The sequence below is a fragment of the Dyella acidisoli genome (assembly GCF_030160295.1).
Classification (GTDB): Bacteria; Pseudomonadota; Gammaproteobacteria; order Xanthomonadales; family Rhodanobacteraceae; genus Dyella_B; species Dyella_B acidisoli.
Window position 1 is genome coordinate 1 of record NZ_BSOB01000020.1, and the last position, 81845, is coordinate 81845.

Here is an 81845-nt window from a genome sequence, read left to right on the forward strand (position 1 = left end):
TTCATGGACTCGCCCTCGCTCGTTACAGAACGGTGGATAGTTTTACTCTCCACCGCTGGCCCATGAGGCCTTATTTAGCGCGGGGGCGAGTCCATGTAATTACGTCGCGCATGGGGCGGCCTTCGGCGTAAGCCATGAGGATGGCTTCGGCGGTGCCGGAGGTGGTGGCGATGGGGCCGGTCAGCACCATGTGTTGTGCATCGGGCGAGACGGTGAGGCTGCCGTGCCAATGGGTTGGGTTACACCAATCAGGGTCTTGATGCGAGCCGCAGCCCATGATTTTGGAAAACGTTGCGATGGCGTCGGTATGTGGACGGATCAGTGCATCCGGACCGCCAGTGCCGCGGGCTATCGAGGCCACCGAGTCCTGTGCATTCCAGGCGGTCGCACCGGCTTCGATAGGATGAAAGAGCGGGTCTTTGCGGCCTTGCGGCAGGTGCCCGATATCGATGTGGCAACCGGGTGCAAATCCTTCGACCAAGGCTTGGGCGCTGGCGATGGTACGTTGATCGGTATTGGCCCAGAACCATAGTTGTGAGGGATCGGGACAGCCGCTTGCGGAGAGTAAGCCCGCTGTTGCAAGGCGCTGTCGGTCGTAGCGACCCATCAGGCGGGCGCCGGCTGCACCGTGTGGCGTCAGTTCGCTGGGCGGTTGCGCCCATGTCGGCCATGGCTTGCCGGCGACTTCGTTCAGTTGGATTTCGCCGGGCAGAGGTGTGCGCACGCCGTGCCGGTAGAGCAGTACGACACGCTCCAATTGCAAGCTGTCCGCGGCGTGAGCGTCCGCTGCGGCAATGGATACAGCAAGCGCTGCGAACAGAAGCCGGCTAAACGTTTTGAATTGAATCACCATGCAAGCTCAGGGTGAAAGGTCAGCATCGGTGCAATGCGTTCGCGCAAACAGCGGATTGCAGCGCGCACGTAAATGGCCGGGGAAACTCACCACATAGCCCGAAGCGGCGGGCTCGCCATCTGGATAGTCGGTGCTGAGTATCTGCGCGTCGCTGGCCAGCATGGCGTCACGGCGTGTGGTGTCGTTATGAGCTGGCTCTTTGAGGTCGGCATCGGTGCGGGTGCGCACCAGATAACCTTGCTTGACCAGCTTGGTGATGCTGGCAGCGTCGCCATCGTTGAGTTCGGTAAACGCTGCATCATCAGTGCTCGGCGCCGCATTGGTGAATAGCACGCGGCCGCGCAGTGACGGATGACCCTGCAGATAGATCGGCCCCGCCCAGCGTTGATCGAGCAGGAAGATCACTTTGCCGCGCGTGCTTTCCAGCGTGGGCCAGCCTTGTTTGCGAATGGCTTGGTTGAGCGTGGCAAAACGGCCGCGTACATCGTCTGGGCTGATGTATTCGTTGCGTGCGAATACGGAGTGGATTTCCGCATCGAGCGCGTCGAATGTCTTGCCGTCGAACGGTTCCGCGTGCACGGTAGGGAAGGGCGCTTGTACGTCGGAACGCTTGGTTTCAACCAGGATGAATAGCGGCAGGTGCTTGGGATGCGCTTTCGACCAAGCGCGGATTTCGGCGAGGCACGCGGTAAAGGGCTGGCAATTGCTGCGTTGGTCCAGATCCTGGATGTGCATGACCTTGAAGCCAGGGCGCTGCATGACCGCAGGATCAGCAAAGGGTGGATCTGCCGGTAATCCAGCCTTGCGCACTTGCTCGACGATGGCTGGATGAGCGTAGAGGCCGCCTTTGGCATCGCTGAAGATGTCCAGTTCGACCTGGCGTACGCCGTCGTCGAGTTGGCGGCTTAGTGCGGGGTGGGTGTAGTCGATCGTGGCAAAGGTGGCTGGATCAGTGCGTTTCCACAGCGTGGCTTCGCTAGGGGCGAGTCCTGCGTGGTAGCTGTTGTGGCTGCCGATGTATTGCAGTTGGTTTAGGCGTAGTGAGTCTGATTGAGCGGCGGCGTGCGTGGATGCTAAAGCAAGCACTGCGCTGAGAATGCGCGTGTTGATGGACGCGCATTTCGTGCGCGGAAGTTGGCGTAGGGGCAACTTTTTCTTTTTGTCCATCGTTGTTTTTCCTGGTTGGTTTTGAGCTTCAGCACGCGTGATTTGCTCTCTTCCCTACGCTCAGTAGGGAAGGTGGTTATATGAAGTTCTTCATTCTTTCCTCACGGCCGTCATTCCCGCGAAAGCGGGAATCCATGTTGCTCTCATGCAAAAGGCAACGATGGATTCCCGCTTTCGCGGGAATGACGGTTGTGAGGAGGTCATGTGCTTCGCGAAATTTTCAATTCAATCGATCTATATAGGGCATTTTCTGTGTATATCCCTTGCAGCGATATGACACAGCGATGAAACGGACCAATCATAATTTAGACGTCTAAATGATAGTGATGAATGCACGAAAATGAGTGACGAAGTTCCTCTCATGCACAATGCTTCACATCACTGCCATCGAAATTTCATGCGCGCGCTCTAGGTTCGCCGACTTTCGCTTGTCCTCTTGTGAGTGATGAGTGGCGGAGTTCACTACTGGAGCGTGTTGAGATGTACAAGGCGAAGCAACGTTTGTTGGCTTATTCGATTCTGGCTGCGATGAGCAGTCTCGTTCTTGCACCAGCGGTTCATGCTGGTGACGTTACCGGTGTACTCGTCGATCCGTCATCAGGCAAGCCGATGAGCGGGGTCACGGTTGCCATTGCGGCTACCGGACAGACGGCGACCACGGATGCTTCCGGTCATTTTGCAATGACGAACCTTACGGCAGGCCATTACACGCTTACGGCTGCTGCATCCCATACGTTTTCCGCCACGGTGGACGTACCGGAGCAGGGTACGGTGAAAGCGAAGTTCAACAGTGTCGCTTCGTTGACGAAAATCACCGTGGCGGCTAATCGCTACGACGCCAGCCAAATCCAGATGGATGCCACCAACACGGTCAACGTGCTGTCTGCGGACGACTTGAAATACACCGCCGTGCACAACGTGGCTGAAGCGCTCGGTCTATTGCCCGGCGTGAACGTGTTCAACACCGGACAATCCTATTTCGGCGGCATCGACGGCGCTTCGCGAGGCGAGGGTATGTTTACCTCGGTGCGCGGCCTGAATGCCGAATACAACGTCAATCTGATCAATGGCGTGAATGTGGCTCAGGGCATGGCGTATAGCCGCGGCGTGCAGCTGAGCCTTCTGCCGCCTTCCGGCTTGCAGACCATCGTGCTCAACAAGACCTCCACGGCGGATATGGACGGCGACGCGATTGGCGGCACCATCGACTTCCGCACGCCGACCGCGTTTGATTTCAGCGCACCGACCAGCGGCAGCATCACGGCCAGCGGTCGTGTTGAGAGTCGGGCGCGCGATTATGGCGACAACGGACTGGGGGGTGGACTGGCCGGCGAGTTCCAGACCAAGTTCGGTGAGGCGCATCAGTTCGGCATCTACACCAGCGCGTATTACGACAGCCGCAACTACGTAAACAGCGAGGCTGCTGGCGCTACGGCGGCGTTGGGCGACGGTGCGTGGCGATTTGCGCGCACCACGGCCACGGGTGCCAGTGCACCGGGCTTTGATCCGGAGCGGAATTTGGAAAGCACGGGCATGTACTTGGGCACCTCTTCGGGTGATACCCATCGCTATGGTGGCAACGTGTCGTTCGATTGGAAGGTGGACGATACGCTCACCACGTATGCGCGTATGACGTATGCGTATGCCAAGACAGCGCAGAACACCACCTATCTGCAGTTGATTCCAGCCAACGTAAGCTACAGCCAGATCGGCACCACCGGCATCTATCAACCAGTGATTGGGCGCATTGCGACGCGTTTCTGGTACGAGACGAATCCCGAGAAGGCAGATCTTGGCACGTTCCAGCTTGGTGCGGACAAGAGTGTGGGTGGCTGGACCTTCTCGCCGAATCTGTTCTACAGCTGGGGCCACAACGATCGCCCGGATCACGTGGAAATATCGGCCCGCAACGACGAATATTCCTCCGCGAATTTCCCCTATGGCGCCAGCACGGTGATGAGCTACGGCGCGAATGACTTTGCGTATCCCATGCTGACGCCGGCGATGACGGCGCAGCTCAACAGCGTATCCACCCTGTATGCGCGCCGTGCAGGTGAATTGACTGAATCGTACAGCGGCCAGGAGAAGGGTGGCGCCAAGTTCGACGCCCGCTACGATTTCAACGATGGCGCGCTTACGTCCATACAGATGGGCGTGAAATACGTCGACAGCCATCGCGAGTTCACCAATCGTGACTGGACTACGTCCAAGTTCACCGATGGCCGCAGCTTCGGTTCGCTGGGGTTGATCGATGGCTATTACGCTTCCGTTTTTCCGGGCGTGTACAGCTATGACGTGCCAACCATCGATCAGGCGGCATTGAAGCGCTTGATCGCCGCAAATGTGGTGCCTGCGGACCTGGATACCTGCAGCAATCTCTACATCAACAATTGGAACTGCAACACGCAGCGCGCGAACGAAGCCGTGGCTTCAGCCTATGCCATGGCCACGTTGAAGTGGGGCGATTTGGAAGTGATTCCGGGCCTGCGCTTTGAGCACACTGATATCCGCAACACGTTCTGGGTGATTCCGAAGGATGCGTCGGGTAATGAAATTCCCGGTTATTTCGCCAAGAACTATACGCATTACAACGAGCCGCTGCCGAGTGTGTTCGTGAACTATCGTCCCAATGAGAACGCGGTTTATCGCGGCGCGATCTGGACCAGTTACACTCGTCCGGCGTTTGTGCAGCTTGGCGGCGGCTCGCAGGTCAGTGTTTCCGCGGATGGCTTGACCACTATTACCGAAGGCAATCCGAATCTGAAGCCGATCGAGTCGCTCAACATCGATCTTTCCGGCGAGTGGAGCAACCCGCACGGTGGTCACGCGATGTTGGCGGGTTTCTACAAGAAGCTGTCCAGCTACATCTACGAAGCCGGCAGCAATCCGGTCAACGCTGCAACGGTTGATGCGGGATCGATCCAGTACATCAAGCCGACCAACGGCGGTGACGGCAAGGTGTATGGCATCGAAGCAGCCGTGCGCCAGAAATTCCAGGATATGCCCGCACCGCTCGATGGTTTCGGCGTGGGCTTTAATGTCACCGGTCAGCGTACGTCGGTGGATTTGGGCATGGCAGGCTTCCACAACGAGCGCATCCAGAATGCACCGGATCTGATGGCCAACGGCGAGTTGTTCTACGAAAAGGATGGATTCTCGGTGAACCTGAGCTATCGCTACGCGGGTTCTTACATCGCCACTTACGATTATCTCGGTCAGGGCGCGCCGTGGGACGATTTGTGGGTGCGACCGATCACGCGTGTCGATCTGCATGCCGGTTATGCGTTCCACGACGGCATACAGGTGGATCTGTCCATTTCGAACTTGACCAAGAATTACTCGTATTGGTCGCACATTGGGAGGAGCAGTCTTGCGCTTTCCGATGTGGTTGATTCGGGGATGACGACGTTGGTGACAGTGAAGTACTCGTTCTGATTGGGGTTGTTTTTGTAGGGATGTGTGCGCTGTGATGTAAATCACGACCTACATTGCTCCGGAGCATGAGTAACTCGTGAAGCTTTAAATTTGCCGTGCCGTCATTCCCGCGAAGGCGGGAATCCATCTTCGCTTTTCGTCAGCAAGAGCAAAATGGATTCCCGCTTTCGCGGGAATGACGGCACGGAGGAATTGAGCATCTCAGTAGGTACTTACTTCTTCGGGAAGATGTGTAAGAGCTGAAATAAAAAGGCGCGGAAAACCGCGCCTTTGTGTTTCCTACGCATTGGGCAAGATTGACCCCTCACCCAAACTCTCTCCCCGAAGGAGCGAGGGCTTAAAGTTCGCCGCTATCAGCGACGCTTGATCCTGCGACGAGTTGCCTTCTTGGCAGCCCTTTTCGCTGTTGCCTTGCCCTTGCCGGCAGCAGCTCCGCCGATCAGCAGACTATCCAGCGTAACCCCGCGACGCTTCAGTGCAGCCACCATCCACAGCGGACGCTTGCCGCGGCCGGACCAGGTCTGCGAAGAATCTTCGGGATTGCGGTATTTGGGGGCGACTACCGAACGCTTGCCGGCCTTGCTGGCCTTGCCGCCGCGAGTGGGGTACACGTCGGCCAATGTCAGGCCGGCGTTGTTAAGCAGCGTGTCGATTTTCTTGCGGATTTCCTGAACTTGGGTGGTTTTGGCTTCCTGCATATGTGCTTCTGCGTTGGCAATCAGAGATTGGAGTTCTTTCGGTGAAAGGGTTTTCAGGTCGATGGCCATGTGTGGTCCTTATAGTGGATATTTATGGACGATGCCGGCTATCAAATTAAACAAGATGAACGGATTTTGCAAATCGACTTAGCCGAGTAGGGCAGTTGGGTCTGTTTAATAGGTTTTCCAGCAAGAAAATTCAGGGCGCCATGCATTTTCTCTCGATTTAGGCCCAATAGGACAAGTATTTTATCTACGATCAAAAAGAGACCCTGTTCTCCATTTTCATTACCCAGCCTTTGTACGTTCATAACCGCATGGAGATGCGGATAAAAGGTATTTGCACGTTTTACTTACAACCCGGTGGATACATTTCGCCCGGCAATTGGTGCCATGGTCTGGATAGAGAGGGGGTTTCTATGTTCCGTAAACCAACCAGTTTTGCTTTACGCGCAGGCGCCGTTTCGACACTGTTCGCGGCGCTCTTGTCCACGTCGGTTTTTGCTTACCAGGCGCCTGCTACCGGCCTGGGTCAATCGTGGCCGAATGCTACGGATGTCAGTGTGAGTCCGCATTACCACGTGTACGTATTCGTTCGCGATGGCATTCGCTACATCCAGGTCAACGATCTGAATGGCACCGTGCGCGCAGCCGTAGCAATGGCCGATCATGTGGTACTGGTGTTGCCAGTCGGTGTGGATGCACCTTATGTCACCACGCGGCAGGCGCAAGTGCCGGATACGTCGACCAATACCGAGACGGTCTATCGTGACAGCAGCACGCGTATCACAGCTACACCGACCAGTACGGGTGCGGTGCAGCTGGATGTTGTTACGCCGGCAGCAACACCGGATATCTGCACGAATCCGGCTAATTGCTCTTCGGTGACTACCGGCGGTTCGCCTAAGCCGTAAGTCAACGTATGTAAAGCTCAAGCGACGCAGGGGACGCTGCCAGCGGCTCCTGCGTACGCTGACCGATGTCATGCATCAACGCGGTGATGCGGAACGCGTCTGATTTGGTCAACGTGTGCAATTCGCCGTCATAGAGGCGAGCGTAGTCGCGCAGTGCAACCACACCCAGGCTGTTGGCACCCAATTTGGCCGCCAGCTGCTGGCTTAGTTGTTTGCCCTGCGCGGGCTGTGCGGTTTCCGTGTGATCGACCTTGCCTTCGACGCGCAGCGTTGACCACCTTTGACCGTGCGAGAGTCCACCCCGCAGCGAGATCGTAATGGTTGACCAGGCATGCTTAGTAACCGCATACACCACTGCTTCGCAGGCCAGACGATAGATGGCCGCGTGTACACTCGGCGAAAGCTGGCTTAGTCCACGGCCTTTCAGCTCGAAGCGGTAGGCGATCCCTGCTTCGTCCAGCGCGCGTCCGATGGTTTCCCGCAAGGCGGCTGGTAGGCCACGTTCCCGCCAGGCTGTCGGATGCATGGACTCCACTAGCTGATGGACTTGACTCTGCGTGGTCGCCATCTCTTTGTAGTAACTCTGGCCTTCCACGGGCGGAATCATATGCTTGAAGCGATTGAGCAGCCGCGTCTGCGTCAACTGCAGAGAACCGGCAGCCTTTTCTAGCGTCTGCGAAGCCTGACGCATGCGCAGCTCGCACAAGTACATGCCTTGTTGCGCAAGCTTGACGGCTGCCTTTGCATCGGCGCGCTCCTGTTCTTCCATGGCATTTTGCATGCTGACGCGAATACCAAGCACAAACAGACACGTAACTGAGAAAGCAATGAAGGCTTGCGCTCCGATCACGTCCAGATCGCCGATGCGCGATTCCATGTTCAGGAAAATGCAAATGATCGCCGCCATGGTGCCGACGGCAGCAGCTCGCCAGCCATGTTTCATGGTGAGCCATGCTGCCGGGAGCAACATGGTCATGCGTATAACTGGCTTGATCTCTGCTGGAGCATGCAGATTGAGCCAATAAAGTACGGCCAGCGATGGTAGAAGCAAGACAATGGATTCTTGGAACAGCGGGTTGCTGATCCAGTTGAAGAAGCGATCGCGCCAGGGCTGCGGTCTTTCGAGCCTAAGCGCCAAAGCGATGGGTAAAACGGTGAGAATGCCTGCGTACCTTCCCAGAAAAATCTGCACGATCTGTACGCTCTGGAATTGGTAGTGATTTGGGGTTCCCGCTGGCTGCACCACAGCGATCAGCAGGATCGTCGTGATTGCTGTCCAAATAGCATCTGAAAGCGCGATGCATATGAGCAGCGCTTTGGCCCGTATCAAGTGCTTGGAAGGGAACAGACCAAGCTTGCGTTTGCACCACGCCACGATTGGCATGGCGAATAAGATGGATGGGATCGAATTGCCGATCTGCCATGCGAGGCCGAATGGCGCTTGCTCTGGCGAAGCGTAATAGATAGATGGGCCGAGTTCGGCTAGCGCAAGGGCGGGCCAGTAGCGATATGGCAATAAAAGCAGGCAGCTTAGTCGCAAGCCGCTGACAATATGCCAGATGCCAACCGAATACGGTCGCAATAGCGTGTAGATCGTTCCGTATGCAACGAATACGGCAATCTGCCGTAGCCATGTGTTTTCAGTGATTGATTTTTGCATCGGTGCACCCCTGAGCTTTCGATAGCCACGCCCTGCCATCCATGAGCGGTATGACATCCGACGATGCAAGATAAGCAAAGCTAAGACCGTGCCATAGGTGCTTCCCGCCTTGATCTTCCTGTAGACGTTTCGCGGTCACAGTAGCTTTGGTGATCATCATACGGAGAGGCCTATTGGGAAATGTGAAGGCTGTAATAAGGAGCCGGAACTGCATCCGCTTTGGTGTTCTCCAAACGAGCGTTTATCGGTGGCCTCAATAGGACTCAATGCCTGGATGCAACGGACCTACATGGCCTGCTCGGACAGGCTGCTTATCGTCAAATAAGGTGAATTTCGCGCCAGAAAGCTGCTGGATGGCCTTCGTGGGTATGAGATAATCATGGGTCCCGCAGCACACCCGGTTCCTATGACTCTCCCGAAAGACGCCTTCCGCCGCTTCCAGGAAGAACTTGCGGCCCTCGATAAGGAAATCGAACAGCGTGTCGTCGCTGTCAAAACCAGAAAGCCGACGGCCAAACAGGCCGCCCTGTCGGCCATGGAGAAGGCCAAAGAGGAGTTTCTGGCGTTGCGTGCACGTCACAATCTGACCGTGGCGGACGTAGTGGCCTTTTTCCCGGAGGAAGAGGGCATTGCTTACCTGCAGAGCCTGATCGTGCAGGGGCAGAACAAGCCGCGCCGCGGACGTAAGCCCAAGCCCAAGGACGGCGACGAGTAAGACGTCGAATACGGGTTTCTTTACATTTGCGCATATACCCGAGGATGCGCTGACGCCGGGGCGGCGATTACCTGATGCTTCGCAATGGGACCCGGTCAAGCGTTTGGGTAACTATCTGCCCCTCAGGGCACAATGACGACTCGTCCGGGTGTGCCTTGGGCCACGGCCTGATAGGCCTCTCGCCCCTGTGACAGCGTATAGCGGTGTGCGATCACCGGCGCATCGAACTTGCCGTGATCGAATCCCCTTGCCACCGCCTGCATCAGTCGAGCCGATGCCACCACGCTCAGCTTGGCGCTGTCGGCGCCCAGCAATTGGGTTTCGTTGTGGTAGAAGTCGATCAGGTCGAATTCCACCCGACGTTGGCCGGTGGCGCTGATTTCCACTACGCGCCCACGACGCTTGGCCAGGCCGAGCGCCGTTTCGAAGGCGACACCGCCTACGCAGTCGAACACCACGTCCACGCCATCGGTCAGGCCGTCCAGGCTGCGCACAGCGGCGACGGCATGTTCGTCGAACGGCACGAAGGCATGAATACGTTTTCCCGCAGGTGAGCTTGCATCCACCGGATGCCGGTCGACGCCGATGATGCGACAGCCCAGCGCTTTGGCGATTTGCGTCACTGCGCCGCCGACACCGCCGCCTGCGCCGATGACTGCGATCGTTTCGCCTTCGCGTAATTGCGCGTAATCCATGACGCCCAGCCATGCCACGACGAAATTGACTCCGATCGCCGATGCCTGCGCGTGATCCAGCCCGGCGGGTTTGCGCACGAGTGCGGCGGTGGGCACACGGATATATTCCGCATGCGTGCCATCGCGAATGAAACCGATATCGCCGCCGGTACCCCATACTTCCACACCACGCCAGTCGGGCGGTCCTTGTTCCACCACGCCGCTGAAATCCCGGCCCGGAATGCGCGGCAGCGTGGTTTGCGAGAAGTGGCCGGCTACATTCTTGATGTCGCTTGGATTGACCGACGCGCCAAGCACTCGCACCAATGCGCTGCCCGCGTCGATTTCCGGTGGCGCAACGTCGGTGTATTCCAGGACATCGAGCGCACCGTAGCGGCTGAATCGCAGGGCTTTCATGCACGTCTCCCGGCGGAGGGTGGCGGTAAGACCACCCTAAGCTAATCTGCGCAAAATGGCATCCTGGGACAATACCTTAGGGAACGAAACCTTAGGGAACGAAGGAAGAAGGTAAACGCGGTATGCACATCATCCTGGTCGAAGACGACCTGCAACTGGGCGAGGCGATTCGGCAGGCGCTGGAGCGGCTTTCCTATGCGGTCACCTGGCTGCGTGACGGACGCGAGGCGCTGGCGGCCATGCGCGATCAAACCGCTGACCTCGTGCTGCTGGACCTGGGGCTGCCTAACAAGGACGGTCTGGAAGTGCTGGCCGAAGCACGTCGTTCACAGGTCAACACACCGGTGATCGTGATGACAGCGCGCGACGGATTGGAGGCGCGCGTGCGCGGCCTGGATGCCGGTGCGGACGATTATCTGGTCAAACCGTTCCACGTCGAGGAATTGAGCGCGCGCATCCGCTCGCTGACGCGTCGCGCGCAGGGGCTTGCTGCCAATCGCATTGATGTGGGTGTGATCAGCCTGGATATCGGTACGTGCGAAGCCGAATACCGTGGCCAGCGTGTCGAACTCACGCGCCGCGAATTTTCGTTGCTACGTATTCTGATGGAACGCGCCGGCCGCATCGTGCGGCGCGAGCATCTGGAGAATTCGCTATATGGTCTGGATAACGCGGTGGGCAGCAGTGCGCTGGAAGTGCAGATTCATGCCTTGCGCCGCAAACTCAGCTTCGATGCCATCCGCACCATTCGTGGTGTGGGCTACATGATTCCGCGGGATCCTACGTGATGCGCCTGAGTCTGCGCGGCCGGCTGCGCTGGATGATCATTGCCGTGTTGATTGCCGTGCTGCTGCCGCTCGGCTTGTACAGCTATCACCGCGCCCTGAAAGAAACCCGGGAGCTGCTGGATGGGCGTTTAGCCCAGTCCGCGCGCACATTGGATGTGCTGATCCAGAATGCGGGGCTCGATGCCTTGCGCAAGCCGGAACTGGGTTCGCTGGTGGTGCCCATTATCGGGCGCAAGGCTGAAGAGCAGCTCTTGCACACGCGCACCTACGAAGCCGAAGTGGGCTATCAGGTGTTCGACATGCACAACCACATGCGTCTGAGCACTGCGAACCTGGCGCAACTGCCATTGCAGCCGACGCCTGTTTCTGGCTTCGAAAGCTTTTTCTTTGAAGGTTACGGCTGGCGTGTTTTCACCCTGGTCGACGACGTCAATAACGTAGTGATCCGTGTGGGTGAACGTGACGACAGTCGGCGCGACATTACGCACGCATTGTGGCTGGATTTAGGTTTGCCGCAATTGGTTGGTTTGCCGCTGCTGGCCGTGCTGGTGGGGTGGGCAGTGCGGCGCGGCTTGCGTCCGCTGGAGCGTTTACGGCAAGCCCTTGCAGCACGTTCGCCCGGCAATCGACAACCGATTCAACTGGAAAATGCCCCGCAGGAATTGCAGCCCGTGATGGATGCGTTGAACGCGCAATTGGAGCGCCTTGAAGATGCGCTTGAACGTGAGCGGCGCTTCAGTGCCGACGTTGCGCACGAACTGCGTACGCCGTTGGCATCCACCATGATTCATCTGGACAGTGCCATGACAGCGAGCCTGCCCGCTGATGCGAAAATCGCATTGACCAGTGCGCAATCCGGTCTCGCACGATTGGCCAGACGTATCGAGCAATTGCTTGCGCTTGCGCGATTGGAAGCAGGCGCGGCAGCCGGTCAGCGCGGTGAGGTGGATCTCATCGCCGTAGCGATGAACGTGATCGACGAGCTGGCGCCGCTGCTCGGTGAAAGCGGCGTGGATTTCGCATTTGCCGAGCACGACGACAGTTTGAAGGTTCAAGGCTACGAAGCCGCGTTGGCTGCGTTATTGCGCAACCTGATCGAGAATGCCATGCATCATGTGCCGACTGGAGGTCAGGTGCAGTTGTCGTTGCGCCGTTCGCAAGACGCAACCGTCATCGAAGTGATCGACAACGGTCCTGGTATTCCACCTGAGCGGCGCGCCAGCGTGTTTGCGCGCTTTCACCGTGAATCCAGCGGTGGTGATGGTTACGGGCTTGGGCTTTCCATCGTGCAGCGTGCGGCGCAGTTGCATAACGCCACGATTGAATTGCTTGATGCGCCTTCGGGGCGTGGTCTGCGTGTACGGGTGGCGATTCCACGATCGTGAGAGATGCGTGTTGGTTGGGGTTTGCACCCCAATAGCTAGCGCTAAGGCGTGCCACAAAACATCCTGAGTGAGTCCCTCTCCCTATGGGAGAGGGTGCCGAGAGGCGGGTGAGGGTTCGGGCGGAGCATGATGTCGATATCTTGCGCGAGACGTGCAGGTCGCGCGCTGGTCGTACCCTCACCCCAACCCCTCTCCCGGAGGGAGAGGGGCTTAGCAAGTACGCTATTTTCAACGCTATGCGGTGAGCGATTACGGCTTACCTACCGTCAAAACCGTAAAGCTGTCCGGCACAGCCTGGCGATGCCCACGTGCATCCTTCTTATCGCTGAGCTGTGCAGACGATAGATAAACACGATGCTTCTGCGGATCCAGCGCCTGCGTGCGTGCGCTTTGCTGCGTGGTTACATTGGCGACGACGTTGTAATGGTCCGGATCATCCTCATGCACCACCGTCAGCGTGCCGCTTTCGCCGTTGGAACTGTAGATCATGCCTTCGCCGGCATCGAAGCTCACTGCATCCGGACCGTCACCGATCGGCACTGTCGCTACGCGATGACCATCATGCGCATCGAGTACCGTCATCACCTGGTTATCGCATACCGAGAATAGACGTCCATGTGCCACATCCATCGCCAAACCGCTTGGCGATTCGCATGGCGCCAACGACCAAGTGTTCAGCACCTTGTTGGTGTTGCTGTCGATGTCCAGCAATTCGGATTTGTCTTCAATATTCACGTAGACATGGCCGCTGCCGTCTGCCGCCGCAAACTCCGGCTTGCCGGGCAGGGCGATGGTGGCGATCACAGTGTTCTTGGCAGGATCGATCACGCTGGCGTCGCCGCTCTTGCCATTGAAAGTGAAGACGTGATGCGACGCGCTGTCGTACAGAATGGCGTCCGGCTTCTGTCCAGTGCCCTTGATGGTTGCGACGGTCTTGAGCGTATCCAGATCAAACACGGTGACCGAATTAGCCTTGCCGTTGCTGGTGAAGCCGTGGTGCAAATCCTCCGCGATGGCGATGCCATGCACACCATCGGTATTGGGGATGACGCCGATCTGCTTGTCGTGATCCACGTCGACCACCAACACGCGATCGCCACGGCTTACAAACAAGTGGCGGCGCTGCGCATCGAAGCTGAGATAGTCCCAGCCGCCGGTGCCGCCCAGCTTGAGGTGGTGAATCACGGCAATGGACGGTTGAGCAGCATCGGCCGCCATGGAGGAGGTGGCGGCCAGGGATGCCAAAGATGCGAGTACAGCGGTAACGAGAGGCCGATACATAGGAGCAAGCTCGCTGGAGAGGGGGCTCCAAGCTTGCGCCGGCTTACTTATGGCTTCCTTAGGCGTGTGCACACCACACGACACGCAAGTGATACTGCCCAATGCCCAGGCGGGTTATAAATTCTTTGCAGGGGATTGTAGTAAGAAGCGAAGAGACTGATTAATTGTCAAACGTTCGCCGACACTGGTGCCCGGAGCCGGAATCGAACCGGCATGACCGTGAGGTCGAGAGATTTTAAGTCTCTTGCGTCTACCTGTTTCGCCATCCGGGCTGGAAGGAGCTGCCGAATGACCGGCCGCAGGCGCGCGGATCGTAACATGCGCCCGAGTGCTAACGGAGCGATAGGCTCCGTTTTTATCTGGATCAGTGTCAGGCCACGGCGCTTTCGATCTGCTCTCCTGGCCGTGCGTATTGCGCCAGGCGGATGGTGGAGGCGGGACCTGGCATTTCCACACAGGTGCTGCGTCCGGAGCGACTATGCTCATCGCGAGCCGCTTCACGCGCCAGTTGAATGGCGGGACCAAGCCTGAGTTGGCTGAACAGGGTGGCCGATTCCCGGCGGATACTCCAATGTCCGTCGAGCGACTGCCTGAGCGAGTAGATCACCATCGGTACGCTCCGTTGGGTTAGCGCGAACTAGCCTTGCAGGGTGTAGCGGAACGCGTGACTTACGACTGCTATTTCGTCAATGATGGCATCAAAATTAGGACGTGTATGTAGGCAATTTCCTACGCAACGTGTACGTATTGGCGCTATATGGAAAATCCTTGCGAAACGCGGGGTTACGCGCTTGCAATGTGTCAGCGACCCGCCTACTTTGCATAGGCACTGTTCCTGCCCAGGGAGGGCGCAAGATGATTGATGTTGTACTAGTGGATGATCACGAACTGGTCAGAACCGGCTTCAGAATGATCCTACAGCAGCCCGACGTCCGCATTTGCGGCGAAGCGGGCACGGCCGAAGAAGGGCTGCGCCTGATTCGGGCGACCAAGCCGCACATCGCGCTGGTCGACGTACATATGCCAGGCATGAGCGGCATTGAGCTGACCGAGCGCATCGTGCGGGCCAATCTGCCTACGCACGTGATCGTGGTGACAGTGGTGGAAGATGCCCGTTTTCCGAAGCGCCTCTTGGATGCCGGCGCGCACGGTTACCTTACCAAAAGCTGCGCGGCCGAAGAGCTGCTCAATGCAGTGCGACAGGTAGCCAGCGGTCGCCGCTACCTTGCTCCGGCGGTGGCGCAGCAGTTGGCGCTGGCCACACTCGACGGTGAAGGTTCGCCATTCGACGCGCTTTCCAGTCGCGAGCTGGAAGTGGCGATGATGCTTGTACGCGGCAAGGCGCTGACTGCCATCGGCGAGCAGCTCAACCTAAGCCCGAAAACGGTATCGACCTACAAGCAACGCTTGATGGAAAAACTGCAGGTCGATCACGTGATCAGTCTTGCGCATCTGATGACCGTGCACGGCTTGCTGGATACGCACAACAACCAGGTTGGAAACTGAGGTTTTCGCCGCTTTCGAAAAGCAAAAGGGCCGGACAATGTCCGGCCCTTTTGTTTGTGCATGGAAAGGAGGCGCGCGTCAGGAAAGCCTGTTGTCGCGCTGCTGACCAAGATGCAGGTTTTCTTCTTCTTCCGGTGCCTTGGTTTCTTGGTGATCGCTCGACGCATGATGACGCAGCGGCGTGGAGAGAAGATCGCCTTGTTCCGGCTGATGGATGATCGGCGCAGGCGTCACGGCTACCGGCGCTTCCGGCGTTTGAACGATTGCGGGCTCGACAAGCACAGGTTCATGCACGTGCTTCACTTCGGTAGGGACAAACGATTCGACTACGGCCGCTTCGTTTGCTGCGGGCTCCGGTTCATGTGGCACGGAAACCGTAACCACCTCAGTCTTTGATACCGCCGGAGCCTCGTCATGCGTGGGGATCGCTGTCGCTTCTTCGGAAGCTATTGCAGTCGTTTCCGACACGGCTTCGCGCACCGGAATCGGTGGCAACACCGGCAGGTTGAACGATGACGGTACCGGTGCCGGCGCAATGATCAGTGGTGCAGTGACGTGATCTTCCTGGGCCGCGGATGGATCAGCCTTGGGTTCGGCGTGGAAAACCTCGGTGCTTGCTGCTTCCGAGATGACCGGCTTCGGCGCTTCCGGCTTACGCACTTCGACGTGTGGAGCTTCGGCGTGCGCGACGGCGTGGTCTGCTTCCGGTATCGGCGTCGATGCAACAGGGCGTGGCGTGACGTGAGTTACCGTTTCGGCCTTTGCCTGAGGCGCATCTGCTTCCAGTTCTGACGGATCGTCGCGATCTTCATCGTCCAGATCCTGTGCGTCGAGCTGTTCATTCTGCACGGCACCGGCGACGGCACCTTCATGACGACGACGACGACGGCCACCGCGACGGCCACGGCGGCGGCGCGATTGACCGACGCCTTCGGCTGACGCTGCCTCGGCAGCGACGGCATGTTCCTCAGTGGCAGGCACCACCATAGGCACCGCGATTTCGGCGACCGGCTTCGGTGCTTCTACGGGCTTGGGAGCCGGAGGATTCGCCTGCTGTTGTTGCGCGCGCTCTGCCTGCGGCTGACGTTGCGGGCGTTCCTGCTGAGGTTGCTTCGCCGCTTCAGCATTCTGCTGTTTGTTGCGTTGCTCGGTTGCGGCAGTTTCGTTCGCTTGCGCTTGTTTCTGCTGGCGCTGCGGCTGTTCCTGCTTGTTCCGTTCCTGTTGCTGCTGACGAGCCTGTGCTTGCTGCTCGTTACGCGGACGCTGGTTCTGATTCTTGCCTTGCTGCTGCTGATTGCCGCGACCGTCGCGCTGCTGCGGACCTTGGCGTTGCTGTTGCTCGCCACGTGCGCGCTGCTCGCTGCGGCGGTTGTCTTGCCTGCCGCGCAAAGATTCTTGACGCGGAGTAGCGACAGGAGCAGGGGCGGGTGCCGGTGCAGCCGCACCATTGCCGCGGAACAAGCCGAACAGCTTGGACAGGAAACCACCCTGCGAAGGAGCCGGAGCGGAAGCTGGGGTCGCAGCGGCCTGGCGCTGTTGTTTCGCGACCGGAGCTGCCACCGGCGCAGCCGGCTCTTCTTCGCGCACCGGAGCAGGGCTGCTGGGCACGATGCCGGTCACCGCAGGCTGTTCGCTGCTACCCAGCATCTGACCCATCTTGCGCACTACATTGGCTTCTTCCGCAGTGAGGCGCTCGTAGCTGGGCTTGCTGTGCTCGCCCATTTCAGCTTCGCGGATGCGCTGGATTTCGATGTGCGGTGTATCGAGCTTGTCGTCCGCCACGATCACCACATGCACCTTGTTGCGCAGTTCGATTTCAACCACGCTGGCGCGCTTTTCATTGAGCATGTAATTGGCCACGCTCGGCGGGGCCTGCACCAGCACTTGGCCGGTGTTGTCCTTCATCGCGTGCTCTTCGATCAGACGAAGCGTGGACAACGACAGCGATTCCACGCTGCGGATATGGCCATGGCCTTCGCAACGCGGACAGACGATCTGGGTGGCTTCGCCCAGCGAGGGGCGCAGGCGTTGGCGCGACATTTCCATCAGGCCGAAACGCGAGATGCGGCCGATCTGGATGCGCGCACGGTCGAGTTTGGACGCTTCCTTGAGGCGCTCCTCGACTTCCCGCTGGTGCTTGGGGCTGTCCATGTCGATGAAGTCGATGACGATCAGGCCACCAGCGTCGCGGATGCGCAACTGGCGAGCGATCTCGGTCGCTGCTTCAAGATTGGTATTGAATGCCGTCTCCTCGATGTCGCCACCTTTGGTGGCCTTGGAGGAGTTGATGTCGATGGCGGTGAGCGCTTCGGTCTGATCGATCACGATCGAGCCGCCGGAGGGCAGGCGTACCGAGCGATCGAACGCGCTCTCGATCTGCGTTTCGATCTGGTAGCGCGAGAACAGCGGGGTGTCGTCTTTGTACAGCTTCAGCTTGCGCAGGGCGTTCGGCATCACCTGCTGCATGAAGTCGCGGGCGTCCTGATAGAGGGATTCCTCGTCGATCAGGATCTCGCCGATATCATTGCGCAGGTAGTCGCGCAGGGCGCGGATGAACAGTTTTGATTCCTGGTAGATCAGGAACGGCGCCTTCTGGGCGCTGGCGGCCTGAGAAATGGCTTTCCAGGTCGCCAGTAGGTAATCCAGGTCCCACTGCAGCTCTTCGGCGTCGCGGCCCATGCCGGCGGTGCGCACGATCAGGCCCATCTCGTCGGGGACGGTGAGATGCTCCAGGGCTTCCTTCAGCGCCTGCCGGTCTTCGCCCTCGATGCGACGCGAAACGCCACCCGCCTTCGGGTTGTTCGGCATCAGCACCATGTAACGGCCGGCCAGGCTAATGAAGGTGGTCAGCGCCGCACCCTTGTTGCCGCGCTCTTCCTTCTCCACCTGCACGACCACTTCCTGGCCTTCGCGGAGCAGTTCGCGGATGTTGGACTTGTAAGGATCCTGACCCGGCGTGAAGTACTCGCGGGCGATTTCCTTCAGAGGGAGGAAGCCATGGCGTTCGGCGCCGTAGTCGACAAAGCAGGCTTCGAGGGAGGGTTCGACGCGAGTGATACGGCCTTTGTAAATATTGGCTTTTTTCTGCTCGCGTGAGGGTATTTCGATATCAAGATCGTAAAGGGTTTGGCCATCCACGATGGCCACGCGCAACTCTTCACGCTGAGTCGCGTTGATCAACATTCTTTTCATTGTGATTCCTCGGCTTGGCCGCGCGTCGCGCGCCGCGGTGGCGCCTGGTGTGGCGGCCTTTCCGGGGATCGCGCCGCTGCGGTAAAGCGGCAAAATAAACGGTAACGTTCCCGATACCGGGGTGATTCTTGTCACGCACGCCGCACTGTCTGATCAAGCAAGACCGGACAAGCGGCTACCCAAACCGTTACGATGAAAGGGTGTTTGCAACCGGCTGCCAGTGTCAGCGACCGGCGCAAACCTCGCCGGCGTAACAGGCGGGCGTCAGGTCCTTAACTAATGTCGGTGGACCCGGCTGAGCGCTGTGCGAGTATCCTCTCAACCCAGGTTTTTTTCAATGCAGACGGCAACTTCCCCCGATGTACCTCAAGGGGTGCGTCAAGTAGAGATCGGTCCCGAGCGCGACGGTCAGCGCATCGACAACGCCTTGGTGACCCTGCTCAAGGGGGTGCCCAAGAGCATGATTTACCGGCTGTTGCGCACCGGCCAGGTGCGCGTGAACGGCAAGCGCGCCAAGCCGGATACGCGTCTCAGCCAGGGCGATATGTTGCGCATTCCGCCGGTGCGGGTGGCGGAACGTCCTGCGCAAGAGAGTGCCTCGCAGTCGGCCATCACGGCGGTGGCTGAGGCGGTGATCTTCGAGGACAAGCACTTCCTGGTGATCGACAAGCCGTCCGGCATGGCTAGTCATGGCGGTAGCGGAGTAAGTTTTGGGGCGATCGAGCTGCTGCGGCAGGCTCGGCCTAAGGACCACCTGGAACTGGTCCATCGCCTGGACCGAGACACCAGCGGCGTGCTGGTGTTTGCCCGGACCCGCGCCGGGCTGACTGGACTACAGGCGGCGATCCGCGCCGGCGAGGTTACCAAGCAGTACCTCTGCCTGATGGTTGGGCACCCCCAGAAGGCCAAGTTCGACGTCAATGCACCTTTGAAGAAGTTCGTACTGCAAGGCGGCGAGCGGATGGTTCGGGTGGCGGACGACGGCAAACCTTCGCTCACTTTCTTCCGTGAGATGGAGCAATACGCTGGCGCACGCCTGATGCAGGCGACCCTGGGCACCGGCCGCACGCACCAGATCCGCGTACACGCCGCGCACATCGGTCATCCAGTGGCCGGCGATGCCAAGTACGGTGACAAGGAGGCGAACAAGCGCTTTCGCGAGCGTGGGCTACACCGATTGTTCCTGCATGCCTCACATTTGTCGTTCGAGCTGGATGGGCGTGCTTATAGCTTCTCCGCGCCGTTGCCCGACGAACTGAAGTCCGTGCTGGATGCGCTATCCACTAAAGGGAAAAGCACGCGTCGACCGTGGATTGGGTAAACCCCAACGTTGCCGCGGTGATGAGATGACGATGTTGGGGTTTTCCCCCAACCTACAAAAAGAAGCGTGCGCTGACTTCAAGCGAGCGCAGCAGCGGTCCACCCGCCAGCCCCGACTCCACGAGCAAGGCGCAGATCGCATGTGCCAATGCGATCGGCAACACGCTGCGCGAGCGAAGAAAGCACCACGCCCACCAAAGCTCGCCGACTAAGCACAGCTGCATCAGCGCGCCGTTGGGCGTGTGCAGCAAAGCAAAGACCAGCGCCACCGGCACAATGGCCCAGTTTGGCCGGTGCGTGATCTGTTCGAAGCGCCGCAACAGCACGATCAGCATCAGCCACTGCTGCAACCAGGCCCATGCGAAATAGGCGATGACATGGCCCAGCAGAAGCGGGTGCAGCGTGTGACCTTGAAAGAAGATCAGCAGCACGGTGACAGGCAGCATGGCCAGCGGCCACAGCCAGTCACGTCCCGCCGCGGGCCAGCGCCATAGCCGCGGCAGATGGCGTCGCTCGATGGCCAAGGCGTAGGCTAAGCCGCCTCCGAATGCCACCACACTCAGCGGAGTAGGGCGCAAACCCCAATGCAGACCCATCACCAGCCACAGCGGCCCTGCAAGACAACCGGCCACCTCGATCCAGGGACGAAGCGGACCTTGCACAGGCCGCAACGCCAACCAGGCGAGGATGAGCAGATAGATTCCGCAGGCAATCCATGTAGCTGCGGGATGAGGTGGCATCACCGGTTGCGCCTGCGGCGCCGCTCCCGCCGGCACGATCAACGCAGCCGGCCACCGGGCACGCAATTGATCGCGCAGCGTCAGCATCGTTTCCGCGCTGGCACCGTCGGGCAGATGGAAGAACGGCATCGGCCAGTCCTGCGCATGTTCCGCGATGTGTTCGATGTCGTTGGCGGCTGCATTTTTAGGCAGGTAGATCGACGCATCGTGTAGATGCAGCATCGGTTCGGTCGTCAGCAGTTCGACCGAGGCAATGCGCAAACTGGCATCGCGCGGAAGTTGAATCCGCAAACGCAACATCTGCGCGATGCCCGGTGCAGCGCAACCGCCTTGGCCTGCGCTTTTCCAATCAAGGCTGCGCAAGTCGATGCGCAGCTCGCGCATATCGGGTGTCAGTGCATGAGCAGAGGGCATCAGGCATGCAGGTGTTTGATTACCTTGCCACACCAGGCCGAGCGTGCCAGCGGCACTGGTTTGCAGTTGCAATTGCAGGATCGGCCAATGCCGCAGATCCAGCGACCATGCAATCGGCAATCCCAACTCGAAAGGGGAGCCGTCTTCACTCTTGATGAGCAACGCATCATCTTCGCGTGCGACTGTCGCATGGCCGAAGGCGCGTCCAGCGATCAGGTCATGCGGTTTGCGCAGAGGCCATCGCCACAGCGGTTGGCCGGTTTCCACGCTCGCCAACTGCTGCTGGGCCTGATTCAGTAATTGCGCGCCCGTGATCCGCGCGGCTATCCAGCCAAGCGCTACACAAGCGATAACGGCGACCAGCACATAGCCAGCGAAGAACCACCTTGTGCGGATGCGTGACGCTTCGCTCAACGTTCGAGCAGAGCGTCGACGCGCGCGGCGCAAACGAAATCGTTCAGCGACAGACCGCCTACGTCATGCGTAGACCACCGCAGCTTGCAATGACCGTAGCCTGCCTCGATATCCGGATGGTGATCCTCGTGGTTGGCCATGAAACCCACCGCGTTAATGAAACCCAGCGTGTGATGGAAGTTTTCGAAGCGGAAATCTTTCACCAGCGCATCACCTTGGGCGCTGAGCTTCCAACCAGGCACCAGCGGCAGCAGCGCGCCAACCGCCGCCTCGTCCAGAGCGTGTTCTTTGCCCTTGCGCGGTTGGCAGTGCTGGGCGGATAGCGGAAGGGCAGTCATGGCGATCTCCATCGTTCGCTCAAACGCGGAGACTGTACGCGAAAACGATCCATTCGGACATTCGTGAAGAAACAGGACTAAAATGGTGCGGTATAGAGCCCGCCCTGTGTGGGCCGTCAAATTGGTAGTTGCGGAGCAGGCATGATCGAGATTTCCGAACGCGCGCAGCAGCATTTTCTGCGCCTACTCGCCCAGCAAGGCATCGATGGGCTGGGCATTCGCCTGCGCGTCACGTCCCCTGGCACACCGGCTGCAGACTGCGAACTGGAATTCTGCGAGCCGCCAGAACTCAGCGGTAACGAATGGACGGTCGAGTGCCAAGGTTTCAACTTCTACATCGAAGGTGACAGTGCGCGTTGGCTGGAAAACGCCACCATCGATTACGAGCCCAACCAGACCGGTGGCCAGCTCAACATCCGTGCGCCGAAGATCAAGGGCGACTTGCCAGGCATGGACGCCGGCTTGGTAGAGCGCGTGCGTTATGTGCTCGAGGCAGAAGTGAATCCACGCATTGCCGCACACGGCGGTCGCGTGAGCTTGCTCGAAGTCGATGCTGACGGCGTGGTCGTGCTGCAGTTCGGCGGCGGTTGCCACGGTTGCGGCATGGTCGACGTCACACTCAAGCATGGCGTAGAAAAAACGTTGCGCGAACGTGTGCCGGAAATCACCGCCGTGCGTGATGCGACGGATCACAAGGGCGGTGCGAATCCGTATTACAGCAAGAAGGAAGGTCAATCCGCGATGGGTTGATGCGGTAAAGCGTCCATCGCACCGCAACTTCGCTTATCCCTCAGGGCCGTCATTCCCGCGAAAGCGGAGGCGCTTTTCAACAGCGAATGCTGGTCAATCCATCTTTACGCTTAACCATCAAAGCAAATTGGATTCCCGCTTTCGCGGGAATGACGACAGAGTGAGGCGGGGCGTGATCAATCGCCCTGCACGTGCCCCTTCAACGTATCAAGCTTCGTCGGCAACGACGAGTAATACGCAGCGATATCCTGGATATCCTGATCGGACAGCGTGGCCGTAAATCCTTTCATGATGGGATTGCTGCGACGACCATCTTTGTATTCGTGCAGCACCTGCTGGATGTAACCGTTGTATTGGCCAGCCAGACGCGGGTATTGCGGATCGACGGCGTTGCCGTCGGCGCCATGACAGGCAAAGCAGGCCGCAGCCTTGGTTTTGCCATCGGCAGCATTACCACTTGCGAGCAGTGGCGCCGAAGCCAGCGCAAGAGCCATACCGAACGAGAGCAGCGTGAGCGCGCGTTTCATGCAGTTGGAATCCTTGGGGCTGTTACTTCGAGGCAACGCTGGAGAGATAGGCGGCAATGTCCTGGATCTCCTGGTCGGAGAGGCTTTGCGCCTGCGCCACCATGGTCGGGTGCGAGCGGTCGCCCGACTTGTATCCATGCAGCGCGTTGATCAGATATTGCTCGTTCTGCCCGGCGATTTTCGGCACCGGATACTGCGGATAAGCGTTGTTGGTGCCGGGAATGCCGTGGCAACCATTGCAGGTATAGACAAGGGTGCGGCCGTTGGCTTTATCCCCTGTCGCGTGAACTGAGCCGGAGCACATCAAAAGCGCCGCGGCGGTTGCCAGGCCAAACAATTGCAATCGAATCATCAAGAGGATCCCCGAGGTTCCAGCGGATGCGTGCAACGTACTCGGCCGAGTATAGAGGTTGCTCCAGAGCCGTCACAATGGGACGGCAACCGCATGGGGAGCGACAAAAAGCCGCGCAGCACATGCCGCGCTGCGGCAAGTCAGAACAGGCTTTTGATGATGTGGATGCCTGCGGTGTACTCGCCGACAATGGTGCCCATGCTCACCAGGAAGAAGTTGAGCAGCGTGCGTGCCACGCGGTTAGTCCACCAACCGCTCCAGTGCACGATGTCGTCGCGCAGGCTTTCGAAATCCGCCACGCGCGGCCGGCGTACCCACACTTCCGCCATCGCACTGATGCCGCCGGCGGGAATGCCAGGGCGAAACGGCTTGATTGGCGCAGCGACGAACGCAGCGAGAATGCTCAAAGGATGTGCACGCGCCAATAGCGCGCCTAATGCGGCGAACCCGCCGGTGAACAGTACCCAGTCACGCAGGGCTTGCGTACCCAGCGTTGGACTGCGATGGAAGGCGTAGCCGATCGCAGCGAATATCAGCAGCACCAAGCCAACGGCGAGCCATTTCGGCCATCGCGCTTTCGGTGGTGTTTGTGCCAATTCCGAGACTGTCACGCTCGGGTCCGCTTGCTGGATGCGCAAGTGCTCGCACAGGCCTTTCAAGTGGCCCGCACCGATCACCACCAACACCTTGCACGGATTGGCCGTGACCGAGCGCCCGGCTTCCTCACGCAGACGCGCTGCCATGTAAGCGTCGCGCTCGGCGATCAAGCTGCGATACAGCGGCGCCGATTCGGTGGCGAACTCGCTGAAGGCGCTTTCCAGCATGTCGCCTTGCTTGAGTTTTTCGATTTCCTTCTCATCGATCGTTTCGCGTTCGAATACGCTGGCCAGCAGGCCACCGAGCAAGCCGAAGCGTTGCCATATGCCAACGCTGTGCCAGGCGCGCTTGAGCGTGGTACCTACCTCGCGATCGATCAGCCACAGCGGTACATCGAGTTCGGTGGCGCCATCCATCGCTGCTTTCATTTCGGCGCCGGGCTGGATGCCGTATTGATCGGCCAGACGCTTCTGGAAGGTGGAGAGCACCAAGCTCGCCGCCACCATGCCGGCTTTGCCTTCGCGAATCACCCGGAACAGATCCATCTGCTTGAAAGCTTCCGGATCGCGCATGCCCTGCGCGCGGCTTTCACACAGTTCAACCGCGATGGCGTTGAACGATTCATTGGCGAGCAGCGTCTGCACCGCCTCCACGCTGGTGCGCGATACGTGCGCGGTGCCCAACACCACGTATTCCACCCCATCGCGCTGCACGCGTTCGATCGGCTGGGCGTTGAGGTCAGGCGTAGGACGGAGACCGGTTTCGGAGACGCTCATGCAATGGGGTACGGCAGGGGTGGGAGTTACCCAGCATGGAGACTTGGGGCGTCTAGTGCAAGCTGGCTTTTTGACCCTCGTCCCATCAAGGAGAGGGTCGGGCGAAGTCAATCGCGGAAACGGCGCAGCAGATCACCGTAAGCATCAATGCGTCGATCACGCAGGAACGGCCAGATGCGGCGCACGTGTTCGCTGCGCGCCATATCGATCTCGGTCACCAGCAGCTGGCGCTGGTCAGTAACAGCCTGCGCCAGGAACTCGCCCTGCGGGCCAGCCACGAAGCTACTGCCCCAGAACTGGATGCCTGCGCCCACGCCGGCCGGATCAGGTTCGAAACCGGTGCGGTTGCATGACAGCAGAGGCAGGCCGTTTGCTACAGCGTGGCCGCGCTGCACAGTGATCCACGCTTCGCGCTGGCGATCCTTCTCGGCTTGATCGTCATTGGGATCCCAGCCGATCGCGGTGGGGTAAAGCAACAGTTCCGCACCGGCCAGCGCCATCAGTCGCGCGGCTTCCGGATACCACTGATCCCAGCACACCAGCACGCCCAGGCGGCCCACCGAGGTGTCGATCGGTTCGAAACCCAGATCGCCTGGGGTGAAATAGAACTTCTCGTAGAACGCCGGATCATCCGGAATATGCATCTTGCGATATTTGCCAGCGATGGTCGCGGAGCGATCGAACACCACCGCAGTGTTGTGATACAGCCCCGCAGCGCGTTTTTCGAACAGCGAAGCCACCACCACCAGCTTCAGTTCCTCCGCCAGCTTGCCGATGCGCGCCGTGCTGTGGCCCGGAATCGTTTCGGCCGTGTCGAATTCATTGACCGATTCGTGTTGGCAGAAATACGGACCGTTGTGCAGCTCCTGCAGGAGCACAAGCTCGACACCGGCCGCGGCGGCTTCGCGCAGGCCGGTTTCGATAGCATCGAGATTGGCATCGCGGCTGCCGCGGTGGGTTTCCTGCAGCAGCGCGACCTTGAGAGTCTTGCGGGTCATGCGAGCGTTTCCTGATCGCCGGTGGGGCGAGAAACGCATAGTTTAAGGGACAGGGAATGACAATGCAGTGCGAGATGCACTTCCCTTCCCTACGTGTAGTAGGGGCCATGCTTTCTCTTCTCCTCCGGCAAGCCGGAGGAGGTAGGGTCGGGTGAAGCAATCTCGCGATGAGTTAGAGCAATGCGACAAGCTCATGCAAACCCACCCCAACCCTCCCCTGCAAGCAGGGGAGGGAGCGTGTAGCTTGCGTTTATTGATCAACGACCGTAAGTCAACGTCTGCTGTGCCTTGCCAATCGCATGCCCGTGCACCATGAAACCCACCAGCGCAGCCGTTGCGTTGTCCGGCACATCAAGCTTAGGCGCGTCCAGCGCATACACCGTAAACACGTAGCGATGCGGCTTGTCACCAACTGGCGGGCAGGGGCCGCCCCATGTAGAGGTGCCGTAATCGTTGTGTACGCCGTGAGCGCCTGCTGGCAGCACTCCGCCTTCCGGCAATGCGTTGGTAGACGCTGGCAGGTTAAGAACCATCCAATGCCACCAGCCGCTTCCGGTCGGCGCATCCGGGTCATACACCGTTACCGCAAAACTGCGCGTATTAGCCGGTTGTCCTTGCCAATGCATGGCAGGTGCCAGGTTCTGGCCGGTGCAGCCGAAGCCGTTGAAGGTGTATTTCTGCGCAATATGTCCTGACGCATCGGCAGCATCGACGCGCAAGGAAAAATCACCCGCATGCGCGGCAAACGTGCTGACAGCGAACAGGACGGCAATCGTGCGGAGCATGGTTGGCACTCATCGTTGGAAGTGCCGGCATGGTAGGCAGGGGCTTGAAGCGAGCCTGCTACGTGGCGCGCAATCAATCGCCCGAAACGCTCAACCTACGCAATTCAATCACGCAATTCAGAAGGAAGGGTGCCAAAGCGCAACCGAAAGCGCGTGGCGAACCCCGACGGGGAAAGATAGCCGCAATCTTCCGCAATACGCTTGAGCGGCTGCGTCGTGGTCTGAATCAAAGTCAATGCGTGCGATAAGCGCACTTCTTCCAGGATGGCGCGAAAGCTGGTGCTCTCTGCGGCCAACTTGCGGCGCAAAGTGGCCACGCTCATAGCCAACTGTTCAGCGATCGGCTCTGCGCGCCATGTCTGTTCTGGAGCCGCGGCAAGGAGCAGGCGCACGCGTTCGGTGACGGTGGGTTCGTTCGTTAGCGTGGGACGAAAGCCGCTCAGCGCCAGCGCCTCCAACAGCTCCCGCACGCGATGTACCAGCACCGCCTGGGGTAGCTCCTGCTGCAGCCCCAATTCGGCATGCGCGAAAGCCTGGTCCAGCACGGGCGATGGCGACAACACTGCCCAAGTGCTCGGATCAGCGTCCACACTCCACTTTTGTTCCAGCAGCAATTCGCGCGATACCGTCACGCAACTGGAGAGGTAGGGGCCATCACTGGCCGGCAGATTTTCGACGTTGAGCAGCATGCCCGGTGTGACTACCAAGTAGTGGCCTGCATCGACCGCTGCACGCTGCGAGCCGTCTGCAAGCCGTTTCTGTCCGGCCCGAATACACGCCACGATGAAGGCGGTAAATGGCACGGCAGCCATGCGCTGTCGGCGCCTGGCATAGAAATTAAGCAGCGCGACGCTCATCCATCGTCAGGTAAAAGCTAACCTACCAATCCGGCCGGCAACTGCATGGTGATGCAATGCAAGCTGCCGTTCTGCCAGATCAGCGGGCGGCAAGGAACCTGCACCACGGTGCGCCCAGGATGTGCTTCGCCGATGATGCGCGCGGCTTCGTCATCGGCCGTGTCGCCATAAGCGGGAACCAGCACGGCACCGTTGACGATCAAGTAATTCGCATAGGAGGCAGCAAGCCTGCGGCCTTCGTCGATGATCGGCTTGGCCCAAGGCAGCGGATACAGCGTGTACGGTTTGCCATCCGGCGTGCGCAACGCGGCCAGTTCTTCACCCATGCGCTGCAGTTCGGCGTGATGCGCATCGGCAACGTCGTCGCATGCTTGATAAACGATGCGATCACCCGGCGCGAAGCGCGCCAAGGTGTCGATGTGCGCATCCGTGTCGTCGCCTTCCAGATAGCCGTAATCCAGCCACAGCACACGCTTGGCATGCAGGCCGTCACGCAATAGAGCGCTCATTTCCTCGCGCGATTGTTCCGGATGGCGTTGCACCAGGCAGCGCCACGTGGTGAGTACGGTGCCGGCACCATCGCTTTCGATGCCGCCGCCTTCCAGTGCCCAATCGATGCGCTTGTGCTCGGCAGAGCCGAACACACCGGCCGTCACCAACCCAGCGATCAGTGCATCATCCTGCTCTGCGCCGAACTTGCCGCCCCAGCCGGTGAAGCGAAAGTCCGTGAGCTGGAAATGGTTGTTCTCGCCGCGGAGCGTGATCGGGCCGGAATCGCGCAACCAGGTGTCGTCGTACGGCAGCTCAACGAAACGGATGCGCGAGAGATCGGCAGTCGTGTTCTGCAGCTTCGTGATCACATGTGCGCGCAAGTCTGCATCGGCCACCACAATGATCAGCGGCTGAAACCGCGTGACTGCCGCAGCGAGGGCAGCGTAGGTGGATTCCACCTGTTCGAGCCGTTCGGCCCAATCGGTACCGGCATGCGGCCAGGCAATCAAAACGGCGGCCTGCGGCTCCCATTCGGCCGGCAGGCGCAAGCTGGAATCGATCATGGGGACGACACTCGCGCTAAGGAGAAGCGCCCAGCGATTGGCCGGGCAGGCAAGTGGGGAAGTTTACGATGCTGCTAGCTATTGCGCGAGGCAGCTAGCGTTTGACGATGTCCATTCTTGCCTATCGTCATTCCGGCGAAGGCCGGAATGACGAGCGGGACGATCAATTCACCGTACCCGGATCGCGATTGTTCCCCGCCGGCGTATTCAACACCGCGTGAATCACATGGCTCTTCTCGAAGTACACGATGAAATTGGCATATTCCCAACGATTGATGGTGGGATGTCGGGCCGAGTCACCACCGCGCGGCGAAAGCTTGCGGGTGGGGGCGCCGTACTGCTTCTCCACCTGCTCCATGCTCATCCCGCGTGCCGGCAGATGCATGCCGTTCTCTTCCTGCACGCGTTGCTTCAGCGTTTCCTGAGCATGAGTGGTCTGCGACACGGTCAGCCCGGCGCCGAGGGCCATGACTGCCAGCAAGGGCAGGGTGTAACGGTGCTTGAACATGATTCCCCTCTCCGCACAATACGTTGCTGCGCCGTTGTAGCAGAACTCTCCGGCCGCTGCCACGAGCAAAAACGACAGATGTGATGAAGGGCCGATCTGCTTCACTCTGCGCAGGCGTCATCGCCCCTGTCTGTCCGCATCTCTTCGGTCCATCGTCTCGACAGAAGGCCAGTCTGCCTTCCTCGCTCCTCAAAGCCGGGTACATCCATGTACCCTCCCCGCGTGCGCCGATGGCCCTGTGATCTGCGAACAGACAGGACCTATGTCACCCACGCAGAGTGAACCGGAGCGGCCCTGACCGTTATCATGTACGACCTCGGGCGTCCCGGCCCGGCCTCAGCCTGACTCCACATGATTGCGTTCCGCCACTTCGCCCTGCGCCGCGGCAGCCGGTTGCTGCTTTCCGACATTGACCTGGTGATCCAGAGCGGCTGGCGCCTGGGCGTGGTCGGCCGTAACGGCTGCGGCAAGTCCAGCCTGTTCGCGGCGCTGCAAGGGCAGTTGGAGGCTGACGCGGGCGAATTGGATATGCCGGCCAAGCTGCGTCTCGCCTCGGTGGCGCAGGAAACCCCGTCCTTGCCGGACCCGGCCATCGACTATGTGATGGGTGGCGATGTGGAACTGGCTACCGCGCTACGCGACGAACTGGATGCGCAAGCGCGCGGCGACACCGAAGCGATGGCGCTCGCCCATCATCGCATTGAGGAACTGCACGGCTACGACGCACGCGCTCGCGCCGGTCGTCTGCTGCATGGTCTTGGTTTCAGCCCGGATACGCATGAGCGTGCGGTCAGTGAGTTTTCCGGTGGCTGGCGTGTACGTTTGAACCTGGCTCGCGCGCTGATGGCGCCATCCGATCTGCTACTGCTCGACGAACCCACCAACCACTTGGATCTTGATGCGGTGCTGTGGCTGGAAGAATGGCTGCGCCGTTATCAAGGTACCTTGCTGGTAATTTCGCACGATCGCGAATTCCTGGATGGCGTGATCACCCACACCATGCACCTCAACGAGGGCAGAGCCAAGCTCTACACCGGCAACTACAGCGCATTCGAACGCCAGCGCTCGGAACAACTTCGCCTGCAGCAGATTGCCCATGAGCGCGAGCAAACCGAGCGCGCGCACCTGCAGTCCTTCATCGATCGCTTCAAGGCCAAGGCCAGCAAGGCCAAGCAGGCACAGTCGCGCATGAAGCGCCTGGAGAAAATGGCCGGCACTGAAGCCGTGCGTGCCGAGCGCCCCTTCCGCTTCCAATTTGCTGTGCCGGACCGCCTGCCAGATTCGATGTTGCAGATGGAAGATGTGGAGGCCGGTTATCCCTCCTTTCTCCCTCTCCCCTCTGGGGAGAGGGGCGGGGTGAGGGGTGAGTCTGGCGATGAACCCACATCAGAGCGTGCTTCAAATATAGGTTGCCGCGAGCGTGTCCCCTCACCCCAACCCTCTCCCCAGAGGGGAGAGGGAGCAAAAGGGCTGCTGCGCGACGTGCGTTTTCGCCTGGAGGCCGGCGAGCGTGTCGGTCTGCTCGGCCCCAACGGCGCAGGTAAATCCACGCTGGTGAAAACGCTGGTCGGCGAACTTGCCGCCCTGAACGGCGAACGCAAAACGCACAAGGACCTGAAAATCGGTTACTTCGCCCAGCACACCGTGGAAAGCCTGCGCGAAGGTGCAAGCCCCTTCGATCACCTGCAAGACAAGGCGCCCGGTGTTGGTGCGCAGGTGCTGCGCGATTTTCTCGGTGGCTGGAATTTTGCGGGCGATCGCGCGTTCGAATCGGTCGATGGTTTTTCCGGTGGTGAGCGTGCGCGTCTGGCCTTGGCGTTGATCGCCTGGGACAAGCCGAACCTGTTACTGCTCGACGAACCCACCAACCACCTCGATCTCGACATGCGCGAAGCTTTGGCCGACGCGCTGGCCGATTTTGATGGTGCGCTGGTGCTCGTCTCGCACGATCGCCATTTGCTCGGCATGGTCTGCGACAGCTTCTGGCGCGTGGCCGATCACAAAGTCGAATCGTTCGACGGCGATCTGGACGATTACGCCCGCTGGCTGCGCGCGCGCGGCAACGCGCCGAAGAAAACCGAAGCGGAAGCCAAGCAACCCGTGGAATCCGCCGCCGACCGCCGCCGCGCAGCCGCTGCGCAGCGTGAGAGCGAAAAGGCATCACGTCAGCGCGTGAAGAAGATCGAAACGCGCGTCGCGGCGATCGACGAAGAGCTGACCAAGCTGGAACAGAAACTCGCCGACCCACAAACCTACAACGGCTCAACCGCCGAGCTGATGAAACTCGGCCAGCGCCAGGCGGAGCTGCGCAAAGAAAAGGAAACGCTCGAAGCCGAATGGCTGGAACTGTACGAACTACTGGAAGCCTGAGGACAATGGAAACCACCCCGCGACACGTGGAGTGTTGGCTGCCCGATCTGCAGCGCTTCGATTCGATGCATCCACTTCGCGCTTTGCTGCGGCAAGGTGATCGTCTCCCGGATGGTGCGAAAGGCTATCTCGGCGGCCTGGCCTCCTACTTTTCATGCGACGGTGAACTGCCTGCGGCAGCGTTGATTCGCGATCATCTGGCCGGCGATGCGGCCGACGCTTGCTGGCTCAGCGCCGACCCCGCCTGGATACAACCGGATATGAGCGGTGCGCGCTTGCTCGCCTGCGGCCACTTGCCGGTGAGCATGGAGGAAGCCGAGGCGCTGGCCGAAACCTTGCAACCGGTTTTCGCCGACGAAGGCATCAAGCTGGATATTTCGTCACCGCAACGCTGGCATCTGCGTGTGCCTTCGCACATCGCGTTGCCGAATTTCGCCGCGCCCGAGCAGGCGCTGGGCGAAGACCTTTACGATCATCTACCACAGGGGCCTGAAGGTCGCCGTTGGCGCGTACTGTTCAATGAAGTGCAGGTGTTGCTGCATCAACACCCATGCAACGCGGAACGGCGCGAACGTGGTCTGCCGCCGATCAACAGTCTGTGGTTTTGGGGCGGTGGTGTGTTGCCTTCGCGTGTCGACACCGCCTTGCGCGGTGTCATCGGCGAGGATCTGTTGTTGATGGCGCTCGCGCATCGCGCTGGTATCCCGACGCAGCGACGTACAGCTTCCACGGTAGATGCTGCGCCAGTGGGTTGGTTGCTCGATCTGCAGGACCAGCCGACGGATGTCATCGCAAACGAATGGTGGTCGTGCCTGCAGGCTTTGAGCAAGCGTTCACCGCTGCTGCTTTCGTCTGCAAGCGGCGAGCGTTGGTTGCATCGTCCATGGCATCGCTTGCGTTTCTGGCGGCGAGGCTAGTGGTGATGGGCCAGATCTTGAAGCGTCGTCCGCTGTTGGGTGAGCCAGCAGGGTGGGGCGACACCGTTCCGGCGATCTTGCAGCGCATCTATGCGGCACGCGGCGTGTTGAGCCCTGAACAAGCGGAGCACCGTTTGAATCGCTTGTTGGCGCCGCAGCAGTTGAGCGGTATGCAACAGGCGATTGCCTTGCTAGCTGAAGCAATCCGTGACGACATCTCGATCATGATCGCCGGCGATTATGACTGCGACGGTGCCACCGGCAGTGCCGTGGCAGTGCGTGGTTTGCGTTTGCTTGGCGCCCGATACGTGGACTATGTGGTGCCGAATCGTTTCGTGCACGGCTACGGACTCACGCCGGAACTGGTCGCTTCTTTGCCGTCGCACGCGCAACTGATCGTCACCGTCGACAACGGCATCGCTAGCGTAAGCGGCGTTGCTGCGGCGCGCGCGCGCGGCATGTGTGTGATCGTGACAGATCATCATCTGCCAGGCGATCACCTGCCGGAAGCGGACGCCATCGTCAATCCCAATGTGCACGGTGACGGCTTTCCAAGCAAGGCACTGGCTGGCGTGGGTGTGATGTTCTACGTGCTGCTGGCGCTGCGCGCGTATTTGCGCGAACAGGGCTGGTTCGCTGACAAACCGGAGCCGGATCTTTCGGTGTTGCTGGATCTGGTCGCGCTGGGCACGGTCGCCGACCTGGTGCCGCTGGATTACAACAACCGCGTGCTGGTCGAAGCGGGCATGAAACGTTTGCGCAGCGGGCGTGGTTGCGCGGGCATTGTGGCTTTGGTCGAAGCGAGCCAGCGCACTGTTGCCTCGCTATGCGCCAGCGATTTCGCCTATGCGATCGGGCCGCGCTTGAATGCTGCCGGGCGGCTGGAAGACATGCGGCTGGGCGTGGAATGCCTGCTTACCGACGATGCGACCCAAGCGCGTGGCTACGCCCAACTGTTGAGTTCGATCAACCAGGAACGACGCGATCTGCAGGCATCGATGGTGGCTGAGGCCGAAGTGATGGTGGCCAGTGCTTCCCATATCGATGCACAGACCGTTGGCGTCACCTTGTTCGAACCAAGCTGGCATGCAGGTGTTGTCGGGTTGGTCGCATCCAAGTTGAAAGAGCGGCTGCATCGCCCGGTGATCGCGTTTGCGCCGGCGGGCGAAGACGATCCCGACCATTTGCGCGGTTCCGCGCGCTCCATCGCCGGCTTTCATATCCGCGATGCGCTGGCGGTGGTCGATGCGCGCCATCCCGGTTTGATCGAGCGCTTCGGCGGGCACGCCATGGCGGCTGGCTTGAGCCTGCCCACGCAGCATTATCCGCGCTTTGCCGAAGCCTTCGACGCCGTGGCACGCGAATGGTTGAGCGAAGAGCAACTGCAAGCAGTGCTCTACACCGACGGCGAAATGCCTACTGGCATGTTCACGCTGGAAATGGCGCGCATGCTGCGGTTCGCCGGCCCGTGGGGGCAGGCCTTTCCCGAACCGGTCTTCGAAAACCGCTTCGAATGCTTCAGCTGGCGCCCGATGGGCGAGCGGCATCTGCGCCTGAGCCTGCGCGACCCGCGCGACGACGCCGTGCATGATGCGGTGATGTTCAACGCTTACGAAGGCAAGCCACCACCGGCGATGATGCGTGCGGCTTACGAGCTCACCATTAATGATTGGCAGGGCAGGGAGTCGCCGCGGTTGTTGTTGCGTTATATGGAGCCGGCATAACTTCTTCTTTCCTTGCGTACCACCGCATTAGCTTTCTCTCTTTGAAAACTTCCTCAGTGAATCCCTCTCCCTCCGGGAGAGGGTGCCGAGAGGCGGGTGAGGGTTCGGGCGAAGCGTGGTGCTGGCTTCCAGCGCAAGTTTTGCCATCACGCCCTGACCGTACCCTCACCCCAACCCCTCTCCCGGAGGGAGAGGGGCTCATGTTGCAAACCTTCCCGTTCACTTGCGCTGCTATTCAATTCGCGCTTGTATAGCTCACAGACGAAGCACCAAGGAGCATCGTCATGATCGAGCAACTTCCTTCTCTACCCGCAGGCGTCCTGGGTTTTCGTATGAGCGGTACGGTCACCGCACAGGACTACGAAAACGTGATGGTGCCGGACATCGAGGCGGCCTTCGCGTTGAACAACAAGCTGCATCTGGTGATTCATATCGATGACGAGTTCATCGGTTTTGCGCCTGGTGCGATGTGGGACGACGTAAAGCTCGGTTTTCGCCACATCAGCGGCTGGCAACGCACGGCTCTCGTGACGGATGTAGGCTGGGTCCGCGCGATGTCGAGCGTGTTCGGCTTTGCTATGCCCACGCATTTCCGATTGTTCTCCAACCTCGAACTGGACGAAGCGGTTCGTTGGGCGTCTTCCATGTAGGTTGCCATGACAGTACGCGTTCCCTCACGGCCGTCATGCCCGCGAAAGCGGGCATCCATTTTCCTCTGAGACAAAAGCGAAGATGGATTCCCGCTTTCGCGGGGATGACGGCATCTTGGGTAACTTTCATCATGGCGGTACTGTGGGATGACATGACTGTTGGGGTTTGTACCCAACATGCGTATTACTTGATAAAGCTGTACTGCAGCGACCCCTGAATTCGCGTATCGGTGTTGTAACGATTGTCCTGCACTTCCAATCGGCCATGCAGCAGCTCCAGGCCAACCGTGAGCGCGGGCATGGGCGCCCAGATCAGATTCGCTGCGCCATAGTCGCTGTCGTGGAAGTCGCTGCTGCTCAGCCAAGGTGAACGCGGTACGCGCAGCACGCCATAGACGAGATTGCTGCGCCAATTGTCACTCCAATAGTGCGTGTAAGCGGCATACGCTCCGCGTTCGGTAAGCAGATGCATCTTGCCGTCCGGACTGACCACCGCGTCCAGACCGGCACCGCCGAGATCGTTGAGATAGCGCGCGACACCTTTGCCCCAGTTGAGCCCGAGCATCAACAGATCGCCGTAGGAGGCGAAGCGTGCCACTTTGAACGAGCCGGTCAGTTGAGCACCGCCGCTTACCATGCGGCGGTTTTCGTCATTGCTGCTATAGCCAAGCTGACGCACTACACCACCCAGTTGCAGATGACCCCAGCTTTGCTCGGTGCGTGCGGCGACGATCACATCTGGCACGTGTTGCGTGCCGTGCACGTTCGTCGAAACGTCGATGGCGCGTATTTCAGAAGAAGGCTGTTCGGCGGCAAGCGTAAGGCTGCTGTTTTCCCCCAGGTGAAGGAACTGGTGGATGCCGGCACGCCGTGGCGCGATCACGCTGTTCGGCCCCGCGAAATCCAGCGTATCGGGAATGGCATCGACATCGGTCAGGGACGACCAGCCGAAACCCGCATACGTGTTGCCCAGTTGGCCATAAGCCTGGCGAAGGCGGAACCCGTACTGACCGTTGCCGCCCCCGAAGAAATCGTTCTCGAAATAGAAGCGCAGCGTTTCGTCGAACAGGGTCGGTCGCCGAATATCGAGGCTGAAACGCGTTTGGCGCGCCTGTAGGTTGAAGTTGCCGCGATCACGGGTGGCCGGTACCGGAATGCTTGCGGTAGCGAACGCATCCGGCGAACCCATGCTGCGGGTGTCGTAGATCATGTCCAGCTTGGCGTAGCCGCCGATGCGGGCGATGGTCTCCGTGCCCGGAATCTGGATGAAGCCTTTCAGCGTTGGATCGGTAGGCGGCGCTTCGTTGTCGATGCGTGACGCGGAATCCTGGTCTTCCGAAACGCTTTGCTGGGGCGGTAGGGGCGAGTGCTCCGCGTGAGTCAGCTGTAACGCATCCACCTGGGAGCTGGGTACCTCGGTGAGAGGTGCTGGGGCAGTCGATGGCGTGCTGGTCGAAGCAGCCGTGACCTGTGTCCGCTCCGCTTTCAGCGCTTTCACTTCGGCCTGCAGGGCCTGCACCGTGGCCTTCAGCTCATCCACTTCTTGCTGCAGGTGTTGCGTCCTGTCCTGTTGCGCGAGCACGGGCGGCGACAGTAGGGCAAATATCAGTGCAGCACTCAGGCACTTCATCCGTTCCATAGTGGGTCCCTCGCATGGAAGCGCGACTTTGCACGGCGGAAAGCGGGTGCCGATCCCCTCGCAACCCCTTGATCGACGTGAAATCTGAGCAAGGGGCCGGCGAAGGTGGCGTGAAGTCTGGATGAGGTGCGACCTGGTTCTCAGTCGTGCTGATCAGGCGCCGGGTCGCTTGCGTGCGGTTCTGGCTTGTGGTTTAGTCGGCCCATGCACACCTACCTTGCCAGCCACCTGACTCAGCTCGCCGCGTTCGCGGATGGCGCTGCCGTGGCTGCAACGTCCCTGAATAACAACGCCAATAACAATAACCGCAACAGCGGACGGGCCGGCGTGTAGACGAAAGAAACATCAACACACACGCAAAAGGGCCCGCCAAGTGCGGGCCCTTTTGTTTTTCAGCGTTTCACTTAACCAGCGAGCTAAAGGAAAACCCATCATGTGCGCCATCTTCGGAATGTTTGATCTTCAGCCGGGCGACGACCTGGCCGCGTTACGCCTGCTGGCGTTGGAACTGTCGCAGCGTCAGCGCCACCGCGGGCCGGATTGGAGCGGGGTGTTCGTGGACGCCGGGGTGATCCTGGTGCACGAGCGCTTGGCTATCGTCGACCCCGCCAGCGGCGCGCAGCCATTGCGCTCCCGCGACGGCCACCTGGCGCTGGCGGTGAATGGTGAGATCTACAACCATCGCGAGCTGCGTGCGCACAGCAGCTACGACTTCACTACCGGCTCGGACTGCGAAGTGATCAACGCGCTCTACCGTGAACATGGCGCGGATTTCCTCAACAAGCTCAATGGCATTTTTGCGTTCGCCCTGTGGGATGGCGATGCGAAGCGCTATCTCATCGCACGCGACCCCCTCGGCGTGTGTCCGCTGTACTGGGGCCACGATGCGCAGGGCAGGCTGTGCGTGGCCTCGGAAATGAAGGCGCTGGTGGGCGTGTGCGCAGATGTCGCGCCGTTTCCCCCCGGACACGTCTACGACAGCACCACTGGCGAGTTGCTGCGTTACTACCAGCGCCCGTGGCGCGATTACGAAGCCACCAGAGGCCATGGTCCGGGTGAACTGCGCAAGGCATTCGAGCAGGCCGTGCACCGCCAGTTGATGACGGACGTGCCGTATGGCGTGCTGTTGTCAGGCGGTTTGGATTCCTCACTGGTTGCAGCCTGCGCCGCGCGTTTCGCGCGCGAACGCGTGGAAGACGATGATCGCAGCGAAGCCTGGTGGCCGCGTCTGCATTCCTTCGCCATCGGCCTGGAAGGTTCGCCCGATCTGGCTGCGGCGAAAGTAGTGGCCGACGCACTGGGCACCGTGCATCACGGCTTCGTCTACAACTTCTGGGAAGGCCTGGATGCGCTGCCGGAAGTGATCCGCCATATCGAAACCTACGACGTCACCACGATCCGCGCATCCACGCCGATGTATCTGCTCGCACGCCGCATTAAAGCGATGGGCGTGAAGATGGTGCTATCAGGCGAAGGCTCCGACGAAATCTTCGGCGGCTATCTGTATTTCCACAAAGCACCCTCAGCCGAAGCCTTCCACGAAGAAACGGTGCGCAAGCTCGATGCATTGCACAGCTACGATTGCCTGCGTGCGAACAAGTCGATGATGGCCTGGGGCGTGGAAGCGCGTGTGCCGTTCCTCGATCTTGAATTCATGGAAACGGCGATGAGCATGGATGCCGCGCACAAGATGGCCGGCAAGGGACGGATCGAAAAAGCCGTGCTGCGCGAAGCCTTCGCCGGTGCATTGCCGGAATCGATTCTGTGGCGGCAAAAGGAGCAATTCAGCGATGGTGTGGGCTATGGCTGGATCGATGGCTTGAAGGCACATGCCGAGCAGGCCGTGAGCGATCGCGAATTCGCCGCCGCGGCATCGCGTTACCCCTTCAATACGCCCGCCACGAAAGAGGCGTACTTGTATCGCCGCATCTTCGAGAAGTTTTTCCCGGGCGAGGCGTGTGCGGCGACGGTGCCGGGCGGCAAATCGATCGCATGTTCCTCGCCGGCGGCATTGGCGTGGGACCCGGCGTTTGCGGCGATGGCTGATCCGTCTGGACGTGCGGTGCGCGGGGTGCATGCGCACGCGCTTGAAACTACACCGTAATCGCGCACCGCTTTTCCCTCTCCCTTTCGGGGAGAGGGCAGGGTGAGGGGGGCAATCTAGCCTCGAAGTTCTTCTTTAGCCAACCGTCATTCCGGCGAAGGCCGGAATCCAGTCTAAATATGCGTCCGAAGGACACAACATTTATATGTTGAGTGCTTCGCACGACGTATTTGAACTGGATTCCGGCCTTCGCCGGAATGACGCTGAGGAGTGGGTGAAGTTTCTCGCCAGTCTGGCCCTTCACCCCAACCCTCTCCCCGGAGGAGCGAGGGAGTCCCAGCACCGTGGATGTTGTCTTCAGCCCTCAGCTAGGCGCCCCCGCACCCGGTTTGCTAGCATTACCGTTTATCTCGCGCCCTTCGGGCGCCATCCCTTCAGGGTTCAACCACACATGATCGAAACCAATCCGATCCTTGCGCAGATCGCGGACCTCAAGGCCCGTATCGAGTCGCTTAGGGGGTATCTTTGACTACGACGCCAAGCGTGAGCGTCTGGAAGAAGTAAGCCGCGAACTGGAAAGCCCCACCGTCTGGGACGATCCGCCCCGCGCACAGGAACTGGGCCGCGAACGCGCCCGCCTCGACACCATCGTCAGCGGCATCGACCGCATCACCTCTGGCCTCGCCGATGCGGGCGAGCTGCTGGAAATGGCGGCTGCCGACGGCGACGATGCCACCGTGCAATCGGTGCAGACCGACGTCGGCAAGCTCGACGCCGACGTAAGCAAGCTGGAATTCCAGCGCATGTTCTCCGGCAAGATGGATTCGGCCAATGCCTTCGTCGACATCCAGGCCGGCGCCGGCGGCACAGAGGCACAAGACTGGGCAGAAATGCTGCTGCGCATGTACCTGCGCTGGTGCGAAGCGCGCGGCTGGAAAACCGAGCTGATGGAAGCCAGCGCAGGCGACGTGGCCGGTATCAAGTCCGCCACTTTCCGCGTGGAAGGCGATTACGCTTATGGCTGGCTGAAAACCGAAATCGGCGTGCACCGTCTGGTGCGCAAGAGCCCGTTCGATTCGGACAACCGCCGCCACACCAGCTTCACTTCGGTGTTCGTGTCGCCGGAAGTCGATGACGACATCGACATCGAGATCAACCCGGCCGATTTGAAAACCGACGTGTATCGCTCGTCCGGCGCCGGCGGTCAGCACGTGAACAAGACCGAATCGGCGGTGCGTATTACCCACGTGCCCAGCGGTGTGGTCGTGGCTTGCCAAACCGAACGCAGTCAGCACGCCAACCGCGACCGAGCGATGAAAATGCTGGCCGCCAAGCTGTACGAACTGGAGATGCAAAAGCGCAATGCCGAAAAGGATGCGCTGGAAGCGACCAAGTCCGACATCGGTTGGGGCAGTCAGATCCGCAACTACGTGTTGGACCAAAGCCGCATCAAAGATCTGCGCACCGGCGTGGAACGCACGGACACCCAAAAGGTGCTGGATGGTGACCTCGACGATTTCATCGAGGCGAGCCTGAAAGCAGGACTGGATGCCGGCGCCAAGCGCGTCGATGCTTGATCACCGATCGAGGAGTCATGGCATGAACGGCAAAATGACCTACGCAGTTCTGTTTGCATGCGCCAGCGCCGTATTCTTCAGTTACGCCGCGAACGCTGCCGACCAGGGCGTTAAGCAGGATGCCAAGAACGCCGGACACGCTATCGGTAACGGTGCACGCGACGTCGGCCATGCCACGGCGCATGTCGCCAAAACGATTGGCCATGGTGCAAAAGAAGCGGGCCAAGGCATCGGACACGGCGCGAAGGAAGCCGGGCAGGGCATTGGCCATGGCGCGCAAAAGGGATGGCATGCGACCAAACACGCGGTCAAGCATGTGTTTGGCAAAGACGATTGAGCCATCCTGGCGTTTGACTCTCAGCGATACATAAAAGAAAGCGTTTGGCACTCGATGTGAGCGCCGGCAGCAATGGAATCTTCATGACTGAAATAACCGACAACCTGCCCCTCGACGAGAACAAGCTGATCGCCGAGCGCCGCGAAAAGTTGAACGCGCTGCGCGAGCAGGGCATCGCCTTTCCAAACGACTTCAAGGTGGATGCATTTGCCGGCGATCTGCAGGCAGAGTTTGCTGACAAAGACCAGCACACGGCCGAAGCCATCGAAGCGCTGGCGCGTCGCGTCAAAGTTGCCGGCCGCATCGTGCTCAAGCGTGTGCAGGGCAAGGTCAGCTTCGTGCAGATGCAGGATTTCACCGGCCGCATCCAGCTCTTCATTCACCAAGGCACGGTGGGTGAGGAAACGTACGAAGCGTTCAAGGGTTGGGACGTGGGTGATATCGTCGGCGCCGAAGGCGTGCTGATGCGCACCAAGACCGGCGAGTTGTCGGTGAAGGTACAAACGCTGCGCCTGCTCACCAAGAGCCTGCGCCCGCTGCCGGACAAGTGGCACGGCCTTGCCGACGTAGAGCAGCGCTATCGACAGCGCTACGTCGATCTGATCGTCACCGAAGAAGCGCGCCGCACCTTCATGCTGCGCTCGAAGATCATCGGCTACATGCGCAAGTGGCTGGAGGCCGAACCGTACCGCTTCATGGAAGTGGAAACGCCGATGATGCACATCATCCCCGGCGGTGCCATTGCGCGTCCGTTTATCACGCACCACAATGCGTTGGATATCGATCTTTATCTGCGTGTGGCGCCGGAGCTGTATCTGAAGCGCCTGACTGTCGGAGGCTTCGACCGCGTCTACGAGATCAACCGTAACTTCCGCAACGAGGGCGTGTCCACGCGACACAACCCCGAGTTCACCATGCTGGAGCTGTACCAGGCCTACGCCACGTATCACGAGATCATGGACCTCACTGAGTCGATGATCCGCGACACGGCGAAGAACGTGCTGGGCACCACCAAGCTCGCTTGGGAAGATGCAGATATCGACGTCGGCCCTGCGTTCCGTCGCTGGCGCATGGAAGATGCCGTGCTGGAACTCAATCCCGAGATCAAGCGCGAAGAACTACGCAACCGCGACGCCATGGCTGCGCACGCCAAGCGCTTGGGCCTGCAGGTGAAGTCGAACTATGGCTGGGGCAAGCTGCTGCTGGAAATCTTCGAGAAGACGGTGGAGCACACATTGGTGCAACCCACCTTCATCATCGATCACCCGGTGGAAGTCTCCCCGCTGGCGCGCGAGAACGACATCGACAAGGGCATCACCGATCGCTTCGAACTGTTCGTCAACGGCAAGGAATTCGCCAACGGCTTCTCCGAATTGAACGACCCGGAAGACCAGGCGGCGCGATTCCAGGCGCAGGTGGATGCGAAGGCATCCGGCGATGACGAAGCGATGCACTTCGATGCGGATTACATCCGTGCGCTGGAAGTGGGTTTGCCGCCGACCGGTGGGCTTGGCGTGGGTATTGATCGACTTGTGATGATGTTTACCAACTCGGCGTCGATTCGTGACGTGTTGTTGTTCCCGTATATGCGCCCTGAGGCGTAATCCGCTTTACTCCCTCTCCCCGAAGGGGAGAGGGGCGAATCTCGCGAAGAGGCGTCACCATTCCTTGAGGTCGTCATTCCCGCGAAAGCGGGAATCCATCTTCGTTTTGTGCATTAGGGCAAAATGGATTCCCGCTTTCGCGGGAATGACGGCAGCGTAAGGAAATCGTGGAGCTAGCTCAAAACTCCAACTCCTGCGCCGCACACAAATAATCAATCATCGGCGCCAGCCGCTTGTAACTGGCCACCATAAACGGCAACAACTCCGCCGAGCACGCCAGCGCCTCATCGAACTGCTCACCCGCAGCAAAGTCCTTGCGCTTGAGATCCTCGATCAACTCATGCTCTGGATCGAATCCACGCGGCGGGCGCGTCAGTGATTCGCCCCAAAACGTGAAGTGCTCCTGGAATGCCTTGCTATGCACCGCGCGCTTCCACGCAGCCGGGTTGTCGGCAAGAAAAGCGCGCAGGCGCTTCAAGGCGTCCGGTTCCGGATGCCACATGCCGCCGCCGATAAAACAATCGCCCGGCTGGATGTGCAGATAGAACGAAGGTGCTGGAATTTCATGTCGACGCTCATGGAAAAAGCGCGCGCTGGCCCAGGGCTTGTACGGTTCCTTGTCGTTCGAGAACCGTGTATCGCGATAAATGCGGAACAGCGAGCCGCCCATCTTGCGTGGGTCGGCGCGAAAATGCGCGCTGATCTTCGCCAGCGGCGCCTGCATGTCGCTGATCAGTTCCAGGAACGGATCACGTACGTCGCGCTCGTATTCCGCTTTGTGCTTCTGAAACCATTCGCGGTTGTTGTTGCGGGCCAGGCTTTTTAGAAAACGGAATGTCGCGGGCGAAAAATAAGCACGTGGCATGACGGTTTAATTCTCGAGTAGGTTGGGGTGCGAACCCCAACAATGGTGACATAGATAACGATGTTGGGTTTCTCACCCCAACCTGTGGAACTCTTACGTGAAGCAGAAATGGAGTGGGTGGGGTGAAGAAGCTTTGCCTCGATGTTTAATAGTTCGTCGCCCCGGCGAAGGCCGGGGCCTAGTGACTTATCGATCGCCAAAGTCGCTGGGCCCCGGCCTTCGCCGGGGCGACGAATCGGTAGCAGGGGGCATCTACGCGACCGGCACACCCGCCTCGACCGCAAGTTGTTCACCCCAAGCTTGTAATTGATCCAGTAGCAAGCCCTTATCGCGTCCCAACGGATCATTGCGAAGCAACGCCAGCTTGGCGAAATAATCGGGCAGTGTAAGCGTGGTGAGCGGAGTAGGCCGCGTCAGCCGCTGAATACGGAAGGTTTCCCAGCGTTCACGCTCCTCCGGCGCCAGCGTTCCCGGCCAATTGCGCGCACGATAGCGAAACAGCAACTCCGGATAACGTGCATCGCGAAAATCGAATTTGCGCGAGCCTAGCTGCTCAGGTGGCGTGGCGCGCACCTCACGCAGCAAACGCTTATCCGAATCTGGTAAAAAGCCGCCATACAACGCCAACTCCGGATCTTCCGGCGGCGGCAGTTCGGCGACCTGCTGGAAGATGCGGCGCAACTTGTCACCTAAGCCCTCCGCAGCGCGCAAGGTATCGGCGTGCGCAAGGCAGCGGTCCAGATCCAATTGCAGTCGTTGCAGATCCACGCCTTTCAGTACGGACAACGGCGCCAGCGCAGGTGAGCGATTCGCATGCACGGTGCGCAACGGAATGCGCTCAACACCTTCAGGCAGATCGGCGCGCGCGGTAAACATGCGATCGACAATGTCATCGACCTCCAGCGCCAATAGATCGCGAGGATCTTGGGCGAGGTCGTAGACGATGATTTCCCCCGACCTCGCGGGATGCACCGCCAGCGGCACGATGATCGCCAGGCAACAGCGGCTGGCGGGATAGCGCGACGATACGTGCACCAGCGGCGTCATGGCGTTGACGTCAAGCAGCTCGAACACGCGCTGCTTGCGACGCAATGCGTAATGCCAATCCCACAGCCGTGGCTGACGCACGCGAATCAGGCGAGCCAGATCGATCAGCGCCTCCACGTCCGAAAGCGCATCGTGCGCGCGCGCCTGATGCAGATGATTGGCCGTGGCCAAGTGCTCCAGCTTGAAGCTCGGCGTGCCGTCCTCGTGCGTCGGCCACACGATGCCTTCGGGGCGCAGCGCCGCGCACATGCGCACCAGGTCGATCAGATCCCAGCGCGAGTTGCCGTTCTCCCACTCGCGCGCATACGGCTCGAAGAAATTCCGGTACAGCAGCTGGCGTGTGAATTCGTCGTCAAAGCGCAGAGAGTTGTAGCCCACGCCGCAGGTGCCTGGTGCGGCGAGTTGCTCGTGCACACGCGCGGCGAAATCGGCCTCGATCAAGCCCTCGCGTTCGGCCTGCTGCGGGGTGATGCCGGTGATCAGGCAGGACTCCGGGCTGGGCGGCATGTCACGCGGTGGCTTGGCGAAGAACATCACCGGCTCATCGACGATCTCCAGCTCCAGGTTGGTGCGGATGCCGGCGAACTGAATCGGCCGGTCCCGACGCGTATCGGTGCCGAAGGTTTCGTAGTCATGCCAGAGGAGGGTATGCATGGGCGGATTCTACGGGAACCGTCCATCATCAATCGTCAAAGCAGGGCCCTGCATACTTGTGGGTGACCGCTCTTGCGCCCCCAGCTAAACTCCCCATTCAGGAGGGCGCATGAGCCAAGCGAACGAAGACAACCTCATCTGGATCGACCTGGAAATGACCGGTCTGGATACCGATAACGATTCGATTCTCGAAATCGCCACCATCGTCACCAATAAAGACCTGACCATTCTGGCCGAAGGCCCCGTTTTCGCGATCCGCCACAGCTTGGATCGGCTGGAAACGATGGACACCTGGAATCGCAACCAGCACCGCCGTTCCGGTCTGTGGGATCAGGTTGTGGCTTCCGGCACCACGCATGCAGCGGCGGAGCAGGCCACGCTGGAGTTCCTCAAGCAGTGGGCGCTGCCGGGCAAGTCGCCCATGTGCGGCAATTCCATCTGCCAGGATCGTCGCTTCATGCATAGACAGATGCCGCAGTTGGAGCGCTTTTTCCATTACCGCAATCTCGACGTTTCCACCTTGAAGGAACTCGCACGCCGTTGGGCGCCGACCATCGGCCGCGGTTTCTCCAAGGAATCCGCACATACCGCGCTGTCGGATATCCGTGATTCCATCGACGAGTTGCGCTATTACCGCCAGTTCATGGGCGCGCTGGGTGGCGTGGAGCAAAGCGCATGATCAACGAGATGTTCGCCACCGTGCTCGATTGCAACGGCCGTCCGTTGACACTCGATCGTCCGCGCGTGGTGGGCATCATCAACGTCACGCCCGATTCCTTCTCCGACGGCGGCCAGTTCGCCAACCTGCATGATGCCGTGGCGCATGGTCAGCGCCTGGCGGAAGAGGGTGCGGACATGCTTGACGTCGGCGGCGAATCCACCCGCCCTGGCGCCGCGGATGTTTCGGTAGAAGAAGAACTGCAGCGCGTCATTCCTGTTATCGAGCAACTCGTGGCACGCACGTCGCTGCCGATTGCCGTGGACACCTCCAAGCCGGAAGTGATGCGCGCGGCGGTGGCTGCCGGCGCCGGCATGATCAACGATGTATACGCCCTGCGCCGCGAAGGCGCGATGGACGCTGCAGCCGAACTGCGCGTGCCGATCTGCCTGATGCACATGCAGGGCGAGCCACGCAGCATGCAGGACGAGCCGCATTACGACGACGTCGTGGGCGAAGTGCATCGCTTTCTTATGGACCGATTGTTCTCCTGCGAAATGGCCGGCATCGATCGGCGCAAGGTCATGGTCGATCCCGGCTTCGGCTTCGGCAAAACCTTGGAGCACAACCTGGCTTTGCTACGCAAACTTGAGCGTTTTGCGGACCTGGGCAGCGGTGTTTACGTTGGGCTCTCGCGCAAATCCATGATCGGTACGCTCACCGACCGCAAGGAACCGGCCGATCGTGCTGCAGGTTCGGTGGCTGCTGCACTGATCGCCGTGCAGCGCGGTGCACGTATGGTACGTGTACATGATGTGGCATCTACGGTGGATGCACTGAAGGTTTGGCATGCGGTGCAAGCCGGCGATACGCCGGAGCGGCGTGACAAACCGAAAGTGCCGAGCTGGCCGGATGATGAGTAATCGCGCGATCAGCTCCCTCTCCCCTTAGGGGAGAGCATTTTTTCTTTTCCCTTTCCCCAAGGGGAAAGGGGTGGAGTGAGGGAGCAACCTCGCCAAGTCTTTCATCAAGACACAAAAGGCAAAGCCAGCAATTCACGCGTACGTTTGGGTTTCCCGCAAGCCCGGCCCCTCACCCTAGCCCTCTCCCCGAAGGGGAGAGGGGATAAAGGCGTGGCGCATACCCCCTAAATTGCAGCTAAAGGCACAGGCCCCAAGCGGTGTAGCATTCACGCCCAACCGACGCCCTTGTCCCTATTTCGTAATCCCTGTTCTCCAAAGACTGAATCCATGAATCAACGTAGATATTTTGGCACCGACGGTATCCGCGGCCGGGTGGGCGAATGGCCCATCAGCGCGGATTTTGTGCTGCGCCTGGGGCGCGCACTTGGCGTCGTGCTTGGCCGGCATCGGAAAAAATCGTCGGGCCGCCCGCTGGTACTGATCGGCAAGGACACCCGTGCCTCGGGCTACATGTTCGAATCCGCACTGGAAGCCGGCCTGACCGCGGCGGGTGCGGACGTTCGCCTGTTCGGCCCCATGCCCACGCCGGCAGTGGCCTATCTCACCCGCAGCCTGCGTGCAGAAGCGGGCATCGTGATCAGCGCCTCGCACAATCCGCATTACGACAACGGCATCAAGTTCTTCTCTACCGATGGCGAAAAACTTTCCGACGAAATCGAAGCAGAGATCGAGCAGGAAGTGGAAGCGCCGTTCACCACAGTGGATTCGCACCACCTTGGCAAAGTGGTGCGCGTTACCGATGCAGTGACACGCTACGCCGAATTCTGCAAATCCACCGTGCCGGAGGATTTCAGTCTGGCCGGCGTGAAGATCGTGCTCGATTGCGCGCACGGCGCCACCTATCAAGTTGCGCCGAAAGTGTTCGCGGAGCTTGGGGCGGATGTGCAAGTGATCGGCGACAAGCCCGATGGCTTCAACATCAACCGTGACGTCGGTTCCACTCACCCGCAGATGCTGCAGAAGGCGGTGCTGGAACAACATGCCGACATCGGTTTCGCCTTCGACGGCGACGGTGACCGCGTGCAGGTGGTAGATCGCAACGGTGTAATCGGCGACGGCGACGACATGCTGTATGTGCTCGCGCGCTGCTGGCATGCACGCGGCCTGCTGAAAGGCCCGGTGGTCGGCACGCTGATGAGCAATTACGGCTTGCAGAAAGCGCTTGCAGGCTTGGGCGTGGAACTGATCCGCGCCAACGTGGGCGATCGCTTCGTGTTGCAGAAACTGAAGGAGCACGGCGGCGTGCTGGGCGGCGAAACCTCCGGTCACTTGCTGTGCCTCGATCGCGCTACCACCGGCGATGGCATCGTCGCTGCGCTGGCCTTGCTCGAAGCGCTGAAATTCCTCGGCGAGGACATGGCCGACGCGCGTAAGGGTCTGACCAAGATGCCGCAGATCATGATCAATGTGCGCGCTGTCGGCGCACGCGAAGCGCTGAATACCGACGCAGTACGCAAAGCCCTGGCCGATACCGAGCAAGCGCTGCTGGGGCGAGGCCGCGTCGTGTTGCGCGCTTCCGGTACCGAGCCGCTGGTACGCGTCACGGTGGAGGCCGCGGATGAAGCGGAGGTGCGGCAGATGGCCGAACACCTCGCAGACGTCGTAAAATCTGCCACCGAACGCTCGTGAACCAGTAGCGCCGGCATTCGGCCCGGCGTTACAAACAGATGTCCAGGTCGCCATGGAGTGGAGCCTGTCTTGTGTTGCCTAGACAGACTCCTAAGGCCCGACGTGCACCGCCCCTGCGGTGGCGGAACACATAGACCGCACGCCTATTCAAGGACACATCATGGATACATCTGCCAGCACGCTAACCAAGAAGGTTCCCACCCTCGACATCCGCCGCTACGACACCGATCGCGCGGCGTTCGTTGCCGAACTCGGCGCGGCCTATCGCGAATTCGGCTTCTGTTGCATCAGTGGTCACGGTATTGCGCCGCCATTGATCGACGGTGCCTACGACGCGTTTCAGCGGTTCTTCGCGCTACCTCCCGAAACCAAGATGAAATACCACGTGCCCGGCACCGGCGGCGCGCGTGGCTATACGCCATTCAAGATCGAAACGGCCAAGGACAGCCGCTATCCAGATCTGAAGGAGTTCTGGCACATCGGCCGCGAAATCGACCGCAATTCGCGCTTCGCCGATCTCATGCCGCCGAACTTGTGGCCGGCCGAAGTGCCTGGCTTCCGCGAGTACGCTTACGAGCTCTATCAAGCGCTTGATTTGCTGGGCAGTCGCGTGTTGCGCGCGCTGGCGCTGCATATCGATCTGCCGGAAGACTATTTCGAAGACAAGATCGACCAGGGCAACTCCATCCTGCGCCCGATTCATTACCCGCCGATCACTGAAGAAAATGTGCCGAACGTGCGTGCGGGCGCGCATGAAGACATCAACTTCATCACCTTGCTGGTGGGCGCAAGCGCCGAAGGCCTGGAAGTGCTCACGCGCGAAGGCGAGTGGCTGCCCATTACCACCGAAGGCGATGCCATCGTGGTGAACATCGGCGACATGCTGCAGCGCCTGACCAACCATGTGTATCCCTCCACCACGCATCGCGTGGTGAATCCGCCGAACGCGAATGCACGCAAGCCGCGTTATTCCGTGCCGTACTTCCTGCATCCGAATCCGGACGTGGTGCTCGATCCACTGCCGCAGTGCATTACGCCGGACAATCCGCGGCGTTACGACACATCGATCTCTTCGCATGAGTACCTCATGCAGCGCTTGCGTGAGATCAAGTTGATCTAAGTAACGCGGGTTCTACACCCACGCGATGAGCTGCTCCCTCTCCCCTCCGGGGAGAGGGTCGGGGTGAGGGGCTAACCTCGCGAGAAGGTTGGATAGCCACCTCAGGGTCGTCATTCCCGCTTTCGTGCTCTGCTCCGGGAACGCTTGCAGTGCGTGCCCCTCTCCCTTCGGGAGAGGGGTTGGGGTGAGGGTACGATCAGCGCGCAATGGCAAAACTTGCGGGAGAAATGGGCATCGCGCTTCGCCCGAACCCTCACCCGCCTCTCGGCACCCCCGATCGAGTCGGGGGCAGGCTCCTCTCCCGGAGGGAGAGGGATTCACTTAGTGAGTTTTTCGAGTTGCCGCATCAAACAGAAGCTAGAACGCCCATTCGGTACGTCACGCGTTGCAAAGGCCAATACGTGTACTTCTCATTGCGCTGCTCCAGCAAACAACCGGCTAAAGTTTCCAAGCCATTCCGGAGCCCTTCGCATGTCCGCTTCACACCGCCACCCGCATAAAGAGCGCCACTTCGCCGCGTCCGACACCGTCCGCGATGTCGTGCTCGGCATGGCCGATGGCCTCACCGTGCCGTTCGCACTCGCCGCTGGCCTTTCAGCTGCCAACGTCGCCAGCCGCGTCGTCGTCGTAGCAGGTGTCGCGGAAATCGCCGCGGGCGCGATCGCCATGGGCCTCGGCGGCTATCTCGCCGCACGCGGCGATATCGATCACTACCATTCCGAACGCAGTAGAGAATTTCGCGAAATCCGCGAACTGCAGCGCGAGGAAGAGCGAGAGATCGTAGATATCTTCAAGACCTACGGCCTGGACCGCGCCGCCTGCGAACCGATTCTCACGCACTTCCGCAAAGACCACGAAGCCTGGGTCGATTTCATGATGCGCTTCGAGCTAGGTCTGGAAACGCCAGACCCACGCCGGGCGTTGCGCAGTGCCGTCACCATTGGCGGCGCTTACATCGTTGGCGGTCTCGTGCCATTGGCCCCGTATATGCTGATTGCACAGATGAAGCCCGCGCTGCTGATATCTATTATCTGCACAGGCATCGCGTTGGCGTTGTTTGGTGCGGCGAAGAGCCATTTTACGGGCGTAAGCGTGTGGCGAAGCGCGCTGCAAACGGTGTTGATCGGCGGTCTCGCCTCTGCAACAGCATTTCTGCTCGCACACTGGATTGGTGGCGGTTCTCCATAACGCTTGCGCAATCCACTCCATCTCCTACGTGTAGTAGGGGAGGGTCGGGGTGGGGTGAAGTACCCTCGCGACAACGCCTGCCATCACCTCACCGTCATTCCGGCCTCCGCCGCGGCGCTTTACAACAGCGAAGCTGGTCAATGACGACAAGGCAAGCGAAAGATCACTCCGCCGAATCCTGCGCCCGATACCGCTTCGACTGCTTCGCCGACATCCTCAACGCCATCCGATCCGGCATCAGCTTGAACAAACTCTTGACCGTGCGATTGAACCGACCAGTCACATGCACGGCTTCACCACGTTCCACCGCTTCAATACCTTCCTGCACCACCACGTCCGCACGCTGCCACATAAAGCCCGGCATCTTGCTAACTAACGAGCGCGTGCCCGTCACATCGTGAAACTCGGAGAACGTGAACCCAGGGCAGAGCGCACAAACATTCACCCCCGTGTCCAAATTCTCCAGCGCCAGCGACTGCGAAAACTTGATCATGTACGCCTTGCTCGCCGCATACAGCGTATGCCCAGCCGAGCCCGGCACATGGCCTGCCAACGACGCCACATTCACGATGCGCCCATAACCGCGCTTGCGCATGCCGCCAACCAATCGCCATGCCAGCTCCGTTGGCGCCGTTACCAACACACGTAGAAAATCCGCATGCACCGGCCAATCGCTCTGATCGAATCGGCCAGGCACGCCGTAACCGGCATTGTTGATCAGCCAATCCACCTGCAATCCACGCTCATCCAACGTGGCACAAAGCTGCTCCACCGCATGCGGATCAGCCAGGTCGTTCGTCAGCACGGTTGTGTTGATGCCATGTTGACTACGCAACTCGGTCGCTAACGCATCCAGGCGATCAGTGCGCCGCGCCGTCAGCACGACATCATGTCCGCGTGCTGCAAGTGCACGAGCAAAGGCGGCGCCAATACCTGCAGAAGCACCGGTGATCAGGCTGAGCGGGCGAGCTTTCGTCATACAAATGTCCCTAGATCGATATAAATGAAAAACCCTTCAGCACGCGCGTTGCCGTGCCTGTGAGCGATGGTTAAGCTTGCCAGCTTTCATTTGTAACGGATGCGGACATGCGTAAAAAACTTGTCGCCGGTAACTGGAAAATGCACGGCAGCCGTTCGATGGCGGAAGGCTTAGTGGAAGACATCATCAAGGCCGCACCGCTCAACGATATCGACGTGCTGGTGCTTCCGCCGTATCCCTACCTTGCGCCGCTCACCGACAAATACGGCACGTCCGGTGTTGGCTTCGGCGCGCAGGATGTGAGCGAGCATCAAGGGCAGGGCGCCTTCACCGGCGAAGTGTCAGCCACGATGGTCGCAGACCTGGGTTGCCGTTGGGCGCTGGTCGGTCATTCCGAGCGGCGCCATCACCATACCGAAAGCAACGAGAAGGTCGCGCGCAAATTTGCTGCGGCACTCGCCGCTGGGCTCACCCCTGTTCTGTGCGTGGGCGAGACCCTGCATCAGCGCGAAGCCGGGGAGACCATCGAGGTGATCCAGCAGCAGTTGCACGCCGTCTTGTCGCTCAACGGCATCGGCTGTTTCGACACGGCCGTGATCTCCTACGAACCGGTCTGGGCCATCGGCACTGGCAAAACCGCCACCCCCGAGCAGGCCCAGGAAGTGCACGCGTTCATCCGTAGCCAATTGGCGCGGGAGGATGCTATGATCGCCCGTCTAACCCGACTGCTTTACGGCGGCAGCGTCAAGGCGGCGAATGCAGCAGAGCTTTTTGCGCAGCCGGACGTGGATGGGGGGTTGATCGGAGGCGCCTCGCTCTTGGCACCCGAATTCCTCACCATCTGCAACGCAGCCCGTTAAGCGACACCGAACCCTACGCGAGATCCCATGTTCGTCATCTTCAGCGTGTTCTACATCCTGATCGCTGCAGCGATGATCGTGCTGATCCTCATGCAGCGCGGCGCAGGTGCCGATGCCGGTTCCGGCTTTGGTGCCGGCGCATCGGCCACCGTGTTCGGTGCCCGTGGCTCGGCCAACTTCCTGTCGCGTTCCACTGCCGTACTCGCCGCGCTGTTCTTCGCGCTCAGCCTCGGCATGGGCATCTACCTGAAGGCAAACGGCAGCACGATTCGCCAGCAGCAGCAAAATAACGATCTCGGCGTGATGGCAGGTCTTGGCAACAAGCCCGCTAACCCGCAAAATGCGCAGCCCGTCGCCCCGGCCAAGCCGCAGGCAGCGGTGCCGGCCCCGGCCGGCAACGGTGAAGTACCCGCGGCCCAGCCGGCCCCGGTCAAGGCACAGCAGGGCGAAGTCCCCGCACCCACGGCCCCGGCAGCAGCAACGAGCAAGAAGTAAAAATCGAAAATTAGCCCAGGTGGCGGAATTGGTAGACGCACTACCTTGAGGTGGTAGCGACGCAAGTCGTGGGGGTTCGAGTCCCCCCTTGGGCACCAATCGAAGGCTACGGAAATCCTGATCCAGGATTCGGTAGCGAAAAGAAAGAACCCGCCAGCTGGCGGGTTTTTTTATGTCTGAGAGTGGGCTCGAAAACCCACGGGTGACTCTGGCCAATTCGCTGCTTCTCGCTACGCTAGCAAAGCTCTTGGAAAAGGATATTCATATGGAAATCGACAACTCCTGGTTGCCGACGCTGCTTTGTACGTTGAATGACGGTATCAAATACACGTATGAGGAAGGATGCCATGAAGGGTGCTTTGGGGAATTTTGCTCGAAGCGTCGTGGCGCGATCGGTGGAGTTATCTCGTCGTGGCATTAAGGCGTAAAGGGCATCGATATGGCTGAGATTGATGGTGTAACGCTCCGAATGGCTATCCGTGCAGTGCACGCGGTGATCAATGATCTCGCCAAGCAGTTGGAAGCGGATAACAGCCCGGAAGCCGGGGAGCTTGAGCTTCGTTTGGTCAAATACGAAAAAGCTTTGGGGAAGCTCAAGGTTGGTTATGAGGAGGAGCAAAAACACTCCACTAATCTTCCGCCCTTTGCGGAGCTTATTAAGGAGTGAGCAAAATTAGCTGGCTATTATTTTCATTTTCCGCACGAGAGAGGGAAGGAACGTTCTACGCGTTTTAGACGATATGGACTAGGCGGCAAAGTTCGAACATTTCTGTTGATTGAGTTGCACTGGGTAGCCAAGCCCATTAGAACAAGCGATCCTAGCTAGCAGCTCTTAAGCCGAAAGATATCCCCAGTCCCATGGCTTTTCCGGAGTACCCCGATGCGACACGCAGGATGGCTGACTTGTCTTGTCACGCTTGCCGCACTTGTCGGCTTGAATAGCGTTGCATTGGCCGACACTCCTACCACTGCCACCGTCCGCCTCGGCCATGCTGCCGTTGCCTTGAACGGCCCCTGGCGATTTTCCACGGGAGACGACCTTCGCTGGGCCGCTCCGGACTTCGACGATAGTCATTGGGAAACCGTCGACCTGACACCCGCGCCGGGCGCGCACGATAGCGACGTCGGATTGCCGGGTTACGTTTCAGGATGGAGCCTGCGTGGTCATCCTGGCTACATCGGCTATGCCTGGTATCGGTTGCGCGTCACCGTCGAAAGCGACGGCGACGCACCGCTTGTGCTGGCCGGACCTACGGATGTCGATTCGACCTATCAGCTCTATGTCGATGGCAAGCTGTTGGGCGCATCAGGCGTTTTTGCCGGTAAGACGCCCACCGTATACAGCGTGCAGCCAACTGTTTTTGCATTGCCGGGATCGTCGGCAACGACTCGCTCTTATCTGATCGCCCTGCGCGTATGGATGGATCCGCTTGATGCCGGTGACGATAGTGGCGGCATCCATATCGCGCCGACGCTGGGCACGAAGGATGGCATCGATCTGCTACATCAGGCGCAATGGCTGCAGACCTTCAAAGGCTATGTGGTCGATGCCATTGAACCCGCGGCTTTCGTGTTGCTGGCCATCTTGGCATGCGGATTGGCCGCCTGTCGCACGCGCGATGCTTATCGTTGGCTCATTACGGCCCTTCTGCTTACGGCATGGCTGCGTGCCAATCAGGTGATTTTCTTCTGGACGCATGCCGAAAGCTTGCGAGCCTACGACATCGTCACCGCTGTGCTTCTGGTACCTCTGGCGCTAGCTGCCTGGGTGATGGCCTGGCGAGACTGGTTTGGATGGAAGCCTTCGTGGTTGCCGCGCGTCCTGCTGATAGTGACATTGATCTACATGCTGGCCGCCTTGATCGATCGACCATGGTTCGCTCCAGACGCCAGTCTCGCATTCAAGGCGATCAGCCATTTCCTAGTATCCGGCTTACGCCTGATCTTCGCGGCGCTTTATCTATGGATCATTGGTTATGGCGTCATGCGAAAGCCGAGATGGCCTGCGTGGTTGGCGCTGGCTGCTGCATGCTTGATCGGGATCGGCCTGTTCGCAGCAGAACTCACGCGTGTCGGTGTGCCAGGTATCTGGTTTCCCTACGGAACCGGCGTATCGCGCACGCAATACGCCTACGCTGGCTTCATCGTGCTGCTGTTCGCGTTGCTGTTGCTGCGCATGGTCGATAGTTCACGAGGGGCGCGTAGGCTGGGATATTAATCCCAGCAGCTCTTCGGAAAACGTGTTCTGATCCCTTTGTTACGTCAGCACTATTTGCTGTTTTGGAGGATGAAGGACTCAAGCTGTGTGATCAGGGTATCGAAGTCCAATGTGTGCTGATCGAGATGCTGTATCTCATCTTCCATCGGAGCTAGTTCATGCGCTAGGTTTGCGCGATTGAATGATCTTGAGAACCGTTGGATAGAGCGCAGAAAGGAAGCAAAACCGCTACGCCCCCTGACCATCATTCCTTGGGTGCGCACGATCCTCGTGTATGTCGAGCGGCGTCCCTTCTGTTGAATCATTAACTCCTTCTTGCGTAATGCCAACGCTTTCTTCATGACCTTCAATTCTTTGATGGCTTGCTTGGCCTCTGCCACACTCTTGACGTTGAGCTTGACTTTGCTTCCATCGAAATGAAGTACCGAACTGCCCGTATACGAGTCCATGATGTGCTCCCCTTTGTCGGTCCGATGCGCGGTAACTACCTCGCGCCGATTATTACTTCGGGGTTCCTTCCGGAGCTGGCACTAGAACATCGTCATCCTTGCTCCAAGCCGGCGTAGTGATGGCGTAGAACTTCAGCGTCTCTCCCTTGCTGGCCCTGATCGAGCGGACCACTGCGGGCGGAATAAGAATGTAATCCCCGGGACCTACGGGGTGCGCAGTGTTGCCTGTCCAAACCTCGCCATGCCCCTCCAAGATAAAGAAGGATTCCTCGCCGACCTTGTTATGGCTCCATGCGCTGGCATGACCAGGGTCGAGTTCGAATAGTGCAACGCTGCCGAGCGTAGATTTCGCACCTGCAGGCGCCGAGCGCCCCGTAAGCTCTTTCAGTCGTACACCCTCTGAAACCTGCACGAAGGGCAATTTGTCCGGGGAAATCACGTTGGCTGCATCGCCAGCCAGAGCGTTATCTGAAGCACTCATGCCAAACGCTGCAAAGAGCCCAAAGAGGGCATATGAAAAGAACCCTTTTTTCATAAGGTATCTATCCCTATCGACCTGGAACGGTATGCGAGCATAGCGAAATAGACGGCCAGATGTAGTCTGTTACGACGCTGCGAGTTTCCAAAAAGCGAGAATCGGTTCGTGAGTGGGCTTGCCCCTAAACACCGGATAATTTTTAATAGCGCATGCCGGCCCGTCCGGTCACCGGAGCCGCCTTCGCGGCGCAGCGTCAAGCAAGGGATATCCATGTTCAGGAGGAGCAGCATGTTCAAGTGGTTTGGCGTGGCCGCAATGGCCGCCCTGTTGGTACCGCTGGGTGCTTCAGCGCAATCGGCGCCGTCGTATTTCAAATTGTCGAGCAAACCGGATTTCGCTAAATACCGGCCCGCGCTGGTGGATTATCTGCACAGCCAGCATTACCGCAAGGCCAGCCGTTTCTGCCTGTTCGGCACCAAAGACGATAGCGGGGTCACCGCCACGGTGATCTGGCTGGATGGACAGCAGATCATCGATTGGGGCGGCAATGATTCGGCGCTGGCCGACTCCACGTCTATCGTGCATCTGAAGACCGACGTGGTGCCAACTGAGAGCGATCTGCACGGCAGCACCTATCTGGTTACCCGCAAGTGGGTGAAGGACCAGCAAGCCATCTGCAAACAGAACGGCGAGACAGTGCAGATCAGCGCGGCAGATCTCAAGCAATAAACCAGGAACCTTCTTCAAAGGAATTGAATCGTGATTACGTTACCCGACCCGATGAGCGTCGCGGGCATTAAGGCACGCCTGTTTCTATGCGAATGCCCGGCGCCCAGCGACCACAGCTACACTCCCGACAGCGCAGCCGAGGCGATCAACCTGATGGATGTGGTGATTCGCAACCGCGTGTTGAATCCGCGCCCGTTCATGGCTACCGGCCCTTCCGTGCTGGCGGTGGTGCAGGCACGCGGGCAGTTTGCCGGTTTTGGCGGTTACCCCAACATCAGCCCGAGCCTGGTCACGCATGTCCAGGACATTCTCAATATCGCCAACAACGAGCGTGACCAGCGCTCGGCCAATTACAAGGACTTCGTCAGCAAAGTGCTGACTGTGGCCAATGCCAGCAGCAATACCGACCCTTCGCCTGGCAAGCTGGTAGCTTGGCGCACGCATAACCATTCGTCACCGGGTGCGGGTTTTGTGCTGTTCAAGACGGTGTTGAAGAACGACTTTTATTACAAGGCCAGCTGATACTTCGCGCTCCGGCTGGTCAGATAAGGGGGAATCCCTTATTTGGGAACAGACTCTGATCCCATATGTTTTGCTGAGCAATGCAGCGCAGGCAGACACCTGCCACGCTGAGATTTATTTCCAATCGCAAATAGCGACAACCCCTGATTTCGGGGATACCCGCGCCTTCACTATCGAATTAGCGTGACGCTGGCTGATGCCAGCGTGTCGCGTCCGAGCATGAACACACAGCTGCCATCCACATAACAATGCTGGGTCGTTCTGTTGTATTTGCTGTTGGTCGAACCAGCTAGTCCAGGAAAGGCTGGATTGCGATGCGTGTTCAAGCTCGCTGCCCCCTCACTTCACCGCCGACGTCAGTTATGGAGGATGGTTCGCCGTCGAGTCGGCGCAAGACAGCTCGTTTGAGCTTTAGCCCCTTCCGAGGGAGTCTTAGAAGGGTCGAGGGGACGGGAGTGCAGTACGAGGTTTATTGGCCTTTACTTAATGAGGGGACCGCCATGGAAAATGCTCGCGTATTGTTCATCCCTTTCTCATTTGCGAAGGCGGGGGGAGGAGGGCCAGGGATGGCATACCTTGAGAAGAACGATGATTGGATAAAACATCATAAAGAAAAGATAGGAATAAATAATAAGAAAGCTGTGCTGGAGAGCGGCATCGCCTATGACATGTATCAAACTGTGTACTCGGGAAATCCTATTCCATTGATCGCCGGTCTCGGCAGAAACGGGCAAATCTACATACGCGGGCATAGTCAAATAGGCTTCGATTACATATACGACTTGGATACTTTAAAGGCAGAGGACGGTGGCCCGCTTTCTTCTATTCATTGCACAACTGAATTAGTGGAGCAGCTGAATCCGCCGGACAGACGTGGGTGCGGCCGAAGCTTTGCTTTTGTTCTGACTGCAAAGGAAGTCTTCAATCGCTTAAAGCAGAGCGGCCTGAAGGAAAGTTTTGAAGGAAAAATAAAGTGCTATAACTGCCATAGCGCTGAAGGGTATCCGTGTTTCGCCGAGGCGCTCGCAGATGAATTCGAAGCGGCCGGTTACACCCGTTGTCGTATCTACGGATATAGAGGCGCGCTTTCTTCAAAGTATGACGGAGTAAAAGGGCACAAGACGAGTATGGGAGTCTTTAAGGAGGGAGATATGGAGAGAGAAGAGAGGGCGAGTGCAGTCCGCGTACTCGTTTATCCACGGGAACCCAAAGCGAGTAGTTCTACTGCCAGCTAAGATAAGAATTCTTAACGGAGTCCGCCCTTATCTCCTGGAGCACGTGACATGACAGCGGGGAGATCACGAACAAGTGGATGAACGACTTGGCCGCAGTCGGTCCAGAACGTATTGCGGCAAGCAAGATCATCGGGATGAGCTTCAAGGCGTGGCGTGGTAATGCCGTCACCTGAAGTGCGTAGCCTGGGATGGCAATCCCATCCGCCTTTTGAAAAAAAAGTGTTCTGACACCTTTGTTACGGACAGCCTGCGATTGATCGCCATGTGAGTCTTGCTGCCCGGGTAAGGAATGGGCAATGATCCGGAAGCGGCACGGCTGCCGATCAACGCACAGGGGAAATATGCGAAGACTGATCACTGCCGCGCTTGCGGCTACCGTTTCTTGCACGTGTCTTGCGGACCAGAAGATCACCAAGGTCATTGATGATCCCGTCTATACGGCTCCCGTGAAGCTGGTGGACATCGGCAACGGACAACACCTGAACTTGTATTGTCGGGGTTCCGGTTCGCCGGTCGTGGTATTTGACTCGGGGTTGGGCGATTCCATGATCGCCTGGGCGCTGGTGCAGCCCACTATCGCAAAGAAGACTACGGCCTGTTCGTTTGATCGTGCTGGATTGGGATACAGCGATGCCATTCGCCGTCCCAGTACGGCATTAAACCAGTCCGAGGATTTGCATGCCTTGTTGCACGCCGCGCATCTCAAGCCGCCGTACGTGCTTGTGGGGCATTCCATGGCTGGCATGAATGTACGTGTCTTTGCCGACAAGTACCCCAATGAAGTGGCAGGGTTGGTGGTGGTGGAAGGGTCGCATGAAGACCAGTCGGTAAAAAGTTGGGCCATCGGCGAGCCGGGAGGGAAGGATCGTTTTGATGCGATGGTCCGCGAGAGGCAAGAGTGCCCCATCCAGGCCGCAAAAGGCTTGGTGAAAGGAACCCCCATATATAAAAAATGCGTGGACGACGACAACAACCCGCACTTCAGCCCAGCGATCGATGCAGCGCTAGAAAAGTATGAGGTCACCGTCAGATGGCAGGCTGCCGAACTCTCCGAATGGGAAAACGTCTTTTACGCAAGCGCCGATGAGACACGTGCGACAAGGAAGGATTTTGGCGATATACCCATTATCGCTCTGACGCATTCGCCTTATCCCAAGTCGGAAAAGGAAACCCAAGACCTGCGCAATCAAAGAACGCTGCTTTGGGAAGGGTTTCACACGCAAGTGGCGAGCATGTCCACGCGTGGCATCAATATCATCGTGCCGAACTCTAACCACTACATTCAGTACGATCATCCGCAAGTCGTTATCGATGCCATCAATCAGGCTGTCTCGATTGCCAGAGGGCAATAACGGATGAGGTGGCTGTAGGTTGGGTTAGTACTAAATATAGGGTCTAAATATAGGGTCAGAACACTTTTCCTACTGCTGGTTACCGGAAAAGTGTTCTGCCCCCTTTTCTCGCAAATGGGTGATAACGTGAATGCGCTCTATGCACGCTTGTACGTTTCAACGCAGGATTTATCGTGTGCGAGATCCTACGCCCAGCATCTAATAAAGAAGGGGTGGCATTCCGCCCCATATGAGCGTCGTGGCACCGTCTATATGCAACAGTCCGCTTTCACCACAGCGCTCGTTGTTAGCTACTGTAGACCTTTTACAAGAGGCAAAGGCTGGCCACAATTTCCTGAAAGATTCGTCCGATACACCGTCAATGAAGCTCGACTGCACAGGCGTATCCTCGACCTTCGACATCAGGTCTACGCGCATTCTGACAGCGAGCGCTACTCAATTCGTCCCATGAAGTTGGGTGCTGACGTTTTCTCTGACATAGTCGGCGCTCCATTTCTTATGCTTAAAAAAGAAGAGTGCGAGTTAGTCGTCTGCATGATTGATGGCATTTGCAGACTCTTGCAGCCGGAACTTGAATCTCTCAGGAAGGAATTAGCCAAGGATTGGTAGGTCTGGCGGAATGCTCAAGTATTTCCGCAAGATTGGGCAGCGATCACCGGAATCCGCACCTTGCGAAGAATTAGCTCGGAAGGCATGCTCGCCCCCTGGGGAAAGCCAAGGATTATTCGCACATGACATCTATCACTGACGTACTAATTCCTGTTGTATCCAGTGGCTTAACTGCGGGCATCGTAACTTTTGTTCTAAACACTAGACAGCAGGAACGCGCGATGAGGCGGGGAAAGCTCGAAGAACTTACTTCGATCCTAAGCCGCCAAATGATCATGCTCAAGAATCAGGTGACTTATCTAGAGGCGCTAGTAGCAGGGCGAATTACGAATGATGAATTCGTCGCCTATTTAGAAAAAGATGGCGCGAAGGAGATTCCACATGATCGGGTTCAAGCATTAATTACAATCTATTTTCCTGCATTGTTGCCTGAAGTTGAGCGCCTTTTTCATCTTGAGAGTGCTATGCAACAGCAAGAATCTTCTGATGGTAAAATTAGGCTCAATCAGATACACACTCTCTTTGCCGCGCGAAATGGTTTCTTTGCATCGGTCCTTGCTCAGGCGCCATCTGTAAATGTTCCGCTTTGGAAGATTTGGCGATGAATATCGTGCGACTACCCGGCGCTCCCGGTTTTGAGTAGCGAGGAAAGCCGGGACCCAGCGTCTTTATGGCATCAAAGATCACTGGATATCAGCTTGACCAGCTTCGCTGTTGTGAAGCTCGACTTTTTTCGATCGTCATTCGGCGCATGTAGGTATGAGCAAATAGAAGTGCCCGGTTTTGGGCGAGGAAAACTGGGGCAGCGTCTTTATCGCGTCAAAGTCGCTGGATCCCAGCTTTCGCTGGGATGACGATCGGGCGAATTGAAAGAATGCGGCGAGCTTGGATAGCTTCAAGATTCTGTTGAAGTCACTAGTCATTAACTCGCTCGTTCTTCGTGCGCTTCAAGGAACCTTCTCGTTCGGAAGGCTGTGTTTTCAGGCGGTTACTGGAATCACGAAGTTCGATTTAGCCCACGCGGCAAAACTCGTCGGCTGCTTGCCGGCAACTTTGTTAGCCAGCGCGATCGCATCACGCGAATCGGAGCCGAGATACGTGTGCGCTTCGAAGTAGGCGAGCATCGCCGCGACGTCCTCGGCGCCCGGGAACCAGCCAGCAAAAACCTCGCGTGGGACTTGCTTGAACGAGAACGCGTGGCCTTGGCGGTTCAGCGTGGCGATGATTTCGTTGAAGCTCAAGAAATCGCCGACAAGCGGTAAATGTTCGCCATGCCCAGCGAGGTCCGGCTGCGCGAACACACCTGCCACGATGCGGCCGAGTTCAGTGATGTCACCCATGTGGATGGCCCGCCGATCGGGATCAAGTGGCAGTACCCAGCCCTTGGTGCCATCGGCTTGTTTCTGCGGAGCCATTGCGCCGGTCAGGTTTTGAAAATAGAACGGTGCGATCACAAACGTGTGGTAAGCAAATCCGGCTGCGCTCACGGCACGTTCGATCTTCGCCTTGTCTGTGAAATGCGGGACATGGATCTTGCCGTGGCTGATCGTCTCCACGTTTGGGAGCGTCGACCAGATCAAGTGCTGCACGCCGGCTTCTTTCGCGGCATTGACGGCGGCGAGTGCCTGCTTGGTTTCATCCGCACCGGCTTCCCAGGCATTGGTTACCAGGAAAACGCCGTGTGCTCCAGCAAATGCAGTTTTAAGCGTTTCCGGACGATTGAAGTCCGCTAGCACGACTTCGTCACCCAGCCCTGCATGCTTGGCCGGATCGCGCGTCAACGCGCGCACTTTGAATTGACCGCTCGCCTGCAGTGCGCGCACAACGCCACCGCCTTGCTGACCGGTTGCGCCGACGACGGCGATGAGCTTCTGCGTGTTCGACATGGTTGTTCTCCAGTGCGTATGTGTTGGCGCGGCGCTGCTTCACGCAGCGATCGCAGCGCTCTCTTTCTTCGCCGAGGCGATGGCCCCATTACGTGCCTCCGGACTCATCGCGACACCTTCCGCGCGAATGAAGGTGATATCCGTGATGCCCAGAAAGCCGAATGCCGCTCTCAGATAAGTTTCCTGATGATCGAAGATGGCGGCAGGGGAGCCTTCGCTGTAAACACCGCCGCGCGACGAGGCGATGACCAGCTTCTTGTCGCCACACAGTCCGACCGGGCCGTGTTCCCCGTAGCGGAACGTTTTCCCGGCGACGGAGATGCGGTCGATCCAGGCCTTCAGTTGAGAGGGAATGCCAAGGTTGTACATCGGCGCACCGATCACCACGATATCGGCTGCCAGGAACTCCTCGAGCGCGCGCTGGCCGATGGCTACATCAGACTTCAATGCGTCATCGACCGGAGCGCCTTGAGCTGCCGCGAGGTGTGCTGCCGTCAGATGGCCGATCGGTGTGGCGGCAAGGTCGAGACGCGTGACCGCAAGGCCGGGATGGCGACCCCGAAAGGTCGCCACGACATCCGCGGATAAATCACGGCTCACGGAGCCTTGCCCGAGGATGCTGGAATCTACGTGTAGTAGTTTCATGAGACTTCTCTCCGAATGGGCTTACTGCTTGAGCGCTTCGGCCGAAATCAGCAGCTTGGTCTTCATGCTGAAGCCGTACGCCTTGGCATAATCGACGCCGAAATCACCGCGATCGAAATCGCCGACTGCGTCGACGCCACATACTTCACGCTTGAGCATCGGGTGCTGCACGCACTTGAACGAGTTGATCGTCAGCGTCAGCGGCTTGGTCACGCCGTGTATCGTCAGATTGCCGACGACAGCGACCGGCTTGTCGCCCTCGAACTGGATCGTGCCTTTGTAGGTGGCTTCTGGGAACTTCGAGGCGTCGAAGAATTGATTCGACTGCACAAGCTGGTCGAGCTTCGCGTTGCCGGTGTGGACTGATGCAATGTCGGTCGTCACTTCAACCGTGCCCGTGTGTGCCGAGCGATCGAGCGTCACCGTGCCTTGTGACTTGTCGAACTTGCCACGCCATACCGAAACACCGCCAAGGTGGTCGGCTTCAAAGCTCGGGTATGTGTGATCCGGATCAAGCTGGTACGTCGACGTGCTCGCGAATGCCGAAAACGACAGCAAGGCGGTGAGCGCGCCCGTTGCGATCATCAGATGCTTTTTCACATCAATCTCCTTAAAACATTGAGTTGCCGCGCCTGTGCACGGAATAGGGTGACTTGCCATCGGGCAGTCCAGAAACGGGCGCCTGCTGCGTGACATCGCAAAAAGTGCGGATTGAACGCATTACCTACAAGTCGGTAAAATCGGATTTGATTAATCCATTTTTGGAGAAATCTAATGCTCGACCTGAATGACTTGGCGATGTTCGTCCAGGTGGTCCGTGCGGGTAGTTTTTCTGAGGCGGCGCGACGTCTGGGCATGCCGGCAAATACGCTGAGCCGGCGCATTGATCAATTCGAAGGGCAGCTCGGCACGCGTCTGCTGCATCGCTCGACACGCAAACTCGCGCCGAGCGCAGAAGGTCAGGCGTTGTTTGAGCGCTATGCGTCGGCTCTAGATCAGATCTTCGAGATCGAGCGACACCATGCCGATGTGCAGGCGCCGTCGGGCTCGGTTCGCGTCGCCGCGATGCTCGGTCTGTTTGAATTTTTCCGCATGGAATGGCTGGCCGAGTTCTACACGCGCTATCCGCACATCCGCATCGATTTCCTGCTCGACGATACGCCCACCGATTTGATCGCCGAGCGCATCGATCTGGCCGTGCGCATAGGTATCGAGACCGGTAGCGGCTTCAAAGTGCGTCGGTTGGGGCCGAATGCAATGTTCCTGGCGGCGAGTCCGGCCTATCTGAAACGGCGCCCCGCTCCGCGCACGTTGCGCGAACTGGCCGAACATGACTGTCTGACGATTTCCAATCGCCAGGGTCGCAACACGTGGCGTCTGCAGGGTCCACGCGGTAGTCAGGAGGTGCCAATCAACAGTCGGTTCGCTGTCAACGACATGCGAGTGCTGACACACGCGTGTATGGCTGGGCTGGGTATTGCGCTGCTGCCACAGTTGATGATTGAACCCTTCATCGCGATGGAGCAACTCGTACGCGTGCTGCCAAGCTATCGGCGCGCAAGCACCGAACTCGGCCTGCAGCTTGTATACACAAGCCGCCCGCCAGTGCCACCTCCGGTAGCAGTCTTCGCCGATTTTCTATGGGAGAAACTGTGCGAAGTGATGCCAAGCTCTTCACGGAAGTAGGCTAGGCGACCATGGCGTGTAGGTTGGGGTGTAAACCCCGACTATGCCATGCACATATATATCCCGATTCTTTGGTTTGAACACTGAGATATCCACACGTTTTTAGCTCTTTATTCTTTGCAAAACAAAAGAGCCATGCACAAGCGAATCACAATAAAGTACCGTGTCGTCATCCCGGCGAAGGCCGGGATCCAGTCTAAATATGCCGTGCGAAGCACACGTCATTTATTTGTATGGAGTGCTACGCACAACATGTTTGTACTGGATCCCGGCCTTCGCCGGGATGACGAAACGCTCTGAAACAGAATCGCGGCGAACTCCAACCTTTGTCAGGAAGACGGACAAAAATACGGGATACTTCAGGATTTACCCCTCCAACCTACACTCCGATGCGAATGCTGGATAGACGAGAGTCATACGACTATGAAGCAACCCAAAGAGCTATTGACCGCTGCTGATATCGCGGCGATGACCGCCAAGGTTTCCGTCCACGATCTGAACCCCAATGCCGTTCGCCACAAGAAATCCGTTGGCGATGCAGTCGGATTGACCCAAATCGGCGCGCTCATCATTACGATCATGCCGGGCCATGAATCATCGGAATATCACCGGCACCTGTATGAAGAGGAGTGTCTATACATCCTCTCCGGTCATGGCGAAGCCACCATCGGGGATCAGGTATGCAGCGTGGGTGCGGGTGATTTTCTTGGCTTTGCGCGAGGAGGGCCTGCGCACGTTCTTACCAATACGGGCAATGAGCCGCTGGTGTTCTTCGTAGTTGGGCAGCGTTTGGAGCATGACGTCTGCGACTATCCAAGGAAAGGCGTGAGGCTTTATATAGCCGGCAAGGAAGAGGCTTACGTGAAACTTTAATTTATGGGTTGAGGTGACACATGGTTCGCAAAAGACGGGTGGCAAGCGCGGTGGCTGTTATGAGTTTCATCGCGTGCGGCATGGTTCATGCGCAGCAACACAACACGCTCACCGCGCAGGAAAAGGCGCAGGGCTGGCAGTTGCTGTTCGATGGCAGCAGCCTGAGCGGCTGGCATTCCTATCTGGCCAAGGCGCCGGGCAAGGATTGGAAGGTGAGTGATGGCGCGATTTTGCTACAGAAGCAGCGAAGCGATCCGCAGGCGGATTTCCAGGATCTGGTTACCGACGCCGAGTTCGGCAATTTCGATCTGAAGCTGTCGTGGAAAATGAGCCCCTGTGCGGACAGTGGCGTGATGTTCTACGTGCACGAATCACCCAAGTACCAGAATACCTATGAAACCGGCCCGGAAATGCAGATTGCAGACCTGGCCTGTACCAAGCCGGACAGTCGCGTGTTGTACGAGCGGTCCGGCGATCTGTTCGATCTGATTTCCTCAGATGTGGAATGGGTGAACGAGGCAGGGCAGTGGAACGACTTTGAAATCATCGCCGATCATGGGCATGTGCAGTTTTTTCAGAACGGGCACAAGGTGATCGACACGCAGTTGTGGAATGAGGATTGGAAGCGCCTCGTTGCGCGCACCAAGTTTAAGGCGTGGCCTGATTTCGCAACTTTCCGCGAAGGGCATATTTCCTTGCAGGCCACTGAGGACAAGGGCGTAACGCCGATACGGTTGTGGTTTCGGGATATCAAGATCAGGAAGTTGTAGATAGACGCGTGCGATTGCACCTTTCTAGGGATGCTCTATCTTGCTTGGACGTCAGTTCCGCTTTCGCGCATTGTTGCCCGGCGAAATATTGGCCCCTAATTATCGCAATGCTTGATAGCTCGTCGTCCCGGCGAAGGCCGGGACCCAGCGACTTGAAGATCGTCAAAGTCACTGGGCCCCGGCCTTCGCCGGGGCGACGCACGCGGGGAGGGCACATGGATGTGCCCGGCTATGAGTAGGTGAGCTTTCGCGGTAATGACGACCGTGAGGGGCTGAGGCGGTTGGAATTGGGCTCTACACGGATATGCCCGCAAACAACGTGGAGATCAAAAACGTGAAGGTTTCAGCGTCGCTTTCTTTTGTCCTCGCTATTGCACTTACAGGCAGTATCAGCACGGCCCAGTCGTCACCGCCTGCAAACTCATCCATCACTCTAGTCCCTCCCACTGCCGTAGGCGTGATGGACGACCCCTGCGCCACGCTTCTCCCGCAACCTGAAGTCCCGGCCGGCCCTGCGCTAAAGCGACGCACATCGCAAGACGCCCTCGCTGCAGCATCCAAAGCCTGGGACGAACAACATCGACGCTACGATTTCGGCGGTTTATGCCGTTTCCGTGCAGCCAACACCAAGTTGCCGTCGGCCACGGATCATCGTGTGGTGTTCTTCGGCGATTCCATCACGGAATCGTGGATCGACGCGGATTCGGACCTGTTCACCAACGACGTGATCGATCGTGGCATCAGTGGGCAGACCACGACGCAAATGGTGGTGCGTTTTCGCCAGGATGTGATCGATCTGCATCCGGCCGTGGTGCATATTCTTGCCGGCACCAATGACATTGCCGGCAACACGGGTCCGACTTCGATCGAGGCGATCGAGAACAACATCAAGACGATGGTGGAGTTGGCGCGTGCTCACCATGTCCGCGTGATATTGGCGTCAATCACCCCGGTTGCCAAATACCCGTGGCGGCGGGAGGTTCAACCTGTCGAGACCATTCGCACCATCAACGATTGGATGAAGGGGTATGCGAAGGAAAATGGGTTGGTTTATCTCGATTACTTCAGTTCGCTGGATGATGGCCATCGAGGGTTCATCGCGAAGTTGGCGATTGATGGGGTGCATCCCAATGCAGAGGGGTATGCGGTGATGGACAAGCTGGCGAGGCAGTCGATCAAAGAAGCGCTGTCGGCTGCGCCTTGACTGGAGTTCCCTCTCCCCATTGGGGAGAGGGCTAGGGTGAGGGGACAATCTTGCGGTAGGAGTTAATCAGAGCGCTGCTCTTGCGGAGTCTGAGGCAAGTCGTGGCCCCTCACCCCAACCCTCTCCCCGGAGGGGAGAGGGGGCAGAACTTCTCACCGCAACGTAAACGTCAACGTCCCATATCCCAACTGATCAAACCCACCACTATTCGGCCCATAGTTCCCGCCACCGCCTTCCGGCCGCACCTTCAGTGCAAAAGCCTGCACATGCGGCGCTTTCAACCCTTTCAGCACAACATAGTGGCTGTAAAGCAAATCCCAGATCGGCCGCGCATTGCCACGTCCGTTGGCTGAAATCTCCTGCTGAGTGACGTCGCTGTTCTTGTACGGCGTATAAGGCACGTCTTCACCGAGGTTGTACTGGGCGGCATATTCGGCGCCACGCAACACACGGTTGTCGTCATAGCCGAAAAGATCGTCGCCCTGGTTCCAGGCCATCTGGCAGATCGTTCCAAGCAGCGCGATATCGAGCATGGTGTGGCCCTGGTCGCGTCCGCTTTCCTGCACCTGGCCCAGGCCATTTGGATAAAGCTTCCACACGACGTGTTCGATGGAACCATTGCCTTCGCCGTGCTTGAAGTAGGCGATGGCTTCGTCGTAGATGTCACGGCGATCGGCCAGTACACCGATCGACAGCATCGATGCCATGTTGGCCAGATCCCAGTTGGCCCAGTAATGATCGATCTTGGCGCCGTTGTGCCGCGTCAGGAAATCATGGTTCATCGGATAGAACACGTTGAGCATCATCGCCTGGAAGCGATGGAAGTCGGTCGGTTGCCACTTGCGATAAGTGCGCAGGATTTCCGCGGCGTTCGCGAGTTCATAGCCGTAGATACCCGAAGCGAGAAAGCGGTCGGAGCTTCCACCAATCGAAGTCAAGGTGTTTGCCCATGCATTGAGTATGGCGACCGCTTTGTCTGCATAGGCGTCATCGCCTGAGATTTTCCAGCGCAGGCCCAACGCATAGGCTGCGGCAGCATCGTTGAACAGCGCTGCATAATTTTCGTGATGAACGTGATCCGAGCCGCGATAAACGATGACCTGCGCGTTCGGCTTCCAATCGAGCGACGCATGGCGGTTCGCGGTAAGCATTTGCCAGTCTTGCATCCATGGCTCGCGCTTTTTCGCCACGTCCTGCTTCATGCGCTCAAAGTCTTTGTTGGTATGCAATAAACCCGGATGTACGAATCCCTGCGAGTCGCTGGGCGATGCATGGCTGGATGGTGGAGCGGCGCAGCCAATGAGGATGCAGAGGAATGCACCAAGGAATAACAACGAGGAAGTGAAACGCATAACGACTGATTGGCCCCATGAGCGACAAGAACATCATTCTCGCCTCGCCGTCATTCCCGCGAAAGCGGGAATCCATGTTGCTCTTCCCAAAAATCAAATTGGATTCCCGCTTTCGCGGGAATGACGGCCTCAAGATTTAGTTGGTATGTCACGTATCGTTATGATTTGGCCTAAAAAGACATGTCATATAACCCGCCTATCGATTCCTTTTGAAATATCAATTTCACGAACGCAAGCATGTCCGATACGGTGCATCGCGAGAGCCGGCAGTCCTGAGAGCGCTGCCATGCATACCAGGGATCCACCATGCACAACCACCGCCGTTTGCCCCTCTGGGGTGCTTTTGTCCTGCTCGGATTCACGGCGCTCACCGCCGGCATACAGGCCCAGACTACGCTCACCCGCGACAATGGCGCGCCAGTTGGCGACAACCAGAATTCTCAGACTGCGGGCCCCGAAGGCCCTACCTTGCTGCAGGACGCGCAGCTGGTCGAAAAGTTGCAGCATTTCGGCCGTGAACGCATTCCCGAACGCGTGGTGCATGCGCGTGGCACGGGTGCGCACGGTGAGTTCGTTTCCGCTGGCAATTTCAGCGATCTGACCTCCGCCGCGCTGTTTTCGGCGCCGGGTAAGAAAACGCCGGTGTTCGTGCGCTTCTCCACGGTGATCCATCCTTCGGGTTCGCCGGAAACGCTGCGCGATCCGCGCGGTTTCGCCACCAAGTTCTATACAGAGCATGGCAATTGGGATCTGGTGGGTAACGATCTACCGGTGTTCTTTATTCGCGATGCGATCAAGTTCCCTGACATGGTGCATTCGCTGAAGCCCTCGCCGATCACCAATCAACAGGATCCGAACCGCTACTTCGATTTCTTCTCGCATGTGCCCGAAGCCACGCACATGCTGACCTGGGTCTATACCGACAACGGTACGCCCGCTTCTTATCGCACCATGGACGGCTTTGGCGTGCACGCCTTCAAGTTCGTCAACGCGAAGGGCGAGGTGCATTACGTGAAATTCCACTGGAAGAGCGAGCAGGGCATCAAGAACCTCGATGCCAAGCAAGCCGAAATGGTGCAGGGAAAGGACTTCAACAACCTCACCCACGATCTGTACGACGCCATCGCCGACAAAAACTATCCGAAATGGGATCTCTACGTGCAGGTGCTGAAGCCGGAAGATTTGGCCAAGTTCCCGTTCGATCCGCTGGACGCCACCAAGGTTTGGCCGAACGTGCCGGAAGTGAAGCTGGGCACGATGACGCTGGATCGAGCACCGCAGAATTTCTTCCAGGAAACCGAGGAAGCAGCGTTCGCACCGGTGCGCATGGTGCCGGGCATCGAAGCTTCGGAAGATCGTCTGTTGCAGGGGCGTCTGTTCTCTTACGTGGATACGCAGACCTACCGCCTCGGCGTCAACAACCAGCAGTTGCCCATCAACCGCCCATTGGCCAGCGCGAAGAATTACAACCAGGACGGCATGATGAATGCCGGAAGTACCAACTCAGATGTGAATTACCAGCCCAGCGAAACGCAAGGCGCATACGCGGACGATGCTCGCTACAAGGCCAGCCGCTTGCCGCTTAGCGGCACTACGCAGCAGGAGCGCATCCGCCGCACGATGAACTTCCAGCAGGCCGGTGATCTATATCGCAGCCTGTCGGCGATGGACAAGGATCATCTGATCAGCAATCTCGCGGGCGATCTTGGCCAGGTGAAAAGCACCAAGGTGCGCGACACCATGCTCAGCTATTTTTACAAGGCCGACACCGATTACGGCACGCGCCTGAGCAAGGCCGTCGGCGCAGATCCCGCAACGATTGAACGTCTCGCGCGAGCACTGTAAGCCTCTCCGCGGCTTGCAGTGGCCAGGCGGCCCGGGAAGCAACGCTCTCACCTCCCGGGCCGCTCGGCACCTTTATCTGGAGTCATCGTATGAAAGCATGGTCACTCGTGTTTGGGCTGTTTGTTGCCGGTTGCAGTTCAACCACTCCGCCTACAGCCGCAACGGTTGCTTCGAACGCTTCCACATTGGTCGATCAACGCAATGCTGAAGCGATGGCAGAACTAAAGGCGTATTTCTTCGATGCAGCACGCACGGGTGACAACGTGATGCTCGAAAAGTATGTAACGTCAGGTTTCCCAGTCGACGTGCGCACGCCGCAGGGTTATACCGCACTGATTCTTGCTGCCTATCACGGGCAAAAGGATACGGTGCAGAAGCTGATTCAATTGGGTGCGGATCCTTGCGCACGTGACAATCGCGGCAGCACCGCGCTGATGGGCGCGACGTTCAAAGGTGAGCTGTCGATTGCGAAACTGTTGCTCGACCAATCGTGCAGCAAAGTCGACGATCGCAATCGTCAGGGGCAGACCGCTGCGATGTATGCGGCGTTGGCTGGTAATAGTCAGCTGATCGAGATGCTGCGCAAGCGTGGCGCCAATTTGGATTTGAAGGATGATGTTGGAAACACCGCGGCTTCCTTGGCTCACCAGCAGGGCGCGGATGATATAGCGCGCCAGATCGAGAACAAGTAGCGCTTACTTAAGCGCGCATCTCCACGCTTGCCGTGATGCACTCCCTCCCCTGCATGGGCAGGGGAGGGGCGGATTGCACGGAATTGTGCGGCAAATCAGGGATGCGAAGCGCTCGGTGATCCTGATGCCTGAACGTTCAAGGTGGCTGTGAAAACCTGCGTTTCTCCCGATGCAGCCGAAGTGCCGCTCAGCAAAACACCATACGCACCTGGCGCCGCGGTGGAGGAGGCGGTGTAGGTAATCGTTGAGGTTCCCGCACCCGTGAGCGTGGACGGATTGAAGGTTACGGTAACACCCGCCGGCACGTAGTCGGCCGAGAGCGTTACCGGCGCGTTGAATCCGCCTTGCGTAATTTGCGTCAACGTTGCCGAACCGGTGCTACCTGCAGTGACTGAAGCATTGTCGGCGGAAATGTTGAAGCCGCTGGCGCTGCCAGTGCCGATCAATGCAACCGTCTGCGGACTATTGGTCGCGCTATCGGTTACGACAAGGCTGCCGGTAAATGTTCCGGGCGACTGATTCGACGGTGAAAAATAGACGTAGGCGACGCACTGGCTGCCCGCTGCCAGTGTAGTGCCGGGGCATCCGCCTCCATTGAGAACAAACTCTCCGCCCGGGCTGTTCACGCTCACGTCGTTGATCGTCACCGGCACGTTGCCTGTATTGGTCAGCGTGAATTGAACGTTGGCGGTGTACGAGTTAGGACCGGACACCAAAGTGCCAAAGTTGTAGCTCGTCGCGTTCCAACTGAGGCTGCCGGCAGGTGCTGCGACCAGGGTCAAATAAAAGGTTGTGCACTTTTCCTTTCCGTGTGCACTGATTCCCGTCAGGGTAACGGGATACGTCTTGGGGCTGCCGCCCGGGGCGATGACCGTCGACGCCGCGGTAAAGGTCAGCGTAGAGGTTCCCTTGCCGATGATCGCTGCGGGGTTAAAGCTTGCGGTAACACCGGCCGGCAATCCGCTGACCGAGAGTGTCACCGCTGAGTCGAATCCGCCAATGGCTGTCTGCGTAATGGTCGATGTGCCAGTGCCACCCGCCGCGACGGTCGCTGTGGTAGCCGTGAGTGAGTAGCCAGGCGCCGCCGCGTCGACGGTGATGGCAACACCTCTCGACGGAATGCCGTTGGCAACGACGTAAAGCTTGCTGGCGCCGGTTTCGATATCGGCAGGTACATCGAAATACGTGCTGACGATGGCTTTGCCCGTTGCCACGCCCATGGTGCTGTGATCATGCGTGCGGCAGTAAAACACGTGGCCCGTCGCCGCGTTGACGATGCGAACCAACGGATAGTTCGTCGCCATCTGCTGATCGTCACCGTAACCTGCACCTTCGGTCAGGCCGTTGAATTGCGTTCCGGATATGCGGTAGGTGCCTCCCGCTGCAAGCGAGTCGGATACATGATGGATGGTCGGCCGCCAGTCCTCCCGGTAAGTACCGGCGGGCGTCCAGACCTGAAGATTCTGGCTTATGTCAGAGAACAGGATTTGGCCGTTCGGCAACACCAACATCGCGCCATAAAAAGACGAATCGTTCGAAGCCGTGGAAGGCGTCGGCACCACGGTCAAGTTGCTGCCATTCCATTCCAGAAAAGTCGTCGGACTTTGATAGATGCCTGGGCTGGCCATCATCAGCACGTTGCCGTTGGTTTCGACGGCCGCCGGGCCATCGGCGATGTTCAGGCCGTTGGGAAAGTCCGGTCCGGCCGTCCATATTCCCTTGGCGACGTGGTAGATCGCCGTGTGTCCGGCTCCGCACGAATTGGAGCCGGTGGCGAATACCGTTCCGTCGGGCCGCAGCACCATGGGACCCACCTCGTAGCTGGCTTTACTCGCACCGCCGCAATTCGCAGCCGAGTCCCACAGTTGCACGACGGTGCTTCCCGCATTGCTCCACAGTCCCGTTGCGGGGTCGTAGAGCTCCGATCCCGTGCCCGTGGCGTTGTACCGGTCGTACCAATAGGTTTCTACGTTCAGCACTTTCTTGTTCGGCAATAGGAGCCAGTTTTCTTCGACGTTGTAATCCGGCTTGTTGGTGCCGGTGACGGTCCAGCTGAGGTTTTTCTCGTCGAAAAGTGCGCTGTCGAATGCGGCTTGCTCGGCCATCAGGTACGTGCCATTGGCGAGAATCGCGCCGGAGGTATCACCGAGTTCGGCCCAGCCTGCGGGTGGAGATACCGCAGTCCACGTATCGGCGACGGGATCGTAAATGGCGCCGCGGTTTGTCTCTACGTCTTGTCCGAAGTTGTATTCGCCGCCCTCGACGATCAACTTGCCATCGGCCAACACGCCGCCACCGAAGTCGACGGGTGCATATCCGGAGGGCATCGAGGCGATTTGGCTCCACGTGCCATTGACATAACTGCCATGGATATCAGGTGTGAGCTTGTACCACTGCGAATCGGTACCGGAAAACGTTTCGGCATGCGCCAACACCGTGCCATCGGTGGCCAACGCGATGTAGCCAATAGGGATGGGTGGGGGATTCGTCAGCGGCGTCCAGGTTTGGCCAATGGCAGCATTTGCCCAAAGCATTACAAGCGCCAGCCAGGGCGCGCGCGTAAACACTCTCACGGATTTTCCCTCCCAAGGGTCGTTGCAGCTAAAAACACCCAGATAAACTGAGCCGAGGGAACATGCCGGTATAGGAAAAAAAGTGCGTCTTTGGCGATGGATTTGCCAGTTGACGGCAGATGGCAATGCCGAGAGGGTGGAGCGCTTGGCTGGCTGTCCTTTCCGGGCCACTTGGCGGTGCCGGTAGCCATGAGCCGCATGTTGGCTAACGCTGTTTCTCTTTGTTTCGAACGCAAATGTCGCCCCCGTCCCACAAGGACAGATAATGGGCCACTTGTTCACATGGTGACGTACGTCACATTTGCCTACGATGTCATCGTAATCTGAGCTAGGTACATGGATGCCAACGGCGCCATGGATGTTTTGCTGTAAACACCGTTATGTGCGGATGCTTGAAGCATTCGTACCGGTTGAGTCACGCCGCTGTTCCTCTAACGACCTCGCATAAGGATTTCCGTATGGATTCACGCGCTGAATAGCAGCGCGCGAAACCGTGCGCCCCCACGTTTGCCGCGGGAGGCCATCGAGGTCGCCGAATATGAAAATGAAATTGATTTTGTCGAACCATTATCTGCGCGCGTTGAGCGTTGCGGTCAGCTTATTAACCGTAGTGAATCAAAACGCATCCGCGGCCACTACCAATACCGTGGCAGTAGGCAATGGCGCAAAAGCCACCAACAGCTATGACGTGGCGATTGGTGCGGGCGCCGTTTCTGCCGGCGATGGCTCGGCGATCAATATGGCCACGGCGCTCGGTGCTGGCGCGCAAGCCAGCAGTGCGGGCGCGATTGCGATTGGCGATGCGTGGAATGGCGGCGTGCGTGCGTCGGGACGCGATGCCGTTGCCATCGGAACGGCATCCACGGCATCAGGACAAAGCTCCGTTGCGCTGGGTGCTGGAGCGACGTCGTCGCAATCCAATGCCGTAGCAGTGGGCGCCACGGCTGCGGCTTCAGCGGCGAACACAGTAGCCGTCGGTAGTGCGTCATTGGCGCAAGCGATTTCCACCGTGGCCATTGGCGACGGCAATACGGTGTCGTCGTCAGCAGGCACGGGCTCGATTGCAGCCGGGCACCATTCGCAGGTGAAAGGCGGTACCGGCGCAGTGGCGTTGGGCGAAAGCCAGACGGCCAACGGCAATGGTGCAGTGGCGATCGGTGATCCGAACACCGCCACGGGTACCGGTGCAGTAGCGGTGGGTGCGAACAATACCGCCAACGGAACAGGTGCCGTGGCGATTGGCAATGCGAACATCGCCAATGGCCAAGGGACAGTTTCGTTGGGCAATGCCGCTAACGCGGTCGGTGTCGGCGCCATAGCCGTGGGCAACACGTCCAGCGCCACCAACGTCAACGCGACGGCGTTGGGAATCAACGCCAATGCCAGCGGCCGCGATTCGCTTGCACTGGGCGCCAATGCTTCTGCAAGCGGCTCGTTAAGCACGGATGGCAATCCGGCCAATGGTTTTGCTCTGGCGATCGGATCAAAGGCCAATAGCGCAGGCAGTTCGTCAACAGCCATTGGCGGCAACTCGCTCGCTTCGGGCACCAAGGCGCTGGCCTTTGGTGATACGGCCACGTCAACGGCCACTCGCTCGGTTGCCATTGGTGCCAACGCCAATGCAACCACCAACAGCGCGGTGGCTATTGGCAACGGTGCTGCAGCGACGGCCAACGTGGGTGATGTGGCGCTGGGTGCAGGCTCTGCTACAGCTGCAGTGGTGGGCACCAGCAGCGTGACAGTGGGCGGTAATACCTATTCGGTTGCAGGCACGAGTCCTAGCAGCACGGTGAGCGTGGGAGCGGTCGGCAGCGAGCGCACTGTCACCAATGTCGCGGCCGGTCGCGTCAGCGCAACTAGCACCGACGCGGTAAACGGTTCGGAGCTTTATGCGACCAATCAACAGGTGAATGCCAATACCACCGCGATTGCTAACAACACGGCTTCGATCAACAAGCTGACCGGGGGTAAGTCGGGTCCATTCGTTTCCGACAATTCGGTAACCACCACGCAACCGGTTGCTTCCGGCGCGGACGCCACTGCGGGCGGCTTCGGTGCTTCGGCTACGGGCGCTGCGTCGACGGTGATCGGCAATCAGGCGAGCGATAACAACAACGCGCGTGCCACGGTACTCGGCAATGGTGCGAGCATCGCCACCGGTCTGAGTGGTTCGAATGTGGCGCTTGGTCAAGGTTCGACCGTTGCGTCTGATGCGGTTGCTACGGCGAGTGGAACGATCAACGGCACCACCTACACCTACGCAGGCGGCACGCCGGTTGGCGTGGTGAGTGTTGGCACGGCGACGTCGCCGCGCCAGGTGACGAACGTGGCGGCTGGGCAGGTGAGTGCTACCAGTACCGATGCGGTGAACGGATCGCAGTTGTACGCCACCGATCAAGCCATCACCAGCATGGCCAGCCAGGTGAGTGGTTTGAATGGCCAAATGACAGGGCTGGGCAGCCTGGTGACCAACCTTGGCAACAGCGTGGCGTTGGGAATGGGCGGCAGCAGTACCTACGATGCTTCTACCGGGCTGCTCACTACCAGCCTCAACTACGGTGGCACTACCTACAGCTCGGTACAAAGCGTGTTGAGCCAGATCAACACCTCCATCGATAACGCTTTGCAGCAGGCGAGCACCAATGCGACGGCCATCCAGAACCTGAGCACTACGGTCAACAACGTCTCAGCTCAGCAAGCCAGCACGGGTAAGTACGTGAAGACGAATTCCACCGGTGCCGGAAGTTCTGCGACGGGCAGCAATGCGATCGCGCAAGGTCCATCGGCTACGGCATCGGGCGACAACAGCATTGCTGTGGGCAACGGTAGTGCATCGTCATCCAACGGCAGCGTGGCGATCGGTGCGAATGCCGCGTCGACGGGTACGAATTCGGTAGCCATTGGCGCAGGTTCCAGCGATGGCGGGCAATCGAATGTGGTTTCGGTGGGAAGCGCCACGCAACAGCGCCGCGTGACGAATGTTGCGAATGGCGCGGCGTCGACCGATGCGGTGAACGTCAGCCAGCTCAACGCCGTGCAAGCAGGTTCCGTGCAATACGACAAGAACAGCGACGGTAGTGTCGATTACGGCAGCGTCACACTTGGCTCCACCGATGCGGCTACGCAGATTCACAATGTTGCCAATGGCACCGCGGCGAGTGACGCCGCCAATGTGGGGCAGGTCAACACGGGCGTACAGACGGCAGAGAGTTGGGCGAAGCAATACGTGGATCAGAAGCTGCAGAACGTCGACCAGAATATCAACGCAGTGTCTCTGAGGGCCAACGCGGGGGTCGCTTCGGCCATGGCGATGGCCGGTTTGCCGCAGGCGTATCAGCCCAATCAGAACGCGGCGGCCGTAGCGTTCGGTACATTCCACGGCCAGGCTGGTGTCGCGGTGGGCGTATCAACCGTTTCAGAAACCGGGCGCTGGGTCTACAAGCTAAACATGAGCGGCAACACACGGGGCGACATGGGCGCAAGCGTAGGGGCGGCTGTGACTTGGTAAGTGTGTCGATGCTGCTCTACACTCGCGGCGTCTTCACCAACCATGGAGGTTTGCATGAAAGCACGGCTTAGTCTGATTGCCTTGGCTCTGATGTCCGCAACGTTCGCTGCGCATGCATCGTGTGACGATGTGAAGTCCAGCATCGATGCCAAGATCAAGGCCAACAACGTATCGAACTACACGCTTGAAGTGGTTTCGAAAGACCAAGCCGGCGATGGCAAGGTAGTCGGCCAGTGCAGCGGCGACAAGGTCATCGTCTACACGCGTGGCGCGGTGAAGAAGGCAGACGGTGGTGATGCCGCTGCTGCCAAGGCACCTGCATCCGATGCAGCTGCACCGGCGTCTTCGTCGTCCAGCGGCAAGTAAGTTTCATCGGGATTCGACAGTCATTGGGGCGCCTTTGGGCGCCCCATTTTTTGTGACTACCAGAAGACGCTCGATCCTCTCTGTCGTCATTCCCGCGAAAGCGGGAATCCATCTTCGCTTTTCGCATCAGAGCGAAATGGATTCCCGCTTTCGCGGGAATGACGGCGTGGAGGCATGGGGCCTGGTCGCTTACCGATAATCCTTCACAATCTCCAACAGCGGCCCCAAATGCGCCTCAAAATGCTTCCACCGCGCCACTGACGACTTGTACACCGGACGCCGCACCTGCGCCGCGCTGGCGGTTTTCACGACACGCGTGTTCTCATGAAAATTCAAGCAGCGCGAATCCCACGGTAACGCGAGATAATCAAGCAACCGCTTCGTCTGAACTTCGGTATCGGCCACCATGTCTTCGTAGCGAAGATCGAGGATAGATTCAGGCGGCAATACCCTGTGCCAATGCCGCATCAACTCGATATAGCGCACGTAGTGGCGCCCTACATCACCAAGGTCGTAGGTGAAATCGAGATTGTTCTTGGAGAACAGGGTGGCATAACAGGAGAAGCACGAATCCATCGGATCGCGCATGGCGTGGATGATCTTTGCGTTGGGAAGCATCAGGCGGATCATGCCGACGTACGCGAAGTTGGACATCATCTTGTCGGTGATGCGCGTTGCATCCGGTGCCAGTTTCCATACGCGCTCGGTGTATGTCTCGCCTAGACGCAGCCATTGGTCTTCCGTCAATCGGGCTGCCAGCTCTGGATAAGCTTCCGGAAGCTTGCCTGCTTTGGTAGCCGGCGTAAGAAGGATGGCTTCCAGGTCGAGCAACTCGCCCGCACCGTAAATATCAGGATGCGAGGACAGGATTTGCTCGATCAACGAGGTGCCTGAGCGCGGCATGCCGACAATGAAAATCGGCGCCTTGCCGGAGGAAACAGGCATCGAGTGGTTGGCAAAGAAACGTTCGTCGAATACTGCGCGAATGTTATCGATCAGTGCGATCTTGCTCGCCTCATCAGGTGCGACTTGGGCGTGCTTGAGCTGGTTGCCTTGTGCATAGGCTGCGAACGCGTCGTCATAGCGGCCGAGGTCTTCGCGCATCTTGCCAAGCGAGAACCAATAGCGAATGCGCATATGCTCCGACAGGGTAGGGAGCTTGTACTCAAGTTTTTCCAGTCGTGCGGCTTCGGAATGCTCAGGCGTGAACGTACGCAGGGACGCCAGATTGCAATAAGCCTCGACCGATTCGGAATCGAGCGCCATGGCCGCTTCGAAATATTCGCGTGCTTCATCGAGGCGGCCTTGCCTGCGGATGCTGCGTCCGAGGTTGTTGCAAGCTTCCACGTAGTCGGGCTTGAGCTCTAACGCGCGCCGATAATGGTGCTCGGCTTCGATGTAACGATCCTGCACATACATCAGCCCTCCAAAATCGAAGTACGCCCGGGCTAACTGATTGTCGAGCGCGAGTGCGCGCTGATAGCTCGCTTCAGCCTCCTCGAATGCGCCAAGCTCACGCAAGGCATTGCCGAGGTTGGCATGTGCCTCCGCTTCATTCGGCGTGAGCGTAAGAACACGGCGGAAGCTTTCCGCGGCTTCCGCCATGCGGCTTTGCCCGTACAGCACCACACCCAGCGCGTTGTGCAGAGGTGCGCTGTTAGGATGGGCGAGCAGGGCTTCGCGCAGATGAGGTTCGGCATCGGTGTAGCGATGCGCGCTCATCAAACTGAAACCGAGATTGGCATGTGCCTGGCTGTAGTCGGGACGGATGACGAGCACGCTGCGATAGGCATCGATCGCTTCATCCAGGCGGTTTTGCACAGCCAGCGCATTGCCGAGCTTGAAGTGCGCGTCCAGGAAATCAGGCTTGATGATGCGTGCCAAATGATAGCTTTCCGCTGCCAATACGGGCTGTTGCGTGGCCATCAGGCTTTCGCCCAAGACATAGTGCGCTACGGCATCCCACGGTGACAGCGCTACGGCTTGTCGTTGCGCTTCGATCGCTTCGTCGAAGCGGTGTTGCGCATGCAGCGCGGCACCAAGGCCTTGCCAGAGCGTGCCGTGCGATGGGTAACTGTCGATGAGCTTGCGCGCCATGGCTTCGGCCTGGACGGGTTGCCGACCTTTGATCAGGCCGACCAGCGCTTCCATATCCCGCTTGTCGGGCGCGTGGGATGTGCTTGACGTGACGTTCTGTGACATGGCTCAGGCACCGTCTTGGGAAGGGGTGTAACGGAGCTGACGATCAGGCGCGCGTGCAGCACAAGAACTTGCGCCTTGGTGCGGATGGCACGAAGCGTGTACGCCATCGCGGGGGTTTATAGCATCGCCTACGTTAGCGCGAATAGCACGGCAAGGTTTGAAGTGCCGCACATAAGCATGCTTCAACATGCTTTGCATCACCCGAATTTCACGCATTCGCGTTGCACGCTTGTGCATGGAAGGAATCGTTCTGTTGCCGTGCCAGGGAAGGGCATATCGATAGTGGGCTATAGTTGCCGGATACCCGTTTCACGCAACGTCATATCGCCCTCTCTATGGACAACTCCACGCGTTCCGAACGCACCCGCCAGGCTGTGATCCAGGCTGCACTCACCATCATTGGTCGCGATGGCCCAGGGCGCCTTACTTTCGACGCTATTGCGCGCGAAAGCGGGCTCAGCAAAGGCGGGGTAATGCATCAGTTTCCCGCCAAGATCGATGTGCTGAAGGCCTTGCTGGAACATCAGATCCAGTATTTCGACGATGCTTCGCCCGCACCCGCGGGGAAGGCGGGGGGCGTTCAACACAAAACCGCTTTGGCGGACCAAATAGCGAAGATCAGGGAAGTTTCGCAGCAGCCCTATTCAATCGCGCACGCCATTGTCGCGGCGTTGGTGGAAGATCCGGAACTGCTCGCCTTGAGCCGGGAAATGTCGACTCGCCGTGTCGAATCCATCAAGGCTGAAGCAGCCGATAAAGACTTGGCGCTGCTGCGCTGGGTGGCCGCGCAAGGGTTGCTGCTTTCGGCGATGTTTGGACTTAGTCCGTTTTCCGAGGCGGAGCGTGAGCGTTTGTTTCGTCGCTTGATGGACGAAGAGAAATGGAAAGCTTTGGGTGATGCCAAGAAACCTCGCCGCGCTGCGAGTTCAGGCGGACAAAGCAAATCCCGCAAGCGATAAGTTACTGTGTGCGGATCGTAGGCTGCGGTGAAAACCCCAGCATTGCCATGCACGCATGCATCGCAATGTTGGAGTCTGTGTTCCCATCTGCGTATTGCAGACCTCTTCAAAGCGTTTGATAGCCGCTCATCGTCGCCCCGGCGAAGGCCGGGGCCCAGCGACTTGTAGATCGTCAAAGTCACTAGGCCCCGGCCTTCGCCGGGGCGACGGTGAGGGGCAAGCGACGTTTTACGAGTTGTGCAGATCTGTGTGTCTGAGGGCTTCTTTAGCTCCTCTATAAAAACCGACCAGACGGTTTGCAAATTAGCGAGGCCGCTGATAGCCTGTATCCCGCACGAGCACAAGCATGGCTGCCGCTTTCCCTTGGGCGGCAGCCACCCCTCCAAACAACACGAGAAATCCCCATGAAAAAGTCGATACATAATCGGCCATGGCTGGCTGTTGCCGTATGCATAGCCTTGGCCGGTTGCGCGAGCGTGAAACCGGTTCCTTATTCCGGCATTGCGTCCGCCTCGTATCTGAGCCCCGATACGCACAACAGCCGCGTGCCTTACCGTTACGACACACCAGCCAATTGGCGCTCCTATACAAAAATCATCCTTGATCCGGTGACGGTTTATCAGGGCGCCGACAATCAATTCGGCACCATGCGCGACGATGACCGGAATGCACTCGCCAGCTACATGCAAAGCACGTTCACCGAGAAACTTGGCACGCGCTTCCAACTGGTGAACGAGCCGGGCCCCGGAACCTTGCAGGTCAAGCTCACACTGACGGGCGCAAAAACCACGACCCCGGTACTTGGCACGTTTACCAAGTTCGACATCGGTGGCGGCATGTACAACAGCGTGCAAGCCATCCGCGGCAAGGAAGGCATGATGAATGGTTCGGTGATCTATTCGGTCGAAATCTACGATGCGTTATCACGCCAGCTGCTCAGCGCTTACATCACCAAGCAGTATCCGAATGCGATGAACGTCGGCGCCAGCTTCGGCGCGTTGAAGGCAGCGCGCGTCGGCATCGACAAAGGCGCGAACGCGCTGGTGGAACAGCTGAGCAGTGATGCGACGCCGATGGACGGCATCACTAGTCACTAGATCACGTTAAGCCTGGGTTTCTGCGTTAGCGTAAGTCGCGTAATTACATGGACTCGCCCCCGCGCTAAATAAGGCCTCATGGGCCAGCGGTGGAGAGTAAAACTATCCACCGTTCTGTAACGAGCGAGGGCGAGTCCAT

Annotated in this window: 71 protein-coding genes and 2 tRNA genes; 42 read left to right on the plus strand and 31 right to left on the minus strand. The window is 58.8% G+C overall.

Going from position 1 to position 81845, the window contains the following annotated elements:
* Positions 1 to 70 precede the first annotated feature (70 nt).
* Both QQJ86_RS12310 and QQJ86_RS12315 read right to left on the minus strand, forming a co-directional pair.
* Positions 71 to 853 (minus strand): histidine-type phosphatase, encoded by a 783-nt coding sequence (locus tag QQJ86_RS12310; protein WP_284321248.1) that lies wholly within the window; start codon positions 851 to 853, stop codon positions 71 to 73.
* Between the two features lie 6 nt (positions 854 to 859).
* The gene (locus tag QQJ86_RS12315; RefSeq protein WP_284321249.1) at positions 860 to 2020 is read right to left on the minus strand and encodes a phosphatidylinositol-specific phospholipase C1-like protein; all 1161 of its coding nucleotides are present in this window, start codon (positions 2018 to 2020) and stop codon (positions 860 to 862) included.
* A 480-nt stretch (positions 2021 to 2500) separates the two neighbouring features.
* Between QQJ86_RS12315 and QQJ86_RS12320 the strand changes: the two genes are divergently transcribed.
* Positions 2501 to 5455: a TonB-dependent receptor gene (locus QQJ86_RS12320; RefSeq protein WP_423372791.1), complete on the plus strand. Its 2955-nt coding sequence runs from the start codon at positions 2501 to 2503 to the stop codon at positions 5453 to 5455.
* A gap of 353 nt (positions 5456 to 5808) precedes the next feature.
* On the opposite strand, the gene QQJ86_RS12325 is transcribed toward QQJ86_RS12320, so the two are convergent.
* Complete coding sequence (locus QQJ86_RS12325; RefSeq protein WP_284321250.1) at positions 5809 to 6222, minus strand: H-NS histone family protein; 414 nt, start codon at positions 6220 to 6222, stop codon at positions 5809 to 5811.
* 350 nt (positions 6223 to 6572) lie between these two features.
* On the opposite strand from QQJ86_RS12325, the gene QQJ86_RS12330 reads away from it, so the two are divergent.
* Positions 6573 to 7067: a hypothetical protein gene (locus QQJ86_RS12330; RefSeq protein ID WP_284321251.1), complete on the plus strand. Its 495-nt coding sequence runs from the start codon at positions 6573 to 6575 to the stop codon at positions 7065 to 7067.
* A gap of 1 nt (position 7068) precedes the next feature.
* On the opposite strand, the gene QQJ86_RS12335 is transcribed toward QQJ86_RS12330, so the two are convergent.
* Positions 7069 to 8727, minus strand: coding sequence for an MASE1 domain-containing protein (locus tag QQJ86_RS12335; RefSeq protein ID WP_284321252.1), 1659 nt, complete (start codon positions 8725 to 8727; stop codon positions 7069 to 7071).
* Between the two features lie 379 nt (positions 8728 to 9106).
* Between QQJ86_RS12335 and QQJ86_RS12340 the strand changes: the two genes are divergently transcribed.
* Positions 9107 to 9442: a 2-hydroxyacyl-CoA dehydratase gene (locus tag QQJ86_RS12340; protein WP_345782819.1), complete on the plus strand. Its 336-nt coding sequence runs from the start codon at positions 9107 to 9109 to the stop codon at positions 9440 to 9442.
* Positions 9443 to 9564: 122 nt separating this feature from the next.
* Here the strand turns inward: QQJ86_RS12340 and QQJ86_RS12345 are convergent, their stop codons facing one another.
* Positions 9565 to 10533: a quinone oxidoreductase family protein gene (locus QQJ86_RS12345; protein WP_284321253.1), complete on the minus strand. Its 969-nt coding sequence runs from the start codon at positions 10531 to 10533 to the stop codon at positions 9565 to 9567.
* Between the two features lie 122 nt (positions 10534 to 10655).
* On the opposite strand from QQJ86_RS12345, the gene QQJ86_RS12350 reads away from it, so the two are divergent.
* A complete protein-coding gene (locus QQJ86_RS12350) occupies positions 10656 to 11321 on the plus strand; it encodes a response regulator (protein ID WP_284321254.1) in 666 nt (221 codons plus the stop codon).
* The gene (locus QQJ86_RS12355) at positions 11321 to 12706 is read left to right on the plus strand and encodes an ATP-binding protein (protein ID WP_284321255.1); all 1386 of its coding nucleotides are present in this window, start codon (positions 11321 to 11323) and stop codon (positions 12704 to 12706) included. The genes QQJ86_RS12350 and QQJ86_RS12355 overlap by 1 nt, the downstream gene beginning before the upstream one ends.
* 249 nt (positions 12707 to 12955) lie before the next feature.
* Here QQJ86_RS12355 and QQJ86_RS12360 read toward each other — a convergent pair whose 3' ends face one another.
* The 3 genes from QQJ86_RS12360 to QQJ86_RS12370 all read right to left on the minus strand — a co-directional run bounded on the left by QQJ86_RS12360 (position 12956) and on the right by QQJ86_RS12370 (position 14597).
* Entirely contained in the window at positions 12956 to 13987 is a 1032-nt protein-coding gene (locus QQJ86_RS12360) for a YncE family protein (protein WP_284321256.1), read from the minus strand.
* 185 nt (positions 13988 to 14172) lie between these two features.
* A tRNA-Leu gene (locus QQJ86_RS12365) sits at positions 14173 to 14259 on the minus strand.
* A gap of 98 nt (positions 14260 to 14357) precedes the next feature.
* Complete coding sequence (locus QQJ86_RS12370; protein WP_284321257.1) at positions 14358 to 14597, minus strand: hypothetical protein; 240 nt, start codon at positions 14595 to 14597, stop codon at positions 14358 to 14360.
* 245 nt (positions 14598 to 14842) lie between these two features.
* Here QQJ86_RS12370 and QQJ86_RS12375 point away from each other — a divergent pair, with 245 nt between their 5' ends.
* On the plus strand, positions 14843 to 15493 hold the full coding sequence (locus QQJ86_RS12375) for a response regulator (protein ID WP_284321258.1): 651 nt from the start codon (positions 14843 to 14845) through the stop codon (positions 15491 to 15493).
* A 78-nt stretch (positions 15494 to 15571) separates the two neighbouring features.
* Here the strand turns inward: QQJ86_RS12375 and QQJ86_RS12380 are convergent, their stop codons facing one another.
* A complete protein-coding gene (locus tag QQJ86_RS12380; RefSeq protein ID WP_284321259.1) occupies positions 15572 to 18685 on the minus strand; it encodes an Rne/Rng family ribonuclease in 3114 nt (1037 codons plus the stop codon).
* Positions 18686 to 19022: 337 nt separating this feature from the next.
* On the opposite strand from QQJ86_RS12380, the gene QQJ86_RS12385 reads away from it, so the two are divergent.
* Positions 19023 to 20006: an RluA family pseudouridine synthase gene (locus QQJ86_RS12385; protein ID WP_284321260.1), complete on the plus strand. Its 984-nt coding sequence runs from the start codon at positions 19023 to 19025 to the stop codon at positions 20004 to 20006.
* 52 nt (positions 20007 to 20058) lie between these two features.
* Here the strand turns inward: QQJ86_RS12385 and QQJ86_RS12390 are convergent, their stop codons facing one another.
* Both QQJ86_RS12390 and QQJ86_RS12395 read right to left on the minus strand, forming a co-directional pair.
* Positions 20059 to 21573 (minus strand): CPBP family intramembrane glutamic endopeptidase, encoded by a 1515-nt coding sequence (locus tag QQJ86_RS12390; RefSeq protein WP_284321261.1) that lies wholly within the window; start codon positions 21571 to 21573, stop codon positions 20059 to 20061.
* On the minus strand, positions 21570 to 21911 hold the full coding sequence (locus tag QQJ86_RS12395; protein ID WP_284321262.1) for a 4a-hydroxytetrahydrobiopterin dehydratase: 342 nt from the start codon (positions 21909 to 21911) through the stop codon (positions 21570 to 21572). The genes QQJ86_RS12390 and QQJ86_RS12395 overlap by 4 nt, the downstream gene beginning before the upstream one ends.
* Positions 21912 to 22052: 141 nt before the next feature.
* On the opposite strand from QQJ86_RS12395, the gene QQJ86_RS12400 reads away from it, so the two are divergent.
* Entirely contained in the window at positions 22053 to 22661 is a 609-nt protein-coding gene (locus QQJ86_RS12400) for an NfuA family Fe-S biogenesis protein (protein WP_284321263.1), read from the plus strand.
* 176 nt (positions 22662 to 22837) lie between these two features.
* On the opposite strand, the gene QQJ86_RS12405 is transcribed toward QQJ86_RS12400, so the two are convergent.
* From QQJ86_RS12405 to QQJ86_RS12440, 8 genes are all read right to left on the minus strand, one after another.
* Complete coding sequence (locus QQJ86_RS12405; protein WP_284321264.1) at positions 22838 to 23188, minus strand: c-type cytochrome; 351 nt, start codon at positions 23186 to 23188, stop codon at positions 22838 to 22840.
* A 22-nt stretch (positions 23189 to 23210) separates the two neighbouring features.
* The gene (locus QQJ86_RS12410; protein WP_284321265.1) at positions 23211 to 23540 is read right to left on the minus strand and encodes a c-type cytochrome; all 330 of its coding nucleotides are present in this window, start codon (positions 23538 to 23540) and stop codon (positions 23211 to 23213) included.
* A gap of 140 nt (positions 23541 to 23680) precedes the next feature.
* Positions 23681 to 24913 (minus strand): TraB/GumN family protein, encoded by a 1233-nt coding sequence (locus QQJ86_RS12415; protein ID WP_284321266.1) that lies wholly within the window; start codon positions 24911 to 24913, stop codon positions 23681 to 23683.
* A 107-nt stretch (positions 24914 to 25020) separates the two neighbouring features.
* Positions 25021 to 25911, minus strand: a complete 891-nt coding sequence (locus QQJ86_RS12420; RefSeq protein WP_284321267.1) for a carbon-nitrogen hydrolase — start codon at positions 25909 to 25911, stop codon at positions 25021 to 25023.
* A gap of 257 nt (positions 25912 to 26168) precedes the next feature.
* Complete coding sequence (locus QQJ86_RS12425) at positions 26169 to 26696, minus strand: YbhB/YbcL family Raf kinase inhibitor-like protein (RefSeq protein WP_284321268.1); 528 nt, start codon at positions 26694 to 26696, stop codon at positions 26169 to 26171.
* A gap of 104 nt (positions 26697 to 26800) precedes the next feature.
* Entirely contained in the window at positions 26801 to 27508 is a 708-nt protein-coding gene (locus tag QQJ86_RS12430) for a helix-turn-helix transcriptional regulator (RefSeq protein ID WP_284321269.1), read from the minus strand.
* Between the two features lie 62 nt (positions 27509 to 27570).
* Positions 27571 to 28608: an agmatine deiminase family protein gene (locus QQJ86_RS12435; RefSeq protein WP_284321270.1), complete on the minus strand. Its 1038-nt coding sequence runs from the start codon at positions 28606 to 28608 to the stop codon at positions 27571 to 27573.
* A 163-nt stretch (positions 28609 to 28771) separates the two neighbouring features.
* Positions 28772 to 29116 carry a hypothetical protein gene (locus tag QQJ86_RS12440; protein ID WP_284321271.1) on the minus strand — a complete coding sequence of 115 codons (345 nt, stop codon included), beginning with the start codon at positions 29114 to 29116 and terminating at the stop codon, positions 28772 to 28774.
* A gap of 351 nt (positions 29117 to 29467) precedes the next feature.
* Here QQJ86_RS12440 and QQJ86_RS12445 point away from each other — a divergent pair, with 351 nt between their 5' ends.
* From QQJ86_RS12445 to QQJ86_RS12460, 4 genes are all read left to right on the plus strand, one after another.
* On the plus strand, positions 29468 to 31486 hold the full coding sequence (locus QQJ86_RS12445; protein WP_284321272.1) for an ABC-F family ATP-binding cassette domain-containing protein: 2019 nt from the start codon (positions 29468 to 29470) through the stop codon (positions 31484 to 31486).
* 5 nt (positions 31487 to 31491) lie between these two features.
* Positions 31492 to 32403: a phosphoglycerate mutase gene (locus QQJ86_RS12450; protein WP_284321273.1), complete on the plus strand. Its 912-nt coding sequence runs from the start codon at positions 31492 to 31494 to the stop codon at positions 32401 to 32403.
* A complete protein-coding gene (recJ, locus tag QQJ86_RS12455) occupies positions 32370 to 34127 on the plus strand; it encodes a single-stranded-DNA-specific exonuclease RecJ (protein WP_284321274.1) in 1758 nt (585 codons plus the stop codon). The genes QQJ86_RS12450 and recJ overlap by 34 nt, the downstream gene beginning before the upstream one ends.
* A gap of 284 nt (positions 34128 to 34411) precedes the next feature.
* Entirely contained in the window at positions 34412 to 34777 is a 366-nt protein-coding gene (locus tag QQJ86_RS12460) for a SpoIIAA family protein (protein WP_284321275.1), read from the plus strand.
* Positions 34778 to 34961: 184 nt separating this feature from the next.
* Here QQJ86_RS12460 and QQJ86_RS12465 read toward each other — a convergent pair whose 3' ends face one another.
* Positions 34962 to 36416, minus strand: a complete 1455-nt coding sequence (locus QQJ86_RS12465) for a DcaP family trimeric outer membrane transporter (protein ID WP_284321276.1) — start codon at positions 36414 to 36416, stop codon at positions 34962 to 34964.
* 204 nt (positions 36417 to 36620) lie between these two features.
* Here QQJ86_RS12465 and QQJ86_RS12470 point away from each other — a divergent pair, with 204 nt between their 5' ends.
* From QQJ86_RS12470 to lysS, 5 genes are all read left to right on the plus strand, one after another.
* The gene (locus QQJ86_RS12470) at positions 36621 to 36749 is read left to right on the plus strand and encodes a hypothetical protein (protein WP_284321277.1); all 129 of its coding nucleotides are present in this window, start codon (positions 36621 to 36623) and stop codon (positions 36747 to 36749) included.
* 100 nt (positions 36750 to 36849) lie between these two features.
* On the plus strand, positions 36850 to 38520 hold the full coding sequence (asnB, locus tag QQJ86_RS12475) for an asparagine synthase B (RefSeq protein WP_284321278.1): 1671 nt from the start codon (positions 36850 to 36852) through the stop codon (positions 38518 to 38520).
* A 391-nt stretch (positions 38521 to 38911) separates the two neighbouring features.
* A protein-coding gene (prfB, locus tag QQJ86_RS12480; RefSeq protein ID WP_284321279.1) for a peptide chain release factor 2 occupies positions 38912 to 40037 on the plus strand; the annotation gives its coding sequence in 2 pieces (ribosomal slippage) (positions 38912 to 38986 and positions 38988 to 40037; 1125 coding nt in all).
* Between the two features lie 22 nt (positions 40038 to 40059).
* On the plus strand, positions 40060 to 40374 hold the full coding sequence (locus QQJ86_RS12485; protein WP_284321280.1) for a hypothetical protein: 315 nt from the start codon (positions 40060 to 40062) through the stop codon (positions 40372 to 40374).
* 83 nt (positions 40375 to 40457) lie between these two features.
* Positions 40458 to 41978 carry a lysine--tRNA ligase gene (lysS, locus tag QQJ86_RS12490; protein WP_284321281.1) on the plus strand — a complete coding sequence of 507 codons (1521 nt, stop codon included), beginning with the start codon at positions 40458 to 40460 and terminating at the stop codon, positions 41976 to 41978.
* Between the two features lie 178 nt (positions 41979 to 42156).
* On the opposite strand, the gene QQJ86_RS12495 is transcribed toward lysS, so the two are convergent.
* Positions 42157 to 42843: a DUF2461 domain-containing protein gene (locus tag QQJ86_RS12495; protein ID WP_284321282.1), complete on the minus strand. Its 687-nt coding sequence runs from the start codon at positions 42841 to 42843 to the stop codon at positions 42157 to 42159.
* Positions 42844 to 43095: 252 nt separating this feature from the next.
* On the minus strand, positions 43096 to 44544 hold the full coding sequence (sbcB, locus tag QQJ86_RS12500) for an exodeoxyribonuclease I (RefSeq protein WP_284321283.1): 1449 nt from the start codon (positions 44542 to 44544) through the stop codon (positions 43096 to 43098).
* 109 nt (positions 44545 to 44653) lie between these two features.
* Here sbcB and orn point away from each other — a divergent pair, with 109 nt between their 5' ends.
* The 5 genes from orn (at position 44654) to QQJ86_RS12525 (ending at position 50122) form a co-directional block, all read left to right on the plus strand.
* On the plus strand, positions 44654 to 45223 hold the full coding sequence (gene orn, locus QQJ86_RS12505) for an oligoribonuclease (protein WP_284321284.1): 570 nt from the start codon (positions 44654 to 44656) through the stop codon (positions 45221 to 45223).
* Complete coding sequence (gene folP / locus QQJ86_RS12510; protein WP_284321285.1) at positions 45220 to 46125, plus strand: dihydropteroate synthase; 906 nt, start codon at positions 45220 to 45222, stop codon at positions 46123 to 46125. The genes orn and folP overlap by 4 nt, the downstream gene beginning before the upstream one ends.
* A 327-nt stretch (positions 46126 to 46452) precedes the next feature.
* A complete protein-coding gene (gene glmM / locus QQJ86_RS12515) occupies positions 46453 to 47814 on the plus strand; it encodes a phosphoglucosamine mutase (RefSeq protein ID WP_284321286.1) in 1362 nt (453 codons plus the stop codon).
* 160 nt (positions 47815 to 47974) lie between these two features.
* Positions 47975 to 48934: an isopenicillin N synthase family dioxygenase gene (locus QQJ86_RS12520; RefSeq protein WP_284321287.1), complete on the plus strand. Its 960-nt coding sequence runs from the start codon at positions 47975 to 47977 to the stop codon at positions 48932 to 48934.
* 471 nt (positions 48935 to 49405) lie between these two features.
* Positions 49406 to 50122, plus strand: coding sequence for a VIT1/CCC1 transporter family protein (locus tag QQJ86_RS12525; RefSeq protein WP_284321288.1), 717 nt, complete (start codon positions 49406 to 49408; stop codon positions 50120 to 50122).
* A gap of 163 nt (positions 50123 to 50285) precedes the next feature.
* Here the strand turns inward: QQJ86_RS12525 and QQJ86_RS12530 are convergent, their stop codons facing one another.
* A complete protein-coding gene (locus QQJ86_RS12530) occupies positions 50286 to 51101 on the minus strand; it encodes an SDR family NAD(P)-dependent oxidoreductase (RefSeq protein WP_284321289.1) in 816 nt (271 codons plus the stop codon).
* A gap of 107 nt (positions 51102 to 51208) precedes the next feature.
* Between QQJ86_RS12530 and tpiA the strand changes: the two genes are divergently transcribed.
* From tpiA to QQJ86_RS12555, 5 genes are all read left to right on the plus strand, one after another.
* Positions 51209 to 51961, plus strand: a complete 753-nt coding sequence (tpiA, locus tag QQJ86_RS12535) for a triose-phosphate isomerase (RefSeq protein ID WP_284321290.1) — start codon at positions 51209 to 51211, stop codon at positions 51959 to 51961.
* 27 nt (positions 51962 to 51988) lie between these two features.
* The gene (gene secG / locus QQJ86_RS12540; RefSeq protein ID WP_284321291.1) at positions 51989 to 52456 is read left to right on the plus strand and encodes a preprotein translocase subunit SecG; all 468 of its coding nucleotides are present in this window, start codon (positions 51989 to 51991) and stop codon (positions 52454 to 52456) included.
* A gap of 13 nt (positions 52457 to 52469) precedes the next feature.
* Positions 52470 to 52554, plus strand: a tRNA-Leu gene (locus QQJ86_RS12545).
* 341 nt (positions 52555 to 52895) lie between these two features.
* Complete coding sequence (locus QQJ86_RS12550; protein WP_284321292.1) at positions 52896 to 53123, plus strand: Tsi2 family anti-toxin; 228 nt, start codon at positions 52896 to 52898, stop codon at positions 53121 to 53123.
* 213 nt (positions 53124 to 53336) lie between these two features.
* Complete coding sequence (locus QQJ86_RS12555; protein ID WP_284321293.1) at positions 53337 to 54674, plus strand: G protein-coupled receptor family protein; 1338 nt, start codon at positions 53337 to 53339, stop codon at positions 54672 to 54674.
* Between the two features lie 50 nt (positions 54675 to 54724).
* On the opposite strand, the gene QQJ86_RS12560 is transcribed toward QQJ86_RS12555, so the two are convergent.
* Positions 54725 to 55123 carry a hypothetical protein gene (locus QQJ86_RS12560; RefSeq protein WP_284321294.1) on the minus strand — a complete coding sequence of 133 codons (399 nt, stop codon included), beginning with the start codon at positions 55121 to 55123 and terminating at the stop codon, positions 54725 to 54727.
* Positions 55124 to 55175: 52 nt separating this feature from the next.
* Entirely contained in the window at positions 55176 to 55658 is a 483-nt protein-coding gene (locus tag QQJ86_RS12565) for a cupin domain-containing protein (protein ID WP_284321295.1), read from the minus strand.
* Positions 55659 to 55889: 231 nt separating this feature from the next.
* Here QQJ86_RS12565 and QQJ86_RS12570 point away from each other — a divergent pair, with 231 nt between their 5' ends.
* The 5 genes from QQJ86_RS12570 to QQJ86_RS12590 all read left to right on the plus strand — a co-directional run bounded on the left by QQJ86_RS12570 (position 55890) and on the right by QQJ86_RS12590 (position 60653).
* Positions 55890 to 56330 carry a hypothetical protein gene (locus tag QQJ86_RS12570; protein ID WP_284321296.1) on the plus strand — a complete coding sequence of 147 codons (441 nt, stop codon included), beginning with the start codon at positions 55890 to 55892 and terminating at the stop codon, positions 56328 to 56330.
* Positions 56331 to 56360: 30 nt separating this feature from the next.
* Positions 56361 to 56852, plus strand: a complete 492-nt coding sequence (locus QQJ86_RS12575; RefSeq protein WP_284321297.1) for a hypothetical protein — start codon at positions 56361 to 56363, stop codon at positions 56850 to 56852.
* A 500-nt stretch (positions 56853 to 57352) separates the two neighbouring features.
* Entirely contained in the window at positions 57353 to 58087 is a 735-nt protein-coding gene (locus QQJ86_RS12580) for a hypothetical protein (RefSeq protein WP_284321298.1), read from the plus strand.
* Positions 58088 to 58428: 341 nt separating this feature from the next.
* Positions 58429 to 59439 carry an alpha/beta fold hydrolase gene (locus tag QQJ86_RS12585; protein ID WP_284321299.1) on the plus strand — a complete coding sequence of 337 codons (1011 nt, stop codon included), beginning with the start codon at positions 58429 to 58431 and terminating at the stop codon, positions 59437 to 59439.
* A gap of 731 nt (positions 59440 to 60170) precedes the next feature.
* Entirely contained in the window at positions 60171 to 60653 is a 483-nt protein-coding gene (locus QQJ86_RS12590) for a hypothetical protein (RefSeq protein WP_284321300.1), read from the plus strand.
* A 375-nt stretch (positions 60654 to 61028) separates the two neighbouring features.
* Here QQJ86_RS12590 and QQJ86_RS12595 read toward each other — a convergent pair whose 3' ends face one another.
* The 3 genes from QQJ86_RS12595 to QQJ86_RS12605 are packed head-to-tail and all read right to left on the minus strand — an operon-like array spanning position 61029 to position 63179.
* Positions 61029 to 61934 carry an NmrA/HSCARG family protein gene (locus QQJ86_RS12595; protein ID WP_284321301.1) on the minus strand — a complete coding sequence of 302 codons (906 nt, stop codon included), beginning with the start codon at positions 61932 to 61934 and terminating at the stop codon, positions 61029 to 61031.
* Between the two features lie 39 nt (positions 61935 to 61973).
* Positions 61974 to 62579, minus strand: coding sequence for an FMN-dependent NADH-azoreductase (locus QQJ86_RS12600; protein ID WP_284321302.1), 606 nt, complete (start codon positions 62577 to 62579; stop codon positions 61974 to 61976).
* Positions 62580 to 62600: 21 nt separating this feature from the next.
* Complete coding sequence (locus QQJ86_RS12605) at positions 62601 to 63179, minus strand: YceI family protein (protein ID WP_284321303.1); 579 nt, start codon at positions 63177 to 63179, stop codon at positions 62601 to 62603.
* Positions 63180 to 63353: 174 nt separating this feature from the next.
* Between QQJ86_RS12605 and QQJ86_RS12610 the strand changes: the two genes are divergently transcribed.
* From QQJ86_RS12610 to QQJ86_RS12625, 4 genes are all read left to right on the plus strand, one after another.
* On the plus strand, positions 63354 to 64265 hold the full coding sequence (locus tag QQJ86_RS12610) for a LysR family transcriptional regulator (protein WP_284321304.1): 912 nt from the start codon (positions 63354 to 63356) through the stop codon (positions 64263 to 64265).
* A 423-nt stretch (positions 64266 to 64688) separates the two neighbouring features.
* Positions 64689 to 65138 carry a cupin domain-containing protein gene (locus QQJ86_RS12615; RefSeq protein WP_284321305.1) on the plus strand — a complete coding sequence of 150 codons (450 nt, stop codon included), beginning with the start codon at positions 64689 to 64691 and terminating at the stop codon, positions 65136 to 65138.
* Positions 65139 to 65197: 59 nt separating this feature from the next.
* On the plus strand, positions 65198 to 65908 hold the full coding sequence (locus QQJ86_RS12620) for a 3-keto-disaccharide hydrolase (RefSeq protein WP_284321306.1): 711 nt from the start codon (positions 65198 to 65200) through the stop codon (positions 65906 to 65908).
* A gap of 460 nt (positions 65909 to 66368) precedes the next feature.
* Positions 66369 to 67112 carry an SGNH/GDSL hydrolase family protein gene (locus QQJ86_RS12625; protein WP_284321307.1) on the plus strand — a complete coding sequence of 248 codons (744 nt, stop codon included), beginning with the start codon at positions 66369 to 66371 and terminating at the stop codon, positions 67110 to 67112.
* A 152-nt stretch (positions 67113 to 67264) separates the two neighbouring features.
* Here the strand turns inward: QQJ86_RS12625 and QQJ86_RS12630 are convergent, their stop codons facing one another.
* Complete coding sequence (locus QQJ86_RS12630; protein ID WP_284321308.1) at positions 67265 to 68464, minus strand: alginate lyase family protein; 1200 nt, start codon at positions 68462 to 68464, stop codon at positions 67265 to 67267.
* Positions 68465 to 68770: 306 nt separating this feature from the next.
* Here QQJ86_RS12630 and QQJ86_RS12635 point away from each other — a divergent pair, with 306 nt between their 5' ends.
* Complete coding sequence (locus QQJ86_RS12635) at positions 68771 to 70309, plus strand: catalase (RefSeq protein ID WP_284321309.1); 1539 nt, start codon at positions 68771 to 68773, stop codon at positions 70307 to 70309.
* 89 nt (positions 70310 to 70398) lie between these two features.
* Positions 70399 to 71001, plus strand: coding sequence for an ankyrin repeat domain-containing protein (locus QQJ86_RS12640; protein WP_284321310.1), 603 nt, complete (start codon positions 70399 to 70401; stop codon positions 70999 to 71001).
* 95 nt (positions 71002 to 71096) lie between these two features.
* On the opposite strand, the gene QQJ86_RS12645 is transcribed toward QQJ86_RS12640, so the two are convergent.
* Positions 71097 to 73574, minus strand: coding sequence for a hypothetical protein (locus tag QQJ86_RS12645; protein ID WP_284321311.1), 2478 nt, complete (start codon positions 73572 to 73574; stop codon positions 71097 to 71099).
* A 544-nt stretch (positions 73575 to 74118) separates the two neighbouring features.
* On the opposite strand from QQJ86_RS12645, the gene QQJ86_RS12650 reads away from it, so the two are divergent.
* Entirely contained in the window at positions 74119 to 77082 is a 2964-nt protein-coding gene (locus QQJ86_RS12650; protein ID WP_284321312.1) for a YadA family autotransporter adhesin, read from the plus strand.
* Positions 77083 to 77136: 54 nt separating this feature from the next.
* Positions 77137 to 77448, plus strand: a complete 312-nt coding sequence (locus QQJ86_RS12655; RefSeq protein ID WP_284321313.1) for a DUF1161 domain-containing protein — start codon at positions 77137 to 77139, stop codon at positions 77446 to 77448.
* A 189-nt stretch (positions 77449 to 77637) separates the two neighbouring features.
* Here the strand turns inward: QQJ86_RS12655 and QQJ86_RS12660 are convergent, their stop codons facing one another.
* Positions 77638 to 79650 carry a tetratricopeptide repeat-containing sulfotransferase family protein gene (locus tag QQJ86_RS12660; RefSeq protein ID WP_284321314.1) on the minus strand — a complete coding sequence of 671 codons (2013 nt, stop codon included), beginning with the start codon at positions 79648 to 79650 and terminating at the stop codon, positions 77638 to 77640.
* Between the two features lie 335 nt (positions 79651 to 79985).
* Between QQJ86_RS12660 and QQJ86_RS12665 the strand changes: the two genes are divergently transcribed.
* Both QQJ86_RS12665 and QQJ86_RS12670 read left to right on the plus strand, forming a co-directional pair.
* The gene (locus QQJ86_RS12665) at positions 79986 to 80609 is read left to right on the plus strand and encodes a TetR/AcrR family transcriptional regulator (protein WP_284321315.1); all 624 of its coding nucleotides are present in this window, start codon (positions 79986 to 79988) and stop codon (positions 80607 to 80609) included.
* A gap of 404 nt (positions 80610 to 81013) precedes the next feature.
* Entirely contained in the window at positions 81014 to 81706 is a 693-nt protein-coding gene (locus tag QQJ86_RS12670; RefSeq protein ID WP_284321316.1) for a DUF3313 domain-containing protein, read from the plus strand.
* Positions 81707 to 81845: the final 139 nt, after the last annotated feature.

Coding starts and splice junctions, on each gene's coding strand:
- QQJ86_RS12550 (WP_284321292.1), top strand. CDS start 52,896: ATGGCTGAGATTGATGGTGTAACGCTCCGAATGGCTATCCGTGCAGTG.
- QQJ86_RS12640 (WP_284321310.1), top strand. CDS start 70,399: ATGAAAGCATGGTCACTCGTGTTTGGGCTGTTTGTTGCCGGTTGCAGT.
- QQJ86_RS12495 (WP_284321282.1), bottom strand. CDS start 42,843: ATGCCACGTGCTTATTTTTCGCCCGCGACATTCCGTTTTCTAAAAAGC.
- QQJ86_RS12350 (WP_284321254.1), top strand. CDS start 10,656: ATGCACATCATCCTGGTCGAAGACGACCTGCAACTGGGCGAGGCGATT.
- QQJ86_RS12400 (WP_284321263.1), top strand. CDS start 22,053: ATGATCGAGATTTCCGAACGCGCGCAGCAGCATTTTCTGCGCCTACTC.
- asnB (WP_284321278.1), top strand. CDS start 36,850: ATGTGCGCCATCTTCGGAATGTTTGATCTTCAGCCGGGCGACGACCTG.
- QQJ86_RS12565 (WP_284321295.1), bottom strand. CDS start 55,658: ATGAAAAAAGGGTTCTTTTCATATGCCCTCTTTGGGCTCTTTGCAGCG.
- QQJ86_RS12465 (WP_284321276.1), bottom strand. CDS start 36,416: ATGGAACGGATGAAGTGCCTGAGTGCTGCACTGATATTTGCCCTACTG.
- sbcB (WP_284321283.1), bottom strand. CDS start 44,544: ATGCATACCCTCCTCTGGCATGACTACGAAACCTTCGGCACCGATACG.
- QQJ86_RS12590 (WP_284321300.1), top strand. CDS start 60,171: ATGACATCTATCACTGACGTACTAATTCCTGTTGTATCCAGTGGCTTA.
- QQJ86_RS12470 (WP_284321277.1), top strand. CDS start 36,621: ATGCACACCTACCTTGCCAGCCACCTGACTCAGCTCGCCGCGTTCGCG.
- QQJ86_RS12425 (WP_284321268.1), bottom strand. CDS start 26,696: ATGCTCCGCACGATTGCCGTCCTGTTCGCTGTCAGCACGTTTGCCGCG.
- QQJ86_RS12405 (WP_284321264.1), bottom strand. CDS start 23,188: ATGAAACGCGCGCTCACGCTGCTCTCGTTCGGTATGGCTCTTGCGCTG.
- QQJ86_RS12665 (WP_284321315.1), top strand. CDS start 79,986: ATGGACAACTCCACGCGTTCCGAACGCACCCGCCAGGCTGTGATCCAG.
- QQJ86_RS12525 (WP_284321288.1), top strand. CDS start 49,406: ATGTCCGCTTCACACCGCCACCCGCATAAAGAGCGCCACTTCGCCGCG.
- QQJ86_RS12660 (WP_284321314.1), bottom strand. CDS start 79,650: ATGTCACAGAACGTCACGTCAAGCACATCCCACGCGCCCGACAAGCGG.
- QQJ86_RS12360 (WP_284321256.1), bottom strand. CDS start 13,987: ATGTATCGGCCTCTCGTTACCGCTGTACTCGCATCTTTGGCATCCCTG.
- QQJ86_RS12435 (WP_284321270.1), bottom strand. CDS start 28,608: ATGATCGATTCCAGCTTGCGCCTGCCGGCCGAATGGGAGCCGCAGGCC.
- QQJ86_RS12355 (WP_284321255.1), top strand. CDS start 11,321: ATGCGCCTGAGTCTGCGCGGCCGGCTGCGCTGGATGATCATTGCCGTG.
- secG (WP_284321291.1), top strand. CDS start 51,989: ATGTTCGTCATCTTCAGCGTGTTCTACATCCTGATCGCTGCAGCGATG.
- QQJ86_RS12370 (WP_284321257.1), bottom strand. CDS start 14,597: ATGGTGATCTACTCGCTCAGGCAGTCGCTCGACGGACATTGGAGTATC.
- QQJ86_RS12460 (WP_284321275.1), top strand. CDS start 34,412: ATGATCGAGCAACTTCCTTCTCTACCCGCAGGCGTCCTGGGTTTTCGT.
- folP (WP_284321285.1), top strand. CDS start 45,220: ATGATCAACGAGATGTTCGCCACCGTGCTCGATTGCAACGGCCGTCCG.
- QQJ86_RS12395 (WP_284321262.1), bottom strand. CDS start 21,911: ATGACTGCCCTTCCGCTATCCGCCCAGCACTGCCAACCGCGCAAGGGC.
- QQJ86_RS12570 (WP_284321296.1), top strand. CDS start 55,890: ATGTTCAAGTGGTTTGGCGTGGCCGCAATGGCCGCCCTGTTGGTACCG.
- QQJ86_RS12440 (WP_284321271.1), bottom strand. CDS start 29,116: ATGTTCAAGCACCGTTACACCCTGCCCTTGCTGGCAGTCATGGCCCTC.
- QQJ86_RS12655 (WP_284321313.1), top strand. CDS start 77,137: ATGAAAGCACGGCTTAGTCTGATTGCCTTGGCTCTGATGTCCGCAACG.
- glmM (WP_284321286.1), top strand. CDS start 46,453: ATGAATCAACGTAGATATTTTGGCACCGACGGTATCCGCGGCCGGGTG.
- QQJ86_RS12585 (WP_284321299.1), top strand. CDS start 58,429: ATGCGAAGACTGATCACTGCCGCGCTTGCGGCTACCGTTTCTTGCACG.
- QQJ86_RS12380 (WP_284321259.1), bottom strand. CDS start 18,685: ATGAAAAGAATGTTGATCAACGCGACTCAGCGTGAAGAGTTGCGCGTG.
- QQJ86_RS12420 (WP_284321267.1), bottom strand. CDS start 25,911: ATGACCCGCAAGACTCTCAAGGTCGCGCTGCTGCAGGAAACCCACCGC.
- QQJ86_RS12600 (WP_284321302.1), bottom strand. CDS start 62,579: ATGAAACTACTACACGTAGATTCCAGCATCCTCGGGCAAGGCTCCGTG.
- QQJ86_RS12410 (WP_284321265.1), bottom strand. CDS start 23,540: ATGATTCGATTGCAATTGTTTGGCCTGGCAACCGCCGCGGCGCTTTTG.
- QQJ86_RS12620 (WP_284321306.1), top strand. CDS start 65,198: ATGAGTTTCATCGCGTGCGGCATGGTTCATGCGCAGCAACACAACACG.
- QQJ86_RS12625 (WP_284321307.1), top strand. CDS start 66,369: ATGGACGACCCCTGCGCCACGCTTCTCCCGCAACCTGAAGTCCCGGCC.
- QQJ86_RS12580 (WP_284321298.1), top strand. CDS start 57,353: ATGGAAAATGCTCGCGTATTGTTCATCCCTTTCTCATTTGCGAAGGCG.
- QQJ86_RS12630 (WP_284321308.1), bottom strand. CDS start 68,464: ATGCGTTTCACTTCCTCGTTGTTATTCCTTGGTGCATTCCTCTGCATC.
- QQJ86_RS12555 (WP_284321293.1), top strand. CDS start 53,337: ATGCGACACGCAGGATGGCTGACTTGTCTTGTCACGCTTGCCGCACTT.
- QQJ86_RS12520 (WP_284321287.1), top strand. CDS start 47,975: ATGGATACATCTGCCAGCACGCTAACCAAGAAGGTTCCCACCCTCGAC.
- QQJ86_RS12560 (WP_284321294.1), bottom strand. CDS start 55,123: ATGGACTCGTATACGGGCAGTTCGGTACTTCATTTCGATGGAAGCAAA.
- QQJ86_RS12445 (WP_284321272.1), top strand. CDS start 29,468: ATGATTGCGTTCCGCCACTTCGCCCTGCGCCGCGGCAGCCGGTTGCTG.
- QQJ86_RS12670 (WP_284321316.1), top strand. CDS start 81,014: ATGAAAAAGTCGATACATAATCGGCCATGGCTGGCTGTTGCCGTATGC.
- QQJ86_RS12595 (WP_284321301.1), bottom strand. CDS start 61,934: ATGTCGAACACGCAGAAGCTCATCGCCGTCGTCGGCGCAACCGGTCAG.
- QQJ86_RS12315 (WP_284321249.1), bottom strand. CDS start 2,020: ATGGACAAAAAGAAAAAGTTGCCCCTACGCCAACTTCCGCGCACGAAA.
- QQJ86_RS12330 (WP_284321251.1), top strand. CDS start 6,573: ATGTTCCGTAAACCAACCAGTTTTGCTTTACGCGCAGGCGCCGTTTCG.
- QQJ86_RS12375 (WP_284321258.1), top strand. CDS start 14,843: ATGATTGATGTTGTACTAGTGGATGATCACGAACTGGTCAGAACCGGC.
- QQJ86_RS12320 (WP_423372791.1), top strand. CDS start 2,501: ATGTACAAGGCGAAGCAACGTTTGTTGGCTTATTCGATTCTGGCTGCG.
- QQJ86_RS12485 (WP_284321280.1), top strand. CDS start 40,060: ATGAACGGCAAAATGACCTACGCAGTTCTGTTTGCATGCGCCAGCGCC.
- QQJ86_RS12610 (WP_284321304.1), top strand. CDS start 63,354: ATGCTCGACCTGAATGACTTGGCGATGTTCGTCCAGGTGGTCCGTGCG.
- QQJ86_RS12430 (WP_284321269.1), bottom strand. CDS start 27,508: ATGGCTGCCGTGCCATTTACCGCCTTCATCGTGGCGTGTATTCGGGCC.
- QQJ86_RS12325 (WP_284321250.1), bottom strand. CDS start 6,222: ATGGCCATCGACCTGAAAACCCTTTCACCGAAAGAACTCCAATCTCTG.
- tpiA (WP_284321290.1), top strand. CDS start 51,209: ATGCGTAAAAAACTTGTCGCCGGTAACTGGAAAATGCACGGCAGCCGT.
- QQJ86_RS12385 (WP_284321260.1), top strand. CDS start 19,023: ATGCAGACGGCAACTTCCCCCGATGTACCTCAAGGGGTGCGTCAAGTA.
- recJ (WP_284321274.1), top strand. CDS start 32,370: ATGGCATCGCTTGCGTTTCTGGCGGCGAGGCTAGTGGTGATGGGCCAG.
- QQJ86_RS12450 (WP_284321273.1), top strand. CDS start 31,492: ATGGAAACCACCCCGCGACACGTGGAGTGTTGGCTGCCCGATCTGCAG.
- QQJ86_RS12635 (WP_284321309.1), top strand. CDS start 68,771: ATGCACAACCACCGCCGTTTGCCCCTCTGGGGTGCTTTTGTCCTGCTC.
- QQJ86_RS12335 (WP_284321252.1), bottom strand. CDS start 8,727: ATGCAAAAATCAATCACTGAAAACACATGGCTACGGCAGATTGCCGTA.
- QQJ86_RS12530 (WP_284321289.1), bottom strand. CDS start 51,101: ATGACGAAAGCTCGCCCGCTCAGCCTGATCACCGGTGCTTCTGCAGGT.
- QQJ86_RS12650 (WP_284321312.1), top strand. CDS start 74,119: ATGAAATTGATTTTGTCGAACCATTATCTGCGCGCGTTGAGCGTTGCG.
- lysS (WP_284321281.1), top strand. CDS start 40,458: ATGACTGAAATAACCGACAACCTGCCCCTCGACGAGAACAAGCTGATC.
- QQJ86_RS12340 (WP_345782819.1), top strand. CDS start 9,107: ATGGGTCCCGCAGCACACCCGGTTCCTATGACTCTCCCGAAAGACGCC.
- QQJ86_RS12310 (WP_284321248.1), bottom strand. CDS start 853: ATGGTGATTCAATTCAAAACGTTTAGCCGGCTTCTGTTCGCAGCGCTT.
- orn (WP_284321284.1), top strand. CDS start 44,654: ATGAGCCAAGCGAACGAAGACAACCTCATCTGGATCGACCTGGAAATG.
- QQJ86_RS12415 (WP_284321266.1), bottom strand. CDS start 24,913: ATGAGCGTCTCCGAAACCGGTCTCCGTCCTACGCCTGACCTCAACGCC.
- QQJ86_RS12615 (WP_284321305.1), top strand. CDS start 64,689: ATGAAGCAACCCAAAGAGCTATTGACCGCTGCTGATATCGCGGCGATG.
- QQJ86_RS12345 (WP_284321253.1), bottom strand. CDS start 10,533: ATGAAAGCCCTGCGATTCAGCCGCTACGGTGCGCTCGATGTCCTGGAA.